The 115,343-nt window shown below is 64.4% G+C and carries 92 protein-coding genes, 3 tRNA genes and 1 pseudogene; 34 read left to right on the forward strand and 62 right to left on the reverse strand.

Annotated elements, in window-relative coordinates; translation table 11 throughout:
- Window positions 1-89: 89 nt before the first annotated feature.
- The 5 genes from FGL95_RS09390 to FGL95_RS09410 are packed head-to-tail and all read left to right on the forward strand — an operon-like array spanning window position 90 to window position 3,420.
- Window positions 90-731, forward strand: coding sequence for a DUF6474 family protein (locus tag FGL95_RS09390; protein ID WP_169585986.1), 642 nt, complete (start codon window positions 90-92; stop codon window positions 729-731).
- Between the two features lie 6 nt (window positions 732-737).
- Window positions 738-1,259, forward strand: a complete 522-nt coding sequence (locus tag FGL95_RS09395) for a hypothetical protein (RefSeq protein ID WP_169585987.1) — start codon at window positions 738-740, stop codon at window positions 1,257-1,259.
- A 33-nt stretch (window positions 1,260-1,292) separates the two neighbouring features.
- Window positions 1,293-1,952, forward strand: coding sequence for a YcnI family copper-binding membrane protein (locus FGL95_RS09400; protein ID WP_169585988.1), 660 nt, complete (start codon window positions 1,293-1,295; stop codon window positions 1,950-1,952).
- Window positions 1,949-2,461, forward strand: a complete 513-nt coding sequence (locus FGL95_RS09405) for a copper resistance CopC family protein (RefSeq protein ID WP_169585989.1) — start codon at window positions 1,949-1,951, stop codon at window positions 2,459-2,461. The genes FGL95_RS09400 and FGL95_RS09405 overlap by 4 nt, the downstream gene beginning before the upstream one ends.
- A gap of 2 nt (window positions 2,462-2,463) precedes the next feature.
- Window positions 2,464-3,420, forward strand: coding sequence for a CopD family protein (locus FGL95_RS09410; RefSeq protein WP_169585990.1), 957 nt, complete (start codon window positions 2,464-2,466; stop codon window positions 3,418-3,420).
- Between the two features lie 56 nt (window positions 3,421-3,476).
- On the opposite strand, the gene FGL95_RS09415 is transcribed toward FGL95_RS09410, so the two are convergent.
- From FGL95_RS09415 to FGL95_RS09430, 4 genes are all read right to left on the reverse strand, one after another.
- Window positions 3,477-4,118: a flagellar basal body-associated FliL family protein gene (locus FGL95_RS09415; RefSeq protein ID WP_169585991.1), complete on the reverse strand. Its 642-nt coding sequence runs from the start codon at window positions 4,116-4,118 to the stop codon at window positions 3,477-3,479.
- 104 nt (window positions 4,119-4,222) lie between these two features.
- Window positions 4,223-4,999 carry a hypothetical protein gene (locus FGL95_RS09420; RefSeq protein ID WP_169585992.1) on the reverse strand — a complete coding sequence of 259 codons (777 nt, stop codon included), beginning with the start codon at window positions 4,997-4,999 and terminating at the stop codon, window positions 4,223-4,225.
- 524 nt (window positions 5,000-5,523) lie between these two features.
- Complete coding sequence (locus FGL95_RS09425; RefSeq protein WP_169585993.1) at window positions 5,524-5,865, reverse strand: DUF5655 domain-containing protein; 342 nt, start codon at window positions 5,863-5,865, stop codon at window positions 5,524-5,526.
- A gap of 78 nt (window positions 5,866-5,943) precedes the next feature.
- Window positions 5,944-6,366 (reverse strand): acyl-CoA thioesterase, encoded by a 423-nt coding sequence (locus FGL95_RS09430; RefSeq protein ID WP_206071714.1) that lies wholly within the window; start codon window positions 6,364-6,366, stop codon window positions 5,944-5,946.
- 37 nt (window positions 6,367-6,403) lie between these two features.
- Between FGL95_RS09430 and rraA the strand changes: the two genes are divergently transcribed.
- Window positions 6,404-6,883 (forward strand): ribonuclease E activity regulator RraA, encoded by a 480-nt coding sequence (gene rraA, locus FGL95_RS09435; RefSeq protein ID WP_169585994.1) that lies wholly within the window; start codon window positions 6,404-6,406, stop codon window positions 6,881-6,883.
- Here rraA and FGL95_RS09440 read toward each other — a convergent pair.
- A complete protein-coding gene (locus FGL95_RS09440) occupies window positions 6,880-7,116 on the reverse strand; it encodes an RNA-binding S4 domain-containing protein (protein WP_169585995.1) in 237 nt (78 codons plus the stop codon). The two genes, rraA and FGL95_RS09440, sit on opposite strands and share 4 nt — an antisense overlap.
- Window positions 7,117-7,262: 146 nt before the next feature.
- On the opposite strand from FGL95_RS09440, the gene lysX reads away from it, so the two are divergent.
- On the forward strand, window positions 7,263-10,505 hold the full coding sequence (gene lysX, locus FGL95_RS09445) for a bifunctional lysylphosphatidylglycerol synthetase/lysine--tRNA ligase LysX (RefSeq protein WP_420838036.1): 3,243 nt from the start codon (window positions 7,263-7,265) through the stop codon (window positions 10,503-10,505).
- Window positions 10,506-10,577: 72 nt separating this feature from the next.
- Window positions 10,578-11,192 (forward strand): histidine phosphatase family protein, encoded by a 615-nt coding sequence (locus tag FGL95_RS09450; protein ID WP_169585997.1) that lies wholly within the window; start codon window positions 10,578-10,580, stop codon window positions 11,190-11,192.
- Here the strand turns inward: FGL95_RS09450 and FGL95_RS09455 are convergent.
- Window positions 11,189-12,526: a DUF2252 domain-containing protein gene (locus FGL95_RS09455; RefSeq protein ID WP_169585998.1), complete on the reverse strand. Its 1,338-nt coding sequence runs from the start codon at window positions 12,524-12,526 to the stop codon at window positions 11,189-11,191. The genes FGL95_RS09450 and FGL95_RS09455 overlap by 4 nt on opposite strands.
- Before the next feature lie 47 nt (window positions 12,527-12,573).
- Here FGL95_RS09455 and FGL95_RS09460 point away from each other — a divergent pair, with 47 nt between their 5' ends.
- Complete coding sequence (locus FGL95_RS09460; protein WP_169585999.1) at window positions 12,574-13,446, forward strand: alpha/beta fold hydrolase; 873 nt, start codon at window positions 12,574-12,576, stop codon at window positions 13,444-13,446.
- Between the two features lie 3 nt (window positions 13,447-13,449).
- On the opposite strand, the gene FGL95_RS09465 is transcribed toward FGL95_RS09460, so the two are convergent.
- From FGL95_RS09465 to FGL95_RS09480, 4 genes are read right to left on the reverse strand one after another with little or no spacing between them, the layout of a single operon-like run.
- Window positions 13,450-13,926, reverse strand: coding sequence for a hypothetical protein (locus FGL95_RS09465; RefSeq protein WP_169586000.1), 477 nt, complete (start codon window positions 13,924-13,926; stop codon window positions 13,450-13,452).
- Between the two features lie 13 nt (window positions 13,927-13,939).
- Entirely contained in the window at window positions 13,940-14,917 is a 978-nt protein-coding gene (locus tag FGL95_RS09470) for an OmpA family protein (RefSeq protein ID WP_169586001.1), read from the reverse strand.
- A gap of 49 nt (window positions 14,918-14,966) precedes the next feature.
- Window positions 14,967-15,866 carry an SCO6745 family protein gene (locus tag FGL95_RS09475; protein WP_169586002.1) on the reverse strand — a complete coding sequence of 300 codons (900 nt, stop codon included), beginning with the start codon at window positions 15,864-15,866 and terminating at the stop codon, window positions 14,967-14,969.
- Window positions 15,867-15,876: 10 nt separating this feature from the next.
- Window positions 15,877-16,749: a cutinase family protein gene (locus FGL95_RS09480; RefSeq protein ID WP_169586003.1), complete on the reverse strand. Its 873-nt coding sequence runs from the start codon at window positions 16,747-16,749 to the stop codon at window positions 15,877-15,879.
- Window positions 16,750-16,866: 117 nt separating this feature from the next.
- Here FGL95_RS09480 and FGL95_RS09485 point away from each other — a divergent pair, with 117 nt between their 5' ends.
- Complete coding sequence (locus tag FGL95_RS09485; protein WP_169586004.1) at window positions 16,867-17,304, forward strand: lipocalin family protein; 438 nt, start codon at window positions 16,867-16,869, stop codon at window positions 17,302-17,304.
- A gap of 5 nt (window positions 17,305-17,309) precedes the next feature.
- Here FGL95_RS09485 and FGL95_RS09490 read toward each other — a convergent pair whose 3' ends face one another.
- The 5 genes from FGL95_RS09490 to FGL95_RS09510 all read right to left on the reverse strand — a co-directional run bounded on the left by FGL95_RS09490 (window position 17,310) and on the right by FGL95_RS09510 (window position 25,298).
- Window positions 17,310-17,738 (reverse strand): hypothetical protein, encoded by a 429-nt coding sequence (locus FGL95_RS09490; protein ID WP_169586005.1) that lies wholly within the window; start codon window positions 17,736-17,738, stop codon window positions 17,310-17,312.
- A gap of 40 nt (window positions 17,739-17,778) precedes the next feature.
- Window positions 17,779-19,245 carry a glutamate synthase small subunit gene (locus tag FGL95_RS09495; protein WP_169586006.1) on the reverse strand — a complete coding sequence of 489 codons (1,467 nt, stop codon included), beginning with the start codon at window positions 19,243-19,245 and terminating at the stop codon, window positions 17,779-17,781.
- On the reverse strand, window positions 19,238-23,848 hold the full coding sequence (gene gltB, locus FGL95_RS09500) for a glutamate synthase large subunit (RefSeq protein ID WP_169586007.1): 4,611 nt from the start codon (window positions 23,846-23,848) through the stop codon (window positions 19,238-19,240). Before gltB ends, FGL95_RS09495 begins: the two co-directional genes overlap by 8 nt.
- 437 nt (window positions 23,849-24,285) lie before the next feature.
- On the reverse strand, window positions 24,286-24,723 hold the full coding sequence (locus FGL95_RS09505; RefSeq protein ID WP_169586008.1) for a VOC family protein: 438 nt from the start codon (window positions 24,721-24,723) through the stop codon (window positions 24,286-24,288).
- 26 nt (window positions 24,724-24,749) lie between these two features.
- A complete protein-coding gene (locus tag FGL95_RS09510; protein WP_169586009.1) occupies window positions 24,750-25,298 on the reverse strand; it encodes a TetR/AcrR family transcriptional regulator in 549 nt (182 codons plus the stop codon).
- 55 nt (window positions 25,299-25,353) lie between these two features.
- Between FGL95_RS09510 and FGL95_RS09515 the strand changes: the two genes are divergently transcribed.
- Window positions 25,354-26,379: an FAD-dependent monooxygenase gene (locus FGL95_RS09515; protein WP_169586010.1), complete on the forward strand. Its 1,026-nt coding sequence runs from the start codon at window positions 25,354-25,356 to the stop codon at window positions 26,377-26,379.
- Between the two features lie 21 nt (window positions 26,380-26,400).
- Here the strand turns inward: FGL95_RS09515 and FGL95_RS09520 are convergent, their stop codons facing one another.
- The 7 genes from FGL95_RS09520 to FGL95_RS09550 all read right to left on the reverse strand — a co-directional run bounded on the left by FGL95_RS09520 (window position 26,401) and on the right by FGL95_RS09550 (window position 43,135).
- On the reverse strand, window positions 26,401-27,117 hold the full coding sequence (locus FGL95_RS09520) for an esterase/lipase family protein (protein ID WP_169586011.1): 717 nt from the start codon (window positions 27,115-27,117) through the stop codon (window positions 26,401-26,403).
- A 68-nt stretch (window positions 27,118-27,185) separates the two neighbouring features.
- Window positions 27,186-31,700, reverse strand: a complete 4,515-nt coding sequence (locus FGL95_RS09525) for an amino acid adenylation domain-containing protein (RefSeq protein WP_338079794.1) — start codon at window positions 31,698-31,700, stop codon at window positions 27,186-27,188.
- Window positions 31,682-36,949, reverse strand: coding sequence for a non-ribosomal peptide synthetase (locus FGL95_RS09530; protein ID WP_169586012.1), 5,268 nt, complete (start codon window positions 36,947-36,949; stop codon window positions 31,682-31,684). Before FGL95_RS09530 ends, FGL95_RS09525 begins: the two co-directional genes overlap by 19 nt.
- A 35-nt stretch (window positions 36,950-36,984) precedes the next feature.
- On the reverse strand, window positions 36,985-39,960 hold the full coding sequence (gene nbtC, locus FGL95_RS09535; protein WP_240962925.1) for a nocobactin polyketide synthase NbtC: 2,976 nt from the start codon (window positions 39,958-39,960) through the stop codon (window positions 36,985-36,987).
- A gap of 52 nt (window positions 39,961-40,012) precedes the next feature.
- Window positions 40,013-41,341, reverse strand: coding sequence for a beta-ketoacyl [acyl carrier protein] synthase domain-containing protein (locus FGL95_RS09540; protein WP_169586013.1), 1,329 nt, complete (start codon window positions 41,339-41,341; stop codon window positions 40,013-40,015).
- Window positions 41,338-42,093, reverse strand: a complete 756-nt coding sequence (locus FGL95_RS09545; RefSeq protein ID WP_169586014.1) for a thioesterase II family protein — start codon at window positions 42,091-42,093, stop codon at window positions 41,338-41,340. Before FGL95_RS09545 ends, FGL95_RS09540 begins: the two co-directional genes overlap by 4 nt.
- A gap of 85 nt (window positions 42,094-42,178) precedes the next feature.
- Window positions 42,179-43,135, reverse strand: coding sequence for a methionyl-tRNA formyltransferase (locus FGL95_RS09550; protein ID WP_169586015.1), 957 nt, complete (start codon window positions 43,133-43,135; stop codon window positions 42,179-42,181).
- A 126-nt stretch (window positions 43,136-43,261) separates the two neighbouring features.
- On the opposite strand from FGL95_RS09550, the gene FGL95_RS09555 reads away from it, so the two are divergent.
- Window positions 43,262-44,209, forward strand: a complete 948-nt coding sequence (locus FGL95_RS09555; protein ID WP_169586016.1) for an ABC transporter substrate-binding protein — start codon at window positions 43,262-43,264, stop codon at window positions 44,207-44,209.
- Between the two features lie 58 nt (window positions 44,210-44,267).
- Here FGL95_RS09555 and menD read toward each other — a convergent pair whose 3' ends face one another.
- Genes menD through FGL95_RS09580 form a run of 5 tightly spaced genes read right to left on the reverse strand, consistent with a single transcriptional unit; the run spans window position 44,268 to window position 52,119 of the window.
- A complete protein-coding gene (menD, locus tag FGL95_RS09560) occupies window positions 44,268-45,950 on the reverse strand; it encodes a 2-succinyl-5-enolpyruvyl-6-hydroxy-3-cyclohexene-1-carboxylic-acid synthase (RefSeq protein WP_169586017.1) in 1,683 nt (560 codons plus the stop codon).
- Window positions 45,947-46,966, reverse strand: coding sequence for a methyltransferase (locus FGL95_RS09565; RefSeq protein ID WP_169586018.1), 1,020 nt, complete (start codon window positions 46,964-46,966; stop codon window positions 45,947-45,949). Before FGL95_RS09565 ends, menD begins: the two co-directional genes overlap by 4 nt.
- Window positions 46,963-47,241, reverse strand: a complete 279-nt coding sequence (locus tag FGL95_RS09570; RefSeq protein WP_169586019.1) for a phosphopantetheine-binding protein — start codon at window positions 47,239-47,241, stop codon at window positions 46,963-46,965. The genes FGL95_RS09565 and FGL95_RS09570 overlap by 4 nt, the downstream gene beginning before the upstream one ends.
- A gap of 22 nt (window positions 47,242-47,263) precedes the next feature.
- The gene (locus FGL95_RS09575) at window positions 47,264-50,518 is read right to left on the reverse strand and encodes a non-ribosomal peptide synthetase (protein ID WP_169586020.1); all 3,255 of its coding nucleotides are present in this window, start codon (window positions 50,516-50,518) and stop codon (window positions 47,264-47,266) included.
- Entirely contained in the window at window positions 50,515-52,119 is a 1,605-nt protein-coding gene (locus FGL95_RS09580; protein ID WP_169586021.1) for a (2,3-dihydroxybenzoyl)adenylate synthase, read from the reverse strand. Before FGL95_RS09580 ends, FGL95_RS09575 begins: the two co-directional genes overlap by 4 nt.
- 115 nt (window positions 52,120-52,234) lie before the next feature.
- Here FGL95_RS09580 and FGL95_RS09585 point away from each other — a divergent pair, with 115 nt between their 5' ends.
- The 5 genes from FGL95_RS09585 (at window position 52,235) to FGL95_RS09605 (ending at window position 58,100) form a co-directional block, all read left to right on the forward strand.
- Complete coding sequence (locus FGL95_RS09585; RefSeq protein WP_169586024.1) at window positions 52,235-53,578, forward strand: salicylate synthase; 1,344 nt, start codon at window positions 52,235-52,237, stop codon at window positions 53,576-53,578.
- Window positions 53,575-54,534, forward strand: a complete 960-nt coding sequence (locus FGL95_RS09590; protein WP_169586025.1) for an ATP-binding cassette domain-containing protein — start codon at window positions 53,575-53,577, stop codon at window positions 54,532-54,534. Before FGL95_RS09585 ends, FGL95_RS09590 begins: the two co-directional genes overlap by 4 nt.
- The gene (locus FGL95_RS09595; RefSeq protein WP_169586026.1) at window positions 54,531-55,319 is read left to right on the forward strand and encodes an ABC transporter permease; all 789 of its coding nucleotides are present in this window, start codon (window positions 54,531-54,533) and stop codon (window positions 55,317-55,319) included. Before FGL95_RS09590 ends, FGL95_RS09595 begins: the two co-directional genes overlap by 4 nt.
- Before the next feature lies 1 nt (window position 55,320).
- Window positions 55,321-56,121, forward strand: a complete 801-nt coding sequence (locus FGL95_RS09600; RefSeq protein ID WP_338079795.1) for an ABC transporter permease — start codon at window positions 55,321-55,323, stop codon at window positions 56,119-56,121.
- Window positions 56,122-56,219: 98 nt separating this feature from the next.
- Window positions 56,220-58,100 carry an FUSC family protein gene (locus tag FGL95_RS09605; RefSeq protein ID WP_169586027.1) on the forward strand — a complete coding sequence of 627 codons (1,881 nt, stop codon included), beginning with the start codon at window positions 56,220-56,222 and terminating at the stop codon, window positions 58,098-58,100.
- Window positions 58,101-58,103: 3 nt separating this feature from the next.
- Here the strand turns inward: FGL95_RS09605 and FGL95_RS09610 are convergent, their stop codons facing one another.
- The 5 genes and pseudogenes from FGL95_RS09610 to FGL95_RS09630 all read right to left on the reverse strand — a co-directional run bounded on the left by FGL95_RS09610 (window position 58,104) and on the right by FGL95_RS09630 (window position 63,016).
- The gene (locus FGL95_RS09610) at window positions 58,104-58,922 is read right to left on the reverse strand and encodes an ABC transporter ATP-binding protein (protein WP_169586028.1); all 819 of its coding nucleotides are present in this window, start codon (window positions 58,920-58,922) and stop codon (window positions 58,104-58,106) included.
- On the reverse strand, window positions 58,919-59,968 hold the full coding sequence (locus FGL95_RS09615; RefSeq protein WP_169586029.1) for an iron chelate uptake ABC transporter family permease subunit: 1,050 nt from the start codon (window positions 59,966-59,968) through the stop codon (window positions 58,919-58,921). Before FGL95_RS09615 ends, FGL95_RS09610 begins: the two co-directional genes overlap by 4 nt.
- Window positions 59,965-60,960 (reverse strand): annotated as a pseudogene (locus tag FGL95_RS09620) (FecCD family ABC transporter permease); the annotation flags it as partial. The pseudogene FGL95_RS09620 and the gene FGL95_RS09615, both read right to left, overlap by 4 nt.
- Before the next feature lie 2 nt (window positions 60,961-60,962).
- Entirely contained in the window at window positions 60,963-62,261 is a 1,299-nt protein-coding gene (locus tag FGL95_RS09625; RefSeq protein ID WP_169586031.1) for a SidA/IucD/PvdA family monooxygenase, read from the reverse strand.
- A gap of 56 nt (window positions 62,262-62,317) precedes the next feature.
- Entirely contained in the window at window positions 62,318-63,016 is a 699-nt protein-coding gene (locus tag FGL95_RS09630; RefSeq protein ID WP_169587005.1) for a siderophore-interacting protein, read from the reverse strand.
- Window positions 63,017-63,212: 196 nt separating this feature from the next.
- Here FGL95_RS09630 and FGL95_RS09635 point away from each other — a divergent pair, with 196 nt between their 5' ends.
- Window positions 63,213-63,644, forward strand: a complete 432-nt coding sequence (locus FGL95_RS09635) for a hypothetical protein (RefSeq protein ID WP_169586034.1) — start codon at window positions 63,213-63,215, stop codon at window positions 63,642-63,644.
- Here the strand turns inward: FGL95_RS09635 and FGL95_RS09640 are convergent.
- Window positions 63,641-64,189, reverse strand: coding sequence for a chorismate mutase (locus FGL95_RS09640; RefSeq protein ID WP_169586035.1), 549 nt, complete (start codon window positions 64,187-64,189; stop codon window positions 63,641-63,643). The two genes, FGL95_RS09635 and FGL95_RS09640, sit on opposite strands and share 4 nt — an antisense overlap.
- A 194-nt stretch (window positions 64,190-64,383) precedes the next feature.
- On the opposite strand from FGL95_RS09640, the gene FGL95_RS09645 reads away from it, so the two are divergent.
- The gene (locus tag FGL95_RS09645; RefSeq protein ID WP_169586036.1) at window positions 64,384-66,234 is read left to right on the forward strand and encodes a DUF4407 domain-containing protein; all 1,851 of its coding nucleotides are present in this window, start codon (window positions 64,384-64,386) and stop codon (window positions 66,232-66,234) included.
- 26 nt (window positions 66,235-66,260) lie between these two features.
- Complete coding sequence (locus FGL95_RS09650; protein ID WP_169586037.1) at window positions 66,261-68,309, forward strand: M13 family metallopeptidase; 2,049 nt, start codon at window positions 66,261-66,263, stop codon at window positions 68,307-68,309.
- Here FGL95_RS09650 and FGL95_RS09655 read toward each other — a convergent pair.
- The 3 genes from FGL95_RS09655 to FGL95_RS09665 form a co-directional block, all read right to left on the reverse strand.
- A complete protein-coding gene (locus FGL95_RS09655; protein WP_169586038.1) occupies window positions 68,281-69,366 on the reverse strand; it encodes a hypothetical protein in 1,086 nt (361 codons plus the stop codon). The two genes, FGL95_RS09650 and FGL95_RS09655, sit on opposite strands and share 29 nt — an antisense overlap.
- A 137-nt stretch (window positions 69,367-69,503) precedes the next feature.
- Window positions 69,504-70,214 (reverse strand): cutinase family protein, encoded by a 711-nt coding sequence (locus tag FGL95_RS09660; protein ID WP_240962906.1) that lies wholly within the window; start codon window positions 70,212-70,214, stop codon window positions 69,504-69,506.
- 211 nt (window positions 70,215-70,425) lie between these two features.
- Window positions 70,426-70,508 (reverse strand) — tRNA-Leu (locus FGL95_RS09665).
- A 151-nt stretch (window positions 70,509-70,659) separates the two neighbouring features.
- Between FGL95_RS09665 and FGL95_RS09670 the strand changes: the two genes are divergently transcribed.
- From FGL95_RS09670 to pknB, 7 genes are all read left to right on the forward strand, one after another.
- Window positions 70,660-71,856: a DUF3662 and FHA domain-containing protein gene (locus tag FGL95_RS09670; protein WP_169586040.1), complete on the forward strand. Its 1,197-nt coding sequence runs from the start codon at window positions 70,660-70,662 to the stop codon at window positions 71,854-71,856.
- A 233-nt stretch (window positions 71,857-72,089) separates the two neighbouring features.
- A complete protein-coding gene (locus FGL95_RS09675; protein ID WP_169586042.1) occupies window positions 72,090-72,554 on the forward strand; it encodes an FHA domain-containing protein FhaB/FipA in 465 nt (154 codons plus the stop codon).
- Window positions 72,551-74,023 carry a protein phosphatase 2C domain-containing protein gene (locus tag FGL95_RS09680; protein ID WP_169586044.1) on the forward strand — a complete coding sequence of 491 codons (1,473 nt, stop codon included), beginning with the start codon at window positions 72,551-72,553 and terminating at the stop codon, window positions 74,021-74,023. Before FGL95_RS09675 ends, FGL95_RS09680 begins: the two co-directional genes overlap by 4 nt.
- Before the next feature lie 10 nt (window positions 74,024-74,033).
- The gene (locus FGL95_RS09685; protein WP_169586046.1) at window positions 74,034-75,500 is read left to right on the forward strand and encodes an FtsW/RodA/SpoVE family cell cycle protein; all 1,467 of its coding nucleotides are present in this window, start codon (window positions 74,034-74,036) and stop codon (window positions 75,498-75,500) included.
- Window positions 75,497-76,960, forward strand: coding sequence for a peptidoglycan D,D-transpeptidase FtsI family protein (locus FGL95_RS09690; protein ID WP_169586048.1), 1,464 nt, complete (start codon window positions 75,497-75,499; stop codon window positions 76,958-76,960). The genes FGL95_RS09685 and FGL95_RS09690 overlap by 4 nt, the downstream gene beginning before the upstream one ends.
- A 37-nt stretch (window positions 76,961-76,997) precedes the next feature.
- On the forward strand, window positions 76,998-78,410 hold the full coding sequence (locus tag FGL95_RS09695) for a serine/threonine-protein kinase (RefSeq protein WP_169586050.1): 1,413 nt from the start codon (window positions 76,998-77,000) through the stop codon (window positions 78,408-78,410).
- Window positions 78,407-80,317 (forward strand): Stk1 family PASTA domain-containing Ser/Thr kinase, encoded by a 1,911-nt coding sequence (gene pknB / locus FGL95_RS09700; protein ID WP_169586051.1) that lies wholly within the window; start codon window positions 78,407-78,409, stop codon window positions 80,315-80,317. The genes FGL95_RS09695 and pknB overlap by 4 nt, the downstream gene beginning before the upstream one ends.
- Here the strand turns inward: pknB and FGL95_RS09705 are convergent.
- Both FGL95_RS09705 and FGL95_RS09710 read right to left on the reverse strand, forming a co-directional pair.
- Window positions 80,314-80,958, reverse strand: a complete 645-nt coding sequence (locus FGL95_RS09705; protein ID WP_169586052.1) for an aminodeoxychorismate/anthranilate synthase component II — start codon at window positions 80,956-80,958, stop codon at window positions 80,314-80,316. The genes pknB and FGL95_RS09705 overlap by 4 nt on opposite strands.
- Before the next feature lie 42 nt (window positions 80,959-81,000).
- Window positions 81,001-81,735: a DUF881 domain-containing protein gene (locus FGL95_RS09710; RefSeq protein WP_169586053.1), complete on the reverse strand. Its 735-nt coding sequence runs from the start codon at window positions 81,733-81,735 to the stop codon at window positions 81,001-81,003.
- Between the two features lie 72 nt (window positions 81,736-81,807).
- Between FGL95_RS09710 and crgA the strand changes: the two genes are divergently transcribed.
- Window positions 81,808-82,071, forward strand: coding sequence for a cell division protein CrgA (gene crgA / locus FGL95_RS09715; RefSeq protein ID WP_169586054.1), 264 nt, complete (start codon window positions 81,808-81,810; stop codon window positions 82,069-82,071).
- 93 nt (window positions 82,072-82,164) lie between these two features.
- Window positions 82,165-82,572 carry a PH domain-containing protein gene (locus FGL95_RS09720; RefSeq protein WP_240962907.1) on the forward strand — a complete coding sequence of 136 codons (408 nt, stop codon included), beginning with the start codon at window positions 82,165-82,167 and terminating at the stop codon, window positions 82,570-82,572.
- Here the strand turns inward: FGL95_RS09720 and FGL95_RS09725 are convergent.
- Genes FGL95_RS09725 through FGL95_RS09745 form a run of 5 tightly spaced genes read right to left on the reverse strand, consistent with a single transcriptional unit; the run spans window position 82,540 to window position 87,695 of the window.
- Entirely contained in the window at window positions 82,540-83,430 is an 891-nt protein-coding gene (locus FGL95_RS09725; protein ID WP_169586058.1) for a rhomboid family intramembrane serine protease, read from the reverse strand. The two genes, FGL95_RS09720 and FGL95_RS09725, sit on opposite strands and share 33 nt — an antisense overlap.
- 14 nt (window positions 83,431-83,444) lie before the next feature.
- Window positions 83,445-84,008, reverse strand: a complete 564-nt coding sequence (locus FGL95_RS09730) for a peptidylprolyl isomerase (RefSeq protein ID WP_206071719.1) — start codon at window positions 84,006-84,008, stop codon at window positions 83,445-83,447.
- A 22-nt stretch (window positions 84,009-84,030) separates the two neighbouring features.
- Window positions 84,031-85,926, reverse strand: a complete 1,896-nt coding sequence (locus tag FGL95_RS09735) for a putative bifunctional diguanylate cyclase/phosphodiesterase (protein ID WP_169586063.1) — start codon at window positions 85,924-85,926, stop codon at window positions 84,031-84,033.
- A 3-nt stretch (window positions 85,927-85,929) separates the two neighbouring features.
- Window positions 85,930-86,994, reverse strand: a complete 1,065-nt coding sequence (locus FGL95_RS09740) for an Rv1355c family protein (RefSeq protein ID WP_169586065.1) — start codon at window positions 86,992-86,994, stop codon at window positions 85,930-85,932.
- The gene (locus tag FGL95_RS09745) at window positions 86,991-87,695 is read right to left on the reverse strand and encodes a hypothetical protein (RefSeq protein ID WP_169586067.1); all 705 of its coding nucleotides are present in this window, start codon (window positions 87,693-87,695) and stop codon (window positions 86,991-86,993) included. Before FGL95_RS09745 ends, FGL95_RS09740 begins: the two co-directional genes overlap by 4 nt.
- 178 nt (window positions 87,696-87,873) lie before the next feature.
- Here FGL95_RS09745 and FGL95_RS09750 point away from each other — a divergent pair, with 178 nt between their 5' ends.
- Window positions 87,874-88,329 (forward strand): hypothetical protein, encoded by a 456-nt coding sequence (locus FGL95_RS09750; RefSeq protein ID WP_169586069.1) that lies wholly within the window; start codon window positions 87,874-87,876, stop codon window positions 88,327-88,329.
- A gap of 2 nt (window positions 88,330-88,331) precedes the next feature.
- On the opposite strand, the gene FGL95_RS09755 is transcribed toward FGL95_RS09750, so the two are convergent.
- The 8 genes from FGL95_RS09755 to FGL95_RS09790 all read right to left on the reverse strand — a co-directional run bounded on the left by FGL95_RS09755 (window position 88,332) and on the right by FGL95_RS09790 (window position 96,277).
- Window positions 88,332-90,569: an MMPL family transporter gene (locus FGL95_RS09755; RefSeq protein ID WP_169586072.1), complete on the reverse strand. Its 2,238-nt coding sequence runs from the start codon at window positions 90,567-90,569 to the stop codon at window positions 88,332-88,334.
- Between the two features lie 196 nt (window positions 90,570-90,765).
- Window positions 90,766-91,569: an ABC transporter permease gene (locus FGL95_RS09760; RefSeq protein WP_169586074.1), complete on the reverse strand. Its 804-nt coding sequence runs from the start codon at window positions 91,567-91,569 to the stop codon at window positions 90,766-90,768.
- On the reverse strand, window positions 91,566-92,552 hold the full coding sequence (locus tag FGL95_RS09765; protein ID WP_169586076.1) for an ATP-binding cassette domain-containing protein: 987 nt from the start codon (window positions 92,550-92,552) through the stop codon (window positions 91,566-91,568). The genes FGL95_RS09760 and FGL95_RS09765 overlap by 4 nt, the downstream gene beginning before the upstream one ends.
- A gap of 113 nt (window positions 92,553-92,665) precedes the next feature.
- A complete protein-coding gene (gene dinB / locus FGL95_RS09770; protein WP_169586078.1) occupies window positions 92,666-93,871 on the reverse strand; it encodes a DNA polymerase IV in 1,206 nt (401 codons plus the stop codon).
- Window positions 93,872-93,909: 38 nt separating this feature from the next.
- Window positions 93,910-94,128 carry a hypothetical protein gene (locus FGL95_RS09775; RefSeq protein WP_169586081.1) on the reverse strand — a complete coding sequence of 73 codons (219 nt, stop codon included), beginning with the start codon at window positions 94,126-94,128 and terminating at the stop codon, window positions 93,910-93,912.
- Between the two features lie 83 nt (window positions 94,129-94,211).
- A complete protein-coding gene (locus FGL95_RS09780; RefSeq protein WP_169586083.1) occupies window positions 94,212-94,769 on the reverse strand; it encodes a dihydrofolate reductase family protein in 558 nt (185 codons plus the stop codon).
- 32 nt (window positions 94,770-94,801) lie between these two features.
- Entirely contained in the window at window positions 94,802-95,389 is a 588-nt protein-coding gene (locus FGL95_RS09785; protein ID WP_169586085.1) for an NADPH-dependent FMN reductase, read from the reverse strand.
- Between the two features lie 3 nt (window positions 95,390-95,392).
- Window positions 95,393-96,277 (reverse strand): alpha/beta fold hydrolase, encoded by an 885-nt coding sequence (locus tag FGL95_RS09790; RefSeq protein WP_169586087.1) that lies wholly within the window; start codon window positions 96,275-96,277, stop codon window positions 95,393-95,395.
- Window positions 96,278-96,378: 101 nt separating this feature from the next.
- Here FGL95_RS09790 and FGL95_RS09795 point away from each other — a divergent pair, with 101 nt between their 5' ends.
- Both FGL95_RS09795 and FGL95_RS09800 read left to right on the forward strand, forming a co-directional pair.
- Entirely contained in the window at window positions 96,379-99,603 is a 3,225-nt protein-coding gene (locus FGL95_RS09795; protein WP_169586089.1) for an AfsR/SARP family transcriptional regulator, read from the forward strand.
- Between the two features lie 19 nt (window positions 99,604-99,622).
- Entirely contained in the window at window positions 99,623-100,003 is a 381-nt protein-coding gene (locus FGL95_RS09800) for a hypothetical protein (RefSeq protein WP_169586091.1), read from the forward strand.
- On the opposite strand, the gene FGL95_RS09805 is transcribed toward FGL95_RS09800, so the two are convergent.
- Window positions 100,004-101,515, reverse strand: a complete 1,512-nt coding sequence (locus FGL95_RS09805; RefSeq protein ID WP_169586093.1) for a multicopper oxidase family protein — start codon at window positions 101,513-101,515, stop codon at window positions 100,004-100,006. It abuts the gene before it with no gap.
- Window positions 101,516-101,725: 210 nt separating this feature from the next.
- Between FGL95_RS09805 and FGL95_RS09810 the strand changes: the two genes are divergently transcribed.
- The gene (locus FGL95_RS09810) at window positions 101,726-102,670 is read left to right on the forward strand and encodes an NAD-dependent epimerase/dehydratase family protein (RefSeq protein WP_169586095.1); all 945 of its coding nucleotides are present in this window, start codon (window positions 101,726-101,728) and stop codon (window positions 102,668-102,670) included.
- Between the two features lie 12 nt (window positions 102,671-102,682).
- On the opposite strand, the gene FGL95_RS09815 is transcribed toward FGL95_RS09810, so the two are convergent.
- The gene (locus tag FGL95_RS09815) at window positions 102,683-103,090 is read right to left on the reverse strand and encodes a DUF5997 family protein (RefSeq protein WP_338079796.1); all 408 of its coding nucleotides are present in this window, start codon (window positions 103,088-103,090) and stop codon (window positions 102,683-102,685) included.
- 32 nt (window positions 103,091-103,122) lie between these two features.
- Between FGL95_RS09815 and FGL95_RS09820 the strand changes: the two genes are divergently transcribed.
- Entirely contained in the window at window positions 103,123-103,959 is an 837-nt protein-coding gene (locus FGL95_RS09820) for a LysR family transcriptional regulator (RefSeq protein WP_169586097.1), read from the forward strand.
- 48 nt (window positions 103,960-104,007) lie between these two features.
- Here FGL95_RS09820 and FGL95_RS09825 read toward each other — a convergent pair.
- The 9 genes from FGL95_RS09825 to dnaA form a co-directional block, all read right to left on the reverse strand.
- Window positions 104,008-104,080 (reverse strand) — tRNA-Ala (locus FGL95_RS09825).
- A gap of 19 nt (window positions 104,081-104,099) precedes the next feature.
- Window positions 104,100-104,173: transfer RNA gene (locus FGL95_RS09830), tRNA-Ile, on the reverse strand.
- 72 nt (window positions 104,174-104,245) lie between these two features.
- On the reverse strand, window positions 104,246-105,394 hold the full coding sequence (locus FGL95_RS09835; protein WP_169586099.1) for a DUF3566 domain-containing protein: 1,149 nt from the start codon (window positions 105,392-105,394) through the stop codon (window positions 104,246-104,248).
- Complete coding sequence (gene gyrA, locus FGL95_RS09840) at window positions 105,391-107,910, reverse strand: DNA gyrase subunit A (protein WP_169586101.1); 2,520 nt, start codon at window positions 107,908-107,910, stop codon at window positions 105,391-105,393. Before gyrA ends, FGL95_RS09835 begins: the two co-directional genes overlap by 4 nt.
- Window positions 107,911-107,962: 52 nt before the next feature.
- Window positions 107,963-110,017 carry a DNA topoisomerase (ATP-hydrolyzing) subunit B gene (gene gyrB, locus FGL95_RS09845; protein WP_169586103.1) on the reverse strand — a complete coding sequence of 685 codons (2,055 nt, stop codon included), beginning with the start codon at window positions 110,015-110,017 and terminating at the stop codon, window positions 107,963-107,965.
- 281 nt (window positions 110,018-110,298) lie between these two features.
- The gene (locus FGL95_RS09850) at window positions 110,299-110,838 is read right to left on the reverse strand and encodes a DUF721 family protein (RefSeq protein ID WP_169586105.1); all 540 of its coding nucleotides are present in this window, start codon (window positions 110,836-110,838) and stop codon (window positions 110,299-110,301) included.
- A 1-nt stretch (window position 110,839) separates the two neighbouring features.
- Complete coding sequence (gene recF / locus FGL95_RS09855) at window positions 110,840-112,003, reverse strand: DNA replication/repair protein RecF (RefSeq protein WP_169586108.1); 1,164 nt, start codon at window positions 112,001-112,003, stop codon at window positions 110,840-110,842.
- A gap of 4 nt (window positions 112,004-112,007) precedes the next feature.
- Window positions 112,008-113,192, reverse strand: a complete 1,185-nt coding sequence (dnaN, locus tag FGL95_RS09860; RefSeq protein ID WP_169586110.1) for a DNA polymerase III subunit beta — start codon at window positions 113,190-113,192, stop codon at window positions 112,008-112,010.
- Window positions 113,193-113,598: 406 nt separating this feature from the next.
- Window positions 113,599-115,158, reverse strand: a complete 1,560-nt coding sequence (gene dnaA, locus FGL95_RS09865) for a chromosomal replication initiator protein DnaA (RefSeq protein WP_169586112.1) — start codon at window positions 115,156-115,158, stop codon at window positions 113,599-113,601.
- Window positions 115,159-115,343 lie beyond the last annotated feature (185 nt).

The raw sequence follows: 115,343 nt of genomic DNA on the forward strand, positions 1-115,343 counted from the left end.
AGCGCACGGTCCGACATCCTGGCGCGGGCATACGACCTAACCGATAGGGTGAGCGCAAACCGCCCGAGCACCGATGGAAAGGTCTTTCTATGGGGTTGTTCAAAAAGAGCAAGCGGCGTTCCACTCGCAAAGCCGAAGCGAAGGCGCTCAAACACAAGGCGAAGGTCGAAGCCAAGCTTGGCTCGAAGACCGATCGCAAGCGCCTTCGGGCCGAAACTCGCGAACAGCGCAAGGTCAACAAGGCCCAGATCGCGGCGCTGAAGTCCGAGGTCAAGGTCAACGAGAAGTTGGCCGAAAAGGCTGCACGCGATCCGTTCAGTGTTGCGTCGGTGAAGAAGTACCTCGGTGTAGCGCGCGTCCTGGCACCCGTCCTCGCGCCGATCGCCTACCGGGGCGCAACGTTTGCTCGCGGCAAGCTCGACACGAGGCGCGCACAGCAGCTCGGTGTCGGTGTCGAACAACTCGGCCAGTTCTCCGGCCACGGCGCACGACTGAGTGCGCGGATCGCGAACGCGGAAAGCTCGGTCAGCGAGATCTCCGCCAAATCGGCAAAAGATGCCGAAACAGGCAAGTTCGCGCAGGCTACGCGCGATCGCCTCACCGACCTGACGACCGCCATCCATGCCGCCGAACAACTTCCACCGCCGCGTCGGCGGGCCGCTCACCTGGCAATTTCCAAGGAACTCGAGGGCATCGAGGCAGACCTGCTCGCACGGCTCGGAGTACGCTGACCCACCGTGTCCCCCAGCTCGACGGCAGCAGGCGCACGCGGCTCTGCCGTCGGTGCGCTGGTCGGTGGGCTGGCGATAGCGGCTCACGGCATTGCGGGCGCGCCTTTCCCGTCTGATTCGGCCGCAACGCTGTTGCTCGCCACCTCGGCGGCAGTCGGCGCAGTTGCGGCGAACAGTAGGGCGCACAGTCCGGTGTCGGTTGTTGCATTGCTGGCGTTCGGACAACTTGCGGGACACTTCGCCTTGTCGAACGGCGGCGGGGACCACCACCACATCTCGACTGCAAATCCCTGGCTGATGGCGCTCGCCCACGTCGTTGCGACTGTGGTCTGTGCGGCGCTCATCGTCGCGGCAGAGCGGCTCTACCTCGCGGCCTCCACGACGGTCCGGGCACTCACCACCTCGCCTGTCGCCATGCTTGTCCCGGCGCGACCGCACCCCACCGCGCAGCGCTACATCGCACTTCCGTTTCCCCCATTGCAGGGCGGCATTTCTCGGCGTGGACCGCCCAGCAGCTTCGTTCGCTGAAGCCCACAACCACACTCCGAGAAAGAACTACACATGAATACCTTCATCAGCCGCGCCTTCGTCACGGCGGGCGCAGCCGGTAGCGCGATGCTGCTCGCTGCAGGAATAGCGTCTGCTCACGTCACAGTCGACGCACCAGGCGCCGAGGAGGGCGGCTACACGGTCCTCACCTTCAAGGTCCCAACCGAGTCGGCCACTGCAGGCACCACCGCGCTGAAAGTGACGCTCCCCGGCTTCAAGGTCGCGGGGACCGAGCCACTCGCCGGCTGGAAATCGGTCGTGGACAAAGACGGTTCGCAACTCGCCACCTCGGTGACCTGGACCGCCGATCCCGGTGTGTCGATCGGCCCAGGGCAATTCCAGCGTTTCGTCCTCTCGGTGGGTCCGCTGCCAAAAGAGAAGGAACTGTCCTTCGACGCAGTTCAGACCTACAGCGATGGGACGGTCGTCAACTGGGATCAGGCCGCGAATGCGGATGGTTCCGAGCCCGAACATCCGGCACCGTCGATCACTCTCGCCGAGGGCACCGGCGACGGACACGATGACGACGCCCACGCCGTTGCGCCGTCGTCTCACACGGAGGCCGCGGCCACGACCGACACAACCGCACGTTGGCTCGGTGGCGCGGGACTCGCCCTAGGGTCGTTGGGCGCCGCGCTCGGCCTCGGCGCGGTCATCCGGAAGCGCACATGATTCGGCGGTTCTTCGCGGTCGTCGGCACCCTGCTGATCGCCCTCGTCGCCGGGGGCGGGCTCGCCAGCGCGCACTCGGTTCCGACCGGCAGCGTCCCAGCAGACGGCTCGTCTGTCGAGCAAGGGCCCGAGCGGACGAGCATCACCTTCAACGAGGCGTTGCAGGAAAGCTTCGCCACGATGACCGTGGTCGGTCCGGACGGGAATCTGTGGTCGAAGGGTGACCCGAAGGTCGAAGGCGCGACGGTCAGCGTTGCGGTCGGCGAACTCGGTCCGACAGGGACCTACACCATCGCCTACCGCGTGACGTCAGCTGACGGTCACCCTGTCAGTGGCACCCGCACGTTCACGCTGACGAAGGCGGGTACGGGGACGCCGGGGGCGAAAGCCGACAGCGGCAAGCAAGAAGATGGCGGTCTACCGATCTGGCCGTTCATCGTGGGCGCCGTGGTGCTCTTCGGCGCCGGACTGGCGTTCGCACTGCGCGGTTCGGGCCGGGCGAAGGCCTGAGCATGAACGGCACGGCCAGCAGCATCAGCCGATGGACGATGCTGTTGGCCGTACCGACCACCTGGCTCGGTGTCAGCTTGGCGTGGGCACTGGCGAGTCCCGCGCAGCCCGCGCCGGCCGGCATCGTTCGATCACTCGCCGACGGGATCGGCTCGGTCGTCCTCGGCCTGGCAGCACTTGACTGGCTGGTCGGTAGCGGTGATCGAAATCGCCGCTCGCTGGAGCGCGGCACGCTGTGGCGCCCCATCGCGTTCAGCGCCGCGGTCTGGGCGTTCGCCGAGGCAGTTCTCTTGCTGTTCGAAGCAGCCGACGTCGGGAACGGCACAGTCTCCGACATCGGGATGCGCCGGTTCGGTGAGTTTCTCGCGCACATCACCGCAGGTCAGGTCGGTGTGGCGACAATCGCATGCACTGTAGCCATCGCTGGCTACGCAGTATTCGCGTTCCGACGCTCGCCAAATGCGTCGATGGCGCCGCCGCTCGCATTGGCCGCGCTCGCGCTCACGTTCCGCCCGATCACCGGTCACATGTCGCAGCAGACGCTCGGTCCGATACTCGGCGCTGCGCACGCGCTTGCCGCCGCGGTGTGGTTCGGCACGCTTGTCGCGATGGCGATGATGGTCCGCTCCCGCGGCGCCTGGGCGGACCTGCTGCCCCGCTATTCGGAATGGGCATGGCGGTGCGTGGCGGTCCTGGCTGTGTCCGGCGTGATCAACGCCGCGGTGCGGCTGGGTGGAGTCGGTCCGGTGCTCGGCACCGGCTACGGGCGGATCGTTCTCGCAAAAGTCGTCGCGCTTGCCCTGTTGCTGATCCTCGGCTGGTGGTGGCGCCGCACCTGGGTTCGAGACGCGGCTGGTCATCGGATGAGTGCCGACGATTCGTTCCGACGCGCATTCATCGAGATCGCCGCTATGGGTGTGGCGTTCGGACTAGCCGCAGCTCTCGCAACAACCGCGTAGAACGCGAAAACGGCCCGCCCGATTCACGGGCAGGCCGTTCGCACGCTCGAGAACTACTACTTAGCAGGTGCGACAGGCTGACCGGGTGACTGCACCTTGCTCACCAGCCACCGGTCGTCGACCTTGTCGAACGAAAGCAGCATCGTCGCCGATGTGTCCGACGGCTTCCCGTCTTCCACCGCTGTCGAGATCGTCTGACCCAGCACGATGATCGTTTCCGCGTGCGTGGTGTCGCCGGATACCACTGCGCACTCGACGCTCTTCGCCTTGGAGACGACCTGGCCGTCGGTGTAGAGCTTGCGCAGCGCTTCTTTCTGCGAGTCGTAGTGCGTCTTCCAGTCGCCGGTCCCACCGTCGAGCACCCGCGTAAAGAAGGCGTCGAGGTTCTTGGCATCGAAATCGCCCAGGACATGCCCATAGGCACACGCAGCATCGCGAGCTGACGCCTGTGCGTCGAGGGTGTCGTTCTTCGACTTGTACTGAAAGAAGAAGAATCCTGCGAGCGCGATCGCCGCCACGAGAAGCACCGCGCCGACCGCAGCCAGGAGACGGCCTCGCTGCTTCGGCTTCGCGCCGCTGGCCTCCCCGGCCGTATCGGTCGCTACCTCGTCGGGTGCGTCTGCTGCAGTGGATTCGTCCGTCTGGTCCACGTCGTCATCGTCGTCCGCAGCGGAGTGCCGACTTTTTCCTTCTGTCATTTCTGTTTGCGTCTTTCCCGGCGCGAACGCCGAAATGGCGAAAGACCCGCCCTTTCGCAGGACGGGCCTTTCGCTTGTCCGATGGGACGAGAAGCTACATCACATCACTCGACGATCTGAACCTTCTGCGGCGAGGACTTCGGCGCCACGAACGGGGTGTTGACCGTGTTCAGGTAGCCGATGCCTGCGGCAACCGCTACCGGAAGGGTGACGAGCGCGTTGGCAGCGATTGCTCCAATCGGGGTACCCAGGACTGCGCCACCGAGGCAGCCCGCGACGAGCGGGAGACCGAGGGTAACGGGCACCAACGCGAACGGAACGCCGATCGCGGCGCCGATTGCGCAACCGACCGCGCCGCCGCCGACCGAACCAACGACGGTTGCAATCGCAGCCGCGGTCGCGATTGAGTCCTGTGCACGCTTGAACGCCCACTGCTCGCGGTCGCCTTCGGTCTTCCAGCCGTAGTCGAGAACCGGAGTAACGGCGTTGCTGAGCGGGTTCGCTGCCGCGTGAAGCGGATCCGGCGTCTGGAGCGCTGCTGCCGCCTGCGGCAGAACGTTCGGGCTGATGACAGAGCTGGCGATGTCGGTAACCGGCTTCAACGACGTCTCGATGTTCTGACCAGTCACTGCGGTGGCCGAAACCTCACCGTTGCCGACCGTGACAGAGCCGAGCGGGGTGTCGATCGTGACCTGCTGAGTCGACGGGGTGAGCGCCTGAGCAGCGACGAAGTTGACGAACGCATTCAGGTCACCGGGGGCAGGAGCGGCGGCCGGGGTAGGAGCCGGAGCAGGCGCGGGATCGGCGTGCACCGTACCGCCGGCGATGCCCAGGGCGGCGATGGTCAGCGCGCTCGTTGCAGCAAATTTGCTGATCTTCATGTCTTCGCGAATCCTTTGCTTTCGTGATCTGCTCCATCTCGAGAGGATGGAGACGTAAGGCACTGCTGCAGATCATGTTTGATGCCTTCGACAGGAGCATCTAACGATCGTTGAACGACGTTCCGGCAACGGGTTGGTAGCGAGATGATTTACATTTGCTAACAGCGACCAAACTCGGCCTGTGAGATTCGACCGTTTTTCGGCATTGAAATACCGCCTGACCAGGCGTTTAACCTTGGTATCAAATTGTTAACTTTTCGGTCTGCTGTGGCACAGGTCACATGACGTTTGACAGGTTTTTCTAAGGGAAATAGGGCACAGGTCTGATGCGCTTGCGGTTTGAATCCGACTGCGCACCGCCCTGGAGCCGTGCAGTTCGGCCGGTTTGCCGCTGTTCAATGCCCGTTTCGGTCGTTATGCACGAACCTGACCGAAATCTGACTGGTCCGCGAAAAGGATGCGGATCGTTGCCAACTCTAAAATCACTGGAGCATTGCTGGATAGCCTGCCCTAAGGCGCGAGTACTATTCCGGCGCTTCGAGGTAAGCCTCGGTGAGCCAGCCTTTGATCGCGTCGTCGAAATCTTCCGGACCGGCCAGATTGAAGACCGTGTAATACCGGTGTCCGTGCGGCTGCGGCTTCCTGGTCATCAATCGATGCCGGACGATGTGTGTGAGCGAGAAGCCGAGCGTCTCCCACCGCTGCATCGGTAACAGATAAGCGAACGCCCCTGCTCGTTTGAAGTAGATGCCGACCGACAAGGGCTCGACCACCACAGGTCCGAGCGATTCGATGAATTCGTTCACCGCTTCGAAGATCGGGCGCTCACGTTCCGGGCCGGTGGCGAAATACTCTTCCAACGTCATTGCCGGCGCGCACTCGTGGGATTGACCGCGTCGAGCGAATCGGCGCCCGCATTGTGGGCAGTCCCATGCAGGCATCGCTTAACGCACATCCCCGAGCGCTGCGCGAAACTCTGCAGGGGGCTCGCGCTTGCCCGAACCGTCGGTGGCAATAACGACATAGACGGTGTGACCGACCAGCACCGGAGGTGCACCGACACGATTCGACACCCGAAACTCCATGGTGAACGAGGTGCGACCCAGTTTGATCAGCTCCACCTCGACAGCAACGTCATCGCCCCAGCGCAGTGAACCCGACCAGTCCAACTCGGTGTGTACCAACTGCACATCGACGCCCGCCGCGATCATGTCGTCGAACGACATGCCATTGCGCGTGAGGAACGCACCGAACGCCTCGTCCATATACGCGAGGTACCACATGTTGAATACGACGCCCTGCTGGTCGACCTCGAGATAGCGCACAGGCACGGTGTAGGTGAAGGCGTCGGTCACAGGTCCCATCATGCGCCGTGGGTACGACACGGCTGATTAACTGTCCTCCATGAGCGACGACGTAGCCACCGCCGACCTTGCCGACGAGATCGGCCCCGAGATCCGCAGTTGCGACACGCAGTTCACCCAATACGGTGGGCGCGCGGTGTTCGCGGGCCCGATCACGACCATCCGGTGCTTCCAAGACAACTTGCTCGTCAAGCAGACCCTGAACGAGCCGGGCAACGGTGGCGTCCTCGTCGTCGATGGTGATGCGAGCGTCCACACCGCACTGGTCGGCGACATCATTGCTGGTCGCGGGGTCGACAACGGGTGGGCAGGCGTGATCGTCAATGGCGCGGTGCGTGACTCGGCGATCCTGCGGACACTCGACATCGGCGTGAAAGCACTCGGCACGAATCCCCGCAAGAGCACCCAGACCGGCTCCGGCGAACTCAACGTCCCCGTCGAATTCGGCGGTGTGACGTTCAACCCCGGCGAGACCGTCTACAGCGACGACGACGGCGTGGTCGTTCGCGCCGACGCTTAGGACTCGGACGCCACGCGAACGGATTGTCCGGCGACCGTCACCAGGTCGCCCGCTCGAAGCTGTCTGCCACGCCGTATTTCGACCTCGCCGTTCACATCGACCTGTCCATCAGCGATAACGATCTTGGCTTCCGCACCGCTGTCGATCAGGTTGGCCAGCTTCAGGAATTGACCGAGTCGAATCGACTCGTCACGAATGGTCACTTCTGGGACGGATCGATCACGACGCGGCATGGTGGCAATCTTGCAGGGCACACCGGACTACGGTCTACTCGAAAGTGCCGGGGATTAAGGAGAACTACGCTGTGACCAGCAAGTTGGACGAACGCGCGGTCGACGAGCAGCATCGGAGCACGGCGCGCCCATGGGGGCGGCGCCTATTGTCCGAAGTGCCCCACCTCGCTGGGCTGATCGTCGGCATCTTCACCGTGTTGTCCTTCTTCTGGAGTATTTCTCCACATTTGCGACGGCTCACGCGAATCCCGCGCGAATACATCGACAACTACTACTTCAGTGCGCCCGACACCAGCCTCGCCTGGACTCTCGTCGTCGGGCTGCTGGCAGGCGCACTCGCAAGCCGCAAGCGGATCGCGTGGTGGCTGCTCACCGTGTATTTGGCACTCTTCACGATCACGAATGCCACCGAAGTTGCGATGAACCGCAACATGAACGCGGCCCTCGCGATCGTTCTCCACCTTCTCGCAATCGGGCTGCTGATCGCCTCGCGCTCGGAGTTCTACACGAAGGTCCGGCCTGGTGCTGTATGGAAGGCCTTGGGGGTGCTGATCGCCGGACTGGCGGTCGGATCGCTGCTCGGGTGGGGTCTGGTGCAGCTGTTCCACGGCACCCTCCAGGGGGTCGAACGACCGCTGTGGGCGCTCAATCGCGTCACAGCCCTGGTCCTCGTCGACAACGAACAATTCGACGGGCATACGTATGGCTTCGTCAATTTCGTCCTCGGCCTGTTCGGCGCAATCGCGCTGCTCGCAGCGGTGATCGTCTTGTTCCGTTCGCAGCGCGCCGATAACGCTCTGACCGGAACGGACGAGTCGGCGATCCGGGGGCTCTTGGAAGGCTCCGACGTCGAGGACTCGCTCGGCTACTTCGCGACCCGACGCGACAAGGCCGTCGTCTTCGCCGCCAACGGCAAAGCAGCGGTGACCTATCGCGTCGAACTCGGCGTGTGCCTGGCCAGCGGCGACCCGATCGGCATGAAGGAGTCGTGGCCGCACGCCATCGACGCGTGGCTGGAGATGAGCGAGCAATACGGCTGGGCGCCTGCTGTGATGGGCGCGAGCGAACTCGGCGCCACCGCGTACAAACGTGGCGGCCTGTCGGTTCTGCAGCTCGGCGACGAGGCAATCCTTCACACCCGGTCGTTCTCGCTGAACGGCAGTGAGATGAAGCCGGTCCGTCAGGCGGTGAACCGGCTGCGCAAGCAGGGGTTCGACGTCCGCATTCGCCGACATCGGGACATCGCCCCCGACGAGATGGCGACGGTCATCGAACGCGCGGACGCTTGGCGAGGAAGTGAAACCGAACGAGGCTTCTCGATGGCCCTCGACCGGCTCGGCGACAGCCTGGACGGCGATTGCCTCCTGGTCGAATGCATCGATGCCGACAAACGCGTGCTCGGCATGATCTCGCTCGTGCCATGGGGGCGCGCAGGCGTCTCGCTGGATCTCATGCGTCGCGACCCCAAGGGTCCGAACGGTGTGATGGAACTGATGATCTCGGACCTCGCGCTGAACTCCGATCGCTACGGCGTCACGAAGGTATCGCTGAACTTCGCCGTGTTCCGGTCAGCATTCGAGGAGGGCGCGCGTATCGGCGCCGGACCGATCCTGCGCGTATGGCGCAGCGTCCTGCTGTTCTTTTCCCGCTGGTGGCAGCTGGAGGCGTTGTACCGCTCGAACGTGAAGTACCAGCCGGAGTGGGCGCCGAGATACCTGTGCTTCGAAGACAACCGTGCAATTCCGCGCGTCGCCATCGCGTCGGCGTTGGCCGAGGGATTCATCCCGCGGTTCGGCCGCGATTCGGGGCCGAAACATACGGGCACACACGAATCGGTACCGACCGCCCTCGCGGAGGGCGGTGCGTTGCACTCCGACGGCAGTGCTCCGGACACGACGGACTGCGAGCCGGCAAAAGCAATCGGGCCGCGCCGCCCCGACCAGGTCCGGGTGCGGATGGCCAAGCTCGACCGGCTCACCGCCGCAGGCATCGACGCCTACCCGGTCGCATATCCCCCGACGCACTCCATCGACGCCGCTCGGAAATCGCCCATCGGCACGACCGTCCGCCTCGCCGGCCGGTTGTTGCGAATCCGCGACTACGGCGGCGTGGCCTTCGCCGTACTGCGCGACTGGTCGGGTGACATTCAGCTGCTCATCGACCGCGCGCGAGTCGGCCCCGACAAGACCGCGGAATTCGCATCGTATTTCGATCTCGGCGACCTGATCGAAGTCAGCGGCACGATCGGGACCAGCCGCAAGGGCGAGCTTTCGCTGCTCGCATCCGACTGGCGGATGACCGGCAAGTGCTTGCACCCGCTGCCCGACAAATGGAAAGGCTTGTCCGACCCCGAGGCTCGGGTGCGCCAGCGCTACGTCGACATGGCGATCAGTCAGGAGACGCGGGAGATCACGGTCGCCCGAAGCGCGGTCGTTCGGTCGCTGCGGGGCACGTTGAACGACTGGGGTTACCTCGAAGTCGAGACACCGATCCTCCAACAGGTCCACGGCGGTGCGAACGCGACACCGTTCACCACGCACATCAATGCCTACGACCTGGACCTCTACCTCCGGATCGCGCCCGAGCTCTACTTGAAGCGGCTCTGCGTCGGCGGCATGGAGAAGGTGTTCGAACTTGGCCGGACCTTCCGCAACGAAGGGGTCGACTTCAGCCACAACCCAGAATTCACCATCCTCGAGGCGTACGAAGCGCACAGTGACTACGACCGGATGCTCGTCAAGTGCCGCACCCTGATTCAGAACGCGGCCATCGCGGCGCACGGTGAAGCGATCGCTCTGCGACCGGGTCCGGACGGCAAGCTCGTACCGGTCGACATTTCCGGAGAGTGGGCGGTCAAGACGTTGCACGGCGCGGTCTCCGAGGCGCTGGGCGAAGAGATCACGCCCGACACCGAGGTCCATACGTTGCGTCGGCTCTGCGACAAGGCGGGCGTGCCTTTCCAAACTGCATGGGACGCCGGGCAAGTGGCGCTCGAGATGTACGAGCATCTCGTCGAGGACCGCACCGAGGCACCGACGTTCTACAAGGACTTCCCTACCTCGGTCTCGCCGCTGACGCGATCACATCGAACGATCGCGGGGGTCACCGAACGCTGGGACCTCGTCGCCTGGGGCGTCGAGTTGGGCACCGCCTACAGCGAACTCACCGACCCGGTCGAGCAGCGGCGACGCCTCACCGAGCAGTCCATGCTCGCCGCGGGCGGCGATCCGGAGGCGATGGAATTGGACGAGGACTTCCTGCAGGCCCTCGAACACGCAATGCCCCCCACCGGCGGCCTCGGCATGGGCGTCGACCGCGTGGTCATGCTCATCACCGGCCGCAGCATTCGCGAAACCCTCCCCTTCCCCTTGGCCAAACCTCGCCAGTAGCCCCTCGTGAGTCTTTTTGGAGTCCAGGGACTCCAAAAAGACTCACGAGGGGTGGGTGGCAGAGTAGGGCGAGTGCAGCTCCTGATGGTTCGTCATGCCTTGCCGTTGCGGATCGACCATGCGGCCGAGGGAGCGGATCCCGGACTGGCCGAGCTGGGCATCGAACAGGCAGGACGGGTGCCCGATGCACTCGCGCGCCACCGGATTGTGCGGGTCGTCGCAAGTCCGCAGGCTCGCGCCAAGCAGACGGCAGCTCCGACCGCGGCAAAGCTCGGTCTCGATGTCGAGATCGAAGACGGTATCGCCGAATACGACCACGGACTGAGCACCTACATCCCCATCGAGGATGCGAAGACCGAGTTCCGCGCGATCTACGACCGGATCAAGAGCGGCCACCTGCCCGAGCAGATCGACGGACCGGCTTTCATCGGTCGAGTCATCGAGTCGGTCGGCGCATTGGCCGCTTCGGTCGACCATGACGACACGATCGTCGCCTTCACCCACGGCGGGGTGATCAACTCGTACTTGCAGAACGTGCTGGGCAGCGAGAAGACGCTCGCCTTCCCGATCGACTATTGCTCGGTCACGCGAATCCTGTTCTCCCGCAACGGTAAGCGCACGGTCGCGAGCGTCAACGAGACCGAGCACGTGTGGGACCTGCTGCCCCGCAACCGCAACCGCGACTAGAGACCCGGGATTCGGCCGTTTCGGAAGAGGTCGACGAAGATCTGGTGGTCCTGCCGGGCGCGGGCACCGTAGTCGTGCGCGAACTCGACCAGCATCTTCGCGAAGCCGTCTTCATCGGTCGCGATCGCCTTGTCGATCGCGTGCTCGGTAGAGAACGGCACCAGGCTCTGACCGCTCGATGATGCGTCCGCGGCTGCGTGCGCCGTCGCGGTAGCGCGACCGAGGCAGTCGATGACGGCCGTCAAGTCGTCGGGTTCGTTCACGTCGGTCCAGTCGAGATCGTTTGCGTATGGCGACACCTCGGCGATCAGCTGACCCTGACCACGAAGGACCGCGTAACCCAGCCACGGATCGGCGTGTGACTGCAACGCGCGCTGCGAGATCACCGTTCGATGACCTTCGTGCTCGAAGTAGTTGCGGATCTCGGGGTCGGTGATGTGTTTGCACACGGCCGGCGTCTGACCCTGCTTCATGTAGATGATGACGTCGTTTTCGAGCGCGTCCGTATAGCCCTCGAGCAGCAGGTTGTACGACGGCAAGCCTGCGCTCCCGATCCCGATCCCGCGCCGGCCGACCACATCTTTGACGCGCAGCGCGCCCGGTGTTGCGCGAGTGGTGGACGGCAGCGTGTTGAGGTAATCCTCGAAGCTGGCGAGAACGTCCGCCTTCGTGGACTCGTCGAGCGGAATCACCCCACCACCGCTGCGGAAGTGCCGGTCGTAGGAATCGATGGCCGTTTGGCTGTCCAGCAGCTCTACCCGCGTCAACAGTCGGGCTTGGTGCAGGGTGTCCAGAATCGGTCCGGTGGCGGTGTCGAGAGTGAATTCGGCCCCGCGGCCCTCGTGGGCGAGGTCACGGATCTGGCTGCGATAGGCCTTCGCAAAGGCCGTGACGAGATCGCTGATCGTCGCGTCCGACAACGCCTTCGCGTATCCGATGAGCGCGACGCTGGCTGCGAGGCGCTGAACGTCCCAGGTGAACGCTCCTACATACGCCTCGTCGAAGTCGTTGACGTTGAAGACAAGTCGGCCTTCGGAGTTCATGTACGTGCCGAAGTTTTCGGCGTGCAGGTCGCCGTGAATCCACACCCGGCTCGTCTGCTCGTTCAGGTAGCCGGCGCCGTAGGAGTCGTAGGGCGTTGTGGTGAGGTCTGCGTAGAACAGTCCCGCGGTGCCTCGATAGAACGCGAACGGTGAGGCCGCCATCTTGCGGAATTTGACGCGAAACGCGGCAGCGTCATTCGCGAGCAGTTCGCCGAAGGCGTGGTCGAACACTTCCAGAATCGTCTCTGCCCGTTCGGGTTCACGATCAGCGGCGACGATTGGCGCAGACATGGTGAAAATCATGCCACTCGCGCCCAGTGTGGCAGGGTGGTTGACAAATGTGCAGCGAGCAGATCGTCCAAAGCAACGGCGTCGAGTTGTGTCTAGAGACCTTCGGCGACCGCGTCGATCCCGCGATCCTGTTGATCGCGGGCGCGGGGAGCTGCCTGCTGTCATGGGACGAAGAGTTCTGCCGCCGACTCGCAGACGCTGGCCGCTTCGTCATCCGCTACGACAATAGGGATTCGGGCAGGTCGACGAGTTACGAAGTCGGCAGTCCGCCGTACTCGCTTAACGACGTCGTGAGCGACGCTGTCGGACTGCTCGACGCGCTCGCGATCGACCGTGCTCACGCTGTCGGTGTCTCCGGCGGTGGCGCGGTGACACAGTTGCTCGCGCTCGATCACCCTGACCGAGTCGACACGATCACTCTCGCCTCGACGACGCCAGGCGGACCCGGCCACGAAGCTCTGGACCTGCCGCCCATGTCGAGCGCGCTGGCCGAAGCCTTCTCGGGCGAGGAACCCCAACAAGATTGGTCGGACCGGACCGGCGTGGTCGAGAGTCTCGTCGCCTTCGAGCGGCTGTTCGCCGCGCAGACAGTGGAATTCGACGCGGCCGCGTCAGCCGAGTTCTGGGGCCGGGTGTTCGATCGGACTGTCGACATCGCCGCGCAGATGACCAACCCGTTCCTTATCGATGCCGGCGAGCCGTGGCGAGCGCGACTCGGTGACATCGCTACTCCCACTTTGGTCCTGCACGGCACCGAGGATCCGCTGTTTCCGTACGAGCACGGCCTTACGCTGGCCAAGGAAATCCCCCGCGCATCGTTCGTCGCGATGAAGCAGACAGGTCACGAGAATCCCCCGCGACGCGTGTGGGACGTCGTCGTTCCCGCGCTGCTCGAGCACACTTCTCGTCGTAGCTCGTAGATCTCAGCGTGGTTGCTGCGGCCGCGGCGGCCATTCCCGATAGATCAAACCTGGTGCGGTCACGCCGTTCTCGTCGTGGAGGATCGGGGGCGTAGAGCTCCGCGCAGGCGGCGCGACGACCGGCGGCTCCGTGAACGGATCGGGAATCGGCGGCGCCGAAGGCCCAGGCATCGGCAGCGGCGCAACCTCGGGTGCGAAACTCTGCTCGGCCGCTCGCGGTTCCGGCGCGAAGGACTGTTCCGGTGTTCGGGGTTCAGGTGCCCGAGGTTCAGGCGCCCGAGTGTCAGGGGCGTAGCGCTGCTCGGGGGCTTGGTGGCGCCCTCCGGTCGGCGGCACGTAGCCGCCCATCGCAGGCACGAACTCTTCGGTCACGTCCACGGTTTTCTTACGGAACACCAACGCGATGGCGAACCCGATCAACAATCCGACGACGAATGCGATGAAGATCCAAATCCACATCTGCCCCAACAGGTAAGTCATGGCTGCCCCCTTTCTAGAGAACGATGATCTCAACGCGGCGGTTGGCCGTCTGGCCTGCGGATGTGCTGTTCGTATCGACAGGCCTGCTCGACCCGAAGCCGACCGCGTCGATACGGTCGGCGGCAATGCCGAGCTCGACCAATCGCGCCTTCACAGTTCTGGCGCGCTGCTCGCTCACAGCCTGCGAGTTGACGTTTTCACCGGTGTCGGCCACGTGACCGTCCACTTCGATCCGCACGCGCGTCGGCCGCAACAGGTCCGCCACCTTGGCGACCGTCGCACTGCCTTCGCTGGTGAGATCGGAAGAATTCGGGCTGAACGCGATTCGGCCGCCCGCAATCAACTGGTTGATCTGTTGCTGCAGAGCAGCCTTGTCGCCTTGCTGCGGCTGCTGCGTTGGGAGCGGCGGAGAAATCCGCCGGGCATCCTCGACTGCGGCACGGACCTGCGCCGGATCGAGCACCTGCGCGGCCGAATTGAAAGTGAGTTCATCAACGACGGGTGCTCCACCCGACGCTGCGCGGGCAGCGTCCACCACAGCGTTTCGCGCGTTCTCGTCACGAACGTCGCCGGTGAGAACGATCTTGTCGCCGACGATTCGAACTTCGAACGGTTTGCCCGTTGCCGCCGCCGCGGGTGCGATGACGCCGTCGACGTCGGCGACTCGGACTCCGTCGACACCGAGGACCGTGTCTTTCGCCGTCTCTGCACGGTCCGACGCGACGTTGGAAATGGTGGCGTCGCGACCGTCGAAATCCACCCGAACGTCAGGAAGGCCAGCGCTCGCGAGTGCGACTTCTGTTCGTTGCCGGAGATCGTCCTCGACGCTGCTGCGGCCGACGAAGACGGCGAGCGCGGTGATCGCAATCGGCACGATCACCAACGCGATCAATAGTGGCAACCACGGCAGTCGGCGATAGTGCGTCGTCGTGGTGAGTCGTCGAATGGCAGGCTGACCAGGTCCGGGTGGTTCGAACATCGTGCTGGACATGTCACTCCTCATCCCCCATGCCACCCGAACGGCTGCGGCTTCGCAAAGATTACCCGGCCGACGGGCGCGCGAGGGGTTGCAAACCCATCGGGTTACCCGCCATGAAGCCACCGCCGTCGAGGACTGCTCCCACGATCGGCCGCGCAAGGTCGAACAACCGCTGGGTGCGCTCGAGCCCCAGTGCACGCCAGGGCGCGTCGGAGCCCTCGTCCGTTCGCTCTTCGACCCAGGTTCGAAGCCGCGCACCTTCCGCGGTCAGCGCGTCGTTGGCATCGAGCAGACCGCGCTCGCGTAAGCGATTGGACGCGTCCAGCCAATCCTGCTCAGGCCACGCGCGCGACTGCGCAAGCGTTGCAGCAGAGACTCTTCCGGACGCCGCCATCACGACGAGGCACTCGCAGGGGTCGAGGCGTGCGGTGACCAGCGCCGCGACATGTGCGTCCCCACGCGATTCGCGCAGCAATGTCTGCGCATGCCACAGCGCCAGGTGTGGCTCGACGGGCCATTCCAACGCTTCGTTCGCTGCCGCCAGCGCGCGTCCAGCGAACTCTGCCGCGCAGGCTGCCTCGCGCCCGAGCGCGGCTGCCTCCGCCAGTTCATCGGACGCGAGGACCTCTGGCGTCAAGAGCCTGCGCAGCGCGGAGTCCACACCAGCAACGCGAGCAGCGAGCAACTGCTCGGGCGAGGCGACCTGCCACACATCCGGGATGGCGCGAACCACCCGTGACCGGTTGAAGTTGTAGAACGTCGCCGTCACGATCTCGGGCGCTACCGCGCCCAAAGGTGCCGCCCGACAACCGAAGTAGCCCATCCAATAGCCCTTGCACCCCGCCGCGTCGGCCGCGGCCTTCGCCTCGGGGCTGAAGTAGGTCACGGCATGGTAGGGCTCGAGCGCGCGCCACATCGTGCGCGAAGTGCTGTCGCCGGACGGGTCCTCTATGGCGGTCATACGACCCACGCTAGGCGATCTGGCTCAACCACCCATGGACCCAAGAGGTTGCCCAGCCGTAGTCCTCGTGTGTGCGGGTGCCGTAGAACTGCGCAAGCTTGCGGGCGCGTTCCTGATTGGCTTGCGGATTGACCTGACTTTCGAGGATCGGCAGCCCACCGGCGCTCGCTAAATCGCCGAAGATTGCGCCTGCTTCCTGCTGATAACGCCACAGCTGCGCCGGGTTCGGGTCGGACGTCTGCGCGAGGAAACCAGCAAACCGGGTCACGAAGTCGTCGCGGTCGGTCGAGCAGTAGAGATCACCCGGGGTGCAGAAGGACCTGACGGCTGGCGTCACGAACCCGAATCCGCCGACCCGCGCGCCGCCTGCGCCGAATCCGCCCACCGAGGGCCCCACCATCAGGTCGGTCGGCGAACGGCGCGGATCCGAGAGGAGCGCGACCGCCGCCACGCGATTCGGTGACACGACGCCCAGGCCCGTGCCGATCTCGGCTGCGATGTCACCGGCTGCGTCGGCACCTTGGCTGAAGCCGACGATGGCAATACGGCTCGCTGCGCACCGCGATGCGACGCCGGCGATCATTGCTCGCCCGCGCTCGACTGCCTGCTGCTTGGAGCGACCGTAGACCTCGGCCTCCCACGGAAAGGCCGTCGCGGCGTAGCTCACGTACTCGGTCGTGACGTTGCCCGGCAAGCCGTTCGTAGCGTTCGCCAACATTCCGGTCGAATTCCCGCCTGTTTCCCATGTTCCAGGAACCGCGAGCACGTACAGCCCCGGGCAACCCGCGGGATCGGCGCTGGCGGTCGCGGTTCCGACCACGAGCGCTCCAGAAGCAGCTGCTACCAGTGCAGCCGCAACTGCGCCTAGTCTTTTCAATCGCATGTTCCAAGCTCCTGAAGAAATCTCTGTGTAATGCTGACGACCCGATGCTTACATCGACTGATGTCGGAACGATGCACGATCGGTAAACGAAAGTTACCTGGCATAAGGATGGATTCGATGGTTACCCCCGCCGCACGTTCCCTTGTCGCAGTTGCCATCACCGTGCTCACGATCCTCGGCCTGGCGGGCTGCACGGCCGACACCATCAAGGGCACAGCGGTCGCAGCCGACAAGTCCGGCACCGCTTCCAACGAGCCCGACTTGGGCGGAACCCGTTGGCGGACAAACGAATCCAATCAGAACATCCAGATCTTCTTCCTACGCGCCGACGGTTACGTCGACTACAAGACCAAGACGCCCGGCGAGACCGACTTCCGTTCGTATTCAGGCGACGAGGACAACTCCACCTGGACCTTGAGTGGGACGAAGCTCACGCTCGAGATCAACGACGCGTACGCGATTTACACCGCCACGGTGAAGGGCAACAAGCTCGTCGACGGGGCAGCCCACAATGTTGCAGGCGCGAAATGGACCTGGACCGCCGCGAAGCAATAGCGTCGTCAGGCCGCGCGTAAAGCGTCGAGGTACGCCGTGATCGTCGCCGAATCCCAGCCGTGTGCCTCGACCAGACCGCGAGCGATCATGTCCAGATATGCCTGCGCGGGTTCGGTATTCGCGACCTCGCTCTTGGTGTACTGGCTCGTGAAGGTCAGCATTCGGACGCCGTCGCGGGTCCCGACTTCCAGGATGCGGTCGTAGACCGGCGGCTCCTGCGCTTTGACATCGTCGAACTGCCCGCCGGCAAGCAAGTATGCGCGCGCCGGTGCGGTGCCCGACGCCGTCGGGTCGTAGTACGCGCGCCCACCACCCCAAGTCAGCGACTCGCCGGCGAAGTACACGGTGCCCGGCAACGTCACCGGTAGCCACTCACGTGGCCCGGTCGAGTCGCGAGCACGCGCTAAGTACCGGCCAAGCCGTTCGGCGCACATGTTGGAGCCATATGCGACGTACCAGACGTGGCCGGACAACTCAGCGCTGCGGCGCCGCCGTGGGCACGATCGGTGACGGAAGTGCGGTGTCGCCTTCGAGGTACTTGTCGACCGCCGCCGCACAGGCGCGGCCTTCGGCGATAGCCCACACGATCAGCGACTGACCACGACCGAGGTCGCCCGCAGCGAAGATGCCGTCGACCGTCGTCGCCCACTCGTTGCTGCGCGCGACGTTTCCGCGGTCGGAGTATTCGACACCGAGATCGTCGAGCAGACCGGGCTTCTCGGGTCCTACGAAGCCCATGGCGAGCAGGACCAGATCGGCGTCGAGTGTGAAGTCCGAGCCGTCGACCTTCTCGAACCGGCCGTTGACCATCTTGACCTCGTGCGCCTCGAGACCGGTGACCTTGCCGTCCACACCGACGAAACGTTCGGTGTTCACGGAGAAGACGCGCTCGCCGCCTTCCTCGTGGGCAGACGACACGCGGAACATCAGCGGATACGTCGGCCACGGAGTGTGATCGGCGCGCTCCTCGGGCGGGCGCGGCATGATCTCGAACTGATGCACACTGGCCGCGCCCTGGCGGTGCGAGGTGCCGAGGCAGTCTGCGCCGGTGTCGCCACCGCCGATGATGACGACCTTCTTGCCCTTCGCCGTCAATGGCGGTTCGCCATCGGGACCGAGGACGTCGTCGCCGAGCTGCACGCGGTTGGCCCACGGCAGGAACTCCATGGCCTGATGGATACCGTCGAGCTCGCGACCGGGAATCGGCAGGTCACGCGCGGCGGTGGCACCACCGGCCAGCACGATTGCATCGAAATCGGCCCGCAACTGCTGCGCGGTGATGTCGACGCCGACATTGACACCCGGCTTGAAGACGGTGCCTTCGGCCTCCATCTGCGCCAGACGGCGATCGATGTGACGCTTTTCCATCTTGAACTCGGGGATGCCGTAACGCAGCAAACCACCGATGCGGTCTTCACGTTCGAACACCGTGACCGTGTGGCCCGCGCGCGTCAACTGCTGCGCCGCCGCAAGACCGGCGGGACCGGAGCCGACGACCGCGACCTTCTTGCCGGTCAGGCGCGTCGGATACACCGGCTGCACCCAGCCTTCGGCGAAGGCGTGGTCGATGATTTCGACCTCGACCTGCTTGATGGTGACCGGGTCCTGATTGATGCCCAGGACGCACGACGCCTCGCAGGGCGCCGGACACAACCGTCCGGTGAACTCCGGGAAGTTGTTCGTCGCGTGCAAGCGGTCGATCGACTCGCGCCAACGGTCCTTGTAGACGAGGTCGTTCCACTCGGGAATCAGATTCCCGAGCGGGCAACCGTTGTGGCAGAACGGAATTCCACAGTCCATGCAACGACTCGCCTGCGTGCGCAGCGTGTCGTCGGAGAACTCCTCATAGACCTCTTTCCAGTCCATCAGGCGCAAAGGCACAGGTCGGCGGGAAGGAAGTTCCCGCGTGGTGTGCTTCAGAAAACCACTCGGGTCACCCACGTGCTGCCTCCATAATTGCCTCGTCGACATCCCGGCCGTTTTTCTCGGCTTCGGAGATCGCGAGCAGGACCTTCTTGTAATCGCGCGGCATCACCTTGACGAAGTGATTCACCTGCTGGCTCCAATCGGCCAGAATGCGCTCCGCCACAGCGGAACCCGTCTGGTCGCGGTGCCGGGTGATAGTCGCCTTCAGCCAGGTGAAGTCCTCGCCGACCAGCTTGTCCAGGTCGACCAACTCCGTATTGAGGTTGGCCTCGAACGTACCGTCCGGGTTGTAGATGTAGGCGACGCCACCCGACATACCTGCGCCGAAGTTGCGCCCGGTTTCACCGAGGATGACGACCTTGCCGCCGGTCATGTACTCGCAACCGTGGTCGCCAACGCCCTCGACGACGGCCGTAGCTCCCGAGTTACGCACGCAGAAGCGCTCACCTGCGATGCCCCGGATCAAAACCTCACCGCTGGTCGCGCCGAACAGGATGACGTTGCCGGCGATGATGTTGTTCTCCGCCACGAAGTCCGCCGGTGCCGTCAACGACGGCCGAAGCACGAGGTGGCCGCCGGAAAGGCCCTTGCCGACGTAGTCGTTCGCGTCACCCTGCACGCGAAGCGTGATGCCTGCAGGAACGAACGCACCGAAACTGTTGCCAGCCGAACCGTTGAACGTGATGTCGATCGTGTCGTCAGGCAAACCGGCACCGCCGTAAGCCTTGGTGACTTCGTGACCGAGCATCGTGCCGACAGTGCGGTTGACGTTGGAGATCTTCGTTTCGAAGACAACTCGCTCACCACGATCGAGCGCGTTGCGACTCTGGGTGATCAGCTGCTGGTCCAGCGCCTTGTCGAGCCCGTGATCCTGAGTCCCCGTGTTGTAGAGGTCCTGGTTCATGAACGCCGTCTCGACGTCCTGAAGGATCGGCGACAGGTCCAGCTTCGACGCCTTCCAATGCTCCTTGGCCTTGGTGGTGTCGAGCAGTCCGACCTGGCCGACCGCCTCGTTCAGTGTCCGGAAACCGAGTTCCGCCAACAGTTCCCGGACCTCTTCGGCGATGAACATGAAGAAGTTCTCGACGAATTCGGGCTTGCCGGTGAAACGCTTGCGCAAGATCGGGTTCTGTGTGGCAACACCGACAGGGCAGGTGTCGAGGTGGCAGACGCGCATCATGATGCAGCCCGTCACGACCAGAGGCGCGGTTGCGAAACCGAACTCCTCGCCACCGAGCAGCGCGGCGACCATGACGTCGCGGCCGGTCTTGAGCTGACCGTCGACCTGGACCACGATGCGGTCGCGCAGACCGTTGAGCAGCAACGTCTGCTGGGTCTCGGCCAGGCCAAGCTCCCACGGAGCGCCCGCGTGCTTCATCGACGTCAGCGGCGTCGCGCCGGTGCCACCGTCGTGACCGGAAATCAGGACCACGTCGGCATGGGCTTTCGACACACCAGCGGCGACCGTTCCCACGCCGACCTCGGATACGAGCTTGACGTGAATGCGCGCACTGGGGTTGGCGTTCTTCAGGTCGTGGATCAGCTGAGCGAGATCCTCGATCGAGTAGATGTCGTGGTGCGGCGGCGGACTGATCAGCCCGACGCCAGGCGTCGAGTGCCGGACCTCGGCAACCCACGGATACACCTTGTGAGCCGGAAGCTGACCGCCTTCACCGGGCTTGGCACCCTGGGCCATCTTGATCTGGATGTCCGAGCAGTTCGTCAAGTAGTGGGCCGTGACACCGAAACGTCCCGACGCGACCTGCTTGATCGCACTGCGGCGCCAGTCGCCGTTCTCCTCCGGCTCGAAGCGGGCCGGGCTTTCGCCGCCCTCACCCGAGTTGGAGCGGCCACCGATGCGGTTCATCGCAATGGCCAGCGTCTCGTGGGCCTCGGCCGAGATGGAGCCGTAGCTCATCGCGCCGGTCGAGAACCGCTTGACGATCTCGCTTGCCGGCTCGACTTCGTCGATCGAGATGGCCTTGCGGCCCTCGGTCTTGAAGCGGAACAGGCCACGCAGCGACGCGAGCCGCTCGGACTGGTCGTCGACCAGCTTCGTGTACTCCTTGAAGACCTTGTACTGACCGGTCCGGGTGGAGTGCTGCAGCTTGAACACCGTGTCCGGGTTGAACAGGTGGTATTCGCCTTCGCGACGCCACTGGTACTCGCCACCGACCTCGAGCTCGCGATGCGCGCGCTCCTGCCGGTTCTCGAGATACGCGGTCGCGTGGCGGGCCGCCGTGTCGGCTGCGATCTCGTCGAGGCCGATGCCACCGAGATGCGACCGCAGACCGCTGAAGTACTCGTCGACCAGTTCCTGCGAAAGGCCGATGACCTGGAACAACTGCGCGCCGGTGTATGAGGCGACCGTCGAGATGCCCATCTTGGACATCACCTTCAGCACACCCTTGCCCGCTGCCTTGATGTAGTTCTTGACCGCCGTCTTGTTGTCGATGCCGGTCAACGCGCCGCGGTCGATCATGTCCTCGATCGACTCGAACGCCATGTACGGGTTGATCGCGGCTGCGCCGAAACCGACCAGCGTCGCCATGTGGTGCACCTCGCGGGCGTCACCGGCCTCGATGATCAGTCCGACCTTGGTGCGGGTGCGCTCGCGAACGAGGTGGTGATGCACCGCCGCGGTCAGCAACAGCGACGGAATCGGCGCGAGCTTCTCGTTCGATTCGCGGTCCGATAGGACGATGATGCGAGCGCCACCGTCGATCGCGGCCGAGACCTGTGCCTGAATGGCGAGCAGCGCGTTGCGCAGCCCTTCCCCACCCTCGGCCACGGGGTACAACCCGCGCACGACGACCGACCGGAGCGCTTCCTGGGTGCCGTCGTCGTTGATGTGGACGAGCTTCGACAGGTCGTCGTTGTGCAGGATCGGCTGCGGCAGCACGATCTGCTTGCACGAATCCGGACCCGGGTTGAGCAGGTCGCCCTCGGGACCGATCGTTCCGCCGAGGCTGGTGACGACTTCCTCGCGGATCGCGTCGAGCGGCGGGTTGGTGACCTGAGCGAACAGCTGCTGGAAGTAGTCGAACAGCAGACGCGGGCGTGCCGACAAGACGGCGACCGGAGTATCGGTGCCCATCGAGCCGAGCGCTTCACCACCGGTCTTCGCCATCGGCGAGATCAGCATGCTCAGCTCTTCGGTGGTGTAACCGAAGATCTGCTGCCGAATGAGGATCCGGTCGTGCGGCATGTGGACGTGCGGACGACCCGGCAGATCGTCGAGTTCGGTCAAGCCCTCGTCCAGCCACTGCTGGTAGGGCTGCTCTGCCGCGAGCTGCGACTTGATCTCGTCGTCCTCGACGATACGGCCCTGCTCGGTGTCGACCAGGAACATGCGCCCTGGCTGCAGACGGCGCTTCTCCACGACCTTGGCCGGATCGATATCCAGGACGCCGACCTCGGACGCCATGACAACCAAGCCGTCGTCGGTGACCCAGATGCGGCTCGGGCGTAGGCCGTTGCGGTCGAGCACGGCGCCGACGACGGTGCCGTCGGTGAACGTGACCGATGCCGGTCCGTCCCATGGCTCCATCAGCGAGGCGTGGTAGCGATAGAACGCGCGCTGCGCGGGGTCCATGCTCTCGTGACGTTCCCAGGCTTCGGGGATCATCATCAGCACGGCATGGGGCAAGCTGCGCCCGCCGAGGTGCAGCATCTCGAGCACCTCGTCGAAGCGAGCGGTGTCGCTCGCCCCGGGCGTACAGACGGGAAAGATCTTGTCGAGCGAGCCGTCACCGAACACGTTCGATTCGATGAGGGCCTCGCGGGCACGCATCCAGTTCTCGTTGCCGGTGACCGTGTTGATCTCGCCGTTGTGCGCGACGCGACGGAACGGGTGCGCCAGCGGCCACGACGGGAAGGTGTTCGTGGAGAAGCGCGAGTGCACGAGACCGAGGGCGCTCTCCAGCCGGTCGTCCTGCAGGTCCAGGTAGAAGGCCTTCAGCTGCGGAGTGGTGAGCATGCCCTTGTAGACGAAGGTCTTACCCGACAAGCTCGGGAAGTAGACCGTCTCGCTACCGGTGGCGCCGCGGCCTGCGCCGTCGGTGCCGAGTTCGTGTTCGGCGCGCTTACGAATGACGTACGCGCGACGCTCGAGGTCCATGCCGGTGATCGGCGACCGAGTGCCGGCACGTTGGCCGATGAACACCTGGCGGAATGTGGGCATTGCGTCACGAGTGAGGGCGCCGAGCGACGACTCGTCGATCGGGACCTCGCGCCACCCGATAACGGCGAGGCCTTCTTCGCTGACGATCTGCTCGACACCGATTGCTGCCTTCGCTGCCTCGGCGCGTGCCTGAGGCAGGAATGCGATGCCCGTGACGTACGAACCTTCTTCGGGCAGGTCGAAGTCGACGACTGCACGGAAGAACTTGTCCGGTACCTGCAACAGGATGCCAGCACCGTCACCGGTGTTGGGCTCAGCTCCAGCTGCGCCACGATGCTCGAGATTGACGAGCGCGGTAATCGCCTTGTCGACGATGTCGCGACTACGCCGACCGTGCATATCGACGACGAATGCGACGCCGCACGAATCGTGCTCGTTCGCTGGGTCGTAAAGGCCTTGAGGTTTTGGATACCTGTGGCCTGGAAGTTGCGTCATGCCCTTCGCCTTCAAATGAACAGCCTTCTGTGCATCGAGGACCAGCGGCGCTGATGGTCGTCTGTGTTGCGTGCCTGCTGTGTTGTTCACCCAGGACAATGCGGAGCGGCGACACGCGTACGTGTGCACCACCTCCGATCAGCTTTCCCCGTACCCTCGAACTGGGTTCGGCTGCTCGGCTGCCGGACCATTGTGCATCCGGCGTAAGAGGAAACGATAAGTCAGAACCGGGTGCCGATACCAACTTAGGGCGACCTAAAATCACGTTCTAGCTGCGCGTCTCGTATCGACTGTTTACACAGGTCGGCCCGTGTATCCAGTGTAGACGAGCGGCGGGACCTCCCTTTACGCTCCGATTTCGGCTCTTCGAGCACGCGAATCCGCGAAATACCCGGTCATAGCGACGACCAAACGTTGTGAGTTAACTAACTCGGCGTCTAGCCCTGTTCAGCCCAAGCCCGAGCGTTCGCGTCCTTCGCGATGAGGGGATTCTCGGCACGAGCCTTGATTTCCTGCACCGCCCAGGAGTTGCCATCTGGATCGGCGAAGCCGAAGAACGTGCCGCCGTCGCTGGGCGCGATGACCTGAAGTTCGGTGACCTCGACGCCTCGGTCGAGCAGCTCTTGCCGCGCTGCCGCGGCGTCGGCGACGACGAGCTGCAGTGACTTCATCGATCCGGGTTCCATTTGCTTCTGTGCGGGTAGATCGCCGAAGACGATCGAGCAGCCGGAGCCGGGCGGGGTCAGTTGGGTGACGCTCATGTGTTCGTTCTTCGTGTGGTGATCGAGATGGAACCCCACCTTGTCGCGGTAGAACTCGATCGATCGCTCGATATCGCTGACGGGTAGTACGACGACCTCGAGAGTCCAGTCCATTGGTTCCCTTCCTGTTCGTGTGACTCTCACAGTAGGGATGTGACCAGATGTGTGATCCGTGGGCGGGGATCGAAATCGGCGACCGGCATCGTGAGCTGGTGCAAGATCGCGCCGTCCAAGTAGTCCATCAGAATCGGTGCGTCGATCTCGGGCTGCTTCGAGACGGTCGCCATCATGCCGACGACCCAGGTGACCAGACCTTGGCGCGCTTCCAGGAGTGGGGCTTGCAGTTCTTCGGTCGCTGCGGCCTCGAGAAACAGGGCATAGCGCGCTGCGGTCCGCGTTCGTTCGGGTCCGAGGGAATGCATGAGCAAAGCAACTGCGCTGTCGATCAGTTCCGCCGCGGTCTGCGGAGTCGGTAGTTGGCCGAGCTGGTCCCAATCGGCGTGGTCGCGTTCGACGAGGCGGCCCGCAACTCCGGCCAGCAGCGTTTCGCGTGTGCGGAAGTAGTTCGACGTCGACCCTGTCGGCATCGCCGCGATCTCGTCCACCCCTCGGTGCGTCAGTCCTCGCGAACCTTTCGTGCCGAGCAACTCGATCGCGGCGTCCAACACCTGTTCACGCTTGCTGGTCATACATGTCACACTACACCCGTAGTAATTTCACTACATCCGTAGTAACGTCTTTCGTATGACGAAATCAGCAGCAATCATCGGTGGCGGAATCGGCGGGCTTGCCACCGCCAACTACTTGGTCCAGCACGGCTGGATAGTCGACGTTTTCGAACGGTCCGCAGCGTTGCCCGACACCGGAACTGCACTCGGCATGTGGCCGGAGGCCCTGGTCGCACTCGACGCGATAGGCGTCGGCGACCGCGTTCGCAGCATCGGCAGTCAGCAGAAGCACGGACTCTTCCGCCGAGCGGACGGCTCGACGCTGGCGAAGATCGACATTCGCGACACGGCGGTCCTGATCTCGCGGCCGCGCCTGCTTGAGTCTCTGGCGAGCACGTTGCCGGACGGAATCGTCAAGTTCTCGACGACAATCGACAACGTCGCCGACTTGGGCGGGTACGACGTGATTGTCGGAGCGGACGGCGTGAACAGCCGCGTACGGACCGCTGTGGTCGGGCATCAGGTCGATCCAGAATTTCTCGGCTTCAGCGCGCTGATCGGCCGCGCACATGGCACGACCGACACGGTGGCCGAGACCTGGGACGAAGAGAAGATCTTCGGCATCAGCCCTCGCGACGGCGGCGTCACGAACTGGTTCGCCGCTTACCGTCAGCCGGCGGACGGTCGGATGCCGGCCGATCCGATGGCGTTCCTGCGCAGCAACTTCGGCCACTGGCATTCCGACGTGACCGAGCTACTGGACCGCATCGACACCAACTCGTTCATTCACTACAACGTGAAGCAGATGCCGAAGCTCGATAGCTACGTCCGCGGCAATATCGCGCTGATCGGCGATTCGGCGCACGCAATGGCGCCCAACCTGGGACGGGGCGCTTGCGAAACCCTGATCGACGCTGCGACGCTCGGGCAGGCCCTCGTCTCTCATGACGTCGACGAGGCCCTGCGTCGATACGATCGCAAGCGGCGCAAGCACACTCAACGCCTGCTGACAGGCGCGCGACTGATGAGCAAAGCCGCGATGAGCACTCGGTTCAACGGTCCACGTGATGCCGCGATTCGGGTGGTCTCCAAATTCGCGTGACGTTTCACGTGGACCGGTCAATCAGTTGGGGCCGGGGAGCAGAGTCTGGCCGACGCTGATCGAGCCGTCCGGATCGTTGACGAATGTGCCGACGCAGTTCCCCTGCAGCGCGCTGACAGTGAGATCGATGACCCGCGGATCGGCTACCTCGGACAGGTGGTTGACGTCCGGAACAGGTGTCATGCGGCACTGCCCACCATCGAGGCGACCGTCGACGGGCTCGGTCGTTCCGCGAATCGAGTAGTAGTTGATGTTGCCGGGAGTGTCGTCACCGGTGTTCAGCGAGTTGATGAACGGCGTGACGGGGCAACCATCGAAGCCCGAGCCCGGCAGCTGGAAGCAGCCACCCGGGGTGCCGTACTGCGGCGCACCGATCGAGATGTAGGTATCGACGACGTCGACGCCGCCGAGCGCGCGGATGTAGTTGCGCGCGCTCAGTGCGCCGTAGCTGTGCCCGACGAGCGCGATCGATTCGACGTTGGCCCCGCGAGTCGCGTTGTCGACGGCATCCTTGACCACGTACGACTCGCGGACGAGGTCCAGGCCACCGGTCGGCACCAGAACGACCTTGTAGCCGAGGCCGGTGAGCCGCGCGTCCATGTCCTTGTACATGTCGAGCGCGAGGGTTCCTGGAACGGGCTCCTGGCCCGGAATCAGGAACACGAGCCGGTCGCCACCGGGCGCAGCGGCGGCGGTGGGGGCGACGAGACCGGCGACCGAAGCGGCCAGCCCAGCCATCGCAACAAAGGTAAGCATAACCTTAGATAACTTCACCGGCCGAACGGTAGCGCCTCGCACCGATTCGGTCAACTCGTACGAAACTGCAGGCTTGCCGCGACCTTTTCCACGGTCTCCTGCCAAATCACAGCCAGTCGGTTTGCTTGGTCCGCGGTCATCGCCGCACTGTTCCACCGCCAGCTTGTGACCAGCTGCGGCCCCGCCACGGTGGGACGGATCGCGCTGTAGACGTCGACCGCAAAGCGCAACGGGAAGTCCGGCTCGGGCGCTATCGGAAGCTGTTGGTGCACAGCATTATCCGCTGACGGCAACCAGTGGAGTGGCACGTCTGGACCACCCAGATCGAACCGGCCCAGGTAGTTGAACGCCACCTGCGGATCACGCGCGTGTGCCAGCTCAGGAACTGGATTCGTATACGCGAGCAAGCCGTAATCGACGCCGCCGTGCGGAACCTCATCGAGCTCCGCGGTGACAGCGTCCATCAGCGCATCCGGGCTCGCGTGGTCATGCCCAGCGCCCAGTCGAACCGGATAGAGAGTGGTGAACCAACCGACCGTGTTCGCAGTGTCGACAGCACCACCGACGGCCTCGTCCTCGCGTCCGTGGCCACCCAGCGCGACGAGCATTCCTGCTGCGCCGTCTTGCCCGCGCTCGGCTCGCCAGGTGGCGATGGTGGTCGTCAGCGCGGTGAGCAGCAGCTCGCGCAATTGTCCCGACTTGCCGAGGAGTACCCGAGTCGTCTCGACCGATGAATCCGCGGGCGCGATCTTCAGCATCGACCACGTGTCGGTCGTCGGGTCCGGGTAGCGCTCGCCCAGGACCGGGTCGTCGCCCGCCACCTGCGCAATCCAGTAGTCGCGTTGCGCCAGAACCTCAGGCGCGTCAGCACGACGGCGCAATGCCTGTGCCCAATCCCGGAACGGTGTCGGCTCGGGCGGCAGGACCGGCACCGACGGCGTCTCCGTCAGTTGCGACCACGCGTCTGCCAGGTCGGCGAACAGCACGCGCCAGGACACCGCGTCAACCGCGAGGTGGTGAACGGCGAGCAGCAATAACTCGCCCGAGTCACGTTCGAGCCGGACTGCCCGGACCATCGCCCCAGCGTGTGGGTCGAGCCCGTCGACCGCGGCGCGTGCCGCTTGCGCGATGTCCGCATCCGTCGTCACCAAAATGTCGGCCGCCCTGACGATTCCCGGCTCGCGTGTGACAACACGAGGTCCGTCGGGTGTCTCGACGAGCCGCGAGCGCAGCATGTCGTGACCGTCGAGCACGGCCTGCAGCACGAGGGCCAGGTCGGCATCGCTCACCCGGGGCGGAAGCGTGAGCGCCATCGTGTGGCAAGCGCGCCGGAAGCTGCCGTACCGGAACATCCACGCGAAGTTCGGCACGGTCTCGATTTCGCCGTAGCCGATGTGCTCGGTGGCCGTCGCTCGCAGCGCCGCCGCGTCGATCGCCGCAGCCAGATCGCGGATTGTCGGTGTTGCAAGCACCATTCGTGGACTCACCGGCACCGACTGCCTGCGCAACCGATTGACCAGCGAGATCGCGACGACACTGTCCATGCCCAGATCGAAGAAGTCCTCGTCGATGCCGGGCGCGGGACCGCCGAGCACCTCGGCGAACGCACCGGCGAGTGCTTTCTCCGTGTTCGTACCGGGCAGTGCGCCGGAATCGGACGCGCTCCCGGCAACCAGCAATTTCGCTGCCGCATCGACCAATTCGCGAGTGTCCAGCTTGCCGTTGGATGTGATGGGAAGGCTCGGCAACACGACAAGGCGCGTCGGCACCATGTAGGCCGGAAGGTGCTCGCCCAGTTCGGTCCGCAGCTTCGCCGGTTCTTTGCCGGAGGCGACAACGAAGCCGACCAGCGCGGGCCCTGCAGCGCGGCGCACCACCACGACCGCAGCCGCGGAGACGCCGGACAGCCTGCGCAATTCGGCTTCGATGTCGCCCAATTCGACGCGGTAGCCGCGAATTTTCACTTGATCGTCGACGCGGCCGAGGAACGTCAGCTCACCCGACGGGAGCCGACGCACCAGGTCGCCCGTGCGATACATGCGACGACCTGCGGCGAAGGGGTCGGCGACGAAACGGTCCGCGGTGTTCGCGCGGCGCTCGACGTAACCGCGCGTCAACTGTCCGCCCGCGAGATACAGCTCGCCGACCACACCGATCGGCGAGAGCCGCAGGTGTGAATCGAGAACGTATGCCGTTGTTCCTGCTGTCGGCCCGCCGAGATTCGGTGGCAGGCTGGATCCACGCTGCGCGGTGACCGGGCCGACCAAAGCTTCGACAGTCGTCTCGGTGGGTCCGTAGCAGTTGTAGACGTCGGTGTCGGGCAGCACCTGCAACTGCGCCCACAGCTGCGGACCGATCGCCTCACCACCGAGCGCGAGCACGGACAGCTGCGCTGCCGACGATCGGTCGCCGAGCAGGCCGGCATCGGAAAGCTGCGCGAACATCGACGGCGAGGTGTCGATCATGTCGATCCGTCGGGCGGCGATGCCATCGACCACACCTTGGGCATCCCGCATCTCCGCCGAGTCGAACAAGTGGATTTCGTGCCCGTCGAGTAGCCCGACCAGCGGTTGCCAGGACGCATCGAAGCTGAGCGACCAGGCGTGTGCGATCCGGAGCTTTCGACCGAGGCGGGCTACCGCGGGTCGATAGACGCGGTTTCGGTGGTCGGCGAAATAGCTGGACAGGGCGGCGTGAGTACCCATCACGCCTTTGGGTTCACCTGTCGATCCTGACGTGAAGATCAGGTATGCGCACTGGTCGGGTCGCGCTGCCACTGGAGCAAACTCCGCCGAAAAACCGAGTGCTGGGTCGTCGATCGTGAAAACGTCGACATCGAAATCACCGAGCAAGGGCGCACTGTCGCGAACCGAGACAACCAGGTCCGGGGCGGATTGCCGCAGGACCGATTCGATGCGTGAGATCGGTGCGGCGACATCCACGGGTACGTAAGCAGCACCCGCGGCAAGCGTGGCGAGGATGGCGATGATCGACCGCTCGGACCGTGGCAGTGCCAGCGCGACAACCGATTCGGCACCGATTCCGCGCGCGGTCAGCTCAGCGGAGAGGGCTCCGGCGGCCGCAGCCAACTCGGCGTAAGTGAACTGCACGGCCGCCGTCGTGAGCGCGATCGCCTCCGGCGTGCGCGCGGCCTGGCGCGCGAACTGCTCGGCGATGCCGACGTCCGAGACATCGTCGAGTGCAGGCGTGGTGGCCAACCGCAGGAGATCCGCACGTTCGCCCGGCAGCAGTGGGTCGAGCTCGCCAACGCCTGTGCTGTCAGGCAATCGACGCAGGACAGCCAGCAACCGCGCACCGATGTCGGCGGCCGAGAAGTGCGGCAGCGCTGCTGTCACGGCTTCGATCTCCAAGACGAGCGTCTCGTCGAGGACGTACGCGACGACGGTGAGCGGATAGTGCGCGAGGCTCTCCATCGTCTTCGGCACGAACTGCGCACCGTCGCGCGTGTGAATCGCGGCGGTCGCTGCGCCGATCGGCGCGTTCTCGAACACCAACAAGGTGTCGAACAACGAATCGTGCCCAGCGGCGCGTTGCACGGTCGACAAGCCGAGGAAGCCTTGCTCGCGCATTGCCGCGGATTCCCGTTGCAGCGCGGCGCATTGCTCGACGATCGATGCGGAACGATCGAGGCGAACCGCCATCGGGACCGCATTGATGAAAAGCCCGATCATCGTCTCGACGCCCGCGAGCGATTCGGGGCGACCGGAAACAGTCGTGCCGAACACGACGTCGTCGCGATCGGTCAATGCTCCGAGGACGACAGCCCACGCAAACTGCGTGACGGTGTTCAAGGTGAGTCCGTGCTTGCGCGACCAGGTCCGCAGCGTCGCCGTCGACTCCGGATCCAGCTCGAACCGTGTCGATCCGGGCACGACCCGGCCGACCTGCGCCGAATCGCCCTCGGCCAGCATCAGCGGTGCGCTCACTCGATCGAGATAGTCGACCCAGGATTTCGTTGCGGCGGCGGTGTCCTGCTGGGCGAGCCACCCGATGTAATCCCGATACGGTCGCGGGGTCGGCAGCAGCTCGGGGGCACCTGAGTCATAGATCGCGATCAGTTCGCGGAAGAAGACCGCCATCGCCCAGCCGTCCAACAGGATGTGGTGGGCGGTGAGGATCAGGCGACGAGACTCACCTGCCGTCGCGATGACCACTCGCCAGAGCGGTCCGCGGGAGAGGTCGAAGTTGCGGCGCCGCTCCGACACTTCGAGTTCGTCCAGCTCGTGGGCGGAAACCGCGATTTCCGACCACGGAACATCGACCCAGGTCGGCACGATCTGGACTGGCCGCGGCAGGTCCTGGTCCCAGAACGATGCCCGCAGGTTCGGATGCCTGACGAACATCGCGTCGAAACTCCGATGCAAACGCTCCAAGTCGACGGGTCCGACGATCTCCATGACGAACTGCATCGTGTACAGGTCGACGCCCTCGTCGGCGATCCGCGCGAGCGAAAAGAACCCTTCCTGCAAAGGGCTCAGTGCGAGAACGTCTTCGATACCGGCGGGCTGGGTGCGGTCGACCGTCGTCACTGTCGTGCCTGCCACGCCGAACCGAGCATTGCGAGCGCATCCTCGCTCAAGCCAGACACCGCCATCGGGGCGTGCGACTGCTCGACGACGGGCTCGGCTGGTTTCTCGGCGGTGACGCCGCTGTCGAGCGCCCTGTCGATGGCACTCGCGAGCTCCGCGATCGTCAGGTACTCGAACACCATCTGCGGCGTCAGCGGCAGGCCTGCCTGCGTTGCTCGGCCAGCCCACTGGATCGAGATGACACTGTCGCCACCGAGCGCGAAGAATCCGTCCTCGCGGCCCACATCCTCGATCTCGAGCAGCTCTTCCAGCAGCTCGATGAGTTGGTGCTCGGTGTCGGTCGCGGCTGCACCGGCGAGAACAGCCTCCTGCGCTTGGCGCTTCTCCTCCAGAACGACGAGCACCAGCACGCCATCCGATTCCCACCGGGCTCGGACGCCGCTACGGAACACCCGATCGCCCTGCCCGGACCCGCCCAGGTACAGCTCGCCGACCACACCGCGCGGGACAAGTCGGCCTGCCGAATCGAGCACGAGCGCGCGGACGCCAGGCGCGGGCCGACCCCGGATCGGATCACTGCCTCCGAACAGCACCTGCGCGAGATCGTCGACGCTGAGGTCGGGTGCCGTGCTCGCCGCCTCCAGATCGAGCTGGTTGGCGTGGCCCCACTCGAGCAGCTGCACCCGCTCGCCTCGCGTGAGAACGTCGACATCGCCGACAGCGGCGTCGACGTCATCGGCGAACGAGGTGAGTACTCGGAGCAGTCGGTCCGCGAATTCCTGTCCCGATGCCTCGTCGTACAAATCGGTATTGAGGATCACGCCGCCGTCGAATCCACCCTCGGCATCCGCGAAGAAGCTCACGCTCACGTCGAGGTAGGCGATGTCGAAGTCGAACGGCAATACCGTCAGAGCTGAACCAGCGAGATCCACTCGGTCCGGCGCGGTCTCGCGGAAATGCAGCATGACCTGGAAAAGCGGGTTTCGTGACCTGGTTCGCGGCGGGTTGAGCGCTTCGACGAGCCGCTCGACCGGGATGTCCTGGTTGCTGTATGCGCCGAGCGCGTCGTCGCGCACGCGCGACAGGATCATGCGCATCGTCGGATCCCCGGTGAAGTCGGTCCGGAGGACGACGATGTTCGCGAACAGGCCGATCAAATCGTCGGTCGCCGCGTCGACGCGCCCCGCAATTGGCGTGCCCACCGGCACGTCGTCGCCTGCGCCCAATTTGTGCAGCAGCGTTCCGAGCGCGGCTTGGTACACCATGAACTCGGTCGTGCCGACGAGCTCGGCGGTCGCCTTCAGTCGTTCGCGCAGCTGCGCAGGCACGCTGAACGACGTGGCTGCTCCGCGCACACCGAGGCTCGCAGGCCGCGGACGGTCGTGCGCTACAACGATTTCGTCGGGTGCGCCGGCCAACGCCGTGCGCCAGTAGTCGATCTGCTGCTGTGCCAACCCGCTGACCGCGCCGGTGCCCGGCGCCTTGTCGAACAGTTCGCGCTGCCATATCGCGTAGTCCGCGTATTGCAGCTCGCGGTCCGGCCAGTCCGGTGCGCCAGACCCGGCTCGGCGCGCGGCATACGCAGTCGCCAGGTCCTTGAACAACGCGTCGAAGGACCAATGATCGGCGACCATGTGGTGCACGAGCAGCGACAGCACGCGCACGTCGTCGGTAAGGGTGAACAGGTGCGGCCGGAAGAGCGGCTCGGATTCGACCGCGAAACTGTGCTGCGCGGCTTCGGCCAATTCCCGATCGAGCCGCTCTTGGTCACCGTCGAGCTGCGTGCGACCGACCACGACCGACGCGGCAGGATTGACCTGTTGAAACGGAATGCCGTCGTGCTCCGGGAACGTGGTGCGAAGCGACCCGTTGCGCTCGACGACGTCGCCGATCGCGGCGACCAGCGCTTCCTCGTCCAGCGGACCGTCGATCCGTACCGCCAGCGGAATATTGCCGACCGCGCTCGGACCCTCCAGCCGACGTTGGAACCACATCGCCAGCTGCGAGTACGACAGCGGCACGCGTTCGGGCCGGTCGCGTCTGGTGATCGGTGGACGTTGCGCGCCTTTCGGGATCATGGCCTCCGCGTCGATGACGCTCGCTAGTCCAACGACGGTCGGAGCGTCGAAAGGAGTGCGGACATCGATGTCGACATTGAATTCGGTCCGCACCTGCGCGACCAGTCGGGTCGCTAGCAGCGAGTGTCCACCGAGTTCGAAGAACGAATCGTCCGCGCCCACCGTGTCGCGGCCGAGGATTCGGGCGAACAGCGCGGCAAGACGGACCTCGGTCGGCGTGCTCGGCGCGCGATGCTCGGCAGCCGACGCTGCCATCGGCTCCGGCAGTGCAGCACGATCCAGCTTGCCGTGCGCCGTGATCGGAATTTCGTCGATCGTCAGCACGGCGGTCGGGACCATGTGCTCGGGCAGCGTCGCAGCCACGCGCGTCTTCACCTCGTCGGCGTCGATCGACTCGACACCGGCCGCAGGTACGACATAGGCCACGAGGATCGAGCCGATTTCCGGACGCTCGGTCGCGATGACGACACAATGCGCGACATCGTCGTGAGCCGCGATCGCAGCTTCCACTTCGCCCAACTCGATACGGAACCCGCGGACCTTGACCTGCTGGTCGGACCGACCGACAAACTCCAGGTCACCGTCGGTGTTGCGCCGCGCCAAGTCGCCGCTTCGGTAGATCCGGCCGCCGGGATGGAATGGATCGGCGACGAAGCGCTCGGCCGTCAGCCCGCGTCGATCGAGATATCCGCGCGCTACCTGGTCACCACCGAGGTAGATCTCGCCGACCACTCCGGTCGGTACTAGCTGTAGGGCGTCGTCGAGCAGGTAGAGGTAGACGTTGCGGTTCGGCGTCCCGATGGGCACGATGCGGGTGCCTTGGGGTTCCTCGACTGCGTAGTGCGTCGACGAGACGATCGCCTCGGTCGGACCGTAGTGGTTGCGCAGGGTGGCGTCGAGGATCGAGGCGAACTTCTCGCACACCTCGCCCGGGAGCACCTCACCGCCGACCGGCACGAAGCGCAGCGCATGCCAATCACGCACTTCCGGGAGCAGCAGAAAGCTGCTCAACATCGACGGCACCATATGCAGGACCGTGACGCCCTGGGCCGTGATGACGTCGGCCACGTATCGCACGTCGCGGAACGCATTCGGTTTCGGCACTACCAAACGGGCGCCGAGGGTCAAGGTGACGAAGATGTCCAGCAGCGATGCATCGAAGCTCACCGAGGACGACTGCAGCAAACGGTCGTCGGCGGTCATTCCGAAGTCGGCGTTGAAACTCTCCAAGTGCTCGGCGATCGCACCGTGCCCGACCTGCACGCCCTTCGGCTTACCGGTCGAGCCCGACGTGTAGATGACGTAGGCGAGGTTGTCCGGTCGCAGCGGTGAGCGACGGTCCGAGTCGGTCGGGTCGGCCTCGCTGAGTGCTGCGGCTGCGGTCTCGGCGGCCGCGAGGTCGTCGAGAGTCAACTGCAACTGCGGCTTGGCGTCGTCGATCAGATAGTCGATGCGATCCTGCGGGTAGGCGGGATCGATCGGAAGGTACGCGCCGCCGGACTTGAGGACTCCCAACACCGCGACGACGAATTCCACCGAGTTGGTCAACTGCAACGCCACGATGTCTTCCGGCCCAACTCCTTGCGCGATCAGCCAGTGCGCCAGCCTGTTCGCGCGGGCATTCAGTTCGCCGTAGGTGAACTTCTCGGTATCCGAGGTGATCGCGATCCGGTCTCGGCTGTTAGTCGCCTGCGCTTCGAAGATCGCTGTCAAGGTGCTGAACTGCGGCTTTGTCAGCACCCCGTGCGACTGGCTGAGCACCTTGCCGCGTCCGGACTCGCCGAGCATGTCGACATCGCAGATCCTCAGCGACGGGTCGGCCAGCGCGGCGTCGAGGAATCGCACGTAGTTGTCCAAGAATTGCTCGACGACCGTTCGCTCGAGCACATCACGCTGGTAATGCGCCTCGACGTGCGTGCCGGTGCGCCCGAATACCACCATGAACGCGAGCGGCTCCTGCGAGACCGTATTGCCGACATCGAGCTGTGTCACGGCGACGCCGTCGAACTCGAAGGCCACACGATCGATGCGCGCGCTGAAGCTCAATTCCACGAGTCCGGCGAGACCATCTCGGCCGGCTACGCGTCCCGGGTTGACCGCCCTGATCACGCGGTCGATGCCGAGCTTCTGGTGGGCGAACGCGCCGACGCAGGTCTCGCGCGTGGTGTCGACGAGCGCATCGAAATCGACTCGCGGGTCGAACTGCGCGCGGACGAGGAGGCTGTTGCCGAAGTAGCCGATGAGCGAGTCCGCCGCGCCCCGCCGGTCGGTGACAGGCACCGATATCAGGAAGTCCGAGGACGCGGTGTATCGATTGACCACGGCTTCGAACGCTGCGAGCAGCACCATGAACGAGGTCGCCGAATGCTTGCGCGCGAGCCCGTCGACCTGTGTCATTGCGTCGAGCGAGAGCGCCGCACTGACCGTCTCGGACCGCTTCGATGCGGCGCCGCTACGGCGAGCGGGCAGTTCCAGCGGCTCCGGCAGTGGCTGCAACTGCGAGCGCCAGTAGTCGAGCTCGGCGGGTTCGGCGGCGGACCGGTCAGCAGCGCCGAGTACCTCGACGTCGACGAACTGCGCTGCCAAGGTCGGCAACGGAGCCTGTGACGCATACGCGGCGTTGACGTCGGCGAAGAATACGCTCCAGGAATCGTCGTCCCAGGCGATGTGGTGCGTGACCAGCACGAGAACGACCTGGTCCGGCCCGGTCCGTACGAGGCTGATCCGCAACGGGCGCTCGACGGCAAGGTCGAAGCTGTGGCCATATTCTCGTCGAATGAGCACCTCGAGCCGACGCTCCCGACTGGCGGCAGGCAACTCGGTGAGGTCGTGTTCCTGCCAGACCAGATCGCCGTCCGGCGTCGCGATCTGGAACGGCTCGCCCTCGTCGTCGACCGCGTAGGTCGTCCGCAGAATCTCGTGCCGCAGGACCAGCGCGGTGAAGGCCGCGTGCAGCCGTTCGGTGTCGATCGGCCCGACCAGGCGATACGCGACGCCGACGTTCAGGGTGGTGTCGTCGCGGTCGCGGGTCTGGAGGAACCACATCCGCCGCTGGCCGTCCGAGAGCGGATTGCGGTCCGAAGTGCGGGGTGCCGCAACCACAACAGGCGCAGGGGCTGCGATACCGCCAGCGATCAGTCGCTGGCGGAGCAGTTGCTTGCGACGTTCGAGAACATCTTCCGACATGGAACGAAACCCCTAAGCGTGTTGGAAATTTGCGGCTAGTTCTGCACGAGAAGTCGAACGACTTCATCGAGCGACGCACCGCCGAGAATCGCGGACACCGGCAACTCCCGGTCGAGCGACGACTTGACCCGTTTGCGGAAGTCCAGCGCCTGCAGTGAGTCGAGACCGAGCGCGACCAGCGGTATCGACGTGTCGATCAGGTCTGCGTCGTCGATGCCCATGACGCGGTTGAGCTCATGCAGGACGACGTTCGCGAAGTCGATGCTCGGCGTTGCGAGAACCGGTACTGCAACAGCCGGCGCGGCATCGGCGGGTTTGACGACTGTTGGCGGCGCATCGAGCTCACCGAGTTCGGACAGCAACGGTCCGTACCCGAACGACCCCAACACCGATCGCACGACCGACCAGTCGGCAGCGGCGACGATCGCATTGCGACGGTCGTCGGTCAGACCGACAGCGATCGCATCGGCCGGCGCCATCGGGATCACGCCGGTGCTCCGCAATCGAGCCAGTCCGGCGGCGTCGAGGTCGAAATGGACACTCCACATGCCCCACCCGATGGCAACCGCGTCGATGCCGTCAGCGCGCAACCGCTGAGCAAGCACGTCGAGGATTCGGTTGGTGACCGCATAAATCACTTGGCCACGGCCACCCAAGTTCGCGGCGATCGACGAGCACAGCACGACGCGGGCCTGCTCGGTGCGATGCAACGCGCGCAACACGTTATCGACCCCGACGACCTTGGCTCGTGCGGCTGACTCCACGTGTTCGGCAGTGATGTCGGCGAATTCGGAATCGGAGTAGTCGACCGCCGAGTGCACGATGAGGCTGGCCGGTGCCAGCGCTGCGCTCAGCTCGGCGACCTCCGCCTCGTCGCCGATGTCGCACGCGATCACGGCGACCTGGGTACTACCGATCGACCTGATCTTGCGTACCCGGTCTGCGGTGGCCGCACTCTCGCCGGACCGGCTGAGCAGCGTGATCCGTTCCGCGCCTGCACGAGCGAAGTGCTCGCCGAATTCCAGGCCGAGCTTGCCGGTGCCGCCGGTGATGACGACATGGGACAGGTCCGCGTCGAATGCCTCGTCGGCTGCGGGTGCGGCTTCGACGAGCCGCTTCACGTAGACCTTCCCGCCGCGCAACGCCAGCTCGGACTCTGTCGCAGTGTGCAGCGCCGACACGACGGCCGCGGCCTGCTCCGGCTTCGGCCGATCCAGCGATAGATCGAGGTGCCGGAAAGCAATGTCCGGGTATTCGGTTCCGATGCAACGGAACCCCGCACTCACCGAACCGTTGAACAATTCCGGCGCAGCGTCGCCGTCGAGCACAGTTTCGCCACTCGTCGTCACCAACCAGCAGTCGACGAGCCCGGCGCGCACTTGCGGCCACCACTCGCGGTCACCGAAGAACCGCGCGACCGCCGCAATTGTTGCCGTCGCATCCAGCTCGGTCGGCTCCGGCAGCAGCACGACCAAGGTGTCGAATCCGCTCGTCTCGGGCACGAGTCGACGTGCTGTCGCGCCGTGCTCGATCGCTTCCGCTTCCAGCGCCGTGACCAGGTCGCCGTTGGCATCCGCGAGGTCCACCACCGCGATGGTCCTGGGCTCGAGCAACGACCGCCGACCCAACTTCACCCAGGTCTCGACGAGCCGGTGCGGGTACGTGGCCGGTGCATCCGCGGCAAGGGCTTCGTCGGACAGATACGGCAACCAGAGTTTGCGGTCGTTCATCACGACGGTCGGGAAGCCGCGCAGCGGCAGTTCCACCGGCGCATCATCGTCGGTGCGGAGCACCTCCCACGGATAGTTCGCGTCGTGTACCGCGATGGTCGCGAGATTCCGGGTGAACTCCCCCAGGTCCGGTGCGGTCCGTCGGGACGTGCCCGCCACTCGGAACGCGCCATCTGTTACGACGGTCGACAAGTTCTCCTGCACCGCCAACATCAGCGTCGGATGGTCGGCGATCTCGACGAAAGTATCGATGCCATGTCTTGTCGCGGCCGTGGTGATCGCCTGGTCGAAGCGGACCTTGTTCCGCAGATTCCAGTACCAGTACTCGTCGACGGGGAGATCGGCCGTGATCGCATCGCCGAGCGTTGCCCCGATGCACGGAATATCGGTTTCGAAGAACACGTCGCTGTCGGTCTTTCCAGCGATCGCAGTGCGCAGGCCGTCTTGAAAGTCGTCGAGCATGCAGGTGTGCGCGGGGTACTGAACGCGAATCTCTTTGGCGAAGGTCCCTTGCGCGACCAGCTTGTCGACGATGTCGCAGACTGCCGGCCGATTGCCGGAGATGCAGATCAGGTTCGGTGCATTGATGACGGACAGCTCCATCCACCCCGAATGGCGGGCGAGCAGGGCCTCGCATTCGTCGCGGCCGATGCCGATGACCGCCATCGAGTAGCCCTCGGGGACGATCGCGTCGACGACGACGGCTCGGGTCGTCACCACGCGGATCGCGTCGCGCTGCGAGATAGTGCCGGACAGGTAGGCAGCGGTGATTTCGCCCTGGCTGTGACCGACCGTCACCGACGGCGCCACCCCGTACGAGCGCCACATCGCCGCGAGGCCGGCCATCTGCATGAACATTGCGGGCTGCACGATCTTGACGTTCGCGTCGATCGGACCCTCGTCTTCGAGAACGTACGACAACGGCGAGGAACCGTAGAGCTCCTGGAAAACTGCCTCACAGCTGTCGATTTCGGCCCTGAATGCGGGTGAGCGGTCGTAGAAGAGCCGTCCCATTCCGGGATGCTGGCCGCCCTGACCTGGAAAGACGTACCCGACACGGTGGCTCGCTGCCGGTGTCGTGGTCGCGACCACCTTGGAATGCTCTTCGCCTGCTGCGATCGCCCGCAGTGCGGCAAGCAGTTCGTCCCGGTCGGCGACCATCGCCAAGGCGCGGTAGCGGCGTGCGACGCGGGTACGAAACAGCATCGACGCAATTCGGTCCGGCCCTATTTCGGGATGTGCCGTCGCATAGTCGAACAGCGCGGCTGCCTCGGTGCGCAGCGAACTTGCGGAATCCGACGAGACGAGAACCGGTACGGTTCCGTCCGGAAGCTCATAGGCGGGAATTGTCCTGCTCCTTCTCGGCGGGCATCGCGATGATCGCGTGAGCGTTCGAACCCCCAGCACCGAACGAGGACATGGCGCCGTAGCGCACGCCGTCCGTCGGCTCCCAGTGCTCCAACTTGGTCGCCAACCGCAACGACGACCGATCCCAGTCGACCTGCGTTGTCGGATTGTCGGCGTACAGGCTCGGTGCGATCTGACCGTTGTCGGCGGAAACCAAAACCTTCAGCAGCCCGAGAATCCCGGACGCCGCCTGGGCATGGCCGAAGTTGGTTTTGACCGAGCCCAACAGCGGTCCGGTGCCTGCTGCGCCGTAGGTGTTCTGCAGCGCGGTCAACTCCAGCGGATCGCCGGTGGGCGTCGCAGTTCCGTGGCCCTCGATCATCGTGACCAGACCGGGATCGATGCCCGAGGCAGCGACCGTCTTCGAAACCAACCGTTCCTGCGCCTCCGCGCTGGGCACGATGATCGGTTTGCCTTTGCCGTTGTGGTTGATTCTCGTGGCCAGCACCCGACCGTAGATCCGGTGGCCGAGCCGTCGGGCACGGGATTCCCGTTCGACGACGACCACGCCGCCGCCTTCACCCCACACCGTTCCGGACGCGTCGTCCGCGTACGACCGCACGTGACCGTCCACCGCGAGAGCGTTGTTCTTCGCGAACTCGTAGAACGGAGCGGGTGAGCCCATAACGCAGACCGCGCCTGCCAGCGCCCACTCGCACTCATCGGCGCGGACAGCGTTCGCGGCGAGATGCAATGCCGTAAGCGATGACGCGCAGGCCGCGTCGACGCTGGTGGACGGCCCGGTCAGACCAAGGCTGTGCGACACCCGACCACAGACCGACCCGAGCGCGTAACCCGAGATCCGGTGCCCGGTGAACTCGTTGGCCGAGCCTGCTCGTGGCCCGTATTCACTCAGCGAGACGCCGATGTAGCAGCCGGCCTCCTCGCCCGCGACGGACGCCGGGTTGACGCCGGCATTCTCCAGCGCACGCCAGGCCAGGCGCATGATCACCCGCTGCTGTGGGTCCATCGCGATCGCTTCACGTGGCGACAAGCCGAAGAACAGTGCGTCGAAATCTGCTGCGCTGTCGAGGAACCCGCCCGCGTCGGGCACCGCGCCCCAACCTTCGCGCTCCCCCAGTGTCAGCAGTTCGCCGAGCGGCCAGCCGCGGTCGCGCGGCATCGGGCCGATCACTTCGCGTCCTTCCGACAGCACGGCCCAGAAGGACTCGAGGCGGTCGACGCCGCCGGGAGCCTCGACGGCCATCCCCGAAATGACGATGTGATCGCGAGCCGCGGCTGGTGCGCTGCTCATGCCGTCGTGCTGCGCACAGGCGTGAGCAGCTCCGCAATTTCGTCGATGTTGTCGTTCAAGTAGAAATGTCCGCCATCGAATACGGTGACGTCGACGCCGGAATCCGAATGTCGCGACCATCCGCGCAGGTCGGCAATGGTGATGAAAGGATCGTCGTCGCCGCCGACGGTGTGAATGCGCGCATTGACCTTCACGCCCGCTGCGCACGAATAGCTGTCGAACGCCCGATAGTCCTTCTTGATCACGGGTAGCGCCATCTTCATGATCTCGCGACTGCCGAGCACCGCGGCACCAGTCCCGTTCAACGTCTCGAGGTGATCGAGGATCGCGTCGTCGGACGCCGGGTGATTCGGTTGCGCCTCGACGCAATCGGGAGCAACAGCTGCCGACACGGTCAAGAGGCGAACGTCGAGTCCGGCGGCCTCAGCGGCGCGAACGAACTCGAAGGCGACGATGGCACCCATGCTGTGGCCGAAGATGGTGATGGGTCCGCCCCGGTTGAAGGTCGAGGTCGAGAACTCTGCCAGCGCGCCGTGGGCGAGTTCGGGCAGTGTCTCCGCAGCTTCTTCGCGCGCACGGTCCTGCCGTCCGGGGTATTGGAAGACGACGACATCGAAGGTCTCGCTCAGCTTCTTCGAGAACGTGCGATACGTCGATGCGCCGCTTCCCGCGTGCGGGAATATCAACAGCGTGGGGTTGTCCGCGGCACTCGGCTTGTGAAACTGCCGGCTCCACGCAAGGCTTCGAGCCATTCTGACTACTCCGTGTTCTGGCGGAATTCGGTCGTTGGTTCACGACGCCAGGCCGTTCGTAGCTTAGCGTAGGCTAGCCTAACATCTACCGCTGGGACCGATCGACCGTGCTCGCAAAGAAGCCGCCACGCGCGAGAAAATCGGTGGCGACATGGACGGTGTCATCGTCGGTACGGACCTTCTTGATCAACAGGCCGAGGTTGTGCCCACGGAACGAATCGGGGCCGACGACGACCGCCATGCCGTCACCCTCGCGCACGAACACTCGTCCCGCAGTGCCGCCGTATCGGACCTTCGCGACGGCGGCGTCCACGATCCGCAGCCGCTGACCGCGGTAGAACGTGTACGCGTTCGGATACGGATCGGCGAGTGCACGGACGAACCGCTCCAGGTCCTCGGCGGGCAGTCGCCAATCGATCAAGCTGTCGCTCTCGGACCGCTTGTGGAAAAACGTCCGCTCCGCCGGGTCTTGCGGCGTCCAGGTAGCGGTTCCGGCCTCCAACTCGGCCAACGCTTCCTTCAATACGTCCGGGATCAGGTCCATCGTCATCTCGACCAACGCGGGCGCAGTGTCGGTCGGCCTGATCTCGATCGAGCGCTGCACCAGGATGTCGCCGGCATCGAGTTCTTCGTCCATTCGATGCACCGTCAGCCCGGTGTGGGTGTGACCACTGATCACGGCCCACAGCACCGGCGAGAATCCGGCGAACTTGGGCAGCAACGAGTCGTGCAGATTCAGCGTCCCGTGCGGCGGCAAGTTGTACAGCTCAGCAGGCATCCAGGTGTACCAACTGTTCACGACGATGACGTCGGGTGCGGCTGCGGCGACCTTGTCGATCGTCTCCCGGTCCACGCGTTCGGTGATGTGCACGTCGATGTCGTTCCCCTTGGCGAGGTCTTCGACCGAGTCCGACCAGAGCGACTTGTACGCGTGCTCGCTCGCCGGATGGGTAACCGACAGCACGACTTCGTGGTCCGAGTCGATCAAGGCCTGCAAAGTCCTGTATCCCCAGGTCTGATAGCCGAACGTCACAACGCGCATGGTCTCGCTTTCGTAGGCATTAGCTAGGCTAGGCTAGCCTACCTAAATTCAGGACTGCACCGAGCAGCCGGATGAGGAGTACGAACGTTGAAACCATTTCGCAGCACCAAGAGGGGTTGGCGCCGCATGGCGATCGCTGCCATTGCAGGCGGCGTCGCTCTCGCTTCGATCGGCTGCAGCTCCGACAGCGACTCCGCAGACTCGACCCACGGCGAATCCGTGACCATCACGCACGCGCTCGGCGAGACCACGGTCAAGGGTGTGCCGGAGCGCATCGTCGTCCTCGACGGTCAGTGGTTGGATGCAGCGCTCGCCTTGGGTGTCACGCCCGTCGCGTACTCCGACGTCGTCAGCAAGATGACCGGCACTCCAGCACCGTGGGAGCCTGAATCGCTGAAAGACGTCAAGACGATCAATTCCGGCGGCGACATGGTCGAACAGACGGTGTCGTTCAATCCCGACCTGATCCTGGCCCCCGGGTACGGAATCGACAAAGCGCAGTACGAGAAGCTGTCCCAGGTCGCACCGACAATCCCTGCGCTGAGCACGTCCGAAGTGAGCTCGTGGACCGATCAGGTCACGGCATTGGGCAAGGTCTTGCACAAGGAAAGCGCGGCGACCAAGGTCATCGACGACATCAACGGCCGAATCGACGCCATCGCGGCGCAGAACCCGGGAATCAAGGGCAAGACGTTCCTCACGTCCTACCTGGCGTCGCCCACCCAACTCATGGTGCTCGTCGACGCGAAGGACGGTTCCAGCGAACTCTTCACTCGCCTCGGAATGACCCTCCCGCCGAAGTTGGTCGAGGGTGCGGGCGGCAACAGCCGAATCTCGCTGTCGCCGGAACGTCTCGCCGACCTGAACTCCGACCTGCTTGTCGCGACCGCTACTCCGGAGATGCAGACCCTGTTCAAGGACCTGCCCGGCTACCCAGGGCTGCCGTCGGTATCGAAGAACAGCCTCGCGTTCTTGGACGTCCTCACCGGAACCGCCCTGAACCTGCCGACACCGCTGAATTTGCCCTACATCTTGGACAAGCTCGAACCGGCGATCGTCAACGCCGGCAAGTAGCAGCCGAAGCGAGAGCGGCGGTCCACACCCCCCGGTGTCGACCGCCGCTCGCGTCCTGTCACTCCCGAGCCAGCGCGGACTGTGCATAGCCGCTCATCTCGGCTTCGATCTCCTTGCGAATCTCACCGTGCAGGTCCCGCAGCCCGACCCGTGAGGTCCGTACTTCGACGACCCGAAGACCCTTGCTGGAGTTCGCCTTCCTGGCCAGAACGTCGACGAGCTCACCTTCGGTGACGATCTGATGGGGAATTCCGTGCGCTCCGCACAGTTGGCCGAAGTCGGTCTCGTGCGGTGTTCCGAAGACCCGCTCGAAGACGTCCGCGTGGGCCGGATCGCCCTGCTCGAGCAAGCTGAAGATGCCGCCACCGTTGTCGTTCGCGACCACTATGGTCAGGTCTTTCGGCATCGGTTCGCTGGGACCGGCGAGCATGCCGCCGCTGTCGTGGGCGAAGGTCAGGTCGCCCAGCAGCGCGATCGTGCGACCCGAACTGCCGATCGCCGCGCCTACCGCAGTCGAGACCAGCCCGTCGATGCCCGCGACACCGCGATTCGCGACCACCGTGACGCCACACGGCCGTTTCCAGGTGAGCGCGATATCCCGGATGGGATTGGACGATCCGATGACCAAGGTGTCACCGCTGACCAGTTGGCGGGTCAATGCGCGCGCGACGTGCAGACCGGTCGTCTCGTCGACCGAGTCGAGAGCACGACCGACCGCTCCGTACGCGATATCGGACGCCCGCTCGCACATCTGCAACCAGTCCACCGCAGACCTGCCGACGACGCGCACACTGCGCCCGACTGCATTAGCCGTCCCGGACACATCCGTCCAACTCTTCTCTGCCGCGATCACCACGATTCGGACCGCAGGCGACGAGAGCAGCTGAACGACCTGGCGGTGCAGCGTCGGACGCCCCACCACAACGACCTGCTGCGGAGCCAGGTGCGCGATGGCGTGCGGATGCACCGCATTCGACACTGCCGGTGCTGACGGCTCCGCGATGGTCGGCACGCCGGCCAGCTCCGGGATCTCGCGCGCCCCATGACCGGTGATCACCAGCGTGTTCAAGGTGAGGTCCACGGTGACGGGAGCGTCCATTCGGGCCGGCTCGATCGCAGTCCACGGACCGCCGTCGTCGCGACCGAGCGGAACGTCGACCGGCTGCGGCCCGACCAGCGGCTCAGCGAACGGGACGTCCAGATGCACTGGGCCGGGATGACCGTCCCGCAGCCCGTGCGCAGACGCTGCCAAACGGCAGATTGTCGCTCGCCATCGAATGTTGTGCTGGACGAGCCGCTGACTGTCCGGCGGATAGTCGTAGTCGGCTTGGGAAAGTGTGGCCTCGGCCCGCACCTCGGCGCCGAACACTCCGGACTGCAGGATCATCTGGCTCGCACCAGTGCCGAGCAGTTCGCCCGGCCGGTTCGCCGACACCACCATCAGCGGAAGGTTCGCATAGCTCGCCTCGAGAATGCCCGGGGCCAGATTCACCACAGCCGAGCCGGACGTCGTGATGATCGGTACCAAACGCGCTGTCGCCGTTGCCAGCCCGAGGGCTAGAAACGCAGCGCTGCGCTCGTCGATCCGAACATGCAGCCGGACCTTGCCCTCCGCATCTGCGCGATGCAACGCAAATGCCAGCGGCGCATTCCGCGAACCCGGGCACAGCACCGCATCACGAACGCCGCAGCGAATGAGCTCGTCGACGATCACGCTCGCTTGCGTCAGCGCGGCGGTCACACCGCACGCGCCTCGACGACGCTCATTTCGAGCGGGAGATCACGCACCTCGACCAACTCGAAGCCGGTCTCGACGAGCAACCGGCGGTATTCGTCGACCGATCGTTCCCGACCGCTCGTCATGACGAACATGTGCAGATCGAACGCTGTGGTGACCGGGGTCGGCTCGTCATCGGAGAGCACCCGCTCGACGATCAACAGACTCGAGCCCGCCGTCATCGCCGCGCGGACGTTCCGCAAGATCGCCGCGGACGCATTGTCGTCCCAGTTGTGCAGAATTCGGCACAGGATGAAGACGTCGCCACCGCTGGGCAGACCGGCGAAGAAGTCACCGGCGACAACGTCGGCGCGACGCTCTTCGACGAACGGCGCGAGGCGCCGCTCCCCCGCGGCAACCGCGGCGGGACGTTCGATCAGACGACCGGTGGCCGTCGGAGTCGCGTCCAACACGGTCTCGAGCAGCGTGCCGTCGCCGCCGCCGACATCGATGACCTTCTTGCCTGCGAAGTCGACGACATGTGGCAACTCGGCGACGAACGCGCTCCCCACCGCGATGCCGGAGCTGTAGACGGCCAGCGCGTCCGGGCGACTGGCGAGGAACTCGAAGACAGACTCGCCGTGCGCCTTCGCGAACGGCTGCTCGCCGACTCGCAGTGCCGGTACCAGCTCACTCCACGCGTCGGCGAAGTATTGCTCCTGGTACAGGTTCACGAGGTTGCGCATCGAGCTCGGATGATCCGTCCGAAGCAACTCACCGGTCGCGGTGAGCGAGTACGTCGAGCCATCGCGCTCGACCAGTCCGAGCGCCTGCAGGAATCGGAGCAGGCGCGCAAGCGATTCCGCGCCCACGCCGACCTCGGTCGCGATCCGGTCGACCGGCTGGTCGCCGTCGGCCAGCACGTCCGCGATACCGAGTTCGGCGGCGGCGCCGACCGCGTTGCTGACCCAGTGCCCGATCATCAGCCGCAGTAGCTCCGATTGGTGGAGCCGGACATCTGGTGCGGAGATCGACGTCATAGGGATCGCGCCTTAGTGTCGGCCTGCTCGGAGAGCAGGCGGTACCAGCCGTTTATCGTCGGGTTCTTGGCGAGCTGTCGTAGCGGGATGTCGTAGCCGCCGGCGCGCATCGCACCCGCGAGCCGCATCATTCGCAGCGAATCCATGCCGTACTCGAGCAGGTTTTCGTCGTCGGATGTTTCCGTCCACGACACGAGGCCCAGTGAGTGTGCGGCGGCTGCCCGCACGTCTTCGATGGTCCAGGCTCGGGTGGTCGTCACAATCGCGTCGTTCATGTGTGGTCCTTTCGACATCCGGTCAGTGCTGCTCGCGCAGCTCGGTGGCGATCTCGGCGTCGCTCAGCGCGAGAATCTCGAGGTAGATTCCCGCGACTTCGTTCAGGCGCCCTGGCATCGGCTCGGCCGCCAAGAGGTTCTTCGCGAGTCGCTCGACGGTCAGCGAGTCGAGCAGCATGCGCAGGTCGATGCCGGGGTCCACCAGTACCTCGCGCAGTTCCTTGGTCACCGTGATCGCGATGACCGAGTCGCCGCCGAGCGCGTAGAAGTTGTCGTCGACGGCGACGTCGGGCACGTTCAAGATCTCCTGCCAGACCGCGGCGACCACCTTTTCCAACGCGGTCGACGGCTCGCGGCGCGTAACCGACACGGGAGCCCCCGCCCCGATCGCGGTCAGCGCTCGGTAGTCGACCTTGTTGTTGGCGGTCAGCGGCAGCGCGTCGACGAAACGGAACGTCGCGGGAACCATGTGCAGCGGGAGGAGTTCGAGCAGCGCACCACCGATGGTCCCGGCATCCGAATCGCCGACCACGTGGGCGACCAGCGCACGGCAGCTGTGCCCGTCACCGGCGACGACCGGGGTGACGACTGCGGTCTCCACCGCCGGCAACGAGGCGAGCGCGCTTTCGACGTCCCCCAGCTCGACGCGGTGGCCACCGATCTTGACCTGGCGGTCCCGGCGGCCAACGAATTCGATCTCACCGCCCGCCATTCGGCGCCCGTAGTCGCCGGTGCGAAACAGTCGCTCCCCGGTCGCGGGGTGGAGTGGGAACGATGCGGCGGTTCGTTCGGGATCGCCGAGGTAACCGCGCGCCACCCCGGGTCCGGCGCAGTACATTTCGCCGACGACACCCGCGGGGACCGGCCGCAGTCCCGAATCCAGCAGGAGGTAACTGGTATTCGCGATCGGCACGCCGTACGGCACGGACCGCCAGGCCGGGTCGACGACGTCGACCCGGCGCCAGATGTTCCACAACGTCGTCTCGGTCGGTCCGCCGATGCTGATCAACCCGACATTGGCCGCGCGCTCCCGGAGCTTGCCGAGCAGCTGTGGTGGGACCCAGTCGCCGCCGGTCAATGCCAGGCGCAGGCTCGGCAACTGTGTGGTCGCGGCCGATCCCAGCATGTCGAGCATCGCGGGGACCGAGCACCACAGCGTGACGCGATGGTCGGCGACGAGGTCGGACCAGTGTTCCGGATCGCGATGCCGGTCGGCGTCGGGAATCACGACGGTCGATCCAGCGGTCAATGCGACGAAAACGTCGAAGCCGGACATGTCGTGGTGGAGTGCCGAGACGGCGATCGACGCGTCGGCCGTGCTGACGTCGAACGTCTCGACGGTGTCGAGGACGCAGTTGACGAGGCCGCCGTGCTCGACCATGACGCCCTTGGGGACGCCCGTGGAGCCGGACGTGAACAAGACGTATGCCAGGTCCGACGCTGCCGAAGCAAGGTGGGTCCGTTCGGTCGCAGCGTCGGCGACGGCAGGACCGTCGACGTCGACTAGAACGCTGACGGATTGCGCGACCGCGTCACGGAGGTCCGGCCGAAGTGTCGACTCCGTCAGTGCCGCAGCGGCGCCAGAGCGTTCGAGAATGCTGCGGACCCGATCCGCAGGCAAGCTCACATCGATCGGCAGATACGCACCGCCGGAGGTCAGCACCGCGTAGACCGCGGCGAACTGCTGCCAGCCCTTCCCGACCAGCACCGCGACGATCGGCCGATCATCCTGCAAGGCGAGGGCATTGCCGATTCGATTCACCTGGTCGAGGAGTTGGCCATAGGTGATGGTCGTCGGTCCGTCGATCAGCGCCGGGTGATTGGGCCGGCTCGTCGCGCGTGCCACGAACAGGTCGGGCACCAGGTCCGTACCGCGGTCCAGGTGCCGACCGTCGAGGCGTGCCTCGCTCAGCGGAACGACCCCGATGTCGGTCTGGTCCCACAGCTCGGCCGAATCGGCGAGCCGTTCGAGCAGTTCGCGAAACGCGGTGAACATGTCGTCGATCAGTCCGGGTGCGAACGCCGAATCGACAGTGTCCCAGTTGTAGTAGAGCTCGCCGTCGGCTTCGTGAATCTGCACATCCAGGCTGACCTGGGGTGTTTGCGAGAGCGAAAAGATTTCGGTCACGCGGCCGTCGAGCGGCGTCCGCTCGCCGTCCGACCAGCCCAACGTGCTGGTCAGCACGATAGGCATGCGGGCGCGGTTCGAGTTGCCGTCGCGCCGCGTCAATTCGCGCATGAACCGCAGACCGCTGTAATGGCTGTACTCGAGGTCGTCCCAGAGGGTGTCTTGTATTCGTTCGGCCCGCTCGATGAACGTCGCTGCTGGGTCGTGGTCGATCTCGAGGACCGAGACCGAGGCGAACTCGCCGATGACCTTCTCGACCTCCGGGTGCAGTGGCAGTCGATTCATACCGGGGATGTTCAGCGCGAACCGGGTCTCCCCCGACCACGCCGCCAGGACCTCGCCGAATGCCGCCATCATGAATGCCGACGGGGTCAGCCCCAGGCTGCGCGCGCGCGTGGTCAGCTCCTGCCAGCGCCGCGGCTCCAACCCTGCTTCTCGCCTGGTGAAACGTGTGTTTGCCCTGCCTTCGCCGTTGCCCGAACCTGCTGGGAGCACGGGCGCCGAAGGAAACGACGCCAGGCGCTTCGTCCAGTAACGCTCCGACCGCAGGTACAGCTCCGACGAACCCAATTCCTCGGTCGCGAGCACGTAGTCGCGGAACGACAGTTCGATCGCTGGAAGTTCCGCGGCCGGATCCGCGTACAGCGCGGTGAGTTCGGCCAACAACAATCGCCAGCTCAAGTAGTCGAAACACAGTCCGTCGAAGCCGATGTGGATTCGACTGACCTGGTCGTCGATCCGGCTGATCGCAACGTGCCACAGCGGCCAGGTCCCTGGATCGATCACCACGTGCGAGTACGTCGTGCGCAGCTCGGCCAGCTTCGCGTCCCGTTCACCGACCGAGAGCCCCCGCAGGTCGTGTTCGGTGGGTTCGAACGTCGGCACCGTCGGCACGATGCGTTGTTGGCGAAGGTCGACGTCCACGACCAACCGCAGCGCGTCGTGGCGCTCGATCAGCCGATTCCACACCGCGGTGAATCGCGCGGAGTCGATTGCACCCTCGTATTCGTAATAGCCGTGTGCCGCAACGCCGCCGTACTCGTACGAATCTTCTCGGCCCAACACGTATGCGAGCTGAGTGTCGGTAATCGGGAACGGCTCGTACCGATCCTCGGGAGCCGGGCGAACATCGGGAAAACCTGTGGTCATGCTGTCGCCTTCTCGGGTGCGCTCGACCGCAGCGTCTTCTTGTCGACCTTGCCGATCGCCGTTCGCGGTAGCGCGTCGATCACCCGGACCAGGTCGGGAATCTTGAATGCCGCGACGCCTTGCTCGTTGAGAAATCGGGCCAGTTCGGCCTGCCGCGGCGCGTCGTCACGGGCTACGACGTACGCGCAGCTGCACTCGCCGAGCACCTCGTCGGCGATCCCCACCAGCGCGACCTCGAGGACCGCTGGGTGGGCAAGCAGCAAGTTCTCGACTTCTTCGGCAGCGATCTTCTCGCCGCCGCGGTTGATCTGGTCTTTCACCCGGCCTTCGAAGACGACCTGCCCGTTCGGCAGGTGCCGGATCAGGTCGCCGGTCCGGTAGAAGCCGTCCGTCGTGAACGAGTTCACGTTGTGCTGGCCGCCGCGGTAGTAGCCGCGCACCGTGTACGGACCGCGCGTGAGCAGCTGCCCGACCTCGCCGCGCGCGACCTCGTCACCCGCTTCGGAGACCACCCGAATTTCGTCGGCGGGCGACACCGGGCGACCCTGCGCGTTGATCCGCGTCTCGAGATCGTCGTCGCCGGACTGGAAGCCACACAGTCCTTCGGCCATTCCGAACGCTTGGTGCAACTGACAGCCGAGGGCGGGCTCCACGCGGCGGGCGAGTTCGGCGGCGAGTTTGGTGCCGCCGATCACGACGCGACGCAGGCTCGACAGATCCTCGGTCGCGTACGGCGCCATTTCGACCCATGCGAGCGCGATACCGGGCACCAGGCCCGTATCGGTGACCCCGTGTTTCTCGACCAGCTTGAATGCCGTTCCCGGGTCCGGACTTTCGCCGAGCACGAGCGTGCCTCCAGCGTGAAAGGTCGCCATCAAGCCATGGGTGAGGGTCCAGTTGTGCCCGAGCGGCAGGCAAACCATGTGCCGTGTGGTCGTGTCGTAAGAACTGGATTCGGCAGTCGCGCGACCGCTGTAGGACCAGTCGTCATGAGTGCGTGCCACGAACTTCGGTAAGCCGGTGGTTCCGCCGGACATCAGAAGCACGGCGACGTCGCCGGGATCGGTCGGCGCGTGCGAGGTCGGCTCCTGGCGAAGTGACTCGAGCGAGGTGAACTCCGCTGGATCTCCGAGCACGAGAACGTTCGCGAGCTTGTCGGTCTGGTTGCGGACGGTCCGCGCCAAATCCCGGTAGTCGAATTCGTCGGCAACATCGGGGATCACGTACGCGACGGCGTCGGTGCATTCCGCGAAGTGCACGATTTCGGTCGTGCGATGGGCGGGGAGCGCAAAGACTGGGATGGCCCCGATGCGCAGGAGAGCGAACATCACGACGACGAACTCGACCCGGTTCGGCAGCTGGACAATGACGCGATCGCGATCCTTGATGCCGAAACTGCTCAGTCCGGCCGCATAGTGATCGATCTCGTGATCGAGATCGGCGTAGGTCCACTCGCCGAAACGGTCGATAACCGCCGTTGCATTGGCGAAGGTCAGGCCATACCGGCGCATAGCCGCATCGAGCGGTTCGCCGTTCCAATAGCCGAGTTCCCGGTACTTCTGTGCGAACTCATCCGGCCAGGGTTCGAATCCGTCGAGCATGGAAGCCAGGCTCCTTCTATGTGTAGCCTTACCTAATAAGATGCCCTGACGGTAGCCGAGACGCGATGTTTTCGCGAATCAAAACTGAGGTAAGCCTATCCATACTGGAGGACGGATGACGATCGCTGATCAACAGCTGCGTGTCGACTCGACGGTCGACTCGCTCGAGGCGGTGACGAAGCTCGCATCCTCCGGACTGTTCTCCGAGTACGTCGTCTACGAGCGCCCCGACGACTGCGTGTTTGCGGCGGGAGTGATCGGTCGGATCCAGCTCGACACCAACGAAATCCGCACTATGTGGAACGGCGAATCGTGGCGCAAGGAATGGTCCGGATCGCCCGCCGCTGTTCTCGACGAGGCGTTCGCGACTCTGCCGACCGAGGATACGAATGCGTACGGCTGGATCGGGTTCGAGTTCTGCGCCTACAGCCACGGCGCTGCCGCTCGCCTCGGCCACACTCAGCCGCTTGCCCACCTGATCGTCCCGCGCATCGAAGTGCGATTCACCGACGGCGGCTTCACCATCGTCGGCGGCGACGCCACGGAACAGCGCAGCGTATTCGACCTGCTGGCTACCGAGCCGCCGCGCGTCCCTGCGACCGGCACCATCGACATCCGGACCGACCCCACCGCCTACCGCGAGCGCGTGGCCAGCGCAGTAGCCGAGATCGAGCAGGACCTCTACCAGAAGGTCATCATTTCCCGTCGCGTCGACATCGACTTCGAGGTCGACATGGCCGCGACCTACCGTTTGGCCCGTCCACACAACAACCCATCGCGGTCGTTTCTGCTACGGCTCGGTGGGGTGGAGGTCGCCGGATTCAGCCCGGAGATCGTGGCTTCGGTCGATTCGGCGGGGTGCGTCACCAGCGAACCACTTGCCGGTACGCGCGCCTTCGGGCGTGGATCCGAGCTCGACCTCGCAGCACGGACCGACCTCGAATCGGACCCGAAGGAGATCGTGGAACACGCCGTCTCCGTGCGGACTTCGCTCGCGGAAATCCAGACCGTCACCGAACCCGGCACCGCGGTCGTGTCCGATTTCATGGAGGTCGTCGAGCGCGGCAGCGTTCAACATCTCGCGTCGACGGTGCGCGGCCAGCTCTCCCCCTGCCGTAGCCATTGGGATGCGTTCGACGCGTTGTTCCCCTCGGTGACAGCGTCGGGCATCCCGAAAGAGCCGAGCATCGACGCCATCTTCCGCCTCGACGGTCCGGCGCGCGGTCTGTACTCGGGCGCCGTCGTCGCACTCACAACAGGCCACAGCCTCGACGCCGCATTGGTGCTGCGCGCGATCTATCAAGAGGACGGTCAGGCGTGGTTGCGCTCCGGGGCCGGGATCATCGCGCAATCGGTTCCGGACCGCGAATTCGAAGAGACCTGCGAAAAGCTCGGCAGCATCGCGAAGTACGTCGTGCGCCGAACCAATGCATCAGCCACAGGACAGGACCGACCTTGACCAGCACAGTTACTCCCGCAGTCCTGCTCGACAACGTTTCGAAGACCATCGGCGACCATCGCGCATTGGACAGCGTGAGCTTCGAGGTCGCGAAAGGCAGCGTCCTCGGACTGCTCGGACCAAACGGGGCGGGCAAAACCACGACCGTGAACATTCTCGCCACGCTGCGGTCACCGGATTCCGGCCGCGCGGTCGTTGCCGGCCACGATGTGACGAAAGATCCCGCAGCAGTGCGGCGTTCGATCATGCTCACCGGTCAGTACGCCGCCCTCGACGAACTGCTGACCGGACGCGAAAGCCTGTTGCTCTTCGCCCGCCTGCTCGGACTATCACGGCGACAGGCTCAGGCCCGGGCTACCGAATTGCTCGAGCAGTTCGACCTTTCAGACGACGGCGACCGCCGCATCGGCGAGTACTCCGGTGGCATGCGCCGACGCATCGACATCGCGTGCGGCCTCGTCACCCGTCCCGAGGTGGTGTTCCTCGACGAGCCCACCACCGGCCTGGACCCACGTAGCCGCCAACAGGTGTGGTCGCTCGTCGACGGTCTCCGGAATGAAGGGGTCACGATCGTGCTGACCACGCAGTACCTGGAAGAAGCCGATGCACTGAGCGATCGGATTGTCGTCATCGATCGCGGCGTCGTCGTCGCGGAAGGCACGGCAGCCGAGCTGAAGAAGCGAGTCGGCGACACCTATTGCGAGGTCGTCACCGCGGACCCCGCGCAAACCGCGCAAGCACACGCATTGCTCGCCGACCTCGCGCCCGCCGATCTCGTACCGAACGCCGACCGATTCTCGATGCCCGCCACCTCCGGCGTCGCGACACTCGGTGAGGTCATCTCCAGGCTCGATCAGCACGGAATCCCGCTGGCAGACGTCGCATTACGCCGGCCGACCCTCGACGACGTCTTCCTGGCACTGACCGGGCAGCACGCGGCGACGTCAAAGTCATGACGACGACGGCGATACCCACAACTCAGGATTCCGGCAGCTGGGCCACACAGTGGTCCGCACTGAGCGCGCGCTCGGTGCTGCAAGGCGCACGGGAAGGCGAGCTCGCATTCGCACTCGTCGGGCCGCTGGTCTTCTTCATCTGCTTCTACGTCCCGCTTCGCCACTCGCTGGACGGAAACGGCGGCAGCTACGCGCAATATTTGATTCCGGTGATCGTGCTGCAGGCGATGCTGTTCACGGCGATGTCCGCCGCGGACCGTGCCGCCCACGACACGCACGGCGGGATGGGTGCGCGGCTACGATCGCTGCCCGTCGGCAGGTTGGTCGGAATGTGCGCACGGGCGACGGCGAACACGGCAAGGGCGGCGCTGTCCTTGATCGGCGCCGTCGTGGTCGGCCTGATTTTCGGCTTTCGCATCCATGGCGGCGTCACCCACGTCGTAGCGTTCGCAGGCTTGGCCGTGCTGTTTGCACTCGCGATCAGTTTCGGCGCCGACGCGCTCGGTTCGCTGAGCCGCAGCCGAGAGGCGGCGGGCATCGTGCTGCTCGTTCCCCAGCTCCTCTTGACAATGCTGTCGACAGGAATCGTTCCCGCCGAAGGATTTCCCGAGTGGATTCGCCCGATCGTGCGGAATCAGCCGGTGTCGGTCATCGCCGACGCGCTGCGGGGACTCGCAGCAGGCGACCCGAGCGGCTCGGCAATTGCCGCGTCCCTGGCCTGGATCGCTGCGCTGGGCATCGGCTTTGCGCTGATCGCCATCCGTATCGAACACCGGGAGCGTTGACGTGACGACGACCGAGTCAGTGCAGATCGAGACTTCGGCGAAGGTGCTCGTCCGCTCGAGTGCAATTCAGGCCCAACGGCTGCTGATGCGTTGGTCGCGAGAGCCGCTGATCCTGATCCAATCGATCATCTTCCCGGCGTTCTTGCTGCTGGTCTTCGACCTCGTTCTCGGTCGCACGCTCACCGCGTCCGCAGGACAGGACAGCATCTACGGGCAGACGGCCCTTGTCGCACTCTGCGGAGCAATGTTCGGCGCATTGTCTACCGGACTGGCACTCATCGAAGAACGCGATTCCGGCATCCTGTCCCGATTCTGGGCGTTGCCGGTGCATCGCGCCTCAGGCATCGGCGCCCGATTGATCGCCGAAGTCTGCCGAGTCTTCGCCGGGACCGTCGTCCTCACTCTTGTCGGGATGGCATTGGGCCTGCGGTTCGAGCACGGTGCCCTCGGCTTTGTCGGATTCATCCTCGTGCCGGCCCTGTTCACCATTGGATTCGCAGTGCTGGTGTTGGCAATCGCGGCGCGCGGAACCGGTCGTGCGGTGCTGGATTCGATCTCGATCGTGTGCCTGCTGCTCCTCTTTTTCAACAGCGGTTTCGCGCCGACCAACCATTACCCCGGCTGGCTGCAGCCGGTGGTATCCGCACAGCCGATGAGTCCGGCAATCTCGACGATGCGCGGCCTCGCCGATGGCGGTGCAATTGCAGCGCCGATGCTGCAGACCCTTGCGTGGACCTTCGCGCTGGTCGGGGTGTTCGGCTGGTTCGCGGTGCGTGGTTACCGTCGAGCTGCGGCGGAGTAGGTTCCGCGCCCGCGTTTGGGTACGGAACGTCCGCGGCCGACGCTAATCTTTGTCGGACGCAATAGCGGCATTTCGTGCCTTAGACGCGAGGACCAGCCATGGCCGATGGTGTCCTACCGGGGAGCTCGATCCCTCCTGCGCCGCCCTCGGGATCGAGCCCGTTTCGTGGCGCATTCATCATTCGCGAAGCACACCGCCGTTGGCCGATTGCGCTGCGTGTTGGACTATGCGCGCTGACAACCATCTTCATCGGGTGGGCCGCAGGCGATATCCAGGCCGGGCTGCTTGCCGCGATCGGCGTGTTCACGGCGTCGTACGGCAGTCGGCGCCCCTACCTCAATCGGGCGATTCACCTCGCGGTGATTGCCGTGTGCATCGCCGTGGCGGTGGCACTTGGCGTCTGGGCGTCGTCGGTGGTCTGGGTGGCGGTTCTCACCGTTTCGGCGATCGCCGTCGTGGCGACGTTCGTCTGTAATGCACTGAGCGTCGAGCCTCCCGGTGCATACCTGTTCGTGCTGGTCTGCGCGTCGGGCGCCGCGATGGCCGGAGCGGACGTGAGCCCGGTCCGGGTCGGCGTTCTGGTGTTCGCGGGCGGCGCAATGGCCTGGGTTTTTCATATGGTCGGTGCACTGTTCCAGCCGCGCGGTCCGGAGAAGGCTGCCGTGACCGCTGCCGGAATGGCGGTCGCCGAGTTCGTCGAGGCGATTGGCACGGCCGCCGAAGAGGCTACTCAGCAGCGGGCGGCGCAGGCACTGCTCGAATCATGGTCGATGCTCGTAGCCCGCCAGCATGCCCCGGCGAAGAGCGACACAACGTTGCTTCGGTTGCGCGCACTCAATCGCGAGCAACACTTGGTTTTCGCCGAGGCGCTGAACGTTTCTGCAGGTAACGAGGCTGCCGCAGCTGACCTAGCGAATCGAGCACGCCAACTCGCTGTGCTTGCAGCGGATCCGTCCCGAATCGAATCGGCCGGTATAGAGGTACCGATCGACACGACCGCGACCCCGATCGGTCGGCCGGGCCCGTTCGCTTTGCTGCGAGCGGCCGCCAAGCCCGGGTCGAGGAGCGTGCTCGTCGCAGGCCGAGTCGGAGTTGCGGCTCTGCTTGCCGGCGCAGTCGCGTCCGCATTCGGAATCGACCACGTGTATTGGGCAATCAGCGCGGCAGTCCTGATGCTGCACGGCGATCTCGACTGGCTGCGAACGGTCCAGAAGAGCTTCGAACGGTTACTGGGCACGTGGGCCGGCCTCCTGATCTCCGGTGTGATCCTCGCAGCTCATCCGCAGGGACTCTGGCTCGCTGTGATCGCCGCGCTACTGAAGTTCGCCGTGCAGATGACCACCGTTCGCAACTACGCACTCGCCGTCGTTTTCGTCACGCCGGTAGCAATGATGCTGGCATTCGCCGGTCAGGACATCGACGTCATGCACGTGCTGCTGGCTCGTGGCCTGGACACCTTGGTCGGTTGTGCGTCTGCGCTCGTCGTTTTCGCCGTGACGACACGTCATATGGATTCCAGGCGCCTACCGGACGCGATCGCCCAGACGCTCGCCGGCGTTGGAACTACCGTCCGGTTTCTGGCTCGAACCGAGCTGACCACGCCCGCTGCCAGGGCCGCCCGACGTGACCTACACACCTCAGCCATGGCGTTGCTGCCGACCTACAGCGCCTCCGTTGGCGGGTCCCCTGGTCAACGCAGCGCGGCCGAGCGCCTGTGGCCGGCGGTGGTTGCCACCGAACGGTTGGCGTATCGCATGCTTGCAACCTGCTGGTCCGTCGAACAGCCCGACCATCAGGACGCCATGCGTTCGGTGGTCGATCCCGCAGAAGCCGCCGAACTCGACGCCGCCCTCGCAGGCCTCGCGACCGCAGTCGTTGCCGAGTCGGCACCCCCAGCCATCGACGCGCCCCCGAATTTCATTGCCGCTCAGATGCTTTCTGTCCGAGCATCGTTGGTGTGGTCGAAGCCTGGACCGTAGCGCCTACTCAGGGCCGCCCACGGTTCCGAATACATGCCGAGTCCCGATCGGAACGATGAGTGGCCGATCCGAGACCGGGTCGTTGATCACGGTGGCTTCGAGCCGAAACACATCACGAAGGAGGTCGGCCGAGATCACGTCAGCGGGCGCTCCGGACGCGATGACGCGGCCTTCCGACATCACCACGAGTCGGTCGCTGTAACGGATCGCCAGGTTCAGGTCGTGCAGCACCATCACGACCGTGCGGCCCAGATCGGCGTGCAGCCGGTCGACGAGATCGAGCACCTCGACCGCGTGCGCCAAGTCGAGGTAGGTCGTCGGCTCGTCGAGCAGCAACAGGTCCGTACCTTGGGCAAGTGCCATGGAGATCCAGGCGCGTTGGCGCTGCCCGCCGGACAGTTCGTCGATCGACCGATCGGCGAGGTCGCTGATACCGGTCAGCTCGAGCGCTTCCGCAACCAACGATTCGTCGTCGGACGACCACTGGCGAACCCACGACTGATGCGGATGCCGTCCCCTGGCGACCAGGTCGACGACCGTCAGACCCTCGGGCGCGATCGGGGCCTGTGGCAGCACACCCAAGATGCGGGCGACATCGCGCGACCGCATCTTCGAGATCGCTTTTCCGTCGAGCAGGACGTGTCCGGCCTTGGGCGTGAGCAATCGGGCGAGAGCGCGCAGCAGCGTCGACTTTCCGCAGCCGTTGGGTCCGATGACAGTCGTCACGACGCCCGTCTCGATCTCCAGATCGAGATCGTCGATGACGATGGCAGGGCCGTATCCGAGCGTGACACCAGCCGCGACCAATCGCGATTCCGTCATACCGTCACTCTCCTGTTGGCGCGGACGAGCAGATAGAGCAAGAAGATTCCGCCGAGCGCTGAGGTGATGATGCCGACCGGCAATGCCACCGGGAGCAAGGTGCGGGCAACGATATCGGCGGCGATGAGCAGAATCGCGCCGATGACCGCCGAGGCGATCAGCGGTTCACCCGGACACCGCTGAATGCGTTTCGCGATCTGCGGCGCCGCGAGGGCGACGAACCCGACCGGCCCGACAACGGCGGTCGCGAACGAGGCGAGCAGCACAGCCGCAAGGAGCACCAGGCCCTGTCGCCGTTGCAGTCCGACGCCGAGCGATCGAGCTTTGTCGTCGCCGAGGCGAAGGGCGGCGATCGACGGCACCGAGACCAGGGCAAAGCCCGCTGCGACGACGAAGCCGGCCAGCAGTGGCCACACCTGCGACCAGTCCGTCGAGTTGAGCGAGCCGTTCAACCAGATCTGAGTCCGGGCCGCGTCCTCGATCTTCGCGTAGATCAGCATCCAGCCGATCGCGGCGATGAGCATTGCGTTCACGCCGATGCCGATGAGGATCAGCCGGAATCCTTCGAAGCCACGACGCCACGCGAGAAGGTAGATCACCAACGCAGTCACCAGGCCGCCGAGCAGCGCAGCACCGGTGACGCCGAGAGGCAACAACGCGCCACCGGCCGCGGTGGTTTCACCGAACACGATGACCAGGACCGCGCAGAAACTCGCTCCCGCGGTGATTCCAAGCAGGTCCGGCGAAGCGAGCGGATTGCGCACGGTCGACTGCGTGAGCGCGCCCGCCATCCCGAGCGCGGCGCCGACGAGGACCCCGATGATCACGCGCGGCAGCCTGACGTCGAGCACGATGAACCGCTCGGCGCGTTTCCCGCCGCCGCCGAACACATCGACGACCTTCGACAGCGAAAGGTCGAAGTCACCACGCGCGACGTCGATGCAGATCAGGACCAATAGGACCGCGACCAGACTGAGCACAACGGCGACCGCGAACGGCCGAAAGACGACGGATGCCCCGGCGAAGCGAAGCGCGGTACGTTTCACAAGGCGACCAGTCGTCGTTTTCGCACGAGGGCGATGAAGAACGGAGCACCGGCGAGCGCGAGCACGATGCCGACGTCGAGTTCGGCGGGGCGAACGACGATTCGGCCGACGACGTCCGCGGTCAGGAGGAACAGGCCACCCAGCAGCCCGGCGTACGGCACCAACCAGCGATAGTCGGGTCCCGTGATCGCGCGCGCGACATGCGGAACCACCAAGCCGACGAAGGCCACTGGACCTGCGGCGGCAGTCGCGCCGCCTGCCAACAAGGTCACGGCTAGCAGGCCGACGGATCGGTTGAGTGCGACGTTCGTGCCCAGTCCGCGTGCGACGTCCTCCCCAAGATTGAGCACATTCAGTGCGGGCGTATTCGCAGCGGCAAGGATCAGTCCGACCACGATGAACGGCAGCACCTGCCAGAAAATATCCAGTCCGCGTCCGGCGACCGAGCCGATCACCCAGAATCGATAGCTGTCGAGCGTGCGGATATCCGACACGACAACCGCGCTCGTCATCGCTTGCAGGCACAGCGTGACCGCCGCCCCGGCCAGCGCTAGCGTCATCGGCGTCGCCGCGGCCGACCCGACCGATGCGATCCCGAACACCACCGCTCCGGCGATCAGCGACCCTGCCAGTGCGAACCACACGTACTGGCTGGGGATTGTCAGGCCGAAGGCATAGATGGCGATCACCACGAGGAATGCCGCGCCTGCGTTGAGTCCGAGTAGTCCGGTGTCGGCGAGCGGGTTGCGCGTGTGGCCCTGGATCAGAGCACCCGCGACGCCGAGCGCGACGCCGACGATGAGCGCTACGACGGTCCGGGGAATGCGCAGCGTCTGGACCAATTCATCGGACGGAGTGCCCGACGGGGTGAACACGCCGTGCCACACTTCGCCGATCGAAATCGACAATGCGCCGACCCCGATACTCGCAATGGCGACCAGGACGAGGAGCGCAGCCAGCACAGCCACACCGACGAGCCGGCGTTTCCTGACGGTCAACGAATTCGAAGCTCCTCGACTTGCGCATTCTGCGCATAGTCCTTGGCCCCTCGTCCGGCAGGCACCGGGCGCAGAATGCGGTCCGACAGTGCGCCGAGGCAACTCAAGTTGGGGAAGCCCGGACCCTGGGCGACGCCTGCGAGATTCGGCAGATACAGCTTGGGCGACAATCCTTCGATCGCAAGGTCGTAGCCGATGGCGGATTCGATGCGCTCTTGGGTGATCGGCCACCCGACGGCGAGTTCGAGCATGTCCACTGCAGCCGGGTCGAAGAGGTCGAGAAACCACAGCGGCTGACCGCCGGTTGCGTCGATGACCAGATCGAATGCGTGGGTCTGCTCGGATCGCGATTCGTTGTGCAGTGTCAACTCGATCAGGTCACCGCGTTCTTCGACGCCGACGACTCGACCTTGTAGATGGTGGACGCGAGCGTCACCGAGAAGTGATTCCTGCACGCGGACCGAGAAGACTCCGCGGTCGGTCCGCCTGATGACGTCGCGTCGTTCGTCTTTGCTCAACGTCGCCCATTTCGAGGGGTCGCTGAAGAGGGTGTTCTCGAAGAAGCTCTCGCCGCGGGTATACAAGGTCGCCATCGGTGAGATGACCGAGATCGCCATTGCGTCGTGGCGCGACAATTCGTCCAATGCCGACCCGGCGGTTTCGCCGCCGCCGATCACCGCCGCGCGCGAGGACAGCGGGATCTTCCGACGACCCGCCAGATCCCAGAACTCCGCAATGGACAGGATGCGCGGATGTTTGCCGATCGCCTTGCCGCTGAACCCTGGGCCGGTGATCAGCACGCCGTCGGATTCGATGATCGTCGACGTTCCGCCAGGCAGCTCGACGGTCGATTCCCAGCCGCTCGTCGTCGGCGAAATTGTGCGGACAGTACCTATAACAAGGTCGAGCTGCACCTTCTGGGCGACCCACTGCAGATACCTGGCCCAGAAGTGGTGCTGCGGACTCGGCCGACCGCGATCGATCCACTCCGAGTACGTTCCGTGCTCGATCAGGAAGGACGACCAGCTGTAGGCGATCATCTTCGCGTTGATCTCGTGGTTGTGCGTGCGGGCCACGTTCGACCGATACGGGAAGCCGACATCCTTTTCCGGACTGGTGCCGAGCCGGTGATTGCCGTCGGTCCAGCCGCCGCTGGCCAACCAGTTGCCGCCGACAGCCTGCGCTTCGACCACGATCACTCGTGGTGCGGGCAGTCCGACCGCACGCATCGCGGCTGCTTTCGCCGCGACGGCCAGGGCTTTCGGACCAGCTCCGACGACGAGAAGCGTTTCCACCGACCAACTCCGTACTCTCAAAAGGTTGTGTAAGCCTAGCCTAACCAAAGGAGCGGTCAGAACGGGTTACGGCCGTGCATCCAGTACGCCTGCGATTTGATCGACTTCTTGTCCAGCTTGTACTTGGTTTTCAGCACACCGACCGTGGCGCGAGTCGTCTTCATTTCCGAGCCCACCCACCCGAAATAGCCGCTCGCATCGAACGCGGCCCCTTCGACCGCAGCCACCAGCGCGTTGCCGCCCTTCTCCCACGGCACCCACGTGACCTCGGTGTTCGCGGTCGCCGCGACAGGCAACGTGCGGTCATCTTCGTGCTGCCACTCGAGCCAGACCTTCGCGGGCGCGCCGTTGATCGCGCCGAGCAAGGTGTTGATCGCGGGTAGCGAAGCGCTGTCGCCGACGATCAGATAGCCCTCCGGATCAGCCTCGGGGAATGCGAACTTCGATCCCATGATCGTCGCGGTGATCTTTCCGCCGATCTCGACTTCCCGCGCCCAGTTCGGCGCAGGTCCGTCGTGGATCGCGAACTCGAGGTCGAACGAGTCGTTCTCGCGGTCGGGGTTGAGGATCGTGTAGGCGCGCTGCTGCATCACCTTGCTCCCGTTTTCGAACCACAGCCGGATCCACATGGTCGGATGCGGAGTGCGGTCGACGAGCAGTCCGCCCGCGTCGAAGTTCAAGCGCACATAGTGCGGGGTGACCTCTTGCCTGCCCGTGACGGTCAGTTCGAAATCCGGTGCGCCCAAAACCTTCATCACGGCACCCTGCCAGCCCCGAGCTTGCCTCGTCACAACGTTCTCCCCTGCGTTAGTTAGGTAAGCATAAGATAACACCGCGTTCTGAACAGCTGCCACCTCGTTAGGCCTGATTTTCGGTAGCCGCTCCGTAACGACCCAGTCACGTCGGTCGCGAAGCCACCCCTCGCGGCGACGGACCAGGCATCGTCGGGACATGCGCCTATCGATTGCTGCCACTGGATTCGCCTGCACCGCTGCCGCCGCTGCACTACTCGTCTCGGCCGGGACGGCCTCTGCGGCGGACGGAAACACGAAGACGACCATCTACACCCTGGCGAACCCCGGCCTCTGCGCCGGCATCATCGATGCAGGTGTGGGGCACTATCCGAGTTCAGCGGTGCTGGGCCTCACCGGAATGCTGTACGGCGTCGGTCCGTGCTCGGTCGAGTTGACGTTCCATTTCAAGCGCCAAAGTGACGGACTGACCGTCGATTACAAACGAACGCTGAACGGTCCGGGAGCGGTCGGAACCTCGAAAGACGTCGTCGGACCTGGCATCGGGATCTGGGACGTCACCATCACCAGCAATGCAGCCAGCTTCGGTGCCCAGCCGATGACTATCGACGTCCCGCAGTACCAGGGCTAACGGCACAAGGAGACGGCCGCCCGGACCAACGCCGCCTGATGTAAGGCGTCGACCCGCGCGACCGCATTGAACACGCTGCGCGACAACGAACTGGCGCAGTCGGGACCGGTCAGCGTGTCTGCGTGGAGCGCGATCTGATCGACGATTGCTACGTTCACCCGGTCGATGACCGGCCGGACCGCACCGAGATCGGGTCGCGCGCTCGGCGCTGCGGCGGGGTCGAAGCGCCACCACGTGTGCAAACCACGCTGGACCGTCTTGTTCGCCTCGATCTGGCCAGTGAACACGGACCGGACCCATTCGGCAGGCAGTCCTTTGGTGGAGCCGAGTTCTGTCATCGCCAGGTAGACCTGAGCCTCACGCTCGGGATCGTCGATCGGCGACGGGGTCCCCCACTTTGCGGCCGCAACCGAGTCGGCGGTTGCGAGCCGTTCCAGGGTGAGGTCGACGAGGGTATCGAGTGGTGCCGGATCCGCAGCAGCCCTCATCGGGGGCAGTGACAGGGCCAGAGCAACGGTCAGGACGGCGAAACGCAAGAAACGCATCGTGATCACCCTTCTATTACACTGTCTAATCGACTCATCATCCGAGCGGCATTGCGGCTGCTCGAGAGCTGGATAGCGCGGTCAAGCCCACCAGCGAAGTTGTGAAGCTTTTCACAAGAACTCGCCAGAACTTCTGGTGTGACACCCGTACCTGTCACCCTTGAGAAACCGTGAAACAGAATTCGGAGCCTTCCATGAGCAGACATCAAGCCGAAGCCGAGCCCCGGGTCGCCATTATCGGCAGCACCCTGGCGTGGCTGGGTGGTGCCCACGCGAGCAAGGCCAGCAACACCCCGGAACGGGGCGCGTACGAGGTCGCGGGTCTGGTCGTCGTGTTGGGTGGCTTGCTTGCCTGGCTGGTCGCTACCGTCGCCGTCGCATCCTCCACAACGTTACCGACCGCGGTAGTTGCGCTGTTCACGCTGCCGATCGGCCTACTGGTCGCGGCTCTCCAACGCGCTCTTGCGAGCGGTCGCCAGACGAAGTTCGGCGGCCTGCTCGGTCGCGGACTCCTCGCTCTGTTCATCGGTCTCGTCCTCGGTGAGCTCGCCTCGATCGGCATTTTCAACGGCGCGATCGACCGCGAACTCGACCAGCAGTCCGCACAGCGCGCAGCAAGCGCGCCCGCAGTCGTAGCTGCCAATCAGACGCTCGAGCAGCTTCGCGGTGACAAGTCCAGCCTCGAGAACGCCGTCCGTACCGCACGCGATCACGCGAACGCCGCCGAAACCCGCGCCAACTGCGAATACAACCCCACGCCGGGCTGCCCTCCCGGAATCACCGGTGACCCAGGCGTCGGACCGCAGACCCGTACCGCCCGTGAACTGTCCGACGACGCAAAGCGTGAGCTCGAGCAGGCGAAGACGAACCTCGCCGATCAAGGCAAGGCCATCGACGACAAGATCGCGGTCGCGGAAAGCGCCAAGAACGAAGCAGCCGTCGTCGACCGCGGTCTCGGCGCTCGTTGGACAGCGATGCACGATTACACGGTCGCCAACTTCGGTGCGCTGTTGCTGCGTCTGCTCTCGATCGCATTCTTCGCCGTCTTGATGTTGCTGCCCCTTCTGCTCAAGCTGTGGCGTGGCGAGACCACTGTCGATCACCGCGCTGCCGCGCATGCCGCGCGGGAACGCGCGGAGCTGGACGCCGAGACCGCCATCGCGCTCAAGCGCGCGGAGGTCCGGGCCGAAGCAGAACGCGTATGGGCCGAGCAAAAGCTCACGTCCGCGCGCTTCGCCGCCGAGGCCGAGACCGCGATCGAGCGCGAACAGCAGCGTCGCCGCGTCGCCGCCGCATATGAAGAGCCTGCTTCTGTCGGTTACACGCCTCGCCAGCAACTGCCGACCGCACTGGACATGCCGATGGCTGCCCTCCCCGCCGCAGCCAAGGCGCACGAGGCCGAAATCGAAGCCGAGCCCGAGCAGCAGTACCTGCCGGTCGCGTTCGACGCACCGCTCGACTACGTACCCGGCCGTGAAGTGAACAACCTGCCTGCGGTCGTGCCGCCTGCGCGGGTCGAACCTCGCAAGCCTGAGCCGCCGAAGGCTCCGTCGATCGGCCTGCCGAAGCTCAACCCGCTGCCCGACTTGGCCCGCGCTGTCACCGGAGCGGTCAAGCCGTTCGTGCCGCCGGTGGTCTCCAAGATCACGAGCACCAATCCGCTCAAGTCTGCGCGCAGCGTGTTCGAGGAGTTCGAAGAGATCCGATTCTCGTTCTCCCGCAAGCGGACCGTGACCGTCGACGAGCAGGTCGCCGAGCCACAGGTCACCACGACGACCACGCAGGTAGACCAGCTGGCCCCGCCGGAGCCGGCTGCGAGCGCGCTTCCCCACTACGCGTCGACGCGAGTGTTCGCCTCCCGCACCGCCGCCGACCCGCTCGGCCTGGACTACAACCCGTGGGCGACGGATTCCCTCGGCGCCGCGGCACCGGAGGACGTGTCCCGCGGACTCACCGAACGCGAGGGCCACCCCGAGCTGGCCGAACGCAAGGGACCGCGAGAGCTCGACGAACGTCAAGGGCCGCGAGAGTTGCCGTCCGCCTGATTCATTGGTGTGGCATCGTTTGTTTCATGATGAGCAGACGGCTGGCCGTTGTCGCGGTAGCAATCGTGGTCACAACGGTCGGCTGCGGGTCGACGGGCAGCAGCACCAACACCAAGGACGCTGAGCGCGCCTTCGATGTCGCCGAGCTGGATCCGTCGCACAGCGCGTGCACGGATTTCTACGGCTTCGTCAACGACAAGTGGATCGAGGCGGCGAAGATCCCCGCGGACAACTCCAGCTACGGCCTTTTCGACGAGCTGTACGACCGGACGTTGGACGCGCAGAAGGAGATTGCGGAGTCCGCCGTCGCCGATCTCGGCTCGCTGGACCACGATTCCGACCGCTACAAGATCGGCAAGATCTATCAGGCCGCCTTGGACGAGCAGGCGATCAACGCCGCAGGCGCCAAACCGCTCGAACCTGACCTCGCCCGCGTCGACCGCATCAATTCACCAGCTGACATCGCTGCCTTCATTCGCGAAGACGCGGAACGCGGCGGGGGCATCGTGCTCGGGCTGGGTGCAGGCTCGGACTTCAAGGACGCCTCGAAGCAGATCGGATTCGTATACTCCGATGGCCTGCGATTGCCGTCGAAGGAGTACTACACCGACCCGACGCACGCGGACATCCTCGATGCGTACCGCACCTACGTCACGACGTCGCTGCAGCTCATCGGTGTCAACGATGCCGATGCCGCCGCTCAGTCCGCACAGGCCGTCGCATTCGAATCACAGCTCGCGGCAGCAACGCTCTCGCCCACCGAGGCGCGCAAGCCGGAAAACCAGTACAAGCTGGTGACTGTCGACGAGGCAAACGCCATCACGCCCGCCTTCGACTGGCGAGCCTTCTTCACCGCGTTGAAGGTGTCGCCGGACGAAAAGTTCTCGATGGCGGAGACCCCGTTCTTCACCGAGCTGAATACGTTGATCACCACTGCCCCGATCGAGCAGTGGCGCGCGTACTTGCGCGCTCGGGTGGTCGACCGGGCGGCGGCTCGGCTCGCTCAGCCGTTCCGGGACAACCGGTTCGAGTTCAACAAGCAGCTCTCCGGCGCCGCCGAGCAGCCCGCCCGCTGGAAGGTCGGCGTCTCAGCCATCAACGGTGCAATGGGTCAGGCCGTCGGCCACCTCTACGTGGACAAGGCGTTCGACGCGACCGCTAAAGAACGCGCGGAAAAGCTGGTGCGCAACATTCTCGATGCCGTGAAGGCGCGCATCGAGAAGGTCGAGTGGATGAGCGCCGAGACCAAACAGAAGGCGATCGAGAAGTGGTCGTTGATCGTGCCCAGGATCGGTTACCCCGACAAGTGGCGCGATTACTCGGGGCTGAAACTCGATGAGTCGTCGTATTACGCGATGCTCGAGTCGGCTGATCAGTTCGCCCACGAGTACGACCTCGCCAAGATCAACAAGCCGACCGACCGCACCGAGTGGATCTCGACGCCACAGACGGTCAACGCGTTCTACAGCCGCGACGACAACACGATCAACTTCCCCGCCGGCATTCTGCAGGCGCCGTTCTTCGATCCGAACGCCGACGACGCGCTCAACTACGGCGGCATCGGTTCGATCATCGGTCACGAAATCACGCACGGGTTCGACGATCAGGGCAGCAAGTTCGACGGCAAAGGCAACCAGGTCGAGTGGTGGACCGAGGCAGACCGCGAGGCATTCGAGAAGCGCACGGACCGACTCGTGCAACAGTTCAACGGCTACGCGCCGCTGCCGAGCAAGCCGGACCTGCACATCAACGGTGAGCTGACGCTCGGCGAGAACCTCGCCGACCTCGGCGGCATCAACGCCGCATTCGACGCATACAAGAATGTGGACCCCGACGAGCGAGCCAAGGAGATCTCCGGCTACACCGGCGACCAACGGTTCTTCCTCGGCTTCGCGCGGCTGTGGCGGGAGAAGCTTCGCGACGAGTCCGCAGCTACCCAGATCAGCAGCGATCCCCACTCGATCGCGAGCTACCGCGTCAACGGCGTCGTGCCTAACGTCCCGGCGTTCGGTGAGTCGTTCAAGTGCGCACCCACCGATCCGATGGTCAGTTCCGATCCGGTTGTGGTCTGGTAGGCCGCGCGTCGGGTAGCAGCAACGCCGCGAACAGCCAACCGACCAAACCGGCGACGATCGGTGCGCCGGTCCACATTTCGGTGATGGTGGGGATGCGCCATTCGACGACGCTTGCCGTCGCAAAGTACAGCGACCAGGTCAGGAAGGCGAAGACGGCGCCGAACACCCAGAATGCGGTCCGGCGGTCACCGGCGGGCTGAATGCGTCGTGCGACGAGGTCGCCGAGGATCCCGGCGATCAGCACCGAGCCGAGCGTGCTGAGGTTTTCGAAACCAGTCAACGCGGCCGACACGACGATCGATGGTGCGACCACGATGGTGACCGCACCGAACGGCAGCCACCACCGTCGCGCCACCACGAGGATCGGCGCGAGCAGAACAAGGTTCGTGACAACCAATTTGACTGCGAGCCAGGATGACTGATGGTCCGCGGTCGTCGAGAACGAGTCGACGATATTCGCCGCGCGATAGGTGAGCGCGTTGCCGTAGTTGAGGAAGAGCAGCACCAACGACGTCGCCAAGCCCAGTGCGAGGAGTGCGGGCCACAACTCGCGGACCGACGGTCGCTCCGACAACCGCGGGTCCACCCACGCAGATCGCAACGGAGCCAGCAAGATCAGGATCATCGAGGTGAGCAGGCCGAGGTGACTGGGGCTGAAGAAGATCGATGTGTTCTGCTCGATGCCGAGAAACGTATGCCACAGACCGTCCGCGACTCCCGAGATGGCGAACAACGGCAGGACGACGAGCGCCGCCCCATATCCGAGCGGAACCGCCGCCGCACCGCGCCGACCGCGTTGAAGCTGGCGCGCCACCAGCCAGCCCACCCATGCTGCGGTAGCCGTGAACCCGCTGTAGAACACGGCATGCCAAGGGGTGAAGAAGGTTTCGAGCTTCGGCACGTTTGCGTGCGCCCATGAATCGAGGAACAGACCGATCACGAACCACAGTGACAGCGCGATCATGACGACGTTGTCGCGGCGCGACGCCGACGGTCGAGGGTGCTGTGACGATGTCAGTAAGTCTCGAATGCCTGAAGCGCGGTCGAGCACGGCCATCGACGGTCCTCCCCCGGGGTCTGCAACTCGTTACCCCTTCGAACGTACCGCCTTGACTGACGAAGCCCATTCCATGCTTGTGAGTCTTTTAGGAGTCCAGGGACTCCTAAAAGACTCACGAGCGATAAAGGACTCCGTTAGAGGTGGCTCATCGTGAAGCCGGCACCAGCGGGCGCATCACCGTTGGCGACGTACAGCACGTGTAGCGCGTTCGGCTGTGCAAGCGGTGCACCGTTGCAAATGTTGTCGCCGGCAATGCAGAAGTTGATGGACTTCGCCGCGTATTGCGGTCCGAGCACGATCGGCGGAGCGCCGGCGTCAGTCATGAAACGGTCCGAGGGCTTGGCGTACAGCACAACTGCGGCGACGTGGCTCGCCACTTCGGCGGGCATCGGCGTCGGCAGATACTGCAGATACTCCGGCGGAGTTCCCGGCGGCGGTCCTGCCATGGTCGCGAAACCAGCCACCACAGCGCCCTGCGAATATCCGCCGATCACGATTTTCGTGCCGGGGCAGGTGGCAGCAATGAACTGGACACGGGCTTGCGCGTCTTTGATGCCATCCAGTACCTCGTGCGCGAGGCCCAACCTGTCTGCGAAGTTGGCGCTGGCCGGATAGTTGACCGCATAGGTGCTGACCGACTTCCCGATGGCGGCCAGGCGGAGCGACTCGGTGAAGGCGATTCCGGTGATGCCGAGCGGACCCCCCGGCTCGACAGTCCCGCGTGCGAACACGACCTCGATATCGGAACACGGTGCGGCAGAAGCTGATTGGGTCGGCAAACTCATCGGCAATGCCACTGCCGCGATTGCAGCACACATAAATCGCGCCAGAGAACGAGCATTCATCGTTCGCACAGTACATTCCATAACGGTTCAGTACCCCCTTTCACTGCCGCCCAAGCAGCGAACAGTAGATGTTCCTGTGGACGCCAGCGAGTCGTCCACAAAGAGTTCGGAGCGGAGGCCCCGGCGGGTTGCCCTCAGCGCGGACTGAACGAGAATTTGCGTCGTGAAAGAAAAAGGTCACGAACCCGTTCGAGTTCGTGACCTTTATTTGTGGGCGAAGGGGGACTTGAACCCCCACGTCCCGAAGGACACTGGCACCTGAAGCCAGCGCGTCTGCCATTCCGCCACTCGCCCGAGCGACCGAGGAAGATTATCACGCCTTCCGACTGACTAACGATACGGCCCGAACAGCGTGATGAACGTCGCGACTGTTACAGGTGTGGACAATGATAGATATCATGGCGTAACTGCCCGCAATGTGTGACGCGCCGGATTGGAGGCTGCCATGAAGATTGTTCAACGTTTCGAACGCAAGCTGCAAGGCGCCGTTGGCGACGCCTTTGCCCGTGTGTTCGGCGGCAGTGTGGTGCCCGCCGAGGTCGAGGCCGCGCTGAAGGCGGAGGCGTTCGACCACATCCAGGAGCTGGAGGGCGGCCACCTCCTCGCGCCGAACAGCTATGTCATCACAATCAACAGCTCCGACCACGAAAAGCTTGCCGCCGACCACGACCTCACTGTTCGCGCGTTCTCCCGCCACTTGGAGGACTACATCCGTGAGCAGGGTTGGCAGACGTTCGGCCTTATCAATGTCCAATTCGAGGCGTCGCCGGCGCTGCATACCGGCCAGTTCCGAGCGAGCGGCCGGGTGGATCCGGACGCAACGGCAATGCCTTCGACACCAAGTCCATCCGCACAACCTCGATCAGGAGCTGGCCCAATGACGCAGAACTCAGGCTACGACCCCAGCCGTGAGCCCGCGGAATCGAACGACCCCCACGCGGGTTACGCACAGCCTGGCTACCAGAACGGCGCCTACCAGCAGGCTTACGGTGACCAGCCGTACCAGAACGGGTACGACCAGCAGCACTACGGCGGTCAGCAGAACGGGTACGACCAGAACCGCGCCTACGGCCAGCAGCCTGCGTACCACGATCCGAACTACGGCCAGCAGGGCTACCCGCAGCAGGGCTATCAAGATCCCAACTACGGCCAGCAGCCCTATGGCGGCCAGGCCTACCAGGATCCGGGGTACGGCCAGCAGGCTTACGGTCAGCAGGCGTACGGCCAACAGGGCTACGCCGACCCCGGCTACCAGGACCCCAACTACGGGCAGCCCGGCTACGCGCAGCAGGGTTACGGCCAGCAGCCTGCGTACGGCGGTTACGACTCCAATTACCCCGCGCAGGGCACGGCCTATTCGGCCACCCTTCAGCTCGACGACGGCAGTGGCCGGACGTATCAGCTCCGCGACGGCTCCAACGTGATCGGCCGCGGGCAGGAGGCACACTTCCGCCTCCCGGATACGGGCGTTTCGCGTCGCCATTTCGAGATTCGCTGGGACGGACAGGTCGCGATGTTGTTCGACCTGGGCTCGACGAACGGCACGACAGTCAACAGCTCACCGGTCAGCCAGGAGTGGCAGCTTGCCGACGGCGACCTGATCCGGGCCGGCCATTCGGAGATCCTTATCCGAATCGCTTGAGCCACGAAACCTTTTCGCAGCGGAACCGCGCCTAATATGGCAGAAATCGCCGGGCGATTCCGTATCGTGATTGCGCATCCCTATCGTGATCGACAAGGGTCTGTAACTCATGGGCGTTCCTCAGGCTCCACGCCTGCGGCACCCTATGATGCTGCAGGAGAAAGTGCGCATCACGAATGCGTGCCGGGGGATGCTGTCGCAATTGCCCGAGCCGAACGAGGAGGTGGACCGCTATGCAGGGCCTCATCCTGCAGTTGACTCGAGCGGGCTTTCTCCTGCTTCTGTGGTTGTTCGTGTGGGCGGTTCTGCGGACGTTGCGAAGCGACGTTTACGCTGCATCAGGAATTCGGATCCAACCGCGCGCATCGCGCAGCGGCAACGTTCTGCCGTCGTTCAATCGCCACAAGGGTGCCAAACACTTGGTCGTCACGCAGGGATCTCTGGCAGGCACGCGAATATCGCTCGGCACGCAGCCGGTGCTGATCGGGCGAGCCGACGATTCGACGCTCGTCCTCACCGACGACTACGCCTCGACCCGGCATGCCAGACTGTCTCCTCGTGGCTCGGATTGGTATGTCGAAGACCTCGGCTCCACCAACGGCACCTACTTGGATCGCGCCAAGGTCACGACGGCGATCCGCGTGCCCCTCGGCACGCCGGTCCGGGTCGGTAAAACAGTGATCGAGCTGCGATCGTGACCCTGACTCTCCGCTATGCCGCCCGCAGCGATCGCGGCCTCGTGCGTTCGAACAACGAAGATTCGGTGTACGCAGGAGCACGGCTCCTCGCTCTCGCAGACGGAATGGGTGGGCACGCAGCCGGCGAGGTCGCGTCGCAGCTCATGATCGCGGCGCTTGCCCACCTCGACGACGACGAGCCTGGCAACGACCTCCTCGGCAAGCTCGAAGCAGCCACTCGCGAAGGTAACGCGTCGATCGCCGATCAGGTCGACGACGAACCCGAGCTCGACGGCATGGGCACCACGCTTACGGCGATCCTTTTCGCAGGCAAGAAGCTCGGCCTGGTCCACATCGGCGATTCGCGCGCATACCTGCTGCGCGACAACGAACTTACTCAGATCACTCGCGACGATACATTCGTCCAGTCGCTGGTCGACGAAGGCCGCATCACCGCCGAACAGGCGCACTCCCACCCGCAGCGCTCGCTGATCATGCGCGCGTTGACCGGCAACGAGATCGAGCCGACGTTGACCGTCCGCGAGGCACGGGCCGGTGATCGTTACCTGCTGTGTTCGGATGGACTGTCCGATGTGGTCAGCGACGAGACGATCGCGAACACGATGCGCGAAGGCAACCAGGACGATTGCGCCGACCGGCTCATCGAATTGGCTCTACGCAGCGGCGGACCCGACAACGTGACCGTGGTGGTCGCCGACGTGATCGACCTCGATTACGGCCAGAGCCACCCGATCGTCGGCGGTGCCGCATCGACCGAAGAAGAAGAACACGCCCCCGCGCCCAACACCGCCGCGGGCCGCGCTGCCGCACTCCGCCCGCCGCGCGCGGCACCGAAGCGGGTTCCGATCGCTCCCGATCCACCCCCGAAGAAGAGTCACCGACTCCGCTGGACGTTGGTTGCCCTCGGTGTTCTGGTAGCGCTCGTCGTCGGTCTGGTCGTCGCGAACAAGATCATCCGCAGCAACTACTACGTCGGCGAAAACAACGGCGAGGTGGTGATCTTCCGCGGTATCCCGTTCTCCCTGCCTGGGTACTCGTTCGAGAAGGTGTATTCCAACGGCTGCCTCGACAACAAGGACCGCAAGGTTCTGACGCTCGTCGAGCCCGACGAGCAGCATGCTTCGTGCACGGTGTTGAAGATGTCGGATCTGAACCAGCGCGGACAGGAGTTGGTCCGGATGGGCCTGCCGTCCGGCTCGCTGGAAGAAGCGACGACGCAGATGCATCGCCTCGTTCCGGATCAGCTGGCGAGCAAATGCCCGGACAAGCCTGCCGGTACGACGAGCACCACTCCGTCGGCCCCGCCAACGACTACCGGCGTTGTCCCACAGCCGGGTGAAGCCGGAAACGTGCCTGCACCGAACGCCGAGCCGCCACGCGAACAGTTGGAGCCACCCGCGTCGGAGACGGCTACGCCGCCGCCAACGCCGACGACGACCTCCAGCCAGCCGCCGAATTCGGAATGCTGACCGCGCGCTGATGTCGTCACCTCAGCCTCCGGTCAAGGCAACCCCCGCATCGTTTCCGAGTCCGCCCGGGGGTTTCGCACCGGCGCCGCCGCTATCGAATCGCCGCAACGTCGAGTTGTTGCTGCTCGCCCTCGCAGCGGGCATCACGACGCTCTCGCTCGTGCTCGTGGAGGCCGCTCAGGAGCAGTCGATCACCTGGGACCTCGCGAAATACGGTCTCGCGTATCTGGCACTGTTCACTGTCGCTCACCTGGGCGTACGCCGGTTCGCCACCTACGCCGATCCGCTGTTGCTGCCGATCGTCGCGCTGCTCAACGGCCTGGGCCTGGTGTTGATCCATCGCCTCGACTACTTCGACGCCCAGCGCGCCGAAAATCTGCACCAGGCGGTGCCGTCGCCCGACACGAACAACCAGATCCTCTGGGTCGGGTTGGCGATCGTCGGATTCATCGCGGTGTTGATCTTGCTGCGCGACTACCGGACGCTCGCGCGATACGGCTACACCCTCGGTCTCGGCGGCCTGATTCTGCTCGCGATCCCCGCGATTCTGCCGAGCAGCAACTCCGAGACCAACGGCTCCAAGATCTGGATCCGGCTGCCCGGCATCAGCTTTCAGCCAGGTGAGTTCGCCAAGATCCTGCTGATCATCTTCTTCGCGGCCGTGCTCGTCGCCAAGCGTGAACTGTTCACCACGGCGGGCAAGCACATCTTCGGTATGGACTTCCCCCGAGCGCGCGACCTCGGACCTATCCTCGTCGCATGGGCGGTGTCGCTGGCGGTCCTGGTGTTCGAGAAAGACCTCGGTAGTTCACTGCTGATCTTCGGCACCGTCCTCGTGATGCTGTACATCGCGACTGCTCGGGTCGGGTGGCTGTTGATCGGAGGCGTGCTCCTCGCCGCCGGTTTCGTGCTCGCCTACAACGTCTTCGGGCATGTCCACGATCGGACGCAGACCTGGCTCGACCCGTTCGACGATTACTACGGCGCGGGCCGCGACATCTCGGAAACGCTGTTCGGCCTGGCCACCGGCGGTATTGCAGGTACCGGGCTCGGCAACGGCCGACCGTCGGAGGTCGTGCAGGCGTACAAGACCGACTACATCATCGCCATCATCGGTGAAGAACTCGGCTTCGTCGGGCTGGCCGCCGTTCTGGTCCTGTACTTGGTCTTCATCGTTCGCGGTCTGCGCACCGCCCTCGCGGTCCGCGACAGCTTCGGCAAGCTCCTCGCAGGTGGGCTGTCGTTCACCATGGCGATCCAGTTGTTCGTCGTCGTCGGCGGCGTCACCAAGCTCATTCCGCTCACCGGGCTGACCACCCCGTTCATCTCTTATGGTGGTTCTTCGGTGCTTGCGAACTACATCCTTCTGGCCCTACTCATCAAGATCTCCGACGCAGCCCGCGCACCCGCACCACCCAAGAAGCGAGAACCGGCACCGATCGCGGATGCCCCGACCGAAATGTTGAAGAAGACATGAACGCTGCTCTGCGAAGAGTTGCGGTGGCCGTCATGGTCATGGTTGTCGCCCTTCTCGCCAACGCAACATACGTACAGGTCATCACTGCCGACAGCCTGCGCGCGGACCCTCGCAACTCGCGCGTGCTGCTCGACGAGTACTCACGCCAGCGTGGCCAGATCTCGGCAGGCGACCAGGTTCTCGCGATCTCGGAAGCCTCCGACGATCGATACAAGTTCGTGCGCCGCTACCCCTCGGACCCGGAGGCTTTCGCACCAGCAACCGGCATCTACTCGTTGCAGTACGGCAGCAGCGGTCTCGAGCGCGCCGAAGATCCGGTGTTGAACGGCTCGGACAACCGGTTGTTCGGCCGCCGTTTCTTCGATCTGGTCTCTGGTCGCGACCCGCGCGGCGGCAACGTCGTGACGACGCTGAATCCCGCGATGCAGCAGGTCGCCTACGAGCAGCTGACCGCGAAGGGCTACTCGGGTTCTGTCGTCGCCATCGAGCCGAGCACTGGCAAGATCCTCACGATGGTGTCGACGCCGAGTTTCGACCCGGGCACGCTGTCCAGCCACGACTTGCCGGCTGTGGCCAAGCAATGGGACGACCTCAACAGCGATCCGTCGCAGCCGATGCTGAACCGCGCTGTCAACCAAACCTACGAGCCTGGTTCGACGTTCAAGGTCGTCGTCACCGCTGCTGCATTGGCGAAGGGCGTCAAGCCCGACAAGCAGGTCACAGCCGATCCGGTGAAAACGTACGAAGGCGTGCCGCTGGAGAATTACGCGAGGGAACGGTGTGGTCCAGGCCCGACGGTCACCCTCCTCGAAGCGTTCGCCAAGTCGTGCAACACCGCGTTCGCCGATCTCGGCATAGAGGTCGGGGCGTCGGCGCTGACCTCGCAAGCAGCCGACTTCGGCATCGGCTCCAACGCGCCGAGCATCCCGATCCAGGTCGCCGACAGCCGAGTCGGCAGCATCGATGGCGACTCGGCGATCGCGCAATCGAGCATCGGCCAGCTGAATGTGTCGCTGACACCGTTGCAGAACGCGATCATCGCTGCGACGGTCGCCAATGGCGGAATTCGGATGCAACCGCATCTCGTGGCCCAGCTGCAGGGTCCGGACCTGTCGACGCTGTCCACCATTGCGCCGCAGACGGTCCAGCAGGCAATGGAGCCCGATGTCGCTGCGACACTGACCGACATGATGATCGAGGCGGAGAAGTACGCGGGCGGCGCCAACGCGATTCCCGGCGTGCAGATCGCCTCCAAGACAGGCACCGCAGAGCACGGCAGCGACCCGCGAAACACGCCGCCCAACACGTGGTACATCGCGTTCGCGCCTGCCGCGAACCCCACGATCGCAGTTGCGGTGATCGTCGAGGACGGTGGGAACAGCGGTCTGTCGGCAACCGGTGCCTCGGTTTCCGCACCGATCGGACGTGCGGTGATCAAAGCCGGATTGCAGGGCCGATGATGCTCGAGCGGGAGATGACGAGGGGGGCGAGAAACCGATGCTGAGCAACGGGGCGTTGATCGCCAACCGATATCGGCTGCAAAGGCTGATAGCGACCGGCGGAATGGGCCAGGTGTGGGAGGCGACCGACAATCGCCTCGACCGCCGGGTCGCGGTGAAGGTGCTCAAAGCGGAGTTCTCGGCCGACCCGACGTTCCGTGAGCGGTTTCGCACGGAAGCGCGCACGACAGCGATGCTCAATCACCACGGCATCGCAGGCGTCTACGACTACGGCGAAACGCGAGATCCGTCCGGCGCCGAGACCGCCTACCTCGTGATGGAACTCGTCGCGGGCGAGCCGCTCAACGCCGTCCTCGGTCGCGTCGGCCGTCTGTCTATGGTGCACGCGCTCGACATGCTCGAGCAGACCGGTCGCGCCCTCGAGGTCGCGCACGAGGCCGGTGTCGTCCATCGCGACGTCAAGCCGGGCAACATCCTGGTGACGCCGACCGGGCAGGTCAAGATCACGGACTTCGGTATCGCCAAGGCCGTCGACGCGTCCCCGGTGACGAAAACCGGCATGGTGATGGGTACGGCGCAGTACATCGCCCCCGAGCAGGCGCTCGGTCAGGACGCGACGGCGGCCAGCGATGTCTACGCGCTCGGCGTCGTCGGGTACGAAGCCCTCGCCGGTCAACGACCGTTCATCGGCGAAGGCGCGATCACGGTCGCGATGAAGCATGTGCGGGAGGCTCCGGCTCCCCTGCCCACCGATCTGCCCGCGAACGTGCGCGAGCTGATCGAAATCACGATGGTGAAGGATCCGGCCGGCCGATACGCGCGAGGCGGCGAGTTCGCCGACGCTGTCGCAGCGGTCCGTGCTGGGCGTCGTCCTCCGCCGCCTGGATCGGTGCCCGGCGGTCCGCCGCCTGCGGTGCATGGCCCGATCGCGTCGATCGGCACTGCCCCGATAGCACCGCGTCCCACACCGACCGGCGCTGCCCGCGTGCTGCCGCCGCCACAGCAGAGCACCCAGATGTTGCCGTCCTCACAGCGTGAATACTCGGCTGCGCCAGCCAGATACACTGGCGCAGCGGGGGATTCCAAGCATTCACGTGGTCGCATGTCGTCCGGTCAGAAGTTCATGGCTGGGCTCGGTGCGGCAGCGCTGTTGCTCGCGGCTGCCCTCGCCGGCTGGTTGATTCTCCGGCCGTCCGACGACAAGAACTCGAATACGCCCGTGGTGACCTCGACTCAGACCGAGACCGAGACGACCTACGAAGAACCGACGACGGTCGAGCAGACGACACAGGAGCCCACCACGACCACTGTGCCGACGACCGTGACGACACCGCCGACGACCACGACAACGACGCCGCCTCCCACCAGCCAGATCACGACGAAGCCCACTACCGCGCCGGCAACGCCGACGAGCGCTCAGGGTCCGACAGGTATAGGACCGCCACCATGACGACACCGCGCAAACTCTCGTCCCGATACGAACTGGGCGAGATACTCGGTTTCGGCGGCATGTCCGAGGTGCATCTGGCACAGGATTTGCGGCTGAACCGCGATGTCGCGATCAAGGTGCTCCGCGCTGACCTTGCCCGAGACCCAACGTTCTACCTGCGATTTCGGCGTGAGGCGCAGAACGCTGCGGCGCTGAATCATCCAGCGATCGTCGCTGTGTACGACACCGGCGAGGCTGAGACCGAAGCGGGTCCGCTGCCGTTCATCGTCATGGAGTACGTCGAGGGCGACACCCTTCGCGACATCGTGCGCACCAAGGGACCGTTTGCGCCGCGACGCGCGATGGAAGTGATCGCGGACGTATGCGCTGCACTGGATTTCAGTCACCGCAACGGCATCGTGCACCGCGACATGAAGCCGGCCAACATCATGATCAACCGCGCAGGCGCGGTGAAGGTGATGGACTTCGGCATCGCACGGGCAATCGCCGACAGCTCGAGCCCGATGACCCAGACCGCCGCTGTCATCGGCACCGCGCAGTATCTGTCGCCGGAACAAGCGCGCGGCGAGCAGGTCGACGCACGGTCCGACGTGTACTCGGTCGGTTGCGTGCTGTTCGAAATCCTTACTGGCGAACCACCTTTCAAGGGTGACTCGCCAGTCGCCGTCGCGTATCAGCACGTTCGGGAAGATCCGCCGACGCCGTCGCAGGTGTACGAAGGTGTGCCGCGCGAGCTCGACTCGGTGATTCTCAAGGCGATGAGCAAGAACCCCGCGAACCGGTATCAGACAGCAGCCGAGATGCGCAGCGACCTGATCCGCGTGCTCGGCGGTCAGCGGCCGAGCGCACCGATGGTGATGAACGACGAAGATCGCACCACGATTCTCGGGTCGATCGAATCACCCGGTCGGCGTGCGAAGGTCGTCGAGGCCGCACCGACGGCCGAGCCCGAAACCGACGAACCGGCACCGAAGAAGCGTTGGCTGCGTATCGCGGCTCTCGTGGTCGTGGGCATCGCCTTGGTCGGACTGATCGGCAGTGTGTTGTGGCGTATGGGTCCCGGTTCGCAGGCAGACCAAGTTCAGATCCCGAACCTCGCCGAGAAGAGCGCACTCGATGCCCAGAACGAGCTGGAGAAGCTCGGCTTCCGCGTCGAGAAGAAGGAAGTCTTCGACGCCGCGATCGCCGTAGGCAAGGCGGTCACCACACGGCCGTTACCCGGTACGCCGGTCACCGAAGGCAGCACGGTCACGCTCGAGGTGTCCAAGGGACCGGAGCAGGTCCCGGTGCCGAGCCTGACCGGCGTCACCCAGGAACAGGCCGTGCAGATCTTGAGCGCTGCTCGGCTGAAGCTCGATCCGACGATCGGTAAGGCGCCGTCGAGTGTCGCCGATATCGGCAAGATCGTCGAGCAGGTGCCCTCTGCGGGCTCGACGTTGAAGGTCGATTCGGCGGTCAAGGTCAAGGTCGGTAGCGGGCCGGAGCAGATCCGGGTGCCGATGGTGGTTGGTCAGACCATCGACGTCGCGAGGCCGAACATCGAAGGTGCTGGATTCACTGTCGAGATCGAGAACGTGCGGTCTGCGAAGCCGAAGGGCGAGGTGATCTCCACCGATCCCGCTGGCGGGTCGATGGCCGAAAAGGGCAGCAACGTCAAGGTTCAGGTGTCTCAGGGCGACGACATCAAGATGCCGGACCTGACGAACAAGACCGTGCCGGAGGCGTTGGACGCCCTCCGCGGTGCCGGCTGGACCGGCACAGCGGCGCAAATGATCGGAGTTCCGTCGCCCACGCTGGCCTCGGATCAAGTCAATCGAATCGTCAACCAGCAACAGCCTGCGGGTAGTGACGTACCGAAGGGCGCCGTGATCACCGTCGGTGTCGGGGTCCTCGGTATTCCGCGCTAGGCGCCCAGGGCTGCGGCGACTTCGGACTCCAGCTGGTCGACGAGTGCGGCAGGCGGTGCCTGACCGCACACCTCGAGCCAGTTGGCCAACATCCGGTGGCCGCCCTGGGTCAGGACGGATTCCGGATGGAATTGCACGCCGTGGATCGGCAGCGTGCGGTGCCGCATCGCCATGACCACCCCGCTCTCGGTCTCGGCGATGACCTCGAGTTCGTCGGGAATCGTGTCTTGGAGAACGGTGAGCGAGTGGTAGCGGGTTGCTGTGAACGGATCAGGCAGGCCCGCCAGAACCCCGACGCCTTTGTGATGGATGAGGCTCGTCTTGCCATGCAGCAGTTCGGGGGCTCGGTCTACGGTTCCGCCGAATACGGCACCGATCGCCTGGTGGCCGAGGCACACGCCGAGTAGCGGCGTCTTCGCGGCCGCACATGCGGTGACCAGCCCCATCGTCGCGCCGGCGCGCTGCGGCGTGCCAGGACCGGGGCTCAGGAGGATGCCGTCGAATTCGGCCGCCACCGCGTCGAGATCGGCGAGCTTGGGATCGTCGTTGCGCCATACGACCGCGTTCGTCCCCAATTGGCCGAGATACTGAACAAGGTTGAAGACGAAGCTGTCGTAATTGTCGACGACGAGGATGCGCATGTTGGGAGACTACGTCCCTGTCCTGCCGAGCGTTCAATCGATTTAGTTGACGGGGCGTGCGAACCGCATTCGAGGCGGACCTTCGTAGGCGGGCACTCCGAGCAGGTCCACCGATGCTTCGCGATAGCCGAGCCCGAACCGGACCGCGTAGGCCCGGAACAGCCGGACGCCCGGCTCTGCGTCGAGCGCCGCCGTCAAGCGCGCAGGGTCGCCGAGCGCGGTGATCGTGTACGGCGGGCTGTAAGTCCGGCCGTGAAGAAGAAGTGTGCTGCCGACGCATCGTGGAGCGGACGTCGCAACGATTCGTTGGTCCTGTAGCTCGACGGCGCTCGCTCCGCCTGCCCATACAGCGTTGAGCACGCTTTGGACGTCTTGTTGATGGACGACGAGGTCGTCGGGTGTGGCGCCCTCCGGGTAGTTGCCGTCGAGTCCGCGCGGTGCGTCCGTCAGCGTGACCGTGACGCCCGGACCGAACGCAGGCGCGCCTGCCGCGGCGGGCGTCAGAGCCCCGATCGCGGCGAGCACTTCCGCGACCGCGCTGTCGGACCGCGCGGCGGCGGACTGCAAAGCCTGGACGCGGGTCGAGAGGTCGTCACGGGTGGCCGCGGCCGAATCGACGCTGGACTGCGCGGCGCGCACGAGATCGGAAAGCCTGCCCGAATCGGTGCTCCGCAACTCCCTGCCGTGGGACGCGATGCGGGTCGTGGCGAGCAGCAACCCGGCGACCAGGCACACCACCAGGACCAGTGCCGTCCAGATCGCATTTCGGGTGGCCATCGGCGCTAGGTTAGCGTGTAGTTCACACCGTTTGGTGTCACCGCGCCTGTCAAATGATCCAAAGAGGATGCCATGCCGAAGTCGAAGGTCCGGAAGAAGACCGACTATACGATCAACCCCGCGAGCCGTACGCCGGTCAAAATCAAGGCTGGCCCGTCTCCCGTGTGGTACGTCGCGATCATGCTCGGGTTCATGGTTGCCGGGCTCGTCTGGTTGATCGTCTACTACCTCGCCGCCGAGAAGATCGGCTGGATGAAGAGCCTCGACGCCTGGAATTTCCTTATCGGCTTCGGCCTTATGGTCATCGGCCTCGTGATGACGATGAAGTGGCGCTGACGATGTCGAAAACAACCACAATTACACGCGTGTGATTTATCCCCAATGTGGATAACCTCTGTGGATAACTCTGAAACTGCCTGGTCAACGCCTATGCCGGCGCTCATCGCTGCCGCGATCGGCGGGTTAGCGCTGGGGGTCTGTGCGGTCGCACTGTCCACCGATCCGGCCGGACGGGTGCTCATCGGGATAGCCGCTGTCGGCCTTCTGGTCATGGCGTGGCTCGGAATGACGCAACGTCCGCGGCTCGCGGTGCTCGACGGCAACAAGCTGAGCGTCAAACAAATTCGGCGGACGGCGGTGTACGACCGTGCGGCGGTCGTGCGGGCTCGCGTCGTCAAATATCCACGGCTGGGGCGCCGCGTCCCGATGCTTGAAATCGACGTCGCCCTACCCGACGATGCCGAGCTCCTGTTGGTTTTCGGTCGCTGGGACCTCGGAACTCATCCGGAAGACGTGCTGGCTGCGTTAGCCCGTCACGAATTCGCTGTGGAGCTGTAGCGCTCGCACAGCGATAACGGCGAGTGTGAATGCCACCAGTGCGCCGAGCGCCGCCCAGCCGATCGCTTGGGCGGGCACCTTGACGGTTCGGCCGAGCCATTGCGGCACGTACAGCAGGGCTGCGGCCGCGGCCGTTCCGGCGAGGAGACCGCCGGTATGTCCCCACAACGACACCCCGGCCACCGAAATGCTGATCGCGAGGTTGATGACGATCATCGCCACGATGACCGTCGGGTTTTGGCGCAAGCGAACGAGAATCAGCGCGTAGGCGCCGAACACCCCGAAGATGGCGCCTGACGCGCCCGCGGTCACCGCGTTGGGCTGCTCCAGCACCAAGACGGCAGCAGAGCCGCCGAGCAGCGCGGCGAAATACAGCACGGTGTAGCGCGCGGCGCCCAGAGTCTGTTCGACGAAGCGACCGAACAGAAACAGCGCCAACATGTTGACGAGCAAATGAATCGGTCCGAAATGTAGAAAGCCGGACCCGATCACGCGGAACAACTCACCGCGCGCAACTCCAGGCGACCAGAGCGCCCAATCGGCGAACAACCGCGAGTCGTTCGCGTTGGACCCCACGCTGTGCGATTGAACCGCGGTGATCGCGAAGACGAGAACGTTCAAGGCGATCAGCGTGTATGTCGCATACGGGACCGCCACGGTCCGCACAGCGGCGCCCGCAACGGTCCGGACCGGACGAATATCACGCTGACCGGCCCGGACACAGTCGACACATTGATAGCCGACTGCGGCTTCGCGCAGGCAGTCCGGGCACGCCGGCCGACCGCACCGGGTACAAGCCAATGCAGTCGGGCGACGTGGATGCCGCACACAACCCTGGAGCGGTGCGCCGGTTGTCATCGAGTTAGTCAGCTTCAGGAGATGGTGACGCGTTCGATCACGACTTCCTGGCGCGGGCGGTCACGCCCGTCGACCGCTGTGGTCGCGATCTCGTCGACAACCTTGCGGGATGCCGGGTCCACAACTTCACCGAAGATCGAGTGCTTGCGGTTGAGGTGCGGCGTCGGGCCGACGGTGATGAAGAACTGCGAGCCGTTGGTGCCGCGGCCGCCACGCAATCCTGCGTTCGCCATGGCGAGCAGGTACGGACGGTTGAAGGTCAGCTCGGGGTGGAACTCGTCGTCGAACTGGTAACCCGGGCCACCCATGCCGGTGCCGTCCGGGTCGCCGCCCTGGATCATGAAGCCGGAGATGACGCGGTGGAACACAGAGCCGTCGTAGAACGGTCCCGACGCGGTGCCGGATGCGTTCTTGGTCGAGTACGGCTTCGAGCCGTCAGCCAGCCCGACGAAGTTGGCGACCGTCTTCGGTGCGTGGTTGCCGAAGAGCGCAATCACGATGTCGCCACGGTTGGTGTGCAGCGTTGCGGTGGAGGTCTGTTGTGGTGAAGTCACTCCGCCATCGTGCCATGCGCACATTGTGGGGTTTGCCGCGTGTCGGCTACTGGACGCGCTCGGAACGACGATCGAGGAACGGCAACGCGATCTTGCCGCCCGCCGATAGGAGTTTCGCGATCGCCTCCGGTGGCACCGGCCGCGACAGCAGGAAGCCCTGTGCCCGGTAGCAGCCCAACTCGAGCAGGGTCCGTGCCGCGATCTCCGTTTCGACACCCTCGGCAACGAGGTCCAGGCCGAACGAATCGGCCAGGCCCACAATCGATTTGACGATTGCACCGTCGTTGTCGTCGTGACCGAGCCGCCGGACGAATCCTTGGTCGACTTTCAGAGCACTCACGGTCAGCGCCTTGAGGTGAGAAAGGGAGCTGTAACCGGTACCGAAGTCGTCGATCGCAACGGCGACACCGATCTTCCTGAGACCTTCGAGCGTGATCCGGGTGCGGACCATGTCCTGCACGACGACGTGTTCGGTGATCTCCAGGCAGATCGAGCTGCCCGCCAGGCCGAACTCCATCAGCACCGTCGCCACCGAAGCGACGAAATCGAGGCTGACCAGCTGTACGGGCGACACGTTGATTCGCATGACGAGATCGCCCGCGAGACCGTGCGATTTCCATTCCGCGAACTGCTTGCATGCCGCCCGGATCACCCATCGGCCGAGTTCACCGGCAAGGTTCGTCGCCTCGGCCACCTCGATGAACGTTCCCGGCAGCAGTAGGCCTCTCGTGGGGTGCTGCCACCGCACCAGCGCCTCGACGGCGAGAATCTCGCCCGTGCGCAAGTCGACTTCCGGCTGGTAGTGCAGCAGCAGGGCGTCGCTTTCGACGGCGTGCCGGAGGTTCAGCTCGATGTCGTCGCGCAGCGCGTAGAACGCGCGCATCTCTTCGGTGAAGACCGCGATGCCGTTGCCACCTGCGCCCTTGGCCGCCATCACCGCTTGGTCCGCCTGGCGCAAGACGTCGGAGACCGACGACTCGCCGGGTATCCCGACCGCGACCCCGACACTCACGGTCCGGCTGACCTTTTCGACACCGAGCGAGACCCGCTCACTCACCAGTTGCCGGATCCGGTCGGCCTCCTTCTCGGCCCGCGCGCTGCTCATCGACAGCGACGGCACGATGACGAATTCGTCACCACCGAGACGGGCGATCATGTCTCGCGGATCGGTCTGATCGCGCAAGCGTTTGGCCAGCGCCTGAATGAACTGGTCACCGGCTGTGTGCCCGAGGAAGTCGTTGAGCGCCTTCAATCGGTCGAGGTCGATGTAGAGCGCGGCGACCGGACCAGGTTGGCCAGGTTGCAGGCGTTCCTCCATGTATTCGATCAGCGCACGACGGTTCGAAAGTCCCGTCAGGTCGTCGTGCAGCGCGTGGTGACGCACGTGGTTCTCTGCCTCGATACGACCCTTCAACTGGGCAAACATCGCGGCGATCGCGCGCATGGCCGCGATCTCAGCCGCGTCGAATGCGCGGTCTCCGAACGTCGTCAAGCTGATGAAGCCGGTCGGCCGAGACCCGGACACCAGCGGCGTGGCCAGCACGGATGCTCCGATCACCGCAGCGACGGCCTCTTCTCCCCAGGCCAGTCGCGCAACCTCACGAACGGCAGCTTGATATCGCGCCGCCGTCTCGTCGTGCGGACGTGCGATGACCGGCGTCAACGAGTGCTCCAGCTGCTCGAACACCTCGTCGGCGTCGTAGAAGTACACAACAGCCATAGGATCCGGGTCGGGAACGACATCGCGCCGCGGCATCTCGGCGATCATGATGGACGCGCGAATACCGTGATCGTTGTAGCGGAGGCAGGCGTGGTCGACTTCGAAATACCCGCGCAGCGTCTCGAGCACCTCTTCGGTCTCGGGAATCAATGACGGTGCGTCGATCGCCATCAACCGATTCGCGACCGACGTCACGAGCTCCTGCAGGCTAACGCGCCCCATAGCTCACCGTTCTCTCATTCCAGGTAACGGACGGGATTCGTCGCCAGTGCCGGAATCGATGGCATCGAGGGCAGCCGACAGATCGATGCTGGTCCTGCCCGACGGGAGTGGCTCGCCTCGGCCGATTCGTCGAACGGCGGCCGCGACGCTGGCGCCGCCCAGCGCGACATCACCGCCGAGTTGCGGCCACGTGGAGACCGTCTTTCCGACCTCGAGCATCGACGACACCATGCGGTCGGACAGCTGCGATGGCGGAAGAATCCGAAATACGTGCGGCACCTTGTCCTCTGGGGACATGTCGGCGAACGAGGCGAAATCGAAGTCTGTCCCGAGCAGCCCGTTGAAATACGGCAACGTCGGGTCGAGGTCGTAGCGCTCGACGTCGAGTAGTCCGCGATCGCTGGTCTCCATGAGAATCGGAATTCCGCGAGCCGACGCAGCATCGCGAGCCAACACCTTGATATCGAGCGAGTCGCATTCCTCGATCATGATGTCGAGCCCGTCGCTGAACTCGTCGATGCTCTCTCGCGTAATTCCGCGCTGGTCCACGATCACCGACAGATACGGGTCCAGCTCGGCAATCCGCCGGGCGACGACGACCGCCTTGTTGACCCCTAGATCGAGCAACGTGCCGGGGATGCGGTTGAGATTCGACAGTTCGATCTCGTCGAAGTCCGCGAGACGCAACTCCCCGCAGAGCCCTTCGAGGGCGAGGGTGTGCGCGATCGCGTGACCGACGCTCAGGCCGATCACGCCGATGGTCAGGGTGCCGAAGTGGTCCTGCTCCTCGGTGGTGATCTTGTTTCGGTTCCGGTCGAGACGAAGCCGGCGAAAGGATTTCGGACCGAGAATGCCGACACAGGTACGGCGCCACGAGTAGTAGACCCATCGCGAATCCTCGGCGAGCAGGTCGTCGGTCGGCGGCGGCGTGAGCTCCGTCAACCCCCTTCGCTGTTCGGCGCGGGTGTCGACGAATTCGACGTGCGGGTCTGCCCGGAGCTCGTCGAGAAAGGCCATGTCCGAATCCAATGACTCATCGAGAATTCGGCCGCGGTACTCGAGATTCACTGCTCGCTCGCTTTCGATGGCCGCAGCTGCACGATCTCACGTAGCAGGCCGGGAAGCCGTTCCGGCGCGACGTGATCGACGAAAGTATTTCTGTCCCACCACAGCGGCGTCGCCGTGTAGCGGTCGGACGGGTAGGGCGACGTCGGCAGATCCGCGGGTTCCTTGACGGCGCCAACGGACTTCCATTGTTGCCGTTGGCTTTCGACGCCGACGATCGCGACGATGTACTGCGCGGGCAGCATGCCCATCGGTGCGACTACGGCGACGCGCAGGAGCGCCTCCGACAGGGCCGCGCGATCGCGGGCATCGTCGGACACGAATGCACCCTTCAGTTCTACGACACCGGCGGGAATACGGTCTGCGACGAGGCGATGTAGCTCGGCGCGGCCGGGCTGGCCGTCCCACATGTGCACAGCGGGCGCATCGTCGGCAGACTCGTGCGCCTGCATACGAATCCCTGCTACCAGCTCGGAACGCTCGTCGATGGCGACGGCAAAGAGGGTCGTGGACCGACCGTCGCGGATGAGGTCGAGCTCGAACGCACCCTCGACGCCGTGCTTGCGATAACCCTCGTAGGCGGACTGTAGGTACTGCTCCCACAATTCGGGGTCGCTCGCTGGGCTTGCGACGACCATGCGGTACTCAGTTCCGGCGATCCGATACGACTGGTGGGCGGCGAGCTGAGGGTGCAATGCAGTCATTGACGTCCTATCAGATCCGATTCCTGCAGCACTATGTTGCGCCATGCTTACCCAGGGCAACAACCTAGTTGATCAATCCTCAGTCAGAGTCGACTCCTCATGCCCGGGATTCGCCGAGATTCGTGTCACGCGGACGCAAGTCGTCTCTCTCCGCGGGTCGCTGTGTCACAGTGGACTAATGATCCTGAAGAAGTCGGATTCCGCCCGCGTCGACGACGTCCTGCTCGCCGAAGATGCCGCGACCCCGCTCACCTATTCCAGTGCGCTGCGTCAGACCGGCGGCGGTGTGCTGTCGATCGCCAAGGGTTCGGGTGGACTCGGTCTGCTCCTGGCCAAACACAGTTACTCCCTCGCCAAGAAGGGCATCGCGAAGGCGCGCGAATCGGGCGCCGACCTCGCAGCCCTCGCCTCGGTCGACGATGTTGCACCAGCCAAATCGAGCTCAGGACGTCGAAACAAGCTGCTCGCCGGCGGAGCCGTGGCAGCAGCGCTCGCCGCAGGAGCAGCAGTGTTCCGTTGGTCGCGGCAGCGCTCGACACCGCAGCCCCCGGCCGAGGCGCCGCCGACACTCGGTCCGTCGGCGAACGGCTCAGCGCCGAGCACCCAGCAGGCAGACGCGTCCGCCCAATCCTGACGTCAGTCTTTTCCGGCCGCCAACTTCGACGGCCACCAGATCTTCTTGCCGATGTCGTGTGCCAGCGCGGGAACGAGAATGCTGCGCACGATGATCGTGTCGAGTAGAACGCCGAACGAGACCGCGAAGCCGATCTCGGCGAACCCGACAACAGGAACGACCGACAGCATCGCGAACGTTGCGGCCAGCACGGCGCCGGCAGAGGTGATGACGCCGCCGGTGACCGCTAGTCCACGCCTGATTCCGTCGCGCGTCCCGTGCACGGCGGTTTCCTCCCGTACGCGCGTCATCAGGAAGATGTTGTAGTCGATTCCGAGCGCCACCAGGAAGACGAACGCGAACAGCGGGAAACCTTGGTCTGCGCCCGCGAAGCCGAACAGTTCCGAGAACGCAAAGCCACTCACGCCTAGCGCGGCGGCAAACGAAAGTACGACCGAGGCAATCAGCAACAGCGGCGCGACCAGAGCCCGTAGCAGGATCGCCAAGACGATGAAGATGACGATCAGCACGATCGGGATGATCAGATTGCGGTCGTGGATCGCCGCTTCGTGGACGTCGACAACGGCGGCGGAGTTGCCACCGACCAACGCGTCGGCACCCGGCACGGCGTGCAACACCTCACGCAACCGGTCCACTGTCGCCTCGGCAGCCGGCGAATCCGGTGAGTCCGCCAACAGCGCGGTGATCACGGTCCGGCCGTCGACCGGCTCGACGAGGAGGTTCTCCGGCGGGCACCCTGCCGGTAGGTCCGGCAGGGTGGCAGAGCCGAACTGCTCGAGCAGCTTGGCCGCCTTTGTCGGGTCGATTTGGACGCAGACCGAACCCGGCTTGGTCGAAATGCCTTCGACCTTCGACGTCGCGTCGATGACGGCCTGCCGCTGTGCATCGTTTGCCACGATCACAGCGGGGGCACCGGCCCCCTTGTCGAACTTCGCGTCGTAGATTTCCTGGCCGACGACAGCGGGCGGTCGGTTGGTGAAGCTCTCCTGGATCGTCAGGCCGCCTGTATCGAGGAAGCCGATCAGTCCGATTCCGATCAGCAGAACGATCGTCGAGCCAACCCACGCCACCCGACGGCGACGGACCACTGTCTCGGAAATCCGGCCCCAGAGACCATGCGTCGAAATGTCGACGGCGTGGTCGGTCTTCGGTCGGCGCGGCCAGAACACCCAGCGACCTGCGGCGGCGAGGACGACGGGCAAGAACGTCATCATCACAAGGACCGTGCAGGCGATGCCGATCGCACCGACTGGCCCCAGACCCCGGTTTGCTCCCAATTCGGAAAACGACAGGCAGAGCAAACCCGCAATGACAGTGCCTGCCGATGCGATGATGGCCGCCGCGGTTTCGCGCCAGGCTTTGACCATCGCGTCGAAGCGGCTCTCGTACTCGTGCAGTTCTTCGCGATATCGGGATATCAACAGCAGCGCGTAATCGGTTCCCGCGCCGATGATCAGGACGAACAGAATGCCTTCGGTCTGACCGTTGACGGTGACGAGGTCGGCGTCGGCGAGGAAGTAGACGATCATCGACGACAGACCGATGGCGACGACCGACGCCAGGATCGGGAAGAACCAGAGGATCGGCGAGCGGTACACGAGCAAGAGAATCAGGATGACGACGCCGAGTGCCACGAACAACAGAACGCCGTCGAGCCCCGCGAGCGCATCGATGAACGCGGTGAACAGGCCACCGGCCCCCGCCGGGTACACCTCCAGACCGTCGGTTCCTTCAATGGTTGCCTTCGCGGCATCCATGACGTTCTGCTCGGTTTTGGCGACATCCTCGCCGGTCAGCGAGACGCCCTCGGCTTTCGCGAGCAGCGGCACGAACAGCGAAGCAGCTGTCCCATCTTTCGAGTACTGCGGCGGCAGAAGTCCTGGCTTGTCGATCCCTTCAATGCCCTTGATCGCTGCGACCGCGTTGGCAATCCTGCTCTTGTCGTCCGCGGTCAAGCCCGAATCGCGCTGAAACACAACGAAGCCGGGAAAGGTCTGGACCGGGATGAACTTCTCGAACTCTTCGCTGGCTTTCGTCGACTCCGCGGTCTTAGGCAGCCATGCGGCGTTGTCGTTCTTCTGCACCTCGGTCAGCTTGGCTTGGTAACTCATACCGAACCCGCCAATCAACAAGGCGAGCAACGCGACCGCGAGGACCGTGAAAACGGGCCATCCTCGCGCAATTCGGTGGCGTTTCTGCGCGCTCTGCCCTTGCGTTTCCTCGACTAGTTCGCTCGCCATAATGCGCCCCTCCGACCGGTCGACCATGTCGGTCGTCAGCGTATCGGGAGGGCGCAAAACCGCCCATCAGGCGACCAGTGAAATGCCACCCGCGCCGCACTTGCGGGCACTTCGATCGAGTGCCCGCACGTGCACGGCGATGTCGTCGACGCCTACGTCAGGTTCTTCATTGACGCTGGCTTCTTCCCGAAGCCGACTACCGACTGACGGCCTTCTGGTACTGCCTGATCGAGAGCGGAACGAAGATCGCCAGGATCACGACGATCCACATCAGCGTCGTGAACACCGGATGCTGCAGTGGCCAGGCATCCGGCGGCGGCATCGACGGATCGATGTTGCCGAACTTCACCCGCGCTGCCTGCGTGAGTGCCGAAACCGGATTCCATTCGGCAATCGTCTTCAGCACGGTCGGCATGTTGTCGATCGGCACGAACGTATTGGCGACGAATGTCAGCGGGAAGATGACCATGAAGGTCGCGTTGTTGAACACCTCGGGGGTCCGAATGAGCAGACCGACCGTGGCCATCATCCACGAGACCGCGTACGCGAACAGCAGCAACAGCGCGAACCCGACGATCGCGTCGAGTGCGCCTTCACGCATCCGCCACCCGACCACGAGCCCGGTCAGCGCCATTACGACAAGACTGATCACGTTGATCGCAACGTCACTCGTCGTACGACCGACGAGCACCGCCGACGGTGCCATCGGTAGGGAACGGAACCGGTCGATGATTCCCTTCTGGATATCTTCGGCCATACCCAATCCGGTCCAGGTGCCGCCGAAGATGACCGTCTGGACGAAGATTCCGGGAATCAGAAATTCGCGGTACGAAACTCCGGGATTTGAAATCGCGCTGCCCATCACATAGGCGAACAGCAGGATGAACATGATCGGCGACAACGTCGTGAAGACCAGCAGGTCCGGCACTCGTTTGATCCGAATGAGATTCCGCTTGGCGATTGTGATGCCGTCGGTGGCGGCCATGACTACTGCGTTCATCGTGCAAGCTCCTTCACGGTGACGTCGTCTTCGCCGACCTTCTCCTCGGCTTCGTGGCCGGTGAGGGACAAGAACACATCGTCGAGAGTCGGGCGTCTCAGCCCGACATCCCGGACCTTCACCCCTTCCGACGACAGGCGGCCCAATGCGTCGACTAGCGACTGCGACCCGTCGGTCACGGGAATGGTGATCTTTCGGATGTTGGCATCGATCTGAATGTCGCCGACCGCCAGCGACGACAGCGCTTGACGCGCCGTCTCGAGATCCGCCGAGTCGTTCACAGTGAGCTCGATACGCTCGCCGCCGATCTGGTCCTTCAGCTGATCGGATGTGCCGAGCGCAATGACCTTGCCATGGTCGATGACGGCGATCTTGTCCGCCAGTCGATCTGCTTCCTCCATGTACTGGCTTGTCAGAAGCAGCGTGGTGCCGGCGGCGACCAACTCGTCGATGACATCCCACAACCCGAGCCGGGCACGGGGATCCAGCCCGGTAGTCGGCTCGTCGAGAAACAGGACCGGCGGGTTCGCCACCAGGGCGCCCGCAAGGTCGAGCCTGCGCCGCATGCCGCCGGAATAGCCCTTGACCGGACGGTCGCCGGCATCGACAAGATCGAATTGCTCGAGCAGTTCCCTCGCTCGTACCTTGGCGCGTTTGGTGCCCAGGTGATACAGGCGACCGACCAGCTCCAGATTCTCTGCGCCCGTGAGGTATTCGTCGACAGCGGCGTACTGCCCGGAAGCTCCGATGCGAGCACGTAACTCGCGCGCATCTTTCACGACATCGAGGCCCACCACACTCGCGTGCCCTTCGGTCGGACGAATGAGTGTCGTGAGCACTCTGACCGTGGTCGTCTTGCCTGCTCCGTTCGGCCCGAGCAGGGCGAGCACCGTGCCCTCTGGGACAACCAGATCGAGGCCGTCGAGGGCGACTACTTTTCCGTATCTTTTGACGAGCCCTTCCGCCACTATCGCGTCTGGCATGCTCTTCCTCCCGATAGGTACATATCCATGCGACGTCTAGTGGCGACAGTATTGCCGAAGCTACCGACACGCATCTGAATTCCGTTTTACTACCGCTTTACCAATGTCGCGACTCAATCCGGCAGCATCGGCACCACCATTCCCTGATCGCGTCCCAGCAGGACCGCGCGCGTGACCGCCGCGGTACCGAACCGATCCCGCAAGCTGTCGATGGTCACGTCGAGTGCGCCGTTCGCATCGGCGTCGAACGGAAGCGCCAGTTGAACTGCGTCGTCGTTTTCCAGGTTCGTCAGTGACAAGCCGATCAATGTTAGGCCTCGCTCACCGATCATCGGCGTCGCACCGGCGACCAAGCGCCGCGCGACTCCTAGAATCGCGTCGTTGCGCGCGGTCGATTCGTACAACGTGTGGGACCTCGTGGCGCGGGTGAAATCGTCGAAGCGCATGCGCAACACCACAGTTCGAGATACCCGATGGGCAGCGCGCAATCGCTTGCCCAACCGTTCGACGATGCCGACGACGATGGCGTCGATGTCTTCCGCCGATTTCGGGCGCCTACCCAACGCGCGCTGCGAGCCGATCGATCGACGACGACGCCCTACATGAACGGGTCGTGGATCGCGCGCCCACGACAGATCGTGCAAGTGCCGCCCGGCACCACCGCCGAGCATCGAGACCAATACCGTCTCGCCCACATCGGCCATCTCACCGATCGTCCGGATGCCGTGATCGTGCAGCTTGCGCGCCGTGACGGCGCCAACGCCACACAACCGCTCGACCGGCAGCGGATGGAGAAACTTCAGCTCGCCCCCCGGCGGCACCAGCAACAAGCCATCCGGCTTCGCGACTGCACTGGCGACCTTCGCGAGGAACTTCGTACTCGCTATACCGACGGTGATCGGCAGCCCGACCTCGTCGCGGACGCGCTCGCGAAGGCGTTGCCCGATGTCGGCCGCAGGGCCGGCGATGCGACGCAAGCCGCCGACGTCGAGGAACGCTTCGTCGATAGAAATGCCTTCTACCAGCGGCGTCGTGTCCCGAAAGATCTCGAAGACCGCTTTGCTCGCATCCGAGTAGGCCGAGAAGCGCGGATGGACCACGACCGCTTGCGGGCAGAGCCGCAGGGCATCGCGGCCGTTCATTGGCGTCCGAATTCCGAAAGCCTTGGCTTCGTAGCTCGCGGCGAGTACGACTCCCCCGCCGACGATCACGGGCCGACCGCGCAGCGAGGAATCGTCTCGTTGCTCGACCGAGGCGTAGAACGAGTCGAGATCTGCGTGCAGGATGCTCGCCTCGGTTCGCGGTGTGGACACGAACATATGTTCGCATCGACCACCGACACGTCTGCCAGATCGAGCTACGCGACCGCGCGCGTTCCCTCTAGCAACAGTCGGACCGATCGTTCGTGCGCGTGCGCCGCCAAGATGCTTTCGTGCACGCTGTCCGGACCACCCTGCGCGGCGAGGTGCTCGTGCAGGCGTGCCTTGGCTTCGTACCAGGCGGCCACACACTCGGGACTCGCGCCGGCAGTCGGACGACCGATCGACAGTGCAGTCATTTCGATTAGCACGTTCATGTCGGGTCCTCCTACTCGCTCCCATACTTGTACGTCGAAGCACCGACAGGTTTTTCGACACGCGGCGCGCCCCCGACTTTCAGTTATTCGGATGCACCCGCGGGCGCGTAGGAAAGGATCACGACACCGGACGAGAGAACCTGGTTGTCGATCAACGCCAACCGCGCCTCTGCTGCCGGGCGGAAGAGCAGATGCTCCGGCGCTGCCTTGCCCCAGAAAAGCGGATGTACCCAAATGTGGAGTTCGTCGAGCAGGTTGTGCTCGAGCAGCAGCCGCGCAACCGGACCGTGGCCGTACATGAGGATGTCGCCGTCGAGATCCTGTTTCAGCTGCGCGACTTCGCCGGCAACGTCTGCACCGAGCACGGCCGTGTTCTGCCATGTCGGATCCGTCAGCGTGGTCGACGCGACGTACTTCTTCATGCTGTTGATCTTGTCCGCGAACGGATCACCGCTGCGCTGCGGCCACGAATCGGCGAAGCCCTCGTAGGTCGCTCGGCCCATCAAGAGCGCATCGGCAGCCTCGAGTTTCGCCGTTGCGAACTCCATCGACTTGTCGTCGAAGTAGTCGAACGACCACTGCTGCGGCTCGTTCATCACGCCGTCGAGGGTGATGTAGGTCGATTCGATGATCTTGCCCATTGTTCTTCTCCTTGGTTGTGTTGTGCGGATTATCAGTTGGGACAGGGTTGTTCGGTTCGTGCGGTGTTCAATGCGTGGGCCCACCAGGTCAACTGGTCGAGCATTGCGGTCACCGTCTGGTCCAGGCACGAATTCGGTTTGGGCCAGGTGCCGTCGGCGGCGAACTGATCCCAGTAGCAAGGCAAGAGGACTGCCCTACGGATAACCACGGCGTTCAACTCCCCGAACACCTGGCGCAGGGCTGCTGCAGCGTTCGCCCCACCCGATTCCCGACCGTAGGTAACGAACGTAACCGGTTTCGCGGCCCATTCGTCGGTGTACCAATCGATCGCCGTTTTCACGGAAGCCGGGAAGCTGCCGTTGTACTCGGGTGTCACGATGACGAATGCGTCGGCGGCTGCGAGTCGCGTCGCAAGCAGTTGGACCGACTCGGGCTGCGCCTCGTCATCGTCGACGAGAACGTCGGGTAGGGCGACAGTGGCGAGGTCGATCACGTCGATATCGAGATCACGCCGACGCTGCGCCCGACCGACGAACCACTGTGTGATCGTCGGTCCGAATCGTCCGTGGCGGGTACTCCCGATGATCACGGCAATCCGCACACTCTCGCCGGCGTTCATCGCTCAGTTCTTCTCTAGGAACGAGCCGATCAGCGGCTGCAGGACCGCCGGCTGACCCAGGACCGTGATGTGTGACGTACCGGGGATGACCGCAAGTTGGGAGGCCGGCAACCCTGACGATCCCTCGATGCCGCCCCCGAGCAGACGGTAGAACTCGACCGTTGCCTCCGGGACCACGATGTCGTTGTCGGCCGCAATGAGAAAGACCGGTGCCTTGATCGCCTTGATCTGCTCGGTTGTGTAGGTCGGAATATGCGCATCGAGGTCCTTGACCCGCTCGACCAGCTTCGAGAAGTCTTCGGGTCGCGGCGCGATGCGCCGATACTCCTCGATGAAGGGCGAGCCCTCCAGCATCTCCGGCTGCAGCGTCTGGATTCCGTCCAAGAGGCCGGGTTGCAGCTGCGCAGGTGTGTAGCTCGCCGACGCGAGGACCAATTTTCCGACCGCCTCGGGATGCCGCACCACGATGTCGATCGCGATGCCGGCGCCGACGCTGTAGCCGAAGAAGTCGGCCTTCTCGACACCGATCTGCGAGAGCAGGGCAAGAGTGTCGTCGGCCATCGTGTTCATCCGCAGCGGCCGGTCGGTGTCGGCGGTGTGGCCGTGCGCCTGCTGCTCGATCGCAATCACTCGGCGCGACTTCGCAAGTGCCGGAACCAGTTCCCCGAACGACGTGCCGGTGGCGGAGAGTGCGCCGTGCAACAGCACCAGCGGTGGCTTCCCGTTGTCCTCGCCGTGGACCTCGTAGTACATATCGAGACCGTTGACCTTGGCGTAATGGCCGGCGTCCGCTGTGTCAGCTGCCTCGGACCTGGTTTCGCTGCTGCAACCGATCAGCCCGGCGGCTGCCACTGCTCCCGCGACGAGGGTCAAGATGGTCTTCTTCATGATTGGCACTCATTCCGTTTCGGTGGTCCTGGCGTTGGAGATGACTCTGCGCGCGACCCCTTACGGTCTGTTTACGGTTTGTTGCTCGTAGGGTGGAATCGATGCGATTCGGGATTCTGGGGCCACTCGCTGTCTGGACCGACGCCGGCGAGCCGGTCGTGGTGCCAGGCACGAAGGTGCGTGCCCTCCTCGCCGACCTGCTGATCAACGTCGGCCAACCGGTTTCGGCCGATCGCCTGGTCCACGACATCTGGAGCGACGACCCGCCTGGTAATGCGGCAGGGACATTGTCCGCCAAGGCTTCTCAGCTGCGCCGCGCGCTCGATGACGCAGAGCCGGGCGCCCGGGTTCTCGTCGTTTCTCCTCCGCCCGGTTACCGCCTGGATGTCGCGCCCGAGACCGTCGATGCGCATCGGTTCAGTTCGCTGACTGCTGCGGCACGGGCAACCGACGATCCACAACGCGCAGTGGCGGCCCTCACCGAGGCGCTCGCGCTATGGCGAGGCAGCGCGCTTGCGGATTTTCGCGACGACGAGTTCGCAGGACCGACGATTGCGCGGTTTGAGGAGCAGCGCCTGACCGCCTACGAGGATCTTGCGCACGCGCGCCTCGAACTGGGAGAACACACAGCGATTGCCGGGGAACTTGCCGACCTCGTCGCCGAGCACCCCCTGCGCGAACGACTTCGCGCATCCCACATCCGCGCGCTTTACGGTGCGGGGCGCCAGCACGATGCGCTGGCCAGCTACGAACAACTACGCGCCGCACTGGCCGACGAATTGGGCCTCGACCCTAGCGCCGAACTCGTCGCACTCCAGCGCGACATTCTCGCTCAGGCGCCGTCGCTGACGACGTCTGCTCCCAAAGTGCATGTCAGACGCCGCATTTCGAATCTGCCGTCGAAGGCCACTCCCCTCATCGGGCGCGCCGACGCAGTGCGGCAGGTGCTCTCGGCACTCGACGGGAACCGTCTGCTGACCCTCACCGGTCCGGGCGGCGTCGGCAAGACCCGGCTCGCGCTCACCGTGGCGACCGAAGCATTGTCCCAGTTCGCCGACGGCGTGTGGCTGGTCGAGCTTGCCGGGTTCGCCAAGGCCACGGTCGCAGATCTGGCCGGGGCGGTAGCTGCGACGCTCGAGATCCGTGACACGGGCGAATCTGCCGACGCTGCAGCACATCTCGCCGCCACGATCGCTGAGCGGTCCATGCTGCTGGTGCTGGATAACTGCGAACATGTCCTGGATGCGGCCGCAGAGCTTGCCGAACAACTCCTCGACACCGCGCCCCACCTGCACGTTTTGTCGACCAGTCGCGAGCCCCTCGGCGTGCCGAGCGAGCGGCTCTGGAATGTCGACGTTCTCGAACTCAGCAGTGCCGTAGAGCTTTTCGTCGCCAGAGCCGAGTCCGCCGCACCGGGCTTCGAACTAGACGACGACACCACGGAGGCAATCTCGATACTGTGTCGCCGCCTCGACGGAATACCGCTGGCGCTCGAGTTGGCCGCGACCCGTGTCCGTGCCCTCGGCGTGCACGAGATGGTTGCGCGGCTGAACGACCGCTTTCGACTCCTCTCGACCGGCCACCGAGGCCGCCCACCTCGGCAGCAAACCTTGATCGCGTTGATCGACTGGAGTTGGCAGTTGCTGACCCCAGCCGAACAGACAGTGTTGTCTCGGCTGAGTGTCTTCGCCGATGGCTGCACTCTGGAAGCCGCCGAAAGCATCTGCGCCAGCACCGAAGTCGACCGTGCGGATGTCGCTGACCTGCTGGTCCGCCTGGTCGATCGTTCACTCGTCGTCGCACTCCACACCGGTAAATCCTCGCGGTACCGGTTGCTCGAGTCGGTCGCGGCGTTCTGCCTGGACCGACTGAGCGACTCCGGCGCCCTGCGACCGACCCTCGAGCGCCACGCGGCGTACTACGTGGACTTCGCCGAACGTGCAGCACCGGAACTGTTCGGCGCCGGCCAGGTTCACTGGCTGCGGCTGCTCGACGCCGAAGTCCCGAACATGCGGCGAGTGCTCGACGACGCCGTTCGCGATCGGAACGGGACCGCCGCGCTTCGGCTCGCCAACTCGTTGGCCTGGTTCTGGTTTCTGCGGGGTCGGCTCGGGGAAGGCCGCCGCTATCTCGACGCGGCCATCCGGATCGATTCCGATGCCGATCCGGCGCTGCGCGCATCGGCGTCGGCATGGGCTGCTGGCTTCGCATTCACTCAAGGCGATGCGGATGATCGAGAAGGGCTGTGTAACAGCGTATTGGCGCAGTTTTCCGATCCCCCCGCACGGGCCCGAGCAGAGTGGTTCCTCGGCTTCAGCGGTCTGGATCTCGGCGAATTCGAGGCCAGCGTCGAGTTGGTAGATCAAGCGTTGACGACCTTCGTCGACATCGGCGACCGATGGGGAATCGCGGCCGTACACCTCGTCAAAGCCGTGAGCGCCCACATCGTCGCCGACGTCGTCGCGCTCGAGGAAAGCGCGAAGATCAGCGAGCAGATCTTCGACTCGCTCGGCGATCGGTGGGGCCAGCTACAGGCGACGGCCTGGCTCGGCGGTCTCGCCGAGCTTCGCGCCGATTTCGACGAGGCGATCATCGCTCACACCCGTGGACTCGCGATCGCGCAAGAGTTGGAGTTGTGGCAGAACGTGTCGGTGAGCCTGTCGTGGCTCGGCTGGGTGGCGATGCAGCAGGGGGATTTCGTTGCCGCGCAGGAATACTGCGCCGAGGGCTTGCGGCTCGCCGCAGAGCAGGGCGCGGTCTCCGCACGAATCATGGCTTCGATGGGTTTGGGGCTTGCCGCACGAAGAGCGGGTGACGTCGCGCGGGCCGAGGAGATCTTGCACGGCATTCTCGATATGGCACCAGGCGATTCGGCGTCGGAACCGCAGGCTTTTCGCCCGGTGATCCTGTGCGAGTTGGGGTTCATCCACGAGCAGCGCGGCGAAGTCGACGCTGCGTTCGCGCTGCATATAGAGGCCTACGAGGCAGCTATCTCCCTCGCAGCACCGCGCGATCTCGCCTATGCGCTCGTCGGATTGGCCGGTGCGTCGGCCTTCGGCGGCCAGTTCGAGCCGGCAGCGCGCTTGCTGGGGGCAGCCGAGGCTGTTCGGACGTCTGTCGGTATGCCGCCTTCCCCTGCCGAGCAGGACGACATCGACCGCATCCGGCAGATGTTGATCTGTAGTTTCGGCGAGGAATCGCTCATGGCAGGCACCAAGGTGGGACACACGTTGTCGTCAGAGGAAATCCGTAAGCTGGTGTCGGACGAGAGTATTCGCGAATCACTGGAGTTGGTGGGCCCGAGCCGCCAAACTGGACAAAAGTGACTTCCGAAGGGACAAAGCCATGCAGGGACGTACCCGCACCGCACTCCTGACCGCAGCAGTGGTCGCCCCGATTGTCACCGCCGGACTGTCGTTGGGAGGCGGTACAGCTGCCGCCGCAACGCCGCCGACGATCTCGGTGACCTTGTGGGGTGCGACCGACTGGCTGCTGACGTGGGACGGCTCGCCTGCCGCAAGTTGCGTGGGCACCAACGGCGTTGTCACCGCGAACCTGGCAGCCAAGGGCACGGGACTGCTCAGCTACTCGCCCGGGGTCTACAAGGTCAGCGTCACCTGCGACGGTCAGCAGAGCGCAACCGTCACCTTGTACTCCCCGCGTGATCCGCTCAACGACGCACGGACGAACTTCAGCAACTCGAATCAAGGCATGTTCGGTTCGTAGTCAGTGGTTCCCGGCATGTGAATGCATTGGTGCCACAGCGGTTTCGCCCGGCTTGACCACGACGAACTGACCCATGAGCCCGTTGTCTTCGTGTCGCAACAGATGGCAATGAAACATATACGGCGATGTCGGGTCCGAGAAGTCTGTGAATCGCATCAGCAGTCGCCTCGTCACACCGGGTGGCAGGTAAACGGTGTCCTTGGGCCCTGACAGAGACGGATCGTCGGTGTCGAGCACTCGGAACTGCACATCGTGCACGTGAAAGTTATGAACTCCCCCACTGATATTCGCAATTTCCCAGACTTCGGTTGTGCCGACGGTCACCACTTCGTCGATCCGGCTCATATCCATCGACCGATTGTTTATCGTGGTCGAACTCGTCAGATCGAACTTCCTCGTCACAGTCGGCGCGCCGAGGTCGTGCGGTGCCGCAAGTGACATCGGAACGGGCGCGCTCTGTTCGAGTTCTGCGGCCGCCCGCAGTTGCAGTACGTCGAATGAGTCGGCTGCACCGGCGAACCTACCGTTGAAGAAATCGGCGCCCAATTGCGCTGGTGCACTGCGCAGTACCGGATTCGTCCCCGAAGGGACTGCAACCACGATTTCAGCGCGCTCGCCTGGAGACAATTGGATGTTCTGTAGGTCGACAGGTTTCGAGATCAGACCGCCGTCGGTTCCGACGAGCGTGAAACCGAGACCATCGGAGAAGCCGAAGTTGTAGACCCGGGCATTGGATGCGTTGAGAAGCCTCAGCCGGACTCGCTGCGTTGTCACGTCCACATACGGTCCCGGTGTTCCGTTCACCAAGATTTCGTCGCCCAAAACACCTGTGTCAGCAAAGATTCCGCTGCGGGCGTCGAGCTGGTCGCCGTCGAACTTCTTGTCTTGCACGATCACCGGAATGTCATCGATTCCGTAGCGGTCCGGGAGGTCGCGCGTCGAATCATCGTCGATCAAGAACATGCCTGCAATGCCGCGATAGACGTGCTCGGCAGTCGCGCCGTGCAGATGCGGGTGATACCAGAGGGTGGCCGCCGGCTGATTCACCATCCATTGTGGTGACCAGGTGGCGCCGGGTTCGACCATCTGGTGCGGTCCGCCGTCCATGGCCGCGGGTAGGTGCATGCCGTGCCAGTGCAACGTGCTCGTTTCACCGAGGGAGTTGTGCACGTTCATCCGGACCGCCTCGCCGCGCCGGACCCGGACGGTCGGGCCGAGGTACGAGCCGTTCACACCCCAGGTTTCGCTATTCGGTCCGTGACCCAGATCAGTTGTGCCACTGCGCAAATCGAGATCGAAAACCCGGGTTCCCGAGGGGTCTACGGTCGACGGTGCGAGGGGCGGAATGCGCAACGCGTGTGTGAAGTTCACCTTGCCCACAGTGTCGGTGCGGGCAGTGATCCAGGCATAGCTCGTGTATCCCACGAGCCCGCCGATGACGACGAGAGCCGTCGCAAGTATTCCCACCATGATTCGTAGCCAGATCCGGCGTGGCGGCTTCGATTCGTCCATGGGTCGAGACTGCTAGCGAGGGGCCTTCTGAACATCCTGGCTCATCACCCAATTTGGCGTCAGGGTTCACCCCGATCCGCATCGCGGTCACGAATTGTTCCACGGGAAACATCGACCCTTGCGACTGATTCAGTGACCACTTAGCATGCTCCGTAGGACACTTGATTCCGGCGAATGTCACGTGACACCAGCACAGGAGGACCCCCCATCATGAAAGTTCTGGTTGCCGGCGCAACAAGTGTCCCTGGAATTCCCGTCGTAGAGGCGTTGCTCGACGGTGGCCACGACGTATTCGGTCTCACGCGGTCACCGACCAAATCCGACGTCATCGCTGCAACTGGAGCGACGCCCGTCGTCGGTGACGTCCTCGACCGACGCGAGATCGCGGATGTCGTCGAAACCGTCGCTCCCGATGCCATCGTCTCCCTGCTGACCACCCTGCCCAAATACGGACCGATGCAGCTGTGGCAGTTCAGACCGGCGATCCGGCTGTGGCGAGACGGCGCAACGAATCTGCTCGCAGCAGCACAGCACGCAGGGGTCCGCCGACTCGTAGCCGAGTCCGTAGTTTTCGCCTACGGCTACGGACCGCTCGGGTCCGTACCCCTCCTCGAATCCGACCCCTATCCCGGTCCACCGCCCGTCGAACGCGGAAGTGCGATGCTCGACGCCCTACGCGGGATGGAACGGGCTGTGCTCGGGTCCGGGCAGTTGAACGACACAGCGGGAATTGTGTTGCGCTACGGTCTGTTCCATGGGGCGGGTGTGCCGCACGCCGAACTCATGACGCGTCTGGCGAAGCTGTGGCTGATGCCCGTTCCCGGCGGCGGAGCGGTGCACAGTTGGATCGCGCTGGACGACGTCGCACAGGCGACTGTCGCGGCGGTCGAGCACGGTCTTGGTGGCGAGCTGTACAACATCGTCGACGACGAGCCCGTATCGTTCCGTACCTACCTCAATGCCGTTGCGGCACAACTGCATAGGCCTAAGCCACTAGGCATACCCAACGCGTTGGTCCGGCTCGCTTCCCCGTACGGCGCAGCAGCCTTCGGCCGCACCCAAGCTCCGATCTCCAACGCCAAAGCAAAGCGCGATCTTCACTGGGCACCGAAGTACCCGGACTATCGGTCCGTGATCGCGACTATGGGCGGTTGAACTCGGCGCTGATCACTTCTTCTGTGGCCGATTCGTTGCCGCCCGACGTTCCTCGGCCTTCGCTTTGATTCGCTTGTTCTCCTCGAGTACCGCGGCATAGTTCGCACGCTCGCTCACCAGCCAGTCCGGCGGGTCGGCCAGTAGCGCCTCGATCTCCGCCGCTGTCAGCGAATCGGATACGCCTGCACGCGCGATCCCCGAATTGGAGATGCCGAGTTTGCGCGCGACGACATCCCGAGGAAATGGCCCGGCTCGCCGCAGCTCGACCAGCCACTCAGGCGGATTCGCTTGTAGCTCATCGACGTCCGCACGCGTGATCGAGCCGCTGCGGAATTCTTCCGGGGTGGCAGGCAGGTAGATGCCGAGCTTGTTCGCCGCGGTCAGGGGCTTCATCGTCTGCGATTTCTTGTCCGGGCTCACGGGCTCAGCGTATCGCCAATACTGTTGCTCCCATGAGCGGGATCGAGAGCATCGACGTGCAACAGCTGCGCTGGTTCGTCGCCGTCGCAGAAGAGTTGCATTTCGCGCGCGCAGCAAAGTCGCTCAACATTTCTCGTCGCACGCTCAGCGAGACGGTCATCGCACTCGAGGCCGAACTCGGAACCAAGCTGTTCGTACCGGGTGCCAGCCCCACCCAGCTCAGCGACGACGGCCGAAAGTACCTCCAGGACGCGCGTGAGCGCCTCGAGCAGGGGCAACCAGAGGTACGGCGAACCACGAGTCTGCGAGTGGGCTTCGTACCCGGCGTGACTGTGTCGAAATGGTCCCGAATCTGGGCGGAACGATTTCCAGCAATACCGCTGGAAATTGTCGGAGTCGCAGCAGCAGATCAGCTCACATCGCTGCGCGAAAGTCGGGTCGACGCGAACTTCGTCCGCTTGCCGATCGACCGTGACGGCATCAGCGCGATTCCGCTGTACAGCGAACTTCCTGTCGTCGTCGTGCCCAAGGACCATCCAGTGGCGCTGTACGACACGGTGACGACCGCGGACCTGGCAGACGAGCAATTGCACGACGCGGCCGATCTCGACGCAATCGAGCTGCCGATCGAATTGGTCGCGGCCGGGGTTGGCATCGTCGTAGTCCCGCATTCGATCGCACGGCTCCATACCCGCAAGGATCTTGTCTATCGGACCGTGACCGACATGGCGTCCACCGACATCGCCCTTGCCTGGCCCACGGACCGCACGACCGACTTGATCGAGGACTTCGTCGGGATCGTGCGCGGGCGGTCCGAGCGGAGCTCTCGGGCGCAGGCAGCCGTGCCGAAACGCCGCAAAGCCCGCTGACGCGAGAAGGTCACCTCGAACTGCATTCGAGGTGACCTTCTGTGAATGTGGAGCCGAGGGGAATCGAACCCCTAACCCCTGCCTTGCAAAGGCAGTGCTCTGCCAATTGAGCTACGGCCCCGTATGAAATGACCGGGGAGTGGGCCTAGGAGGACTTGAACCTCCGACCTCTTCCTTATCAGGGAAGCGCTCTAACCGCCTGAGCTATAGGCCCCTACATCGCACTTGAACCGAGGGACGAGGTTACCGTACCGAGCCCGTGACTACCAAAACGGCTAGTCGAGGGCTAGTCCGGATCGGCCAGCGTCACTTCGATTCCGCCGACCAGATCGGAGCACTGGTTGTAGATGAACGACCCGATCGTCGCGAGCGCTGTGAAAAGCACCACGTTGATCAAGCCGATCCCAGCTGCGTAGCCGAAGATCTGCCCCGACGTCACGAGCCCGTCGGAACCGGATTCGGTGACGATCTCGGTGAAGGCGTTGTTCAGGCGATCCCATACGCCCATGCCGTCCAGCACGACGTACAGCAGCCCGACCGCGACCATCCAGACGAAGAACAGCGCGACCGAAATGACAAGCGAGACCTTCAAGGTCGACCACGGGTCGATCTTGCGAATCTGCACGGTTGCGCGCAGCGGTGCGCCCTCGGCCGGAGCGGCCGTCGCAACAGCGGCAGCCTGCGGGCTGGAGGTCGACGCCTCGGCGGGAAGCGGATGCCTGACCTCCGAAAGATCGGGCATGTCCTTCGCCAATTCGGGGCGAGGGATATTGCGAGTCGGACCGTCGATGGCCGCGGACTTCGCTTGCACGGCCTCTTTGCGCTGTGCCTTCGCAGCCTCTGCCGCGTCCGCCACAGCGGCTTCGCGGTTCGCAGGCGCCGGCGGACGTCCGACCACCGGAGGCTCGCCGGGGCGGTTCAGGTTCGACTGCGGCTCCCGCTGCGGTGGCTGATTGCCTCGCTGCCACGGTGGCGCTCCAGCGCCCCGTGGATGACCGTTCTGCACCGTGGTCGGCGCCCCGTCGGCGGACTTGGACGCATCCGCCGCATCCGGTGCTTTGGCCGCTGGAGGCTGCTGCACCGGCCGAGCGCCCTGGGTCCGAGGACCTTGATGCTGCGGTGGATGCGGCTGCCCCGTCTGCGGCGCCCGTACCTGGCTCGGACGTGACTCGTCGACCTGGTGGTGCGGCGCAGTCTGCTCTGCTGCCGCAGGCGCAACCTGCGGCATCGCGACCGTGTTTTCGCCTACGGTCTGACCCTGCGCAGGTGGCGTCGCGGGCTTTGCCGCTGCAGGAACCGACGGGATCGGGCGCGGCAACGGCCGTGGCTGCAACGGCGGTGGCTGCCGAACGCGGTCCGTCACAGCGTCTTTCGCTCGATCCGCCGAGGACTGACCGGAGTTGTTCGGCTTCTGGGGATCTTCGGGAGTGCTCATTCAGACTCCTTGGCTGCGTCGGAGGCACCGCCGGCCGGGATGTCGTCTGGCTCGTCGGCATTGCGGGCAATTGCGAGCAGTGTGTCGCCTTCGCCGAGATTCATCAATCGCACACCCTTGGTCTGTCGGCCCGCTTTACGCACCTGTTTGGCAGCAGTTCGGATCACTCCGCCGCCGGACGTGATCGCGTACAGCTCGTCGTCGTCGTTCACAATAAGCGCTCCGACGAGTGTGCCACGTCGTCTGTCGTACTGAATTGTGAGAACGCCTTTGCCGCCTCTGCCCTGAATGGGGTAATCGTCCATCGGTGTCCGTTTCGAGTAGCCACCGTTGGTCGCGACCAAGAGGTAGGTGCCTTCACGAACCACATTGAGGGACAACAACTCGTCGTCGCCGTTGAACCGCATACCCTGGACCCCGGACGTCGCTCGGCCCATCGGTCGAAGGGCCTCGTCGGTGGCGGAGAATCGGATCGACTGACCTTGCGCCGAGACCAGCAGCAGGTCGTCCTCGGCCGAGCACAGCACGGCGCCGACAAGTTCGTCGTCGTCACGCAGATTGACAGCCACGATGCCGCCGCTGCGGTTGGAATCGAAATCGGTGAGCCGCGACTTCTTGACCAATCCGTTGCGGGTTGCCAACACGAGGTAGGGCGCATCCTCGTAGGTCTTGATCTGGATCACTTGGGCGATCCGCTCGTCCGGCTGGAATGCCAGCAGGTTCGCAACATGCTGGCCGCGAGCTGTGCGGCTCGCCTCCGGCAATTCGTATGCCTTGGCACGGTAGACGCGGCCCTTCGTGGTGAAGAACAGGATCCAGTCGTGCGTCGAGCTGACGAAGAAGTGCTTGACGATGTCGTCCTGCTTCAGCCCGGCGCCCTGAACTCCCTTGCCGCCGCGCTTCTGGCTGCGGTAGAGGTCGGTCTTCGTGCGCTTCGCGTATCCGGTTTCGGTGATCGTCACGACCACGTCTTCGCGGGCGATCAGGTCCTCGTCGGCGACGTCGCCGTCGGCGGCGATGATCCGGGTCCGGCGGTCGTCGCCGTACTTCTCGACGATCTCTTCCAACTCGTCGTGGACGATCTTCCGCTGCCGCTCGGGCTTGGCGAGGATGTCCTTGTAATCGGCGATTTCGCGTTCGATCTTGGCCAGGTCGTCGATGATCTTCTGGCGCTCGAGTGCGGCGAGACGTCGTAGCTGCATGTCGAGGATTGCAGTGGCCTGCAACTCGTCGACGTCGAGCAGCTCCATCAGGCCGGCCTTGGATTCTTCGGCGCTCGGTGAGCGCCTGATGAGGGCAATCACTTCGTCGAGGGCGTCGAGGGCCTTGACCAGACCACGCAAAATGTGAGCGCGCTCTTCGGCCTTGCGGAGCAAGTATTTGGTCCGGCGGACGATCACGTCGAGTTGGTGATTGACGTAGTGCCGGATCATCTGGTCGAGCCGCAGGGTGCGCGGCACCCCGTCGACGATCGACAGCATGTTGGCGCCGAAGCTCGTCTGCAGCTGGGTGTGCTTGTACAGATTGTTCAGCACGACCTTGGCGACGGCATCACGCTTGATGGTGACGACGATGCGCATGCCCGCGCGGTCCGAGGATTCGTCGTGAATCTCGGAGATGCCGGAGATCTTGCCGTCGCGGACCTGTTCGGCGATCGAGGTGATCAGGTTGTCCGGGTTGACCTGGAACGGTAGCTCGGTCATGACGATCGTGGTGCGCCCCTTGGCGTCTTCCTCGATCTCGACAACGCCGCGCATGCGGATCGACCCACGACCGGTCGTGTACGCGTCGTGAATGCCCTGGCCACCGACTATGAGGCCGTGGGTCGGGAAGTCCGGACCCTTCACCCGCTCCATGCAGGCGGCGAGCGTTGCTTCTTCGTCGGCCTCGAAATTCTCGAGCGCCCAGTAGATCGCCTCCGCCACTTCACGCAGGTTGTGCGGCGGAATGTTGGTCGCCATACCGACCGCGATGCCGTTGCTGCCGTTCATCAGCAGGTTCGGCACCCGGCTCGGGAGCACCGTTGGTTCCTGCGTACGACCGTCGTAGTTCGCGACGAAATCGACTGTCTCGTGGTCGATTTCGCGGAGCATCTCCATCGCCAGCGGCGTCAAGCGGCACTCGGTGTACCGCATGGCGGCCGCACCGTCGTTGCCACGCGAACCGAAGTTGCCCTGACCGTCGACCAGCGGGTACCGCAGCGACCACGGCTGCGCCATGCGAACGAGGGTGTCGTAGATCGACGCGTCGCCGTGGGGGTGGTAGTTACCCATCGTCTCGGCGACCGGGCGCGCCGACTTCACGTAACCGCGGTCGGGGCGATAGCCGTTGTCGTACATCGCATAGAGAACGCGGCGGTGCACGGGCTTGAGACCGTCCCGAACATCCGGCAGGGCGCGACCGACGATGACACTCATCGCGTAGTCGATGTAGCTGTTCTGCATCTCCTGCTGAATGTCGACAGGTTCGATGCGGTCCCCGGCGCCGCTTTCCGGCGGCAACGTGGTGTCGGTCATGAGCTCACTTTCTTAGGGGCGGGGGCCGCGCCGCACAATCGCGGCTGGCCACCTACACGTCCAGGAACCGAACATCCTTGGCATTGCGAGTGATGAAGCTTCGTCGAGCTTCGACGTCCTCGCCCATCAAGATGCTGAACAATTCGTCGGCAGCAGCAGCGTCGTCGAGGGTGACCAAACGGAGCACCCGAACCGCGGGGTCCATGGTGGTCTCCCACAGTTCCTTGGCATTCATTTCGCCGAGGCCTTTGTAGCGCTGCACGCCGTCGTCCTTGTTGATCTTCTTGCCGGCCTGCAGACCCGCCTCGATCAACCCGTCGCGTTCGCGGTCCGAGTATGCGAATTCCGGATCCGATCGCTGCCACTTGAGCTTGTACAGCGGCGGCTGCGCGAGATAGACGTGCCCGTGCTCGACCAGCGGTCGCATGAATCGGAACAGCAGCGTGAGGAGCAGCGTCGCGATGTGCTGACCGTCGACGTCGGCGTCGGCCATCAACACGATCTTGTGATAGCGCAGCTTCGCGAGATCGAATTCGTCGTGAATGCCGGTGCCCAGCGCTGTGATGATCGACTGGACTTCGTTGTTCTTCAGCACGCGGTCGATGCGAGCCTTCTCGACGTTGATGATCTTTCCGCGCAGCGGCAGGATCGCCTGGAACATCGAATCGCGACCGGACTTGGCCGAACCGCCTGCCGAGTCGCCCTCCACCACGTACAGCTCGGACTTGCTCGGGTCGTTGCTACGGCAATCCGCCAGCTTGCCAGGCAGTCCACCCAGGTCGGTGGCGCTCTTACGGCGCACCAACTCTCGTGCTTTCCGAGCCGCCAAACGGGCCTGCGACGACGACACCGCCTTGTTGACGATGGTCTTCGCGTCTGCAGGATTGGCTTCGAGCCAGTGCGCGAGGTGTTCATTGCACGCCTTCTGCACGAACGACTTCACTTCGGTGTTGCCGAGCTTGGTCTTCGTCTGGCCCTCGAACTGCGGTTCGCCGACCTTGACGCTGACGATCGCTGCCAAACCTTCGCGGATGTCGTCGCCGGTGAGGTTGGCGTCCTTCTCCTTGAGCAGCTTCTTGTCTTTGGCGTACTTGTTGACCACCGTGGTCAGCGCCGCACGGAAACCTTCCTCGTGCGTGCCGCCCTCGTGGGTGTTGATCGTGTTCGCGAAGGTGTGCACCGACTCCGAGTAACCGGAGTTCCACTGCATTGCCACCTCGAGCTCGTGACCGACGCCCTTGCCGGTGAACCCGACAACCGAGTTGTGAATCGGCGACTTGGTCCGGTTGATGTGGCGAACGAAATCCTCGAGACCACCTGGGTAGTGGTAGGTCCGAGTTTTCACCTTGTGGACGGGAGTGACCGCTTCGGCCTCTTCCTCGGCATGGGTCTTCGGTGCTGCCGCCACTTCGCTGACAACCTCGTCGGTCACCTCGTCGTCGGTGACGCGCTCGTCGGTGAACGTGATCGTGAGGCCCTTGTTCAGGAAGGCCATTTCCTGCAGGCGCCGCGAGACCGTTTCGAAGTTGTAGACCGTGGTTTCGAACACGTCGGGATCGGCCCAGAACCTGGTCGTTGTGCCCGTCCGCTTGGTCGGGTCACCCTTGACCAGCTTGCCGGGCTTCGCGTCTTTGTAGTTCTGGGTCCAGTGGAAGCCGTCGACGTCGATCTCGAGTTCCACACGACTGGACAGCGCGTTCACGACCGAGATGCCGACGCCGTGCAGACCGCCCGAGACCGCGTAGGACTCGGAGTCGAACTTGCCGCCTGCGTGCAGCTGGGTCATGACGACCTCGATCGTCGGAATTCCCGACGCGTGCATCGCGACCGGAATGCCACGGCCATCGTCGACGACCTGTACGCCGCCGTCGGCGAGCAAGGTCACATCGACGCGCGTGGCATGACCTGCCATCGCCTCGTCGACCGAGTTGTCGACAACTTCCCAGATCAGGTGGTGCAGACCGCGTTCACCGGTCGAGCCGATGTACATGCCTGGACGTTTACGGACCGCCTCTAGTCCTTCGAGGACCGTGATCGAAGATGCGCCGTAATCCTTCTTGGCCGAGCTGGTTTTGGAGCCTGGTGGTTTGGAGCCCTGCGCAGCCACGGGTCGGGTGCTCTCCTTACTTGCTGACACCCGACGCAGTACTTCTCGATGCCATAGAGCAACCCGAAACCTTGTGAGGAGTGGGCCCCGGAACACCGACCAGTACGCGCGTCGTAGGTATCGCCGCCAATTACTCCCCCATCCTACTGGTACGCGCGGTCCACGGAGTACCTATGACCGCCCTGGCGCGCCCGTGAATCGATTTTCTGGCAGACATCCGACTCAAAGTCTAGAGAAAGGGGCTTTCGGGGCGTTTCACCGCGACGCTGTCCATCGACCGGCTAGCCATACGTATCCCGCGGGCCACGGCCCTTCACGTGCCGCTCGCCCTTGCGCCAGCTCGGCGCAGCAGGACCGGTCACCCGCAACGAGGTCACCACTCCATGCCCCACCGCAGCGCCGATCTTAGCCAGAATCTGCGATTGCATGAGCCTGAGTTGTGTTGCCCACGCAGTGGATTCGGCCGCGATGCTGAGCACGCCTTCCTTCAGCGCGGTCGGTTCCGCATGGGAGGCGATATCTTCCCCGACCACCGATGTCCAGCGGCCGAAGACTGTTCCCTCGGCGACCTTGCCGGACCAACCACGAGATTTGGCGATTGACCCGGCCAACGCACTGAGGGGTTGTGGATCACGATCGTCAGGTCCAGCACCCGACCAGCCCCTCCGCCGTCCGGTTCGCATGCGACTCGCGCTCGAGCGCGGCGAAGCACGTCCTTGGCCAACGGATTTCCCGCTGGCCCGCGCCGCGGCCTTCGCTTCTTCCAGTGCACGACGGGCGAGGTCGATGCCCTTCAGTTCGGGCTCTTCCTCGGCTGGCATTTCATGATCGTAGCTGCGACACCCGACCCTGCGGTGAGTTCACTGCCTCGACATGCACCGTACGAGCCTCGAGCTCGTCTGGGACGTCCTCGCCGACCGCTGCGGTGATCAGCACTTGTTCTGCATCCGCTGCGACCTTCGCCAGTGCGCTCCGGCGACGACGGTCGAGTTCGGCGAACACGTCGTCGAGCAACAACACCGGATCGCTTCCGTCCGACCGCATCAGCGCGAACGCCCCCAATTGCAATGACAGTGCGAACGACCACGATTCGCCGTGGCTGGCGAAGCCTTTGGCCGGCTCCGTGCCCAGATACAGCTCGAGATCATCGCGGTGCGGACCGACGAGGCACACCCCGCGTTCGATCTCCTTGGCACGCACGGTCGCCAATTCTCCCAAGAACACCGCTTCCAGCATGTCGGCGTCGTCGGGTTCGGGCGTCCTGGTCACATCGAGGTATTCGAGCGGCAGCTGGGACAGACTCGACTTGTAGCGAACCGACGCCGGCCGCGATTCCGGGGCGATCGAGCTGTAGGCCTCGATCAGATGGGGCGACAGTTCGTGAATCAACTTCAATCGGTGCGCCACGAGCTGCGATCCGTGCGCTGCGAGGTGTCCGTCCCACACATCGAGGGTTGCCAGCTCGGCCTGGCGCGATCGCGCGGCGGTCTTCAACAACGCGGAACGTTGCCGTAGGACTCGGTCGTAATCGGCGCGAACAGCAGCCATGCGCGGCAGCCTGGCTGTGAGTAGTTCGTCGAGATACCGACGCCGCTCTTGTGGATCGCCGCGCACCAATGCCAAATCTTCCGGTGCGAACAGCACAGTCCGCAGGATTCCGAGAACCTCGCTGACGCGACGGACGGGTGATCGATTGATCGTCGCCCGATTCGCCACTCCTTGGTTCAGCTCGATATCCACCCGAAGTTCGCGACCGGCATTGACGACTGCAGCGCCGATCTGGGCTCGGGTAGTTCCGGTCCGCAGCAACGGAGCATCAGTGGACACCCGGTGCGACGACAACGACGACAAGTAGCCGAGCGCTTCGAGGAGGTTGGTCTTGCCGTTTCCGTTCGAGCCGAGAAACACGGTCCGGCCTGGCGCCAAATCGATGGCAACGCTTTCCCACGAACGGAAATCGCGCAGCGACAGTGCCCTGACGAACACTCGCTCAGCCCGGCAAGCGGACCGGCATCAGCAAGTACGTGTAGTCGCTCGACGGTGCCGGGAAGGAACCCGATGCAGCGGCCACCGGTTCTTCGTCGGTCGCAGGCCGCAGGACCGCAGGCCGGCTCGGCGTCGTGAACCCGAACGACACGCGATCGCTGTGCAGTGAGTTGAGCCCGTCGGTCAAGTAGCCGGGGTTGAAGGCAATGGTCAACGCTTCGCCGCGGAAGTCTGCTTCGAGGTCTTCCTCGGCGCGGCCGGCATCTTCCCCACCGGCCGACAAGGTCAGGCCTTCGTTGGAGAACTCGAGCCGCACCTGTGCGCCACGGTCGGCAACAAGCGCCATACGTTTGATCGCCTCGATCAGCGGGGCAACATCCAGCGTCGCCATCGAGGTGTGCTCCTTGGGCAGCAACTGCCGAAACTTCGGGAACTCTGCATCGAGCAGACGAGTTGTCGTGCGACGACCCGAGCTGACAATGCCGAGCAGACCTTCGGTACCGACCGTCGATCCTGTTCCGAGCGCGAGCTCGACCTTCGAATCCAATGGTCCGACAAGGGTTTTCGCTGATTCGGACAACGTCTTGGCCGGGATCAGCACTGCGGTCTTGACGTCGGACTTAGCGGGCTCCCAGTCGATCTCACGAACCGCGAGGCGGAATCGGTCCGTCGCTGCGAGCACGACGCTCGAGCCTTCGATCTCGACACGAATGCCGGTGAGCATGGGCAACGTGTCGTCCTTGCCTGCAGCGACCGCCACCTGGGCGACGGCTTCGGCGAATCCGTCGACCGGCAAGGAGCCGGTGTGCGCCGGCAGTTCTGGAAGTTGCGGGTAGTCCTCGACCGGCATCGTGGGCAACGAGAACTTCGCGCTTCCGCACACGATCGACACTCGAGTGCCATCGACGGTGACGTCGACCGGCTTGCCCGGCAAGGACTTGGTGATGTCTGCCAGCAATCGGCCGGAGACGAGAACTTCGCCATGACCGGCGACTTCCGCGGAAATCCGCATCTGCGCGGAAACCTCGTAGTCGAACCCTGACACGGTCAAGCCGTTGTCGTCGGCGACGAGCAGAACACCACCGAGTACGGGCACTGGCGGCCGGGACGGAAGGCTGCGGGCAACCCAGGCGACCGAGTCGGCGAAATCTTCACGAGCGACTCGAAACTTCATACTGCCAAGCTCCATCGCCCGGTTCTTCCTCTCGGTCGGTTGGGATCTTCGATCGCAGTCTGGCACACGTGGCAGACCTGAACACGCTATGCCCTCGAACTGCATCTCTGAAAGCCGGGACGAACAACGCTACGAGGGCTTCGATGCGGTCTGTCCCCAACACCTGTTTTAAAAGATGTTCTTAAAGGGAGAGAACAACAACAGTATTAGGTCCTGTGGAATCTGTGGACGGACGGTGAACTTGCAGGTAACCAGGCGTGGCGGGATGGGGATGAAGCGATGAAACGCTCGAGGAGCGATCCGAGGGTCATGTGGACTTTGCACGGTTGCTGACATTTTCCTGTGCTTCATCCCCAGTAGATCCCCATTACTCACAAGGTTATCCACAGGTGTGGAGTAGTTCTTGGAGTAAATCGACGAACTACCGCTTGGATCGTTGTTTGATCCGGGCAGTCAGCTCTTGGACCTGGTCGTAGACCTTGCGACGCTCGGTCATTTCCTTCTTGATCTTCTTTTCGGCGTACATGACCGTGGTGTGGTCACGACCGAACGTCTGACCGATCTTGGGAAGCGAAAGATCGGTCAGCTCACGACAGAGGTACATCGCAATCTGACGCGCCTGTGCCAGCGGTCGAGCCTTCCCGGGGCCACAGAGCTCGTCGATCGAGGTACTGAAGTACTCCGCCGTCACAGCCATGATCGTCGAGGCATTGATCTCCAGCGCCGCCGTATCTGGCATGAGATCGCGCAGTACGACCTCGGCGAGTGTCAGGTCCAGCGGCTGTCCGTTGAGCGAGGCGAACGCTGTCACGCGGATCAGAGCGCCCTCTAGTTCGCGGATGTTGCGTTCGATCCGACTGGCGATCAACTCGAGTACGTCGTGCGGCACGTCGAGCCGATCCATCCTGGCCTTCTTGCGCAGGATGGCGATTCGAGTTTCCAGCTCGGGTGGCTGAACGTCGGTGATCAGACCCCATTCGAACCGAGTTCGGAGTCGCTCCTCCAGGGTGGTGAGTTGCTTGGGCGGGCGATCCGAGGACACGACGATCTGTTTGTTCGCGTTGTGCAGGGTGTTGAAGGTGTGGAAGAACTCTTCCTGGATACCTTCTTTGCCTTCGATGAACTGGATGTCGTCGACGAGCAGAACGTCGGTCTCTCGGTAGCGCCGTTTGAACGCCACCTTGCGGTCGTCGCGGAGGCTGTTGATGAAGTCGTTGGTGAATTCCTCGGTCGACACATATTTGACGCGCATACCAGGGAACAGCCGCTGGGCGTACTGACCCGCGGCGTGCAAGAGATGTGTCTTCCCTAGACCAGATGCCCCCCACACGAACAACGGGTTGTACGCACGAGCGGGAGCCTCGGCGATGGCGACGGCCGCCGCGTGTGCGAATCGATTCGACGCGCCGATCACGAATGTGTCGAAGGTGTACTTCGAGTTCAAGCTGTTCGGTGACGCCGGCGCTGCAGGGCTTTCGGCGGGTTTTGTGAAGTACGACGGCCATGAGTTGCGGATACTGGCGATCGCTTCGCGTTCGTCGTCGATCTCGTCGAACGACGACGGTGCACCGCCGGTCAGTCTGCGGCGACGAAAATCAGTGGGACCAGGATCCTCGAGCTCACGGGTCAGGTCACCGTGGTCGGCCTCGACTGTGGGGCCCGGTCGTTCCGGGACGACTGTCGCCGCCGCCGCACTGGCAGGAGCGATTCGGACGCCCAATCCTTCGACCTGCTTGCCGAGATGTCTGCCGAGCGATTTGAGGATCGGTTCGCGCAAATCACGTTCGATCGCCTCTTGGGCAAGAGACGATGGAACCGACAGCAGCGCGAACCCTTGCGTGAGAGTCAGCGGTTTGACAAGGCCGAGCCAAGCCTTCTGCGCGTTGCTCAACACCGAACTTGTCTGATCGTCGGTGCCGTTCGTAAGCTCTGCAACAACGTCGGGCCAGACGTCTGCAAGCGCATTCGGTTCGTCGTTCAAGGCCGTGCCTCCCCAAGTCTGGGATCGATCGAGGCTCAGGTTCTCGCAACCGGGCAACGGTGAGAGTTAGCCACTCGGCCTATGAATATGCCATCTGATGCGAAACTCCACACAATTATCCACAGATGTGGAAAACCACAGAAGTGTGACTTCGCGGGCGAGCGAGACGATCGAAAGCGCCTCGA

The sequence above is a fragment of the Antrihabitans stalactiti genome (assembly GCF_012932915.1).
Taxonomy (GTDB): domain Bacteria; phylum Actinomycetota; class Actinomycetes; order Mycobacteriales; family Mycobacteriaceae; genus Antrihabitans; species Antrihabitans stalactiti.

Excerpts from the sequence above, each read along its gene's own strand:
- dinB (WP_169586078.1), bottom strand. The coding sequence starts at position 93,871 with ATGTTCGTGTCCACACCGCGAACCGAGGCGAGCATCCTGCACGCAGAT.
- FGL95_RS09585 (WP_169586024.1), top strand. The coding sequence starts at position 52,235 with ATGACGATCGCTGATCAACAGCTGCGTGTCGACTCGACGGTCGACTCG.
- gyrA (WP_169586101.1), bottom strand. The coding sequence starts at position 107,910 with ATGACCGACACCACGTTGCCGCCGGAAAGCGGCGCCGGGGACCGCATC.
- FGL95_RS09670 (WP_169586040.1), top strand. The coding sequence starts at position 70,660 with ATGAAGATTGTTCAACGTTTCGAACGCAAGCTGCAAGGCGCCGTTGGC.
- FGL95_RS09640 (WP_169586035.1), bottom strand. The coding sequence starts at position 64,189 with ATGCGTTTCTTGCGTTTCGCCGTCCTGACCGTTGCTCTGGCCCTGTCA.
- FGL95_RS09675 (WP_169586042.1), top strand. The coding sequence starts at position 72,090 with ATGCAGGGCCTCATCCTGCAGTTGACTCGAGCGGGCTTTCTCCTGCTT.
- FGL95_RS09510 (WP_169586009.1), bottom strand. The coding sequence starts at position 25,298 with ATGACCAGCAAGCGTGAACAGGTGTTGGACGCCGCGATCGAGTTGCTC.
- FGL95_RS09575 (WP_169586020.1), bottom strand. The coding sequence starts at position 50,518 with ATGACCACAGGTTTTCCCGATGTTCGCCCGGCTCCCGAGGATCGGTAC.
- FGL95_RS09540 (WP_169586013.1), bottom strand. The coding sequence starts at position 41,341 with ATGAGCAGCGCACCAGCCGCGGCTCGCGATCACATCGTCATTTCGGGG.
- FGL95_RS09735 (WP_169586063.1), bottom strand. The coding sequence starts at position 85,926 with ATGGGGCGCGTTAGCCTGCAGGAGCTCGTGACGTCGGTCGCGAATCGG.
- rraA (WP_169585994.1), top strand. The coding sequence starts at position 6,404 with ATGAGCGACGACGTAGCCACCGCCGACCTTGCCGACGAGATCGGCCCC.
- FGL95_RS09760 (WP_169586074.1), bottom strand. The coding sequence starts at position 91,569 with ATGAACGCAGTAGTCATGGCCGCCACCGACGGCATCACAATCGCCAAG.
- FGL95_RS09790 (WP_169586087.1), bottom strand. The coding sequence starts at position 96,277 with ATGAAGAAGACCATCTTGACCCTCGTCGCGGGAGCAGTGGCAGCCGCC.
- FGL95_RS09480 (WP_169586003.1), bottom strand. The coding sequence starts at position 16,749 with ATGCGATTGAAAAGACTAGGCGCAGTTGCGGCTGCACTGGTAGCAGCT.
- FGL95_RS09850 (WP_169586105.1), bottom strand. The coding sequence starts at position 110,838 with ATGCCAGCCGAGGAAGAGCCCGAACTGAAGGGCATCGACCTCGCCCGT.
- FGL95_RS09555 (WP_169586016.1), top strand. The coding sequence starts at position 43,262 with ATGGCGATCGCTGCCATTGCAGGCGGCGTCGCTCTCGCTTCGATCGGC.
- FGL95_RS09410 (WP_169585990.1), top strand. The coding sequence starts at position 2,464 with ATGAACGGCACGGCCAGCAGCATCAGCCGATGGACGATGCTGTTGGCC.
- FGL95_RS09725 (WP_169586058.1), bottom strand. The coding sequence starts at position 83,430 with ATGACAACCGGCGCACCGCTCCAGGGTTGTGTGCGGCATCCACGTCGC.
- FGL95_RS09775 (WP_169586081.1), bottom strand. The coding sequence starts at position 94,128 with ATGAACGTGCTAATCGAAATGACTGCACTGTCGATCGGTCGTCCGACT.
- FGL95_RS09730 (WP_206071719.1), bottom strand. The coding sequence starts at position 84,008 with ATGTGCGCATGGCACGATGGCGGAGTGACTTCACCACAACAGACCTCC.
- FGL95_RS09515 (WP_169586010.1), top strand. The coding sequence starts at position 25,354 with ATGACGAAATCAGCAGCAATCATCGGTGGCGGAATCGGCGGGCTTGCC.
- FGL95_RS09405 (WP_169585989.1), top strand. The coding sequence starts at position 1,949 with ATGATTCGGCGGTTCTTCGCGGTCGTCGGCACCCTGCTGATCGCCCTC.
- FGL95_RS09570 (WP_169586019.1), bottom strand. The coding sequence starts at position 47,241 with ATGAACGACGCGATTGTGACGACCACCCGAGCCTGGACCATCGAAGAC.
- FGL95_RS09780 (WP_169586083.1), bottom strand. The coding sequence starts at position 94,769 with ATGGGCAAGATCATCGAATCGACCTACATCACCCTCGACGGCGTGATG.
- FGL95_RS09470 (WP_169586001.1), bottom strand. The coding sequence starts at position 14,917 with ATGTCCAGCACGATGTTCGAACCACCCGGACCTGGTCAGCCTGCCATT.
- FGL95_RS09805 (WP_169586093.1), bottom strand. The coding sequence starts at position 101,515 with ATGGACGAATCGAAGCCGCCACGCCGGATCTGGCTACGAATCATGGTG.
- FGL95_RS09795 (WP_169586089.1), top strand. The coding sequence starts at position 96,379 with ATGCGATTCGGGATTCTGGGGCCACTCGCTGTCTGGACCGACGCCGGC.
- FGL95_RS09630 (WP_169587005.1), bottom strand. The coding sequence starts at position 63,016 with ATGAAGGTTTTGGGCGCACCGGATTTCGAACTGACCGTCACGGGCAGG.
- FGL95_RS09605 (WP_169586027.1), top strand. The coding sequence starts at position 56,220 with ATGGCCGATGGTGTCCTACCGGGGAGCTCGATCCCTCCTGCGCCGCCC.
- FGL95_RS09750 (WP_169586069.1), top strand. The coding sequence starts at position 87,874 with ATGATCCTGAAGAAGTCGGATTCCGCCCGCGTCGACGACGTCCTGCTC.
- FGL95_RS09545 (WP_169586014.1), bottom strand. The coding sequence starts at position 42,093 with ATGGCTCGAAGCCTTGCGTGGAGCCGGCAGTTTCACAAGCCGAGTGCC.
- FGL95_RS09595 (WP_169586026.1), top strand. The coding sequence starts at position 54,531 with ATGACGACGACGGCGATACCCACAACTCAGGATTCCGGCAGCTGGGCC.
- FGL95_RS09610 (WP_169586028.1), bottom strand. The coding sequence starts at position 58,922 with ATGACGGAATCGCGATTGGTCGCGGCTGGTGTCACGCTCGGATACGGC.
- FGL95_RS09580 (WP_169586021.1), bottom strand. The coding sequence starts at position 52,119 with ATGCTCGACGGATTCGAACCCTGGCCGGATGAGTTCGCACAGAAGTAC.
- FGL95_RS09710 (WP_169586053.1), bottom strand. The coding sequence starts at position 81,735 with ATGGCCACCCGAAATGCGATCTGGACGGCACTGGTCCTGGTGGTGTGC.
- dnaN (WP_169586110.1), bottom strand. The coding sequence starts at position 113,192 with ATGGAGCTTGGCAGTATGAAGTTTCGAGTCGCTCGTGAAGATTTCGCC.
- FGL95_RS09720 (WP_240962907.1), top strand. The coding sequence starts at position 82,165 with ATGCCGGCGCTCATCGCTGCCGCGATCGGCGGGTTAGCGCTGGGGGTC.
- FGL95_RS09810 (WP_169586095.1), top strand. The coding sequence starts at position 101,726 with ATGAAAGTTCTGGTTGCCGGCGCAACAAGTGTCCCTGGAATTCCCGTC.
- FGL95_RS09765 (WP_169586076.1), bottom strand. The coding sequence starts at position 92,552 with ATGCCAGACGCGATAGTGGCGGAAGGGCTCGTCAAAAGATACGGAAAA.
- FGL95_RS09460 (WP_169585999.1), top strand. The coding sequence starts at position 12,574 with ATGTGCAGCGAGCAGATCGTCCAAAGCAACGGCGTCGAGTTGTGTCTA.
- FGL95_RS09485 (WP_169586004.1), top strand. The coding sequence starts at position 16,867 with ATGGTTACCCCCGCCGCACGTTCCCTTGTCGCAGTTGCCATCACCGTG.
- FGL95_RS09430 (WP_206071714.1), bottom strand. The coding sequence starts at position 6,366 with ATGATGGGACCTGTGACCGACGCCTTCACCTACACCGTGCCTGTGCGC.
- FGL95_RS09550 (WP_169586015.1), bottom strand. The coding sequence starts at position 43,135 with ATGCGCGTTGTGACGTTCGGCTATCAGACCTGGGGATACAGGACTTTG.
- FGL95_RS09400 (WP_169585988.1), top strand. The coding sequence starts at position 1,293 with ATGAATACCTTCATCAGCCGCGCCTTCGTCACGGCGGGCGCAGCCGGT.
- FGL95_RS09785 (WP_169586085.1), bottom strand. The coding sequence starts at position 95,389 with ATGAACGCCGGCGAGAGTGTGCGGATTGCCGTGATCATCGGGAGTACC.
- FGL95_RS09650 (WP_169586037.1), top strand. The coding sequence starts at position 66,261 with ATGATGAGCAGACGGCTGGCCGTTGTCGCGGTAGCAATCGTGGTCACA.
- pknB (WP_169586051.1), top strand. The coding sequence starts at position 78,407 with ATGACGACACCGCGCAAACTCTCGTCCCGATACGAACTGGGCGAGATA.
- FGL95_RS09530 (WP_169586012.1), bottom strand. The coding sequence starts at position 36,949 with ATGTCGGAAGATGTTCTCGAACGTCGCAAGCAACTGCTCCGCCAGCGA.
- FGL95_RS09635 (WP_169586034.1), top strand. The coding sequence starts at position 63,213 with ATGCGCCTATCGATTGCTGCCACTGGATTCGCCTGCACCGCTGCCGCC.
- FGL95_RS09835 (WP_169586099.1), bottom strand. The coding sequence starts at position 105,394 with ATGAGCACTCCCGAAGATCCCCAGAAGCCGAACAACTCCGGTCAGTCC.
- FGL95_RS09820 (WP_169586097.1), top strand. The coding sequence starts at position 103,123 with ATGAGCGGGATCGAGAGCATCGACGTGCAACAGCTGCGCTGGTTCGTC.
- FGL95_RS09420 (WP_169585992.1), bottom strand. The coding sequence starts at position 4,999 with ATGAAGATCAGCAAATTTGCTGCAACGAGCGCGCTGACCATCGCCGCC.
- FGL95_RS09800 (WP_169586091.1), top strand. The coding sequence starts at position 99,623 with ATGCAGGGACGTACCCGCACCGCACTCCTGACCGCAGCAGTGGTCGCC.
- FGL95_RS09655 (WP_169586038.1), bottom strand. The coding sequence starts at position 69,366 with ATGGCCGTGCTCGACCGCGCTTCAGGCATTCGAGACTTACTGACATCG.
- FGL95_RS09690 (WP_169586048.1), top strand. The coding sequence starts at position 75,497 with ATGAACGCTGCTCTGCGAAGAGTTGCGGTGGCCGTCATGGTCATGGTT.
- FGL95_RS09465 (WP_169586000.1), bottom strand. The coding sequence starts at position 13,926 with ATGACTTACCTGTTGGGGCAGATGTGGATTTGGATCTTCATCGCATTC.
- FGL95_RS09745 (WP_169586067.1), bottom strand. The coding sequence starts at position 87,695 with ATGACTGCATTGCACCCTCAGCTCGCCGCCCACCAGTCGTATCGGATC.
- FGL95_RS09565 (WP_169586018.1), bottom strand. The coding sequence starts at position 46,966 with ATGACGTCGATCTCCGCACCAGATGTCCGGCTCCACCAATCGGAGCTA.
- FGL95_RS09455 (WP_169585998.1), bottom strand. The coding sequence starts at position 12,526 with ATGTCTGCGCCAATCGTCGCCGCTGATCGTGAACCCGAACGGGCAGAG.
- gltB (WP_169586007.1), bottom strand. The coding sequence starts at position 23,848 with ATGACGCAACTTCCAGGCCACAGGTATCCAAAACCTCAAGGCCTTTAC.
- FGL95_RS09415 (WP_169585991.1), bottom strand. The coding sequence starts at position 4,118 with ATGACAGAAGGAAAAAGTCGGCACTCCGCTGCGGACGACGATGACGAC.
- FGL95_RS09390 (WP_169585986.1), top strand. The coding sequence starts at position 90 with ATGGGGTTGTTCAAAAAGAGCAAGCGGCGTTCCACTCGCAAAGCCGAA.
- FGL95_RS09645 (WP_169586036.1), top strand. The coding sequence starts at position 64,384 with ATGAGCAGACATCAAGCCGAAGCCGAGCCCCGGGTCGCCATTATCGGC.
- FGL95_RS09425 (WP_169585993.1), bottom strand. The coding sequence starts at position 5,865 with ATGACGTTGGAAGAGTATTTCGCCACCGGCCCGGAACGTGAGCGCCCG.
- FGL95_RS09440 (WP_169585995.1), bottom strand. The coding sequence starts at position 7,116 with ATGCCGCGTCGTGATCGATCCGTCCCAGAAGTGACCATTCGTGACGAG.
- FGL95_RS09685 (WP_169586046.1), top strand. The coding sequence starts at position 74,034 with ATGTCGTCACCTCAGCCTCCGGTCAAGGCAACCCCCGCATCGTTTCCG.
- FGL95_RS09490 (WP_169586005.1), bottom strand. The coding sequence starts at position 17,738 with ATGTGCGCCGAACGGCTTGGCCGGTACTTAGCGCGTGCTCGCGACTCG.
- FGL95_RS09705 (WP_169586052.1), bottom strand. The coding sequence starts at position 80,958 with ATGCGCATCCTCGTCGTCGACAATTACGACAGCTTCGTCTTCAACCTT.
- FGL95_RS09755 (WP_169586072.1), bottom strand. The coding sequence starts at position 90,569 with ATGGCGAGCGAACTAGTCGAGGAAACGCAAGGGCAGAGCGCGCAGAAA.
- crgA (WP_169586054.1), top strand. The coding sequence starts at position 81,808 with ATGCCGAAGTCGAAGGTCCGGAAGAAGACCGACTATACGATCAACCCC.
- FGL95_RS09695 (WP_169586050.1), top strand. The coding sequence starts at position 76,998 with ATGCTGAGCAACGGGGCGTTGATCGCCAACCGATATCGGCTGCAAAGG.
- FGL95_RS09520 (WP_169586011.1), bottom strand. The coding sequence starts at position 27,117 with ATGGCTGGGCTGGCCGCTTCGGTCGCCGGTCTCGTCGCCCCCACCGCC.
- FGL95_RS09475 (WP_169586002.1), bottom strand. The coding sequence starts at position 15,866 with ATGACCGCCATAGAGGACCCGTCCGGCGACAGCACTTCGCGCACGATG.
- FGL95_RS09660 (WP_240962906.1), bottom strand. The coding sequence starts at position 70,214 with ATGAATGCTCGTTCTCTGGCGCGATTTATGTGTGCTGCAATCGCGGCA.
- FGL95_RS09505 (WP_169586008.1), bottom strand. The coding sequence starts at position 24,723 with ATGGACTGGACTCTCGAGGTCGTCGTACTACCCGTCAGCGATATCGAG.